The following is a 99,146-nucleotide window of genomic DNA, read 5'->3' as shown; positions in this document are numbered from 1 at the left end:
GCCCGGCGACCCCGGCGACCCCGGCGACCCCAGCGCCGCCGACAAGCGGCACGCCAACGCGATCCGGGTCCAGCCCCGGGGCCACGCCGTCCGCGACCTCGACCCGGGTTCTCGACCTGTCGATCAAGGCTCCACGGACCCTCACCCTGGAAGTGTCCGGGGACGCCTACGCCGGCTGGCTCGACGTCACCATGGGCAACGCCGGCACCCGGGCGTACGACAGTGGCGACCTGATCGTGGTGCTGCCGGTGGAGGCGACGATCAACCTGGACGGCACCGGGATCGGCGGCTGCTTCAACCAGGGGCAGAACGACGACACGAAGACGATGTTCTGCACCGGCGACGCGCGGATCCCGGCGGGGGGCTCCCGGTCGTACCGGATCGGCGTGCGGGTGGACATCGCGCCGGGCGGGCCGGCGCGGACGCTCACCGGCTTCGCGCTCACCGTACGGGCGAACGTGCAGGGCGCCTTCCCCGCCGACACCACCCCGGCCGACAACACCGCCCGGACCGATCTCAAACTGCCGCCCGGGTGAGCCGCCCGCGCGGTCGGATCAGCGGCAGCGCAGGCCGCGACCGGACCGCGCCGGCGGTCAACGGACGCCCTCGAACAGCGAGCGGCGCCGCCTGCCAGCACTCCGGTTCCGGTGATCGTGCGTATTGTCAGCAGGGTGGTCCGGCCGCGGCGAGGGCCGTTCGCGCCGCTGGGAGCAGGGGAAGGCGGTCCACGCATGTTCAACACGGCGCGACTGCAGGTGGTGCTGGAGATCGCCCGGCACGGGACCATCGTCGCCGCGGCCGAACAGCTCCGGCTCAGCCCGTCCGCCGTCTCCCACCAGCTCGCCACGCTGGAGCAGGAGGCCGGAGTCGCGCTGGTGGACCGAGGGCCGCGCAGCCTGCGGCTCACCGTGGCGGGTCAGCGCCTGGCCGACTACGCACAGCAGATCATCGATCTGATGTCGGCCGCCCGCGACGAGCTGTCGGCCCACGGGGAGGGTCGGCGGGGTCTGCTGCGGATCGGTTTCTTCGCCACCGCCGGCACGGAGCTGCTGCCGCGCGCCCTGTCCAGCTTCACCGCCGACCACCCTCAGGTCGAGTTGGCGTTGATTCTGGGGCAGCCGTCCGAGCTGCTCCCCCGCCTCAACCAGGGCGAGCTTGACCTCGTGGTGGTGTTCGACCATCCGCTGAGTCCCGCACCGGAGATTCCTCCCGCGACGGTCTCCCCGCTGATGGTCGATCCGCAACTGGTCGTGCTCCCGGCCTGTCACCCGCTTGCCGGGCGGCGGCTGCGGCTCAGCGACCTGGCCGACGAGCCGTGGATCACCACGCTCGGTGTGCAGGGCGAGGTCTCCGTGCTGGAGTTGGCCGCGCGCGCCGAAGGGTTCCAGCCCCGGATCCGCTGCCGCAGCGACCACTACGAGGTGGTGCTGGGCCTGGTCCGGGCCGGTGTCGGCGTCGCGTTGGTGCCGTCGTTGGGTCTACGCGACCCCGGCGAGGTGGCGGTCCAGCCGCTCGACCACGCCAACCTGCATCGGGAGATCGGGGTGGCGCTGCGCCCCGGCAACCCGAACCCGGTGGTCGGCAGCTTCGTGGAGCGGCTGACCGACGCCGCGTCGGGGCTCAGTCAGGCGCTGTCGGAACGGTGGCCGCGCGTGCCGGCGAGCCGGCCGACGGTCGTGCCCCACCGCCGCAGTTCACCCACCGCGGCCCGCTCCGCGCCGGACGGGAACGCCGCTACCACGGCGTAGACGACGGTTTGCCGGCCGACGACGATGCCGGCGTCAGCGCGTACACCGGTGTCGGTGCCGGTCTTGTTCAGCACCTGGACGCCGCCGGTCGACCACGGGTCGTGCGGGATGGTGTCGGCGACGAGCGTGCGGTCGGTGTTCCGGGCGAGCCAGCCGCGCAGCAACCCGGACGCCCGCTGGCCCTGCCAGGTCCCGTTCGCCACGTCGGCGAGGAAGGCGCAGAGGTCGTGGGCGGTGCCGGTCGCGAACGTCGGGGGTACGTCCGGGCCGCGGGCGGCCCGGATCCGGTCGTGCACGGTGGTGTCCCGAAGGCCGCTGCGGCGAGCCAGCTCCTGGACGGCGTCGAGCGTCACCAACCGCAGCAGGGCGTTGGTGGCCGCGTTGTCGCTCACCGTGGCGACCGCGGTGGTGAGGTCGGTGACGGTCCACCGTCGCGGCGAGAGCAGGCCGAGCAGGCCGGTTCCGCCGAGTGCCCGGTCGTCGTCGAGCAGGTCGACCGGCTGGTCGGGGGCGAGGGTCTCCTCGGCGAGGCGGCGGGCCACCTCGCCGAGGAGCAGCAGCTTGCCGACGCTCGCGAGGGGCAGGACCAGGTCCGGGTCGTGTGTGAGGGTCCGCCCGTCGTTCAGCCGTCGTACCATCGCACCGATCCGCGTGGGGCCGGCCGGGCCGTCGGCGATCACGTGCGAGCCCGGGTGGCGGGTTCACGATCCGGTACGGCCAGCACCCGGCCCGGTCTGGCGTCGGTGACCCGGTCGCCGTCCACGACGACCCGGCCGCCGACCACCACCTGGCGGACACCACGTGGCGGCGCGAGCGGATCGTCGTACGTCGCGCCGTCGGCCATCTCGGCGGGGTCGAGGACCACCAGGTCCGGCGCGTACCCGTCGGCGAGCAGGCCCCGCTCGACAAGGCCGAACCGGCGGGCGGGCATCGCGGTCATCTTGTGCACGGCCTCGGCCAGGCTCAGCAGGCCCACGTCACGGACGTAGTGGCCGAGCACCCGGGCGAAGCTGCCCGCCCAGCGCGGGTGGGGTCGGCCCGGTTTGGGCACGCCGTCGGAGCAGAGCATCGACAGCGGGCTGGTGAGCACCCGGCGTACGTCGTCCTCCCGCATCGAGTGGCTCAGGATGGTCACGTTGCCGCCCTCGGCCGCGAGCAGGTCGCAGACGTAGTCGACGGGGTCGATGTCGCGGGCGGCGGCGAGCTCGGCGATGGTGCGGCCCTCGACGGCCGGGCTGGTCGGGGCGGAGGCAACCCGAATCAGGTCCCAGCCGCCGTTGCCGACGGTGTTCTCCCAGCCGGGCAGTCCGGTGGCCACATCGACGCGGATGCGATCGCGGACCGTCGCCCGTCGGACGGAGGTGAGCATCGCCGGCACGCCGTCGGCGATGACCCAGGGCGGGAGCAGAGCGTGCAGGGCGGTGCTGCCGGCGGTGTACGGGTAGACGTCGCAGAGGACGTCCAGCCCGGCGTCCCGCGCCTGCTCGAGGCGGGCCAGGGTGCGGACCGTAGCGCCCCACGACCGCCGCCCGGCCGTCTTGTGGTGCGAGACCTGCAACGCCGCCCCGGCCGCGGTGGCGATCTCGATCGCCTCCTCCAGCGCCGACTCGACCTGCGACATCTCGTCGCGCAGGTGCGTCACGTACGGCTTGCCGTGCGCGGCGGCCACCCGGGCGAGCGCGATGACCTCGTCGGTGCCGGCGTTGACCCCCGGCGGGTAGATCAGGCCGGTGGAGAGGCCGGCAGCGCCGGCGGTGAGCGCCTCGTCAAGCAGCGCGCACATGCGCCCGAGTTCGTCGGCGGTGGCCTGCCGCTGCGCGAAGCCGACGACCGCGGCACGGAGCGTGCCGTGGCCCACCAGGGCGGCGAGGTGGTTGCGCCGGGCGACGCCCTGCGCGGCGGCGAACTCCGCGAAGGACGCGTACGTCGTCGCCGGCGGGCCGAACGTCGCGGCGACCAGGTCCCGCACCGTCCCCGCGCGCTCCGCTGGCACCGGGAAGGGGCTGATCCCGCAGTTGCCGCAGATCTCGGTGGTGACGCCCTGGAGCAGCGGCGCGAGCCGCAGCGTCTCCCGCTGTTCGTCGTGACCGGCGAGCAGGTCGGAGTGGGTGTGCACGTCGATGAAGCCCGGGGTGACGACGAGCCCGCCGGCGTTGACCACCGTGTCGGCGGCGCTGCGGCTGCTCGGAGGCAGCAGCAGCAACCTGCCCGCCCGCACCCCCACGTCGGCGCTGCGGGCGGGCGAGCCGCTGCCGTCGATGACGTCTCCGCCGGTGACCAGCAGGTCCAGCCGCATCACAGCACCTTGGAGAGGAAGGCGCGGGTCCGTTCGTGCGTCGGCGCGGCCAGAACCTCCCGCGGCGCGCCCTCCTCGATGATGAGGCCGTCGTCCATGAAGACCAGGTGGTCGCCGACCTCGCGGGCGAACCCCATCTCGTGGGTCACCACGATCATCGTCATGCCGCTCGCCGCCAGGTCCTTCATCACCTCGAGCACCTCGCCGACCAGTTCGGGATCGAGCGCCGAGGTCGGCTCGTCGAAGAGCATCAGCTTCGGCGACATCGCCAGGGACCGCGCGATGGCGACTCGCTGCTGCTGCCCGCCGGAGAGCTGCGCCGGGTAGTGGTGCGCCCGATCGGCGAGCCCGACCCGGTCGAGCAGCTCACCGGCACGCTTGCGGGCGTCGGGCACCCGGACGCCCTGCACGGCGACCAGACCCTCCATCACGTTCCCCAGCGCGGTGCGGTGTGGGAAGAGGTGGAACCGCTGGAACACCATGCCGATCGACTCGCGTTGCCGGCGCAGCCGGGCGTCCGGCAGCGGTCGCAGTCGCCCGCCGCGCTCCTCGTACCCGATCAGCTCGCCGTCGACGTAGATCCGGCCCGCCTGCGGCTCCTCGAGGTGGTTGAGGCAGCGCAGCAGGGTGGACTTGCCGGAGCCGGAGGGGCCGACCACGCAGACCACCTGGCCGCGCTCGATGACCAGGTCGATACCGCGCAGCACCTCGAGGCGGCCGAAGCTCTTGCGGACCTGCCGGCACCGCACCATCGGCGCGGTCATCGCGCGCTCCCGGTGAACCGCAGGTTGCGGCCGATGCGTCCGCGCAGCGTGCCGGGAACGGTGGTCCCGAAGCCCCGGCTGAACCGGCGCTCCAGGAAGTACTGGCCGACGCTGGCCACGGTGGTGAGGACCAGGTACCAGATGGACGCGACGATGAGCAGGGCGATCACCTCGAAGTTGGTCAGGTACAGCCGCTGAGCGACGGTGAGCAGGTCGGCACCGGCGATCACCGAGACCAACGAGGTGGTCTTGAGCATCGAGATGAACTGGTTGCCGGTGGGCGGGACGATGATCCGCATCGCCTGCGGCAGCACCACCCGTCTCATGATCTTCGCGCGGGACATGCCGAGGGCCGCGGCGGCCTCCTGCTGACCGGGATCGACGGCGCGGAGCCCGGCCCGGACGATCTCGCTCATGTAGGCGCCTTCGTTGATGCTGAGCCCGAGCAGCGCCGCGACGAAGCCCGTGACGAGGGCGTTCGTCTCCCAGGTCATCAGCTTCGGTCCGCCGAACGGCACGCCGAGACCAATCTCCGGGAAGATCAGCGCGATGTTGAACCAGAAGATCAGCTGCACCAGCAGCGGCGTGCCCCGGAAGAACCAGACGTAGGCCGTGGCTCCGGTGCGCAGGATCCGGCTGGCGGAGGTCTGCATCAGGGCCACCACCACGCCGAGGACCACGCCGATCAGCATCGACGCGACCGTGAGCTGGATGGTGACCCACAGCCCTTCCAGGATGACCCGGTCGAACTGGTAGTCGACGACGATGTCCCAGTGCAGGTTGGGGTTGACGGCGATGGACCATCCCAGCCAGACCAGGACGAGTGCGACCACCCCGGCGGCCAGCCACCGCCCCGGTCGGACGGGGTGGCTGATCCGGTTGGCCTGCGCGGTGTCCAGCTCCGTGGGCGCCGGGTCCGCGGCGCGTACCCGCTCGTCAGCCGTACGGTCCACGGGCGTGCTCACTTCTGGTCGTTGACGGTGGCCGCCTGGATGGCGCTGCCCGTCACGCCCCACTTCTCCAGGATCTTCGTGTAGTCGCCGCTGTCGATCAGCTCCTGGAGCGCCCGCTGCACCGCGTCGCGCAACTGGCTGTCCTTCTTGTCGATCGCGATCCCCCACGGTCCCGCCTCGTACTGGGCCTCCAGCACCTCGTACTTGCCGCTCTCCTGGGCGAGCATCTTGGCGACCGGGTAGTCGACGATGGTGGCGACGGCCCGTCCGGCATCGATCTGGAGCAGGCCGGTGGGCGCATCCTCGCTCTGCGAGATCGTCATCTTCTTGGCGCACGTGGCGTTCTGGCCCTCGCCGATGGCGAGGTTGGAGCTGCCCTTGGCCAGCACGACGGCGCGGCCGCACAGGTCGGCGAGGTCCTTGACCGCGGCGGGGTTGCCCTTGGCCACCATGATCGAGCCGCCGGCCTGGAAGTAGTCGACGAAGTCGACCGCCTTGCGCCGCTCCTCGGTGTCGCTCATCGACGACATCGCCAGGTCCCAGCGGTCGGCCTGTAGGCCGGGGATGAGACCGGGGAAGCTGGCGTTGGTGATTTCCAGCTTGAGGCCGAGCCGCCCGGCGATGGCCGCGGCCAGCTCCGGGTCGACGCCGGTCAGATCCTGGGTGCCCGCCTTGTACATCTCCATCGGTGGGTAGCCCTCGGCGGTGGCGACCCGGAGGGAACCCTTCGCCTTGATGTCGGCGGGCACGAGGTCGGCGGCCTTCGCGTCGGCGGCGACGGAGGCGGCGCCGCCGGACTGTGGCGTCTGTCCGCTCGTCGAGCGGCCACAACCCGTTGCCGCGATCGAGATGGTGACGAGACCGATGACGACGTGGAGCGCACGCTTCCTGAGCACGGCAAACCTCCTGGCTGGGCGACTGGCGGGACCCTATCCGGGATCAGCCAGCATGAACAGCCTGAATGCTCTGCATGGTGTGCATCGAAAAATCCGATGCTGGGTCGGTCGCAGGTGTCGGTCAGAAGGGGAAGCGGCCACGGCGCCACTGCCAGTGGCGGCCGGCCTTCAGGTGGTCGACGATCGCCCGCTGAAGCACCGTGCGGCGCGGCAGCTGGTCCAACGGCGTGGTCAGGGTGCGGAACCCGAACCGCAGCACCTCGACGTCGGCGTCCAGCCCTTCCGGCTCCTCGTAGGGCTCCAGTTCGAACCTCCGCTGGAACCGGACGATGTTGGAGTCCCCGGGCAGGTATTCGAGCAGCTGCGGGTCGAGCAGCCACGAGCCGCAGGAGAACGCCGTGTAGTGCTCGTCGGGAAAGTGGCGCGGAAAGAACGCGCGGGCCTCGTCGAGCGATGCCGCGACCGCCTCCGGGGTCAACGGCCCCGAGTCGGGGATGTGCAGGTCGATGGCGGTGCCGCCGCGCTGGTGCTGCAGCCGGCCCAGCTCGTAGATGCCACCGCGCGCGTGCAGCGTCAGCCAGCTCTGCATGACCGGCCAGCCCTCGCGGCGCATCCGCCGGTCGATCGCGAGGTTGCGGCCCAGGTCCGCGAGGGTCACCCACGACACGTCGTCGGGGACGCCGTGGTCGCGGTGGTACCCCCGGACGGCGTCGACCAGGGCCAGGTACGCGTACACGTACAGATGCCGCCAGGCGGGACCCCGGTCGCGCGGTAGCGCGGGACCGGGCGACAGCCAGCCGTGGCCCCCGAGATCGGCGCGGACCAGGGCGATCGAGCGGTCGAGCAGCCAGCAGAGCTCCGGCGTCCACAGCGCGGAGTCGATGTCGGGCCAGCCGGCCATGATCTCGGCGGCGTCGTCCGGCCGCACCGCGAGCCGGTCGAGGATCGCGGGCGCGTCGGCCCTGGCGGGCAGCGGGGCCGACGGCCGGTCGCCGGCGAGCTGGTGCACGCGCTCGACGTCCTCGACGGGTACCCCGAGCCGGAAGGCGGTGTCGGCCAGATTCGCGCGGACGACCCTACCGGCCGGTGGGGTCGTCCTGCCGGCGGCGAGATCCACCGCCGGCAGGACGGCCCGGCCGCTACCTCGTGCCGTTGAGGCCTGCCGCCAGCGCCTCGGCGAATGACGTGTCCGCGGCGCTCCCGCTCACCCCGAGCCGCCACGTGCCCCCGGGAAGGTCACCCACCGGCAACGACCGTCCGCCGGGCTGCCACAGCGGCTGCCAGGCGATCGATCCGCTGGGCCGGTGGAACCACCGGTTGTCCTCGTTCCAGGCCGAGCCGGCGCGGTAGGCGGCCACCAACGTGGTCGTGTCGTCGGTGGCAAGTGTCCAACTGGTGAAGCCCGCCGCGTCGCCGTCCCGGTCCTGCTGGCCGGGGTCGCCGAGCCGCGGCAGGGCCGAGTCCAGGTTCCAGGCGGCTTCCCAGACCGGCGCGGTGGTCGGGCCGGCCACGTGCCAGACGAGGCTGAGGTCCGTGGTGGTCGTGTCGAACCGGAACCGCCAGTCCGCGGTCACCGGCTCGTTCCCGAGCGGGATGCCGTTGAGGCTCACGTCGGTGCCGTCGGCGGAGACGGTCACGTCCCTGGCCGCGCCCGCCACGTCGGTGGGCCCAAAGGCTCCGACCGCGAGGTAGGGCGCCGTGGATCGGGACGACGAGTCCGTGACGGGCCGGTACTCACCACGTCCGGCGGGATCGGCGTCGTAGGAGACCAGCCGCGCCTGGGGCGCCGTCTGCACGACGGCACGGTAGTAGGGAGTGGTGACGACACGGCCCTTCGTCACCACCGGCGTACGCCAGTTCAGCGGCGCCAGCCAGAGCCCGCCCTGACCCCAGCCGGCGCCGGTGACGTACCAGTCGCCCGTGCCGGAGTCGTCCTTGACCACCTCGGCGGCGTGCGCGTTGATCTGCCCCGCCAACTGGTCGACGGTGAAGTGGAAGGGGTCGGCGCTGCGGTAGACGCGGGTGTCCTGGTATCCGCTCTCACAGCACACGAAGAGGTACCACGATCCGCCGTGACGCACCACGAACGGCGATTCGGTCGGTCCGCCGAAGGTGCCGGTGGCCGGGTGTTCGAAGGCCGTCCGCCGGGCTCCCCAGTGGATCAGGTCCTTGCTGGTGCGGTAGGCGACGATGTGGTGACCACCCGCCGGTGTGCTGTTGGCGGTGTAGTACATCACCCACTGGTTGCCGACGCGGGTGACCATCGGGTCCCGGCCGTCGAAGCCATCGGTGAACAGGGGGTTCGCCGGGTGCCGGGTCCAGGTCTTGAGATCCTTCGACGTGGCCAGCTGCATCCGGTAGGCCGTGTGGTCCGCGGTGCCGCCCGCGTAGTACATGTAGTACGTGCCGCCGTGGAACAGGACGTACGGCGCCCAGATGTGGCTCTCGCCCGCGGCGGGGTCGGCCTCCAGCGCGAACGGCTGCTTCGTCCAGGGTCCGCGCGGCGACGGCGCCGTGGCGTGGCCGAAGAACCGCTCGTCGAGCGGGTTGGCGGGCTCCGCGTGGGTGATCGCGAAGATGTGCCACTCGCCGGTACGGCGGTCGCGCACCATCGTGTGGTCGTTGTAGTACCAGCGCTCGTTCTCGCCGACGCTCGGGTCGTAGACGTGCACGAAGTCGCCGGCGCCGACCACGGTCGACCGGTTCTCGTACGGCTGGTTGTCGATCGCGGGCGGATCGGCCGCCCGAGCCGCGACCGGTGTCGCGATCAGGCTCAGGGCGACCGCGCACAGCGCGGACAGCCGGCCGACGCGGGACGGTAGGCGGGGCATCGCTTTCCTCCAGGGCTCGATGCGGGTTCCGGTGGCGGTTTCCCGGTCGTTCGGCGGTGCGGGCCCGCCAGCGTCCTCGGCGGGCCCGCACCTGAGGAACTGCTACTGCTTGCCGCCGAGCTCGGTGTAGGCCTGAGCGGCGTTGTCCTTGGTGATCTGCATCGTGCCGAGGGTGGTCGACTTCGGCACGTCCTTCGAGCAGTCGACCAGGATCTTCTTGGCCAGGTCGATCGCCTCGCGGCCGCCGGTCGCGTACTGGAACGTCGCCTGCAGGCGACCCTGCTCGACCGCCTTGATGCCGCCGGACGCGACGGGCAGGGCGTCGATCCCGGTGAACTTGATCGCCGTCTCCTTGCCGGCGGCCTTCGCCGCGAGGTAGGCGCCCTCCGCCATCGGGTCGTTGTGCGCGTATACGGCGTCGATGTCGGGCTGGGCCTTGAGCATCGCGTCCATCACGCTCTGCCCCTTCTCCCGCAGCCACTCGGCGGTCTGGGTGGCGACAATCTCGATCTTCGGGTTGCTGGCGATGCCCTCCCGGAAGCCCTGAGCGCGCTCGGCGGCCGGGGTGGAGCCGGGCAGGCCGGAGATCTCGACGACCTTGCCGCCCTGCGGCAGCAGCGTCTTGGCGTAGTACTCGCCCGCCGCCTTGCCGATCGCCACGTTGTCGCCGCCGATGAAGGCGGTGTACGCGTCACCCTCGACCTTGCGGTCGAGCACGATGACCGGGATGCCCTGGTCGTACGCCTTCTTCACCACGGCGGTGAGCGGCTTCGCCTCGTTCGGCGAAATGATCAGCAGGTTGATGCCCTGGGAGAGGAAGTTCTCCACGTCGGCGACCTGCTTGCTGTTGTCCTGGGCCGCGTCCGAGACGACGACCCGGAACCCGGGCACCGCCTTCGCCGCGGTGTTCACGTCGTCGTTCATGACCTGCCGGTACGGCTCGGCGTTGTTGGCCTGCGACATGCCGATCAGGAAGTCCTTGCCGCCGCCGCACTGGGCGGAGGCGTCGGTGCCGTTGTCACCGCCGTCCTTCTCGACGCTGCATCCCGTGGTGAGCGCGAGCGCGGTCAGCGTGAGGATCGTGATGGCTCTTCGGGCGTAGCGCATGTTTCCTCCAAGGTGGTGGTGGGTCAGGCGATGCGGGGGCGGAGCCTCTGCAACGCGGCGGCAGCCACGATGACCAGTCCCTTGACGACCAGCTGCACGTTCGCGTCGATGTTGTTGAGGGCGAGGATGTTGTTCAGGATCCCGAGCAGCAGGGCGCCGGCGATCGTGCCGCCCATGGATCCGCTGCCGCCGGCGAGACTCGTCCCGCCGATGACCACGGCCGCGATCGCGTCCAGTTCGTAGCCGGCACCGTCGTTCGGGCTGCCCTGGTTGAGCTGACCGGCGTGGATGATCCCGGCCAGTGCGGCGAGCAGGCCGGAGATCGCGAAGACGGTGACCCGGACGCGCCGTACGGGCACGCCGGAGAGCCGGGCGGCCTTCTCGTTGCCGCCGATCGCGTAGACGTGCCGCGCGAAGGCGGTGCTGCGCAGCACCAGGAGCGCGCCGACGCCGATGGCGAGGAAGATCAGGGCCGGTACCGGCAGCACTCCGTTGATGGAGCCGCTCAGCAGCGAGAACGCCTCGGGAGCCTCCTGCGGCCCGTCGCCGTAGGCGATCGGAATGCCCAGTCCACCGGACCACATCCGGGCGATGCCCCGAGCCGCCTGCAGGCCGGCCAGGGTGACGATGAAGGACTGGATCCCGATCCGGGCGACGATCGCGCCCTGCGTCGCCCCGAACGCGGTGCCGATGAAGAGCACGATCAGGACCGTGGGCACGATGCCCAGGCCGCTGTCGACCATCAACGTGGCCGACCCGACCGCGGCGAGCCCGAGCACCGCCCCGACGGAGAGGTCGATGCCGCCGATCAGGATCACGAACGTCATCCCGACCGCGATGATGCCGATCTCCGAGACCGCCCGGACGATGTTGGCGAGGTTCCCGGAGCTGAGGAACACGTTCTCGCCGTTGCGGGACGGCGAGACGGCGATCGCGATCAGGAAGACGGCGACGAGCCCGAACAGGCTCTGGAACCGGAAGAAGTTGTCGACGATCGCGTGCCGGTCCTTCGGCAGTCGGATCGCGCGGCGGCTGGGCGGTGTCTCCGGCGGCGATGCGGCGACGGTGGTGGGGTTGGGCGGGTTCATCGAGACTCCTTGACGTCGTCCCCGTTGGCCGCGGCGAGGATGGCTTGTTGGGTGGCGGAGGCGCGGGGCAGCATGGCCACGGTGCGACCACGGTGCAGGACGACCACCCGGTCACAGAGGCTCAGCAGCTCCGGCAGCTCCGACGAGGCGAGCAGGATCGCCATGCCGGAGTCGGCGAGCCGGTGCAGCAGGTGGTAGATCTCGGCTTTCGCGCCGATGTCCACTCCCCGGGTCGGCTCGTCGAGCAGGAGTAGTCGTGGTCGCATCAGCAGTTGCTTGGCGAACACGATCTTCTGCTGGTTGCCACCGGAGAGCGTCGCCACCGGAATCGACGGTGATGCCGCCTTCACCGCCAGGGTGGTGAGCTGTTCGGCCACCGTCCGGCGCAGCAGCGGGCGGCGCACCAGCCCGAGCGTGGTCAGCGACGACAGCGCGGAGAGCACGACGTTGTCCGCCACGGAGTGCTCCAGCATCAGCCCCGCGCCACGCCGGTCCTCGGGGACGAAGGCCACCCCGCGCGCCAGTGCCGCCCGGGGGCCACCGGGGCGGTACGGCCGGTCACCGATGGTCACCTGGCCGACTCGCCGGCCGGAACCGCCCGCGCCGAACAACGTCTCCAGCAGTTCGGTACGCCCGGCGCCCATCAACCCGGCGAGGCCGACGATCTCTCCGGAGCGCACGGTGAGATCCACGCCGGCTGGCTCGGTCCGACCGGGCACCGGCCGGCGGGGCGTCACGGCGAGCCCGCGTACGTCGAGGAGCACGTCACCGGGTTCGTTGCGGCCCTCGCCGAAGAGCGCGTCGACCGACCGGCCGACCATGAGCTGGATGATGTCGTCCCGGGAGGCGAGCCGCGGGTCGACGGTGCCGGCGACAGTGCCGTTGCGCAGCACGGTCACCCGGTCGGCGATGAGCTCGATCTCCGCCATCCGGTGCGAGATGTAGACGATGCCGACTCCGGCCCGGCGCAGCTCGGCGATCGTCGCGAAGAGCCGTTCGACCTCGGCGTCGGCCAGCGCCGCGGTCGGCTCGTCCATGATCAGGACTCGCGCGCGCAGTGACAGGGCTCGACCGATCTCGACCAGTTGCTGCTCGCCGACGCGCAGCGACCCCACGAGCCGGCGCGGGTCCAGGTCCGCGCCGAGCGTCCGCAGGTGCGCCTCGGCCTGCCGGCGCATCCTCCGGATGTCGACGGTGCCGAGGCGGGTACGCGGCTCGCGCCCGAGGAACATGTTCTCCGCGATGGACAGCCCGGCCACCAGGTCCAGCTCCTGGTGGATGGTCGCGATGCCAGCGCGTTGGGCATCGGCCGGGCCGGCGAAACTGACCGGCTCCCCGTCCACCTCGATCGTGCCGTCGTGCTCGGTGATCACACCGGAGAGCACGTTGATCAGCGTGGACTTGCCGGCCCCGTTCTCGCCGAGCAGCGCGTGCACCTCACCGGCGGTCACGGTGAGGTCGATGTCGCGGCAGGCGTGCACGCCGCCGAACCGCTTGCCGATGCCGGTCATCCGGACCAGCGGCCGATCTGTCATACGGCACCTCGTGGCTCGTCTGCGGATCTGGGGGTTGGACGGAGCCGGAGGCCCTGGTGCGGGCCTCCGACTCCGACCGGGTCACGACGTCAGGCGAGCCTCGATGTAGTCGAGGCCGGCCAGGTAGCCGCTCGAAGCGGCGGCCTTGCCGGTCACCGTGAGGGTGAGGGTGTGCCGGCCCGCCGACAGTTCCCGCTGGCCGTAGTCGAGCGGGTCGCTGACGACCACGTCCGGCGAGCGGTACGCGTCGAACGCCTCGCCGATCCGGGCGCCGTCGATGGCGACCGTGTTGGTGCCGTAGTCCCGGGCCAGCGTCTGCACCAGTCTCAGCTGGTAGGTGCCGGTGGTCGGCACCTCGAACGCCACGGTCACGCTCTTGTTCGGCGCGTCCGGCCGGAACCACAACTGCGCGCCGCGGGACCAGCGGATGCCGCAGCAGTCGCCCTGCACGTCCGCCGGAGCGTCGGCGGAGACCGCGGGCAGCAGCGACTCGGCTTCGATCCGCAGGGTGTCGCCGGTGGTGGCCGACGCCGGCGCCGAGTAGGCGCCGAGGTTGCCCGCGGCGTCCACCGCGCGTACCCGGTAGTGCCAGGTTTCACGCAGGCCGAGCCCGCTGTGCTCGAAGCTCGGCCGGGTCGTGACACCCACCCGGTTGTCCGGCCCGGGCGTGAACCCGGCCTGCCGCGAGGCGAACACCTGGTAGCTCGGCGCGTACACGTCGTCGGTGGCCGGCCGCCAGGTCAGTGCCACCGCGTTCGTCGTGCCGCTCGCGGCGGTGAGCCCGGCTACCTGCGTCGGTCTGGTCCCGTCGACGAAGGGAGTGACCTCGCTGAGCACCGCGTACCGGGCCGCGGACCAGGCCGGAGAGCCGGCGGTCGGCGTCAGCGTGACGGTCACCGCCGACCTGCCCCTGGTCAGCGCGGGCGGAAGCCGGAACTCGTCCTCCAGCCAGCGGTGCGAGCCGTTGGCCAGCGGCTGCGACCAGGTGCCGGCGTCGTGGCCGTCCACCTGGACCCGCACCGACTGGTATCCGGCGCTCTGGTCCCCCACCCGGCGCAGCACCGCGCCGGTGTTGCCCGAGGCGACGGCCACCCGGAACCGGACCGGCGTGGTCGAGGCGCGGAGGTCGTCGGTCACGGGTCGGGGCGCGCCGTCGTCGCCCTCGTAGGTCGCGGTGAGCACCTGACGCGCACCGCCCGAGGTGTAGCCGTGCGCCGACTCGCTGGCGGGGTCGCCGACGTCGACGGTGTCGGTCCAGCGCTGCCCGACGGTGTCCTGCCCGTACCAGTAGGCGGTCGAGCCGTACCGGGCCGGGTCCTGGTCACCCGGGCCGTGCTCGATGCCGAACCGCAGGTCGGTGGAGAACGACACGGCCTCGGCGAGCATGAGGCGGAAGGCGCCGGTGCAGTCGTACCGGCAGCCGTAGTCACCGACCTCGTGGGCCGGGTTGCCGTTGGTGGGCGCCGAGAACGTGCCGTGGTTGAAGTACCAGCCGCTCTCGTAGAAGTCCTCGGTTCCGGTGCCGTGGATGCTCAAGCTCTGCGCGCCGTCCACGTAGACCCGTTCGTCGCCCTCGAGGTAGTTGCGCTGGTTGCCCGCGGGGATGTGCCCTTCCATGGTGTGCGTGACCCCGACGAACTTGCCGCGTCCGGCCACGTCGAGGAAGAGGTGGTCGTTGCCGGGGGTGGTGTCGGCGCTCGACGCGGTGGCCCGGAAGTAGCCGGCCGTGCCGGTCGGGCGCAGCGCCGGCGCCCAGCGGGCGGAGCGTGCGGTGGTCACGGAGGCCACCGACGACGTGATCGGCACGGAGGAGCCGTTGCGCAACTCGATGCTGAACCGTGACCGGTAGGGCATCGGCCACCAGGCCGACAGCGTCGCGGTCGCGGGGTCCACGCCGAACATCAACGACTTCACCGGGTGCAGTCCCAGGCCGGTGCCGAAGAACTCGCCGAGTGGCGCGTCCACGGTGGTCTCGCCGTCGAACGTGATGCGCAGCCGGCTGTCCCGCAGCACCGCGTCGGAGGCCGCGACGGCCGCCTTGCGGTCGGCGTCGGCCGGGTAGCTCATGGTGTTGCTGCCCTGCCAGGTCTGCGCGGTGATCCGGTAGCCGTGGGCGGCCTCGGCGTCGGCGTGGGACGGGCCGAGGTCGAGGGTGTCGGTCCGCTTGGCGGTCCCGGCGACCAGGCTGTCGACCCAGTAGGTGAACTCGTTGACGTCCAGGTCCGACGAGACGAACTGGTTCCGCACGGTGATCGTGGACTTGCCGGCCGTGGCGCTCGCCGGCAGCTCGACGGTCTGGTCGAGCCAGGTGCCGAAGGGCACCGGGTCGTTGGCCGGCCACTCGGCGACCGGTACGCCGTCCACCGCGATCCGCGCCCGCTGGTGCCCGATGTGCGGGTCCAGCCGGCGGGTCAGCCGTACGCCGGTGTTGGCCGGGTCGACGGCCACCCGGAACTCGCTGCCGCCGTCGGGCCCGTAGGCGCGCCCGTCGTCGGCGACCGGCGTCGGCGGCCCGACGAGTTGCGGCATCCGCAGTTGGAGCGCGTTGACGGCGCCGGGGCCGACGCCGCTGGCGAGGGTGACCGCGCCCTTGGCGGGGACGCTGAACTCGCGGTCGGTGGTCGTCGCGCCCGCTTCCGGGCGCTTCGGGTCACGGGTGCCGGCGGCCTTGAGCTGGTCGATGACGTCCAACGCGCGGTCCGACGGGTCGAATGTGCGCACCCCGTCGGCGGTGGTGAACTTGCGGTAGGTGACGTGGTAGAAGATCGGATTCTTCTCGGTGGTCACCCGCATCGAGCTGCGGTAGGTCATGGGCGCCTTGATGTAGACGCCGCCGGAGCTCTGCGCCGCGTTGGCGACCACCGGGTAGACGAAGGGCGCGCCGAGCTTGCCGTCGACCACGTCCTGGAGCGGAGCGTCGAGCACGGTCACACCGTCGAGGACCACCTTGATGGTGCCGGTGGCGGAGACGTTGCCCTCGTCGCGGGTGAACCAGATCGAGTCGATCTCACCGGAGCCGGTGGCCTCGGCGAGGACGCAGCCGTCGGCGCCGGTGCGCAGGCACGAGTACTGGCCGGAGAAGCCGTCGTCGTTGCCGCCGCTGCGGTCGAAGCTGGAGAACTGGTAGGCCCGCGGACCGTCGGGGAGCTCGGCGAGCCGGTCGAGCCGGCGGTAGACGTCCCATCCGGTGGGGCCGTTGTCGGCGGAGGTGGGGGCGGCGGAGGCCGGCCCGGCTGGGCCGACCAGGGCGGTTCCGGCCAGCAGCGCCGCGGTGAACGCGGCGCGCAGCAGCCGGCGAGCGGGGGTCCGTGATGCGTGGGTGGTGAGTGTCATGAGCGCCTTCCACGTCGGTGGGTGGGGCGGGTTGCGAGGCGATGTCAAGGAATCGATTTCTCACCGCAACAGCGACAGGGTAGGCACGCCTCCACGCGGCGGTCAATCCTCTGTCGCCGCCGATGGCCGCCGTAGTTGACAGCGACCCGGCCCGCTCTTATGGTCCTCGATCAGAGCCGAGCAAACGATTTCTCCGCTCGCGTGAGCATGCCGCAGCCGTTGCGGCCACTGGGAGGCCCTTCGTGCCCCGACTCGTCGTCCGCACCGGATTTCCTGACAGCGGTACGCCTGGGCAACCGTGCGCCGCCGGTCCGTGACTGCTCGTACGGGAAGGGGCGTATTCTCGTGACATCGAGGGCCGAGGCGGTGGTAGGTCGGGGTGATCCCCCGCAGCCCACCGTCCAAAGATGACCGCGGCAGGCCCGGTGGACGACCACATCAGCGCCGGACACCGGCGCGAAACACCGGTCACGGGTCGGTCACTACCCGGCCGTAGGATGCCGGGTTCCGGCACCGGAGCGTGCTGGGTGGCCGCGCCGGAGCACAACATCAGGAGAGCCGAGCGGATGGAGGCGAATGGCGACGATCTATGACGTGGCGCGGCAGGCTCAGGTCTCGCCCGCCACGGTGTCGCGGGTGCTGAACGGCCGGACCACGGTCGATCCGGTGATGGCCGCCCGGGTGCAGCAGGCGATGCAGGACCTCGACTACCGCCCCAACGCCGTCGCCCGCAACCTGCGCCTGAGTCAGACCAGCCTCTGGGCCGTCATCATCTCCGACATCGGGAACCCCTTCTTCACCTCGATGGTCCGAGGCGTCGAGGACGTCGCCCAGGGCGCCGGCTACTCGGTGGTCCTGTGCAACAGCGACGAGGACCCGGAGAAGGAGTCCCGGTACATCGCCGCGGCCCTGGCCGAGCGGATGGCGGGTGTCATCATCTCCACGTCGGGCCGACCCACCGTCATCAACCGGCTCGTCGAGGCACGCATCCCCGTCGTGGCCATCGACCGCCAACTGCGTGGCGTCAACATCGACACCGTGCTCGTCGACAACGTGCACGGGGCCGAGCTGGCAACCACCCACCTGCTCGACAACGGCTACCAGCGGGTCGCCTGCATCACCGGTCCCCGCCGGATCTCCACGGCCGCCCAGCGGCTCCGCGGCTACCAGCACGCGTTGCGGTCGCACGGCCGGGAGACGACCGACAACCTGGTGCGGTACGCGGACTTCCGCGAAGAGGGTGGCTACCGGGCCATGGCCTCGCTGCTCGACAGCGACAACCCGCCGGACAGTGTCTTCGCCACGAACAACCTGATGACCGTCGGCGCCGTCGAGTGCCTCGTCGACCGCGGGCTCAAGGTGCCGGCCGAGTTCGGAGTGGTCGGGTTCGACGACATACCCTGGGCCCACCTGGTCAGACCATCGCTGAGCACCGTCTCCCAGCCGACGTACGACCTGGGGCGGGCGGCTGCGGTGCTGCTCACCGAACGGATCGCCAACCCGACGCGGCCGCCGTCGACCGTCACCCTCAGCACGGGCCTCCAGGTACGCGAGAGCTCCAGCCGCCCGAGCGGAACCTCGTAACCGGCGAGCCCACCGCCGACGCGGTCCGAGCCGGTGGGCCGGCGGCCCGGGGTGGAGGTCGGGGAGCCTGCACCCGGTACACCGTCAGGCTCCCCGTCCGTGTTCCACCGGCTCCGATCCGCACCGTCGGCGGCCCCGCCGTCGCTCAGAGGTTGACCTCACCGCACAGGTGCACCCGGATCCCGAGTTCGGCGAACATGGCCGCCTTCACCCGCAGCGCCCTGTCGGCGGTCGCGGCGTCCGGCGCGTACGCGACGTTGACGTGGTTGGCCTTGTGCCGCGCCATCAGCTGGTCCCGGTCGACCCCGTGCAGGACGGCGTGCATGATCGGCCACTGCGGGGTGGTGGCGTCCAACCGGCGCTGGGTCTCCTCGGCCGGCAGCTCCACGACGGTGCCGCGACCCAGGTCCACGTGCAGCACACCGTCCATGATGAACACCCGGGACCAGACGATCTCCCCCGGCTTCGACACCCCGCTCAGGGTGCCTCCGCCAAGCGGGAAGAACATCGGCGGCTGGCGCATGCTGTACGACTTGTCGTAGCCACCGTTGTGTGACGCCGGCACCGAGCCGGAGATCTCGAACACCCAGACGAAGTCGTCGCCGTACCACTCGCCCCACCGGATGTCGTGCAGCGTCGTCGCCGGGTCGAGGCCCATCGCCGTCCAGATCCGGTTGGTGACGAGCGAGTCGACCGCCACCCCCTCGTCGACCTCGTTGAAGTGCGGCAACGGCGCCCCCGGGTACAGCTCGCGGCTCCCGTCGCGGCTGAGCACCGGCGGCCGCTGGACGTTGTTCAGCAGACCCTCGGCGAGGTCGCTGGCCGGAACGGTGTCCTTCAGGCCCTGCTGGTACTGGATGCCCACCGCGTCCAGGCCGAAGTCGTCGGAGATGCGCAGGGCCGCGACGTACATCTTGAACTGGCTGAGCAGCTGCGCCTCGGTCAGTTCGCTGGCCTCGTCGGTGCCCACGTGAAAGGTCATCCCGGCGTCGTCCAGCCACCGGCGGACCGCCCGGGCCTCCTCGTCGGAGACGCGCGCCATCTCGGCGACCAGCGCGCTCTGCGACAGCCGCTCCTTGTAGATGCCGAGCGGATTGATCAACTCGTCGTCGAAGATCGCGTTGTACATCCCCATGCAGCCCTCGTCGAAGACGCCGATGATGGCCTTCTCCGTCGCGAGCTGGCCGGCCAGCGACCGGCCCAGCTCGACCTCCGGGTCGTCGGGCAGGGCGGGCAGGTCGCGTACGTGGCTGGTGTCGTGGCGCAGCTCGCCGGTCTCCAGCCAGGTCCGCAGCCCGCCGATCGCCCACTCGTCGGTGAAGTTCCGGCTCCACAGCGCGGAGTGCGGGATGCCGGCCTTGGTGAGGCTCGCCGTGAGGTTGAGCAGGCCGACCAGGCCGGGAAACTCGCCGCTCCAGTTCGCCACGATGAGGATCGGCCCCCGGTGGCTGCGCAGCCCGGCCAGGACGTGGTGGCTGTACTGCCAGACGGCCTCGACCACGATCAGTGGCGCGTCGGCGGGGATCTGCTTGAAGACCTCGATGCCCGCGCGCTGGCTGTCGATGAAGCCGTGCCCCTTGCTCGGATCGACACCGTGCCCGCGCTCGACCTTCCAGCCGAGCGCGTTGACCGCCGCGGTGAGGTCGGCCTCCAGTTGCTGCTGGGTGGGCCAGCAGGTGACGTTCGCGCTGAGCCGGAGATCGCCGCTGGCAACCGTGTAGACGGTGCCGGGTGCCGCCGTCGGCGGTTTGGCGGCCACGGGCAGCGTGTAACTGGTCATGGGGCGACTCCTTCGGTGCGTTGCTCTTTCCCGGCGTCCGTCCGAGCGACGGCCAGGAAACGGACCTGACGTGCGGCGAGCGCGTGCGCGACCCGCCTGGAACTCGTGTACAGCTCGCGATACAGCCCGTACAGCTCGTCGTAGTCGGCGGCGAACTCAGCCCGTGGCTCGCAGACCTCCGTGACGGGGTTCCACGCCTCGATCGAGACGGGCCACCCGGTCTGCGCGGCCAGGAACGCCGCGCCGTAACTGGCGCCGATGGTCTGCGCGGGGATCACCTGGGCGCGTCCGGTGACGTCCGAGACGATCTGCGTCCAGAGCCCGCCCCGGGTGCCGCCGCCGACCGCGACGACACGCCGGATGTCACCGCCGCTCGCCTCGATGGTCTCGATGTTGTGGCGTACACCGAGGCCCGTCGCCTCGAGCGCGGCGCGGTAGAGGTCACCACGGTCGTGCGAGATGGTGAGACCGGCGAGTATGCCGCGGGCCTGCGGATCCAGGATCGGCGTCCGTTCGCCGGCGAAGTACGGCAGCATGAGCAGCCCTCGGGCGCCCGGGCCGGAGGCCTCGGCGAGGCGGAGCAGGTCGGGATAGTCCGGCGAACCGAACAGCTCGCGCAGCCACGCCGTGATCGCCCCGGACGTCGCCAGGCCACCTGCGAGATTGCGGGTCCCCGGCAGGGCGCCGACGGTCCCCCACAGCGACGGGTCGGTGACCCGGGCGGCGACCGTGTGGACCAGGAACATCGTCGTGCCGTACATCAGCATGAGGTCGCCGACGCCCTGCGCGCCGACGCTGATCGCCTCCGACCAGGCGTCGATGGTCCCGGTGATCACGGGGATGCCCGGCGGGAGTCCGGTCGTCGCCGCCGCCTCCGCCGTCACCCGGCCTGCCACGTCGCCGGGCCAGCGCAGCGGCGGCAGGACCAGGCCGGGGGCGATCTCGGCGGCCCACGGTTGGTACCAGTCGTGGCGGTCGGTGTCGTACAGCGGCGTGCACTGGCTCGCCGAGTGGTGGTCCAGCACGTACTCGTCGGTGAGCTTGACGGCGAGCCACGAACTGGGCATGAAGAGCCGGCGGGCACGCCGGTAGAGGTCCGGCTCGTTCTCGGCGACCCAGGCCACCTTCGCGCCCGCCGCCTGACTGGACAGGGCCGAGCCGCACCGCCGCAGGATCTCGTCCGCGCCGAACCGCTCGTTGAGCTGGGCGATCTGCTCGGTCGAACGGGTGTCGACGCCGTACAGGATGGCCGGGCGGAGCGGAACGTTCGCGGCGTCGGTGAGCAGGACGCACGGGCCCATGCCGCTCACCCCCACCGCCACGACCTCGGCGTCGCCGGGCGCCAGCAGGTCGGCGGTGAGCGCGACGAACTCCTGCCACCAGACGTCGGCGTCCATCTCGACCCAGCCGGGCCGTGGCCGACTGACCTCGTGCGTCCGGGTGGACGACCGCAGGACGCGGCCGTCGACGTCGACGAGCACGCCCTTGCTGCTCGATGTGCCGATGTCCACGCCGAGGACCGCCGCGACCTTCATGGCGCCACTGTTCCAGCAATCGATTTCCTAATCAAGGCCGAGCGCACGTTTTCTCGTCCGCCGACCACCCCCGGTCGAACCTTCGTCGGCACAGACCCGAGGCGGGCAGAGGGGTTCGAGCGCAACGGGAAATCGTTACCCAGCAGGCGGCCGGAAGCTGCGCGGGCGACTCGACGGCAACCGGACGGGCCAACCATCGAAGACCGGCGATGCTATGTTTCGAGCGTCATTGATTCCGCTTCGTACGCCGCGCGCCTTCGACGGTCAGCATCGACAACCTACCGACGGGGAGATCATGACGAGCCGTAGCCAGAGAAGCCGTGCGACCTGGTCCCGCATCATTCCCGCCACCATCGCGCTCGGCTCGCTGGTCGCGTCCACGATGATCGGGCCGGCGCCTCGCGCCGCCGCCGCGACCTCCGGCGCCGGCACCACCAATCCGGTGGTCACCTGGGATCTCAATGCCCAGACGGCGATCTGGGACGTCGCGGCTCAACAACCGAACGAGCAGGTGCGCAGCTTCGCGATGGTGAACGGAGCCGTCTACGACGCGCTGAACGCGATCGCGGGCACCCCGTACCAGCCGTACCTTTCCGCACCGCCGTCGAGCGGGACCGAGTCGGCGGATGCTGCCGTCGCCGCCGCCGCGCACGGCGTGCTCGCCGCCCTCTTCCCCGGTCAGCAGGAACGGCTTCGGGCCCAGTACGACGCGGCCCTGGCCGCGATTCCCGACGGGCGCTCGAAGCGGGGCGGCATTGCGATCGGGGCGCGAGCCGCGGCCGCGATGGTCACCGATCGGCAGGACGACGGCGCGTTCGGGGACCAGCAGTGGGCCAGCGGGACAGGACCCGGCCAGTGGAGACCCACGCCGCCGCTGTTCCTGTCGCAGGGCGCCTGGACCGGGCACATGCGACCGTTCCTCCTCCCCCGCGCGTCGACGTTCCGCACACCCGCGCCGCCACGACTGACCAGCAGCGCGTACGCCCGCGACCTCAACGAGGTGAAGGAGGTCGGCTCGGCGACGAGCACGGTGCGCACCCGGGACCAGACGGAGGCCGCGCTCTGGTGGCACGACCGGCGTTCCGCCTCCTGGGAGATCAAGCGCCAGCTCGCCGTCACCCAACAGCTGGACGCGTTGCAGACCGCGCGCTTCTTCGCGATGACCGATCTCATCGTGGCCGACTCAGGAGTGGCGTGCTTCAGCCAGAAGGACTTCTGGAGCTACTGGCGTCCGGTCACGGCGATCCACCTGGCCGACACGGACGGCAACCCGAGGACGACCGCCGACCCGGGCTGGCAGTCGTTGCTCGTCACGCCCCCGTTCCCCGAGTACCCCTCCGGCCACGCCTGCGGCACCGGTGCGCGGATGTCGCTGTACCAACACTTCTTCGGTCGAGACGACATCGCGTTCAGTGGGTCCAGCGTCGACTCCGGCACGACCCGGCAGTTCACCAGCTTCTCGCAGGCGCTCAACGAGCTCATCGGCGCGCGCGTCTGGGGCGGCGTCCACTTCCGCACGGCCGACGTAGAAGGGGCGAAACTCGGCAAGGAGGTCTACCGCTACGCGGTCCGGCACCACTTCCGTCCTTTGAGGTAGTCGCTGGCACTGTGGTCGGACGTGAATCCGGCATTTCCGGGTGAACCGGTTCTTAACGTGCGTAATCTGCCGGACATGGTCTCTCGCATCTGGCGCAAACTGTTGCTCACGGCGATCGGGGTCGGCGTGCTCGCCGGCGCTGGTCAGCTCGGCTTCGCGTTCAGCTTCGGCATCGTCCAGCTCAGCAGCGACTCCACCGGCGCCACCGTCAACCGGTGGCCTGCCCAGCTCGTCTGGGTGGGCTGGTTCGCGGCACACGCCACCGTGGCCGGCACCATCGTCACCGCACGCCTGGCCCGCCGGCACGGGGCGCTGGGGAGCACGGGCCGACTGGTGGCTGTCGCCGCCGCCGCCGCGCTGGGCGCCATCGTCGTGGCGCCGCTCTGCGTCCGGCCGGCCCAGGCCGCCGAGCCCTTCTCTGTGGACCCGATGTGGGCCGTCGGCATCTGCGCGATCCTCGGCGCGCTGGTCGGCGGGGGTGCCGCGATCGCCGCACTGGTGAAGCCGCCGCTGGGCTGGAACATGGCGGCGATGGGCGGCGTGATCTGGCTGCTGGCGCTCGTCTCGATCGTCCCGTCGCTCGCAACCGCCGGGCCGTTGCCCGCCGTACGGCTCGGTGTGCTGGAGCCGACCGCGTTCGACGCCGGCACGGCACCCCGACAGGCGATCCTGATCCTGCCGGCGGTGGCCCTGCTCCTCGGCGCCGTGACCAGTGGGCTGGCCCGCTGGCGCGGGCACCCGCCGCTGGTCAACGGCGCGACCGGCATGGCCGGCGCAGTGCTGGTCGCGTTCGCCTACCTTGCCGCCGGTCCCGGCGACGCCGTCGACCGGTACCAGATCACGCCGTACTACTACGCGCTGCTCGCCGTCGCCGCCGGTGCGCTCGGTTCGGCCGCTGCCGCGTTGTTCCGCTGGCCGCTCCTGTCCCGCGCCGCCGAGGCGCAGGCCGTCGAGCCGACCGACATCCTCCGCCCGCTGTCCGCCGACTCCGCCGTGCCGCAGGCCATGACGGCCGCCGCCGGCGGTGCGGCGGACGAGCCGGTCGCCCTCGCCGCCACGGGGCCGGTCGCCGGCGCGACGGCGGCGACGCTGCCGACCGCAGCCGAACCGCTGGGCATCGGTGCGCCGGCTGACGACCGGGACGCCCGCGCCGTACCGGCCGAGTCCACGACGCGGACCGCCGCACCGGCCGCCACCGTCTCGCCCACCGACCTCGACGAGACCCCGCGGACAGCGGAACCGGCCCCCGCGACGGCGACCCACCTGCACGGGGGATCCGGCGGGGACGGCTCCGCGACGACGGAGGCGGACGGTGCACGCGTCGCCCCGGGGACCAGCCGGATGTACCAGCCGCCGAAGACCGACCGGACGCCGGTTCAGGCGACGTGGCAGGTCGTACCGGCGCGTCGGGTGCCGCCCTCGGCCGAGCCCGCTCCGGGCGCCGGGGCGACCCACTCGGCCGGCACGCAGGAGGGGTCCGAAGCGGCGCTCCCACCTCGGCTCCGGCCGCCCCTGCCCAACCTGATCGACGCCGCGAACTGGGATGCCCTCGCGAACGCCCAGCGCGCCCGGCCCCGGACCACGACCGACGCCACGGCGGCCAGCCCCACCGGGCCCGATCCGGTCGAGGTGGTCCCCGCGTCGGCCGCCCCGGCAACCGTCGTTCAGGCGGGGCGGGACGGCGGTCGGGCCAGCGGCCGGCTGGGCCTGTTCCGGCGCAACAGGTCCCGGGCCGACGCGGGCACCCCGGCGGACGGCGAGCCGCTGCCGAGGCAGGACGCGGAGTTCGTCGACTGGGTGGCCCGGCTTGGCAACCCGGTGGCGGACAGCGCGCCGGATCAGGAGAGCGACCGCCGGTCACTCCACTCCACCGGCCGTCGCCACAGCGACTGACCTCCGCTGTACGGCCCACCGCTGCACCAACGCGACCTGACCGCGCTCGACGTGCCGCGTCATGCTTCGCGGGGGCAGGGCTCGGCCCCTGCCCCGGTCAGCGGTGGGTCAGATAGTGGCGGGCCGTCTCACGCAGCCGGTCGTGCACCCCCTCGTACCCGCCGACACCGCCGAGATAGCGCTTGTCCACCTTCGCCACCATCGTGTAATTCGTGTCGCACACGTTGCCGACCGGGGCCTCACCCGCCTGGCTGACCAGTTGGTACGCGTCGAGCTGATCCAGCCCGACCAGCTCGGCGGTCCAGGTCACCAGGTCGTGCTGGCTGATCCGGTAGGCGTCCTCCAGCGGACGGGCCGAGCCGGTGGACATCAACGCGTCGTCCGACTCCAGCCGCGGCCACGGGGTGCCGACCCCCTTGACCACGTCCACCACGACCGTGGTGTTCATGGCCGCCTCGATGCCGGTGCCGCACACCTCGCCGTGCCCCTGCCGGCAGTGCCCGTCACCGAGGGCGAAGAGCGCTCCCGACACGTTCACGCCGAAGTACGCGGTGACTCCGGCCCGCAGCTCCGGGGTGTCCATGTTGCCGCCGTGCGCGTCCGGGGTGATCGTCATCCGCGCCTCGAAGGCGCCCGGTGCCACCCCCGCCGTGCCGTGCATGGGATCCAGCGGCAGCGCGACGGTGTAGTCGCCCCGGCGTGCCCGGTACGTCGCCGTGCCGGCGGCGACGTCGATGTCGTACCGCCAGACCACCTCGTCGAGCGGAGGTTGCAGGGTCGGCGTGGTGTGGGTGCCGGTGAGCGCGCCGAAGTGCGGGAAGGTGGTGGACACGGCCCAGTCCCGCGCCGGCTCGATGGAGATGAAGTGCACGGCCAGGGTGTCCCCGGGCTCGGCGCCCTCGACGTGGATCGGCCCGGTCACCGGGTTGAGGTACGGGAACTGGCAGACCTGCGACGGCAGGTCGTCGGTGCCGCGGACCCGGCCGCCGAAGCAGTCCTCGGTGTAGAGCTCGAGGATCGTGCCGGGGCGCACCCGGCGCACCGCCTCGCGCCCGCCGAAGGTGTAGGAGAGTTCGTCCGGCTCCGGCCGGTACTTCACCACGTCCGTGTTCACTGCGGCTCCTTCACCGGCTCGTCGGCGCTGTCGTGGGTGACGTCGACGAGCGCGGCGAGTTCGGGACGCCGGCCCGTCAGGTAGAAGGCCAGCAGGACCAGCAGCCCGACGCCCAACCAGACGAAGCCGAGCACCTGGGCGGCGACCTTGGCGTTGATGACGACGTAGAGCAGGATCAGGAACCCGATCACCGGCACCACCAGATGCCGCAGCCAGTCCCGGCTGCCGTTGCGCACCACGTAGTGGGTCACGACGGAGACGTGCAGTGCCAGGAACGCGGTCATGGCGCCGAAGTTGACCAGTGTGGACAGCAGCGAGATGCCGTCGTCCCGGCTGGCCATGTAGAGGCCGAGCGCCAGGGAGATGGCGGCGACCAGCATGGTCGCGTTGGCCGGCACCTTGTGTTTCGGGTTGATTCGGGCGAGGAAGCGCGGCATCTGCCGGTCGCGGGCCATCGCGTACAGCAGGCGGGAGGTCGCGGCCTGCGCGACCAGGGAGTTGGCGAAGCCCCAGGCGATCGCGGTGGCCAGGGCGGTCAGCCCGGCCAGCCAGCCCCCGCCGGCCGCCCGGGCCGCGTCGTAGAACGCCGTTCCCTCGGGGTCGCCGTTGTCGAGCAGGCCGGGCGCGTCCGGCACCAGCAGTGCCGCGACCCACGTCTGCACGACGAACAGGGCGCCGGCCAGCAGCAGCGCCGCGACCATCGCCCGGCCGATCTGCCGGGCCTCCTCGCGGCTCTCCTCGGCCAGCATGGAGATCCCGTCGAAGCCGAGGAAGGAGAGGACGGCGATCGACACCGCGCCGAAGACCAGCGACCAGGAGAAGGTGTCCGCGTCGAACAGCGGCCGGAGCGAGAAGCCCGCACCCTTGCCCTGGGCCAGCGCGACCACGCCGACGACCAGGAAGATCACGAGGATGACCAGCTCGGCGGCGAGCATCACCCGGTTGACCCGGGCGGTCATCCGGATGCCGAAGAAGTTGACGACGGTGTTGAGCACGACGAAGGCCACCAGCCACGCCCACACCGGCACACCGGGCACGAGGGAGTGCATGGCCACGCTGGCCACCAGGTAGAGCAGACCCGGCACGAGGACGTAGTCGAGCAGGATCACCCAGCCGGCGAGGAAGCCGGCGGGCGGTGCGATGCCGCGACCGGCGTAGCTGTAGACGGAGCCGGCCATGGGGAACGCGCGGACCATCTGGGCGTACGACAGGGCGGTGAACATCATCGCCACCATGCCGATGATGTAGGCCAGCGCGACCATTCCGCCGGAGCCGGTGTACACGCTGCCGAAGATGCCGAAGGGTGCGATCGGCACCATGAAGATCAGTCCGTAGATGAGCAGGTCGGTGAAGCTGAGGGTCCGACTCAGCTCCTGCCGGTAGCCGAACTGTTCGACCTTGGTGACTGTCTCGGACGGGTTGGGAGGTTGAGTCATGGCAAGCCTCCTTGATCTGCTCAGGCCGCACGTTAGTCCAGCCATCGACAAACGGCTAGATCTACGTGTCTGGATCGAGAGCATCGCTACCCGAGGCGTTCAGTTACCTCTTCCTGATCACCTCGGCGCTGAGGCGGAACGCCCTGCTCGACGTCGACGTCGACGCCCCACCCCGGCGTCAGCTCGGGTCAACTCGTGGGCGCGCCACCGGCGCCGCCGATGACGGCCATCATGATCAGCGTGCGTTGCCGCCGCCTGCTCATCAGCGCGAAGCAGGCGGTGAGCGCCACCAGCTCCACCTCGGCCCATTCGCCGGTGACGTCGACCCGGATCGCCCCGCCCGGCCGGCCCGGAAGGCGCACCGCGAGCCGGTGCTCGTCGCGGACCAGCTCACCGCCGCGGTGACCGGGGGCCCAGCGCACCATCCCGCCAGGCCCCGGCACGTGCGACCCGCGCGGGTCCAGCCGCACCGCCACGCCGTGCTCGGCCCGGGCGGTGACCGCGATACGCCGGCGGTCGGTCGGCCCGACCGTCCAGAGGCCGGTGCCGGTGCGGATCTCGGCGCACCGCCAGGTCCAGCCGGTACGCAGCCAGGCGCGCGGCCCGGCAGCGGAGTCCAGGACGAAGGCGCCGTCCTGCTTGCGTACGGTCAGGGTCGTCATCGGTTCAGTCCTTCCGGACGCGCCCGGCGCAGACCGAGGATGAGGACGACGCCGACGCTCAGGTGCAGCAGCGCGAGAGTCGCCTTGGCGCCCGCGCCCGCGCCCACGCCGCTCGGCGGTCCGGCCAGCAGCGACAGCAGCAGCACCGCGACGGCGATCGCGGTCCACCAGGTGCCGGCCCGCGCGGTCAGGCGTTCCAGCACCGCGAGCAGCGCCCAGCCGGCCAGTGCCGCGACCACGGCGGCCACCACGACCGCGGCCACGGTGATCTGGCGGGTCGAGTTTCCGGAGCCGGTCGCCAGGTCGACGCCGGCCACCGAGTGCAGGATGTTGAATTCCGCCGCCGCCACCAGGATCGCGCCGGCCACCACCGTGGCTCGGCGCAGGAGAAGGTTGTTCGTCATGCCCCGAGTCTGTGGACCGGCACGGGTCGGGCACGTCGGTCCCGAGGCCGCGCCGGGTACATCCGACGGCAGCGCCGCGTACTACCAAAGGAGGTGGTCCGGCCCTGCGCGAGCCCAGTAACCTGCGCTGGTGGATGCGGCGACGTGCGAAGTCGGCCCGTCGCGGGCGTGGCGTTCCGTCCCGGCGGGAGTGGCGACGGTGGCGATGGCCGTGCTCGTCGCGATCACGCTGTGGTCGGCCACCCGTTCCGGGTCGACCGCCCTGATCCGCGCCGATGTCGCGCTGGCGGTGGCCGCCCTTGCCCTCGTCCCGGTGGTCGTCCGCCGCCCGGAGGTCGTGGGCGTACTGGCGGGCGTGCTGGTGGCGCTGTCGCCGGTGGCCACCCCGGTGGCGAGCTTCGCGGTTCTGTACACCGCCCGTAACCGCCCCTTCCGGCAGGCCGCGACGGTGGCGGTGGTCGGCGTCGTCGGCGAGGCGGCGCAGGCGGTCTGGCGGCCGATGCCCAGCCTGCCGTACGGGTGGCGGCTCGTGTTGATGACGGCCGCGTACGCGGCGCTGCTCGGCTGGGGCACCTGGGCGCAGGCCCGCCACGCTCTGCTGGCGGCGCTGCGCGACCGGGCCCGGCGGGCGGAGCAGGAACAGGAACGCCGGGTCGTCGAGGCCCGGACCGCGGAGCGCACGCGGATCGCGCGGGAGATGCACGACGTGCTGGCCCACCGGCTGTCGCTGCTCGCGGCGGCCGCCGGCGCGATGGAGTACCGGCCGGACGCCCCGCCCGAACGGCTCAGCGCCGCGGCCGGGGTGATCCGCGCCAGCGCGCACCACGCCCTCGACGAGCTGCGCGAGGTCATCACGCTGCTGCGCAACGACGACGCCGAGGCGCCGGCGGACGCGCACCGGGACAGACCCTCGCCGACCTGCCGCGCCTGGTCGAGGAGGCCCGGGCGGCCGGGCAGCACATCGAGGTCGACGACCCGCTCGGACCGCCGGTCGAGGTCCCCACGGCGGTCGGTCGCACCGCGTACCGGATCGCGCAGGAGGCGCTGACCAACGCTCGCAAGCACGCCGCCGGGCAGCCGGTCCGGCTCGCCCTCGGCGGCGCCCCCGGTTCCGGCCTGAGCATCGCGGTGAGCAACCCGACCACAGCTGACAGCGGCGCCACCGGTAGCGCCGGCACCGGCCTGATCGGCCTCGCCGAACGGGCCGCCCTCACCGGCGGTCGCGTCGCCCACCACATCGACGCCTCGGGCCGGTTCCACCTGACCGCGTGGCTGCCGTGGCCGACGTGACGGGTCCGGTCCGGGTCGTCATCGTCGACGACGACCCGCTGGTACGGGGAATGCTGACGATGATGCTCGACGGCGCCGACGGAATCGTGGTGGTGGGCGAGGCGGCCGACGGGGGTGCGGCGATCACGGCGGTGGACCGGCACATGCCCGACGTGGTGCTGATGGACATCCGGATGCCGGGGGTCAACGGCATCATCGCCACCGAACGGCTGCGCCGCCGCCCCCGGCCACCCGAGGTCATCGTGCTCACCACGTTCGACACCGACGAGCACGTGGTGCGGGCCCTGCGGGCCGGCGCCAGCGGCTTCCTGCTCAAGGACACCCCGCCGGAGCGGATCAGTCAGGCCGTCCGTGCCGTCGCCGCCGGCAACCCGATGCTGTCGCCGGAGGTCACGCGCCGTCTCATGCAGCGGGTGGCGTCCGGCGCCGAGTCCTACGAGTACGCGAGCAACCGGCTGGCCCTGCTCACGCCCCGCGAACGCGACGTCGTGCTGGCCATCGCGCAGGGACGCTCGAACGCGGAGATCGCCACCGGGTTGCTGATGAGCGTGACCACCGTGAAGGCCCACGTCTCGCACATCCTGACCAAGCTGGACCTCGACAACCGTACCCAGATCGCCCTGCTCGCCCACGACGGTCGGCTCGTCTGACCGGACGACCGTGCCCCGCGGTCAGCCCCTGCCAAGGACGCGGCCGGTCACGACGGGGAGGACGACCCGCGCGCCGGGGTCGCGCACGGACACGATCGTTCGTGCCCGACCCCGGGAGCGTCAGCTCAGCCCGTGCCCGTGCCTACCGGCGCGGGCGGCCGTCGCCGTCCAGCCACGGGTCCTCCGGCCGCGGCCGGTCGAACGTGGGGCGTGCCTGCTGCCAGTGGCCGCGGGTGAAGTCGGGCACCTTGACCGACTTGAAACCCTTGCCCTTCAGCGACTCGTGGCTGAGCGGGATCACCGAGCACCACGCCGCCGAGTCGTAGACGTCGATGTCCGGGGTCATACCCAGGCGCATCAACTGGACCAGACGGAAGATGGAGATGAAGTCGCCACCGCCGTGCCCACCGTACTGGCTGGCCAGATTCTGCAGGGCCGGCCAGATCCAGTGGTCGTGCTGGTTCATGATCGTGCTGAAGGCGCTGCCGGTCCGCCACGCGTGGTTCGTGTGACCGAGCGACTCCAGGTAGATCCGGGCGTTGTCCAGCTCCAGGGAGCCCCGGGTCCCGGTGAGCGTGGTCTCCCGGCTGTACGGGTGGGGCGAGTTCACGTCGTGCTCGACCCGGATGAACCGGTCGTTGACAGTCTTGATGAAGACCTGCTTGCGGTCCCCGGAAATGTAGGGATCGTCGTCCCAGGACGGGTGGTCCGGGCCGACCCGCGGGTCCTCCTCGCGGAACAGGGCGAGCGCCTTGGGCCGTGAGGCGACCGCGACGAGTTCGTCGAAGCGGTCACCGCGGTTGATGTCCAGGCAGGCCGAGACCGGCCCGAGCCCGTGCATCGGGTAGTGGGCGGCGTTCATCCGGGTCTGCCAGCGCCGCCGCCAGTGCTCGGGGTAGTACGCGCCGCCGAAGGTGTACGGCCAGCGCAGGTCGTGGACGTAGCCACCGGAGGCGTGCTGCAACTCGCCGAAGAGCCCCGCCTTGGCCATGTTGAACATCTGCATCTCGGGGCGGAAGTAGTTCACGTTCTCCAGCAGCATGCAGTGCTTGCCGGTGCGCTCGGAGGTACGGACCAGGTCCCAGATGTCGTCCAGGTGCGGCGCGATCGGCAGCTCGATGGCGACGTGCTTGCCGTGCTCCATGGCCGCCTTGGCCATCGGGTGGTGCCACTCCCACGGCGTGGCGATGTAGATCAGGTCGATGTCGTCCCGGCGGACGAGCCGCTCGTAGTCCTCCTCGCCGTTGGAGTAGCCGACCGGCTCCTTGTCCTGGAAGCCCTGCGCCATGACCCGGCTGATGGTCTCCGCGACGTGGTCGGGCCGGATGTCGCAGACCGCGGTGATGGTGGAGACGGCGGCCCACCGCATGGCCTGGTCTCCACCTCGGTTGCCAAGGCCGATGATGCCGACGCGCACCTCGTCGAAGCCCTCGAAGGGGACGTTGACCATGGACTTCTCTTTGCCCTTGATCCGGGCTGGCTCGGCGGCGGGGGCCGCACCGGCTGCCGTGCCCGGAAGGAGGGCGCCGCCCAGTCCGGCGGCGGCGCCCAGCGCGCCCACGCCCTTCAGGACGTTACGACGCGACGGGTGGGACCCGGCCGCCTCGGTGGACTCGCCCGGGATGGCTTCGTTGGGACTCACGTGGATCAGCTCCTCTGCGGGAATGTGACTTGTCACGCGAAATTTCAAGCAGTATCGATCACTCCACTTGCGAGCGCAATGGCCGGAGGGAGAACTTTTGCTCGAAGGTGATCGGTTGGTGCGGGATCCTGGCACGCTCGCTTAGCCGTGCCGACCGGTGCGCACGGGATCGGTCAGCACGGACCACCCGGGCCCGGGAGGTCGGAGCCCAGCCGGGCCCCGGGTGTCGAGCGGTCAGCCGTCGAGGATGACCGACCGGGACAGGTGGCGCGGCCGGTCCGGGTCGAGCCCTGCGGCGCCGGCTCGCAGCAGGCACAACTGGTGGACGCGGACCAGATCGGCGAGCGGATCAACCTCGGACCACTCGAAATGTGCGCCGGTGGCCCGGACCTGGTCCGCCAGGCCGGCGGGGACCTGCCCGAACGCCCAGACGACCCGGCCGGGCGCGGAGATGCTGAGCGGACCGTGCCGGTACTCCATGGCGGGGTACGACTCGGTCCACAGTTGAGTCGTCTCGCGCAGCTTCAGGGCCGCCTCGTGCGCGAGCCCGACCGTCCAGCCACGTCCGAGGAAGGTGATCTGGTCTGCCGTCGCGGCCGGGCTCGTCACGTCGACACCACGCGCGAGAACCTGCCGCGCCTGTTCGGCGACCGGACGCAGGTCGTGACCGAGGGCCGCCCGCAGCAACGCGAGGGTGGTCGTCGCGAAGCGGGTCTGCACGACCGAACGCTCGTCGACGTCACCGAGCACGACCGGACGGGCCATGCTCACGGCCGGGGACGCCGCGTCGGCGGTGATGACCGTGGTCGGCGTTCCGTCCCGGTGCTGCTTGAGAACGTCGAGCACCTCGGTCGTGGTGCCCGAGCGGGTGATGCAGAGCACCCGGTCATAGCCACGCCCGAGGTGGTGTTCACTGGCCGGCCACGCGTCGGTGCTGCCCTCGCCGGCGCTCTCGCGCAGAGCCGCGTACGCCTGGGCGACGAAGAGCGACGTTCCACATCCGAGCACCGCGACTCGCTCGCCCGGCTGCGGCAGGTCCATCGCCACGGAGGGCAGCACGTCCAGGACGCGGAGCCAGTCATCCGGCTGGGTCGCGATCTCGGCCGCCAGGAAGGTTCCTTCACTCATCGGTGCCTCGTCCTCAGGGTTCATGCGAGCGGGTCTGGAGAGTCTCCAGAATGGAGCGCTCTGATCGAATATGTCAAGAAGGTCGCAGAACCGATCAGGAACATGCATCGAGCCCAGGGCGAGACCATCCACGGGCTGAGCAGCGGTTACCGCGAGAGGCCTTGACGTTGCTCAGTACGGCGACGCAGACTGCCCAAGCAACAGCTTGATCCTGACGGGTTCTGACGAGAACCAGTCACGAACAGTCACGGCTAGCCAGAATTCCGATCACGACTGTGGCGATGTTCCTGCGCCGGTGGAGGCGGATATGAAGAGATTCGTGCGTTCGTGGGCAGCCGTAGCGGTTGCCGGCCTGACGCTGACAGGTTGCGGTTTCGGCGGCGACGGGCAGAGCGAAGACGGCAGCAGCCTGTCGTTCCTGGTGCCCAGCTACAGCGACGGCACCAAGGCGCTCTGGGAGGGCATCATCGCCGACTTCGAGGCGGCCCACCCGGACGTCAACGTGGAGCTGGAGATCCAGTCCTGGGACAACATCAACGATGTCGTCCGTACGAAGATCCAGTCGAACGCGGCGCCGGACATCCTCAACATCGACGCCTTCTCGGGCTTCGCGGCGGACGACCTGTTGTACCCCGCCGGCGACGTGGTCTCGGCGAACACCGTGGCGGACTTCCAGCAGTCCTTCGCGGACAACGCCTCGATCGACGGCACCATGTACGGCCTGCCACTGATCGCCTCGGCCCGCACGATGTTCTACAACACCGAGCTGTTCGAGCGGGCCGGCGTCGCGGCACCGCCGAAGACCTGGGACCAGCTGCACGACGCGGCGAAGAAGGTGGCTGGTCTCGGCGACGGCGTCTACGGCTACGGCATGCCGTTGGGCAGCGAGGAGGCCCAGGCGGAGACCTCGATCTGGACCTTCGGCAACGGCGGATCGTGGACCAACGGGTCGACCATCACGGTCAACACCCCCGCGAACCTCGAAGCCGTCACGTTCATGAAGCGGATGATCGACGACAAGGCCACCCAGCCCGACCCCGGCGCGTCCGACCGGACCCCGATGCTGGACGTGTTCATCCAGGGCAAGATCGGCATGGTGGTGGCGCTCCCGCCCACCGTCGGGCAGATCGCGGAGAAGAACCCAAGCCTCAAGTACGCCAGCGCGCCGATCCCCACGAAGGACGGTCAGCCGATGACCCTCGGGGTCGCCGACCACCTGATGGCGTTCAAGAACGAGGGTGACAAGAAGGAAGCGCTCAAGACCTTCCTGGACTACGTGTTCAGCGCGCCGGTCTACACGAAGTTCGTCGACACCGAGGGGTTCCTGCCCACCACCAGAACCGGTGCGGCGGCGCTGGGGGGCAAGACGGAGATCGCGAGCTTCCTCGAGGTCCTGCCGAACGCCCGGTTCTACCCCAGCACGAACCCGCAGTGGGCGGCGACCCAGGGCGCGATGCAGAGCCTGATGGGACAGATCGGGCAGGGCAAGGCGCCCCGAGCGGTGCTGGATGAGATCCAGGCCAAGGCCAACGGCTAGAGCCCGCGCGGTCAACAGAATGACGACCAACCACCGCATGGAAGTGCCGGCACCCGCGATCTCGGCACGTCGTCAGGCACGTCGGGACCTGGTGGCGGCACTTCCATGGCTGTCGCCGGCGGTGACGCTGATCGTCACCATCGTCCTGTTCCCGGCCGGCTACCTGCTCTGGACCTCGACCCGGGACGTGTCGCCGGTCGGGGTGGACCGCGGCTCGGCCGGGTTCGACAACTACGCGACGTTGTTCGACTCCCCCGCGTTGGGCAGAGTGCTGCTCAACACCGCGATCTGGGTGGTCGGCGTCGTCCTGGTGACACTGCTCGTTTCCATGGCGGTCGCGCAATTCCTGGACAAGGCCTTCCCTGGACGCCGACTCGTTCGACTCGCGGTCATCGTCCCGTGGGCGGCCAGCGTCGTGATGACGGCCACCGTCTTCTACTACGGCCTCGATCCCTATTACGGCGTCATGAACCAGTTCCTGGTCGATGTCGGCATTCTGGATACCGGGTTCGGCTTCACCCGACAGCCGGTGCCGGCATTCCTGGTGGCCATGGCGGTGGCGGTGTTCGTCTCGCTGCCGTTCACCACGTACACGATCCTCGCCGGGCTGCAGATGGTGCCGCGCGAGGTGGTGGAAGCCGCCGCGGTGGACGGCGCCGGATCGGTGCGGACGTACTGGAGCGTCGTCCTCCCGGTCCTGCGACCGGCGATCGCCGTCGCCGTGCTGATCAACATCATCAACGTCTTCAACTCGCTGCCCATCCTCCGCACGCTGACCGGCAGCATTCCCGGGTACGACGCGGACACCACCACCACGTTGATCTTCAAATACATCCAGCAGGACCGCCAGATCGAGACGGCGAGCGCACTGAGTGTCGTGAACTTCGTCATCGTCCTCGCGGTCATCGGTATCTACCTGCGGGTTGTCCGGCCGATGAGGGACGAGTGAACCGTGGCGACGACAACAACGAGATCTGCGGGTCGGGCGCACGCCAACAGGTCGACGCGCGCCGACGGAGGCAACGGTCGCATCCGGGGCCGTGGCGGACGGCGTCACGGTTCCCGCCGGTGGTTGATGGCACTGGCCGGCGCGGTGGTGGCGTTGTTCTTCCTGGCGCCGTACCTGGTGATGCTGATCGGCTCGTTCAAGCGGCACTCGGAGATCCTGCGCATTCCGGCCACCTACCTGCCGACCGAATGGGTGCCGTCGAACTACACGTCGATGTGGTCCACCCCGGAAACGCCACTCGCCTACAACCTGGTCTCCACCATCGTCATTTCGGCCTGCGGGACACTGCTGGTCCTGGTGGTGGCCATGCCGGCCGCCTATTACACGGCGAAGCACCGCTTCCCCGGACGGCTCGCGTTTCTTCTCCTGGTACTGGTGACCCAGATGCTCCAGCCGACCGTCCTCGCGGCGGGACTGTTCCGGCAGTTCCTCGCGATCGGCATCGACGACACCTGGCTCGCTATGATCCTCGTCAACGGCGCGTTCAACCTCAGCTTCGCGGTGTGGATCATGCACAGCTTTTTCGCCGGGGTGCCCAAGGAGATAGACGAGGCGGCAATGATCGACGGTGCCAGCACACTGCAGACGCTGCGGCGGGTAACCCTGCCGGTGGTCTGGCCGGGCATCGTCACCGCGATCATCTTCACGTTCGTCGCGTGTTGGAACGAGTTCGCGGCCAGCCTCGTCATTCTGACCACGGCGGAGAACCAGCCGCTGACCGTCGCCATCACAAAATTCGTCGGCCAGTACGACTCGGCGTGGCAATACGTCTTCGGAGTCTCTATCGTCGGCATCGTGCCCGTGATCATTCTCTTCGCGATGGTGGAAAAGCGCCTGGTGGCAGGTCTCACGGCGGGGGCCGTCAAGTGAGCACGGTCGAAGCCGCCACCGACCGGGGCGACGGCCGTGACCGTCCCCAGCGACTGCAGGCGCTGCTCGACATCCTGGGCGCGCGCGGCCGGCTGTCCGTCACCGAGGCGGCCAGCGCCCTGCAGGTCTCCGAGGCGACGGTCCGTCGGGACTTCACCACCCTGGCGGAGCAACAGTTGGCGGCTCGGACGCACGGCGGCGTCGTGGCCACGTCCGTCTCGTACGATCTGCCGGTCCGCTACCGGGACCGGGGCGACAACGGCGCCAAGGAGCGCATCGCCGCGATCGCCTGCGAGCTCGTCGAACTGGGCGACGTGGTCGCGTTCAACGGTGGCACCACCACGTCCGCGACCGCCCGACGCCTCGCCGCGCGGGTCGACCTGGCCCAGGCCGTTCAGCGGCCGGCCGTGACGGTGGTGACGAACGCGCTCAACATCGCCACGGAGATGGTGCTGCGACGCCACGTCCGTACCGTCATCCTCGGCGGTGTGGCACTGCCCCAGTCGTACGAGCTGACCGGGCCGCTGGCCACGATGGTCCTGAACGAGCTGTGGCTCGACGTGCTGATCCTCGGGGTCGACGCGTTCTCTCCCGACGGCGGCACGTCCTGTCACGACGAGGGCGAGGCCGGCATCGATGCGACGATGGTCCGGCGGTCCCGTCGGGTCGTCGTGGTGGCCGGCTCGGAGAAGCTGGGCCGGCACTCCTTCGCCCGGATCTGCGACGTCAACGCGGTGGACACCCTGGTGACCGACGACGGGGCGGACGCGAAGGTCGTCGCCGACCTGCGCGCCGCCGGGGTCAACGTGCTGCTGGCCTGAGGCCCGCCCGCGCCGTCACGGGGCGAGCAGCGTGACCAGATGGGCGACCTGGCTGGCCACCGCATCCCTGCCCGGACCGAGGTACTTACGCGGGTCGACCAGGTCCTCGTCGGCGGCGAGCGCGCGCCGGACCGCACCCGTGAGGGCCGCGTTGAGATGGGTCGCGATGTTGATCTTCGACATCCCGCTCGCGACTGCCGACCGCAGGCCCGCCTCGGAGACCCCGGACGAGCCGTGCAGGACCAGCGGCACCGGCACCTTCGCCGCGATCGCGGCGATCAGGTCGTCGTCGAGGACCGCGTCACGGGTCAGCATCGCGTGCGAGGAGCCGACCGCGACCGCGAGCGCGTCGACGCCGGTGGCGGCGACGAAGGCGGCCGCGTCGTCCGGATCGGTCCGTACCCCGGGCTTGTGCGCGCCGTCCTTGCCGCCGATCGCACCGAGTTCGGCCTCGACCCAGACCCCGCGCGCATGGCACCAGGCGGTCAGCTCCGCGGTCACGGCGACGTTCTTCTCGTACGGGTGCCCGGACGCGTCGACCATCACCGACGGCACGCCGAGTTCGACCGCCTGCTCGACGAGCTCACGTCGGGTGGCGTGATCCAGGTGTACGCAGACCGGCACGGACGCTTCCGCCGCGATCCGGAGGCAGGCCAGCGCCAGCGGCGCCAGGCTGTCGTGGTAGCGGGCCGTGTTCTCCGACAGCTGCAGCACCACGGGGCGTGCCGCGCGTTCGGCGCCGGCCACGATGCCCTCGGCATGCTCGAGCTGGATGACGTTGAACGCCCCGACGGCCCGGCGGTCCCGCGACGCCGGGAGGACGAGTTCCGCCATCGAAGCCAGAGTCATGCTTCCTCCACTCTCACCTGATCACGCCAGCGCCGGTACGCGCGGACGTCCACCTCACCGGCGACCGGTCGCAGCACGGCCGCCGCCGACAGCGCCACCGCGTCGACGAGCAGGGCGCGCCAGTCGACGGCGTCCAGCGACCCGGCCGCCGCGAGATGCCGGGCGACGGCCGCACAGGCCGCGTCCCCGGCGCCGGTCGCGTTTCCCTGGATCCGCTCCGGCGGCGCGGCCAGCAGGGCACGATCCGGCCGTACGACAGCCATTCCGTCGGTGCCCAGGGTCAGCACGACGGCGGGGACCCGTCCGGCGGGAGGCAGCAGCCGGCGGGCCGCCCGCACCGCCTCGGCCGGCGTCGAGGGCCGGTGACCGATCAGCTCGGCCAGCTCGTCCGCGTTCGGCATCAGCACCGCCCCGCCAGCGTCGGCCGCCGCTCGCAGAGCCGGGCCGCTGACGTCCACGACCGCCGGCACTCCAGCGGCCACCGCGGCGTCGACCAGGCGGGCCGGCAGCCCCGGGTCCACGCCGGGCGGCAGGCTACCGGAGACGACCAGCGTGTCGGCACCGGCCAGGAGTTCGCTCACGTGCCGGGTCAGGGCGTCGGCGGCGGCCGGCGGGTCCACCGGCGCGTAGCCGGGCTCCCACAGCGACGTCGTCATTCCGCTGGTCTCCTGGACGACCAGCGTGCGCCGGACGTCCGGCAGTACGTCGAGCAGGTCGGCCGGCACACCGGCCCGGTCGAGAGCGGCCTGCAGTGCCACGCCCCCGGGACCGCCGCACATGCCGGTGACGAGGACCCGCTCCCCCAGCTCGTGCAGCACCCGGCCGACGTTGACGGCCTTGCCACCGGGGCGTTCGCTGACGGTCCGCACCCGCTGCACGCGGCCCCGGTGCAGCTCCCCCAGCCCGTAGGTCACGTCGAGCGCCGGGTTCGGCGCAACGGCGAGGATCACGGTTGCCGCTCGGTCATCGCGACTCCTCGGGGTACGGCGCCGGCAGTCCAGCGTGGAGTTTCGTGAGCGATATTAACAATAATCTGTCGCTATCGCGCACCCCCCTGTCCCGATCCGCTCGGTTCGACACCCCGACAGCTCTCAGACCGGGTCATCCAGCCGGCTGCCGGCTGCCGGCGCGCGTGGCTGCGCTCACCTGGATCAGGGCAGCTGGCCCGGCCGGTCGACGATCGCGACCCGCAGCAGCGCCGCGGCCGAATACAGCGACTCCTTGCCGTCGCGCACCACAGTGCCGCGGGTGCCGAGGTAGACGTGGGTGTCCCGATCGAAGATGAAGTCCTGGTTGCCACCGATCACGCCGGGCATGCGAATCGCCACCCCATGCCGCCCGGCGGCGTCCACCACGTCGCCCGAGATGACGACCGCTCCGGGTTGCCGCGCCAGCAACTCGTACAGCGCCGCCAGTGCCCGGGGCGGCACGTAGCCGTCGAGCATCGACCGTGCGGTGGTGTACACCATGCTCTCGTCCCCGTACACGGCCTCCTCATCCGCTCCCTCAGGGAGATGCAGGTCGACCGGGTGTTCCCGAAGGTAGCGGAGCAGTTCGTCTGCGTCGGTGGGCAGATCGCCGTGGTACGCGGGCGACGGGAGCTCATCGAGCTCCTTGCGGGGATCTGCGGGATCACCCATGCGGAGCACTCGCAGTTCGCTCCACCCGTTCGGTTCACTCTCCGGCCGGTAACGCCCCTGCGTGTGGGCGATTCCCCCGGCCGACTCCCACCTCTGCCCCCGTACCGTGGTGTAGGGCCCGCCGCCCGGTCTCTCCCGCAGTGTCGCCAGGACTTCCGTGAAGACGTACTGGTCAGGTCGGGCGGTGAGATCGGGTTGCTGCCGGGCGGCTTCGGCCGCCAGCCGGAAGATCTCCGACGCGTTGGCCGTGGGCGGCGGCTGTTCACCTATCCCCATCGTCTGCACCGCGAGGGCACCGACGGTCAGTGCGAGCGCCAGCCCGAATGCTCCGGCGAGGCGCCAGCCGCGCAGGAACCGAATGGGGTGTCCGGCCGGGCGGGCCGCCGAGACCGTCTCGGACCGCCGGACGACGTGCGCCTTCAGATCCGTGAGGAGCTGCTCCTCGAAACCGTGCGGCGCCTGCTCAATCTTGGTCATTGCGGCATCTCCGTTCCATCAGGCGAGGGTGGTGGCCGGGCGGGCGAGGACGGCACGGACGGTGCGACGGGCACGGTGCAGGCGGACCCGCGCAGCGACCGGGGACAGCCCCAACGCGGCCGCCGCCTCGGCGACGGTGAGGCCGTCCACAGCGACGAGTTCGACCAGTGCCTGGGTTCCCTCGGACAGCCCGCCCAGCGCCCGATAGGTGCGGCGAGCCGCCGACTCGGCGTCGATGCGCTCTTCGATGCGGGCGATGTCGTCGGCGTCCAGGTCCCGTCGTCCGGCCATCCGACCGGTCACCCGCAGTCGTAGGGCCGCCCGCCGCCGCTCGTCGGCGATGACGTTGCGGGCCACCCCGAGCAGCCAGCCGATCTGGCTACCGCGGTCAGGCCGGTACCCCGCCGCCGATTCGATCACCGCCAGAAACACGTCGGCGGTCAGGTCGGCGGCGAGGTGGGGATCGTCGACCCGCCGCGCCACGAACCGGCCCACGGCCTCCACGTGCCGGCGGTAGAAGATCTCAAGGGCCACCGGATCGACTGCGATGTCGGAGATGTCGTCCTCCGTTGAGCCAGGGTCATGCACAGGCTCTCCTCCCTGTTTGCCGTTACACCCTCTCTTCGCGCGGCGAAGCGTCGGTGTTACAGAAGCTGCGGGGACGCGTCAGCGTGGCGGCGAGGCCTGCTCAAGTGGGCGCCCGTGGGCGCGGATCGCATCCGAGACGGCGATGCCGAGCAGGACGGCGGCGGCTACTGCGGCGACCGCGAGTGGCGGCAGGCCGACCATCACCGGCGCGATGGCCGCGAGGACGAGAATCCCGATCGGTCGCGGCCGGGACACGCGGGCGAAGGTCACGTACTCGAATACCGAGCGCCCGACGAGGTAGAGCGCGGGCCCGCCGAGGATGGCGGCGACCCAGGCGTGTTTGGCGTGTCCGACCGGATCGATGAGGACGAGTTCGGAACCGGCCGAGGTGACCAGGATGCCGGCCACCATGAGCAGGTGGGAGAACTCGGCCGACCGACCGAGCCGGCCGGGTTTGGCGGATGCCGCGACGGCCTCGCCCAGGATCTGGCCGGCTCGGTAGAAGTAGATCCGCCACAGCAACACCGTGGTGAGGAACGACAGGGTGAGGGCCATGATTCGTTCCGCCACGATCGGACCGCGGAGAAGACTCGAGCCGGAGGTCAGAATCGTCTCACCAAGCGCGACGATGACGAGCTGCCAGTAGCGTTCGGCCAGGTGGTCGCCCGCGACGGCCCACGAGGACACCTGCGAGCGGCCCAGCCGCGGTACCGGCCAGCCGAGGCGACCTCCGACGTAGTCGATCGCCAGGGCCAGCGCCCACAGCGAGTTGCGCGTCAACTCCGGTGCGAAAGCTCCCACGATCCACGGCACAGCCGACACGCTGAACCAGACCAGCGCCAGCATGTTGACGCGGCGCAGATCGTGCCCTGGCAAGGTGAGTACGAAGAACAGGGTGCGGCCCACCTGGATCGCGACGTACGTGCTCGCGAAGAGCAGGCCGGTCTCGGCGAGAGCCCCGGAGATCGCGACCGCCAGGAGCAGACTCCCGAACATCGTCGCGAGGACGACGAACTGGATCGCGGGCTGGAACGGGTCGAATCTGCTGGTCGTCCACGCCGTCTGTGCCCAGATCCACCAGAGGGCCAGGAGCAGCAGCAGAGTCTCGCCGTTTTCCGAGAGGGACGTGGTCAACGTGTCGGCGACGTGACCCCTGGTGTAGTCCAGCACGAGCTCGTGCACGATCCGGGTGAGCGCGAAGACGTACACGAGATCGAAGAACAGTTCGAGGAAGGTCGGCCGCTGCGGACTCTCGCGTCTGCGCAGCAGGTTGGCCACTCTGTTCGTCGTCACCGGCCCGCCCGCTTCGTCGCTTCGTCGCTCAAGCAGTCGTACCACGTCACCGACGTCTGAACCGGCTGATCGCTGCGCGACGCGGACGGCACCGCGATGGACGCTGTCACCACCGTTGCGGCAGGATGCGCGAGATGCTCGCACCGATCCCGCGCCGCGCCGGCGTCGTCGCAACGCTCTCCGTCGTCCTGCTGGCGGGTTGTGGGACCCCGCAGCGGACGACCACCGCCGCACCCACCTCCGGCGTTCCCGTCCCGGGCACGGCGGCGGCGCAGAGCGCCGCACCGACCGTCCCGGCGTCGAGTCCGTCCGCCCGGAGCGGCATCGGCGCCCGCCCGCGCCCGCCCGCCGCGGCGTGCCGCGTGTTCCCCGCCGACAACGTGTGGCACGCCGACGTGTCCCGGCTACCCGTGCACCCCGGCTCCGCGGCCATCATCGGCAGCATCGGATCGGCCGCCGCCGTGCACGCCGACTTCGGCGCCGGCCTGTGGCAGGGCGCTCCTATCGGCATCCCGGTCACCGTCGTCGGCGCCGGGCAGCGACGGGTGCCGGTCACCTTCTCCTACGGGGACGAGAGCGACGCCGGGCCATATCCGATCCCGCCGGACGCAGCGGTCGAGGGCGGGCCGCGCGGCGACGGTGACCGGCACGTCATCGTCTGGGACCGCGACGCCTGCCGCGCGTACGAGCTCTTCGACGCTCACCCGGGCGGCGGAGGCTGGCGAGCGGGATCCGGGGCGATCTTCGACCTGCGTTCCAACCGCATGCGGCCAGCCGGTTGGACCTCCGCCGACGCCGCCGGGCTGTCGATCCTCGCCGGTCTGGTCCGCTACGACGAGGTGGCAGCCGGACGGATCGACCACGCGATCCGGGTCACCGTGCCCCGCACCCGCAGCGGTTGGACCTGGCCGGCGTCGCACTCCGCCTCCGCTGACAAGGACCCCTCGTTGCCTCAGCTGGGTCAGCGACTGCGACTCAAGCGCTCCGTCGACGTCGCCCGGCTGCCCCGGCAGGCCAGGATCGTCGCCGAGGCGATGCAGCGGTACGGCGTCATCGTCGCCGACCACGGCTCGGCGTGGTTCATCTCGGGTGCGCCCGACCGGCGATGGGACAACGACGCGCTGCACAAGCTGGGCGGTCTGCGCGGCGACGACTTCGAGGTTGTCGACGCTGCCGAACTGATGGTGAGCCGCAGCTCCGGCGCGACCCGCTGACGTCGCGGTCCCGAGCGCGGCACAGGCAGGGCAGGAGCGTCGGCCACGGGCGGGCGGGCTGCGTCGCGCGTGGTCAATCTGCGGTTGCCGGTTCGGCGGGCCGCGGCGTGAAGAAGCGAACGATGTCGTCGGCTGCGGTTGGGGACAGCATCATCGCCTGGACTCGCGCGGACATCTCGGCGATCGGGTGGATCCTGGTGAACATCGCCTCCTCGTACGTCCGGATCGCCGAATCGGGGTCCGCGGGATTCGCGGCGAGTTCGGCGGCGAGTTCGGCGGCGTCGAGCATGGCTTGGTTGGCGCCCTCGCCGACCGGTGGCATGAGGTGCGCGGCGTCACCGATCAGGGTGATGCCCGGCTGGTGGGTCCAGCGCGTGCCGGTGGGCATCGCCTCGATCCTGCGTGGGGTCGGCGTGCTGTCTCCGGCTTCGATGAGTGCGGTGAGGCCGGGGTCCCAGCCATCGAACATGTCCAGCAGAGCGCGCTTGCTGCGGTAGCTGTCCAGGTCGCGCTCGTCCGCGGGTAGGGAGATCCCGACTCGGATGCTGCCGTCGCCGAGGCGTTGCGCTGCCAGGATCTGGCTCACGCCGATGCACCAGAGGTTTCCGGGGCCGACCAGCTCGGCGAGACGCGGGTGGCGCCGGTCGACGTCGCTGATGCTCAGCTCCACCAGGGTGGCCACGCAGAACAGTGTCGCGTCGGTCAGCAGGGATCGGACGACCGAGCGTGCGCCGTCCGCGCCGATGAGGACGTCGCAGTCGGCGCTTCGGCCGCCATCGAACGTCAGCCCGAAGCCTCCGTCGGGTCGTGGCGTCGCCGCGACGAGCCGGTGCTGCCAGGCGACCGCGTCGCGAGGGAGTGAATCGAGCAGAAGATCCCGCAGTACGCTCCGATCGATCTCGGGACGTCCGGAGAACGAGCCGGGCTCCGGCTCGTGGTGCACGAGGATGCGTCCGGCCGGGTCGAGGATGCGATGTTCCTCGCCTTCCGGCCGTGCCTCGGACCGGAACCGGCCGGCCAGGCCCGCCTCGGCCAGCGCCTTCTGCCCGGACTCCGGGTGCAGGTCGAGCATTCCGCCCTGTGGTCGCGCGGATCGGCTCGCCTCGCGTTCGTACACCACCGCGTCGATGCCGTGCCGGCGCAGGATCCGAGCCAGGGTCAGGCCGCCGAGGCCGCCGCCGGCGATCGCGATTCGCATCATCATCTCCGTTACCGTACGCTGTATTCTATGGATACGCCGTACGGTAGCGCGCCGTTGCCCGTCTGGGAACGGCCCGAGCCCCAGCCCCGGGCGGCGCCGGTGCCCCTGACCCGCGCGAAGATTGCCGCCACGGCGATCCGGATCGCCGACGCACACGGCCTCGACGGGCTGTCGGTACGCAAGATCGCCAAGGAGCTCGGTGTCGGTCCGATGCGGCTCTACGACTACGTGACCAACAGATCCGAGCTGCTTGATCTGATGGTCGACGCCGTGTATGCCCAGATCGCCGAGGCCGGCGAGCACTCCGAGTGGCGCGCCACGGTGCTGGCCGTCGTTCACCGGACCCGGGATGCCGCTCTGGAGCATGAGTGGTTCGTCGACCTGCTCGGCGGCAGGCCACACCTGGGACCGCACGCGCTCGCCGTGGGCGAATCGACCGCGGCGGCGCTCAGCCAGGCCCCTGGCGTGCGCAGTGTCGACGACCTTCAGCGGGCTGTGGGCGCCCTCAACGCGTTCATCGTCGGGGCGCTCCGCAGGGAGATCACCGAGCGCCGCACCGCCCGTTCAACCGGCACCGACGTGTCCGCCTGGCAGGCCGCTCTCGGGCCCTACCTGACACGCATGCTGGAGACGGGCCGCTACCCCACTGTCGCCCGGCTCGTCATCGACGGCGCCCACCTCGACGCCGAGGAAACCTTCCACCACAACCTGACGACCATCCTGGACGGCATCACCCGCCATCCTCACCCATGACTCTGCGCTCGTCCGGCGGCTGCTCTTTCGTCAAGTGGAGCAGCCAGCCCGCGCCGGTGTTGATGAGCGCGTATCGCCGGTGGCCGGTGCGGCCGTGCAACGTGAACAGCATCCGGCGGTCGGTGCGGTCGTGCTCCTCCCACGTACCGATGTCGGCGATCGACTTGTCGGCGTCCTCGTAGGTGAGGTGTTCGAGGTCGTGGTCGGGCACGGCGATCGCGAGCCGGTTGTCGCTGGGACTGTCCGGGAGGCCGCGAGGCACCGCCCAGGAGCGCAGCACACCGTCCTCCTCGAGCCGCAGGTCAAAGTGCGGTCGCGGTTTGCGGTGATGGTGCAGGACGAAGGCGGGTGCCACCCTTTCCATTGTCGGTGCCCGCCGCTCCTACCGCCTGTCAACGGGGCGCCTGATCGTGTTGGGAGTGCCCCGGCCGTACCGAGGGCGCCGACCGAGCGGGTCGGATCCCTCGACTACGGTGACCATGAAAAGGGGGGTGGGGCATGGCGCCAGAGGTGTCGCCGCGAAGGGCCAGGGCCGTGCTCGTCGCCCTCTCCCTCGCCGCGTTCGCGTTCATCACCACCGAACTGCTGCCCGTCGGCCTGCTGACCCACATCGCACCCGACCTCGACCGGTCCCGCTCACAGGTGGGTCTGCTGGTCAGCGGGTACGCCATCGTGGTCGTGCTGGCGTCCGTGCCGCTGGCCAGGCTGACCCAGCGGATCCCCCGGCGTCACCTGCTCGGCGTCACGATGCTCCTGTTCGCCGCCGGGAACGCCGCCGCCGCCCTCGCGCCGACGTACGCCGTGCTGGCCGGCTCCCGCCTCGTGACCGCCCTCGCCCAGGCGCTGTTCTGGTCCATCGCGACGGCGACCGTGACCGGGCTCTTCCCGGTCGCGGTGCGCGGCCGGGTGGTGGCGCTGTTCGCGACCGGGGCGACGCTCGCGCCCGTGCTCGGCGTACCCATCGGCACCTGGCTCGGGCAGCAGGCCGGTTGGCGCGTGGCGTTCGCGGTGCTGGCCGGGGTCGGCCTGGCGACCGCCGCCGCGGTGCTCGTCCTCCTTCCCTCGTATCCCCCGGCCGCCGGCGGCGCCGCCCGGGGCACCGCACCGGACGGGCGGCGCTTCGCCCTGTTGCTGATCGCCACCGCCCTCGGCATCGGCGGCTTCATGACCCTCCAGACCTACGTCACCCCGTTCCTGCTCGACGTCAGCGGCTTCGCCGACGCGCTGCTGGCACCACTGTTGTTCGTCTCCGGCGCGGCCGGCGTCGTCGGCACCCTGGCCGCGGCCCGGACCCTGGACACCCGGCCGATCGCTTCCCTGCTGACGCCGCTGAGCATCGGCACGGCCTCGCTGTTCGGCCTGTACGCGCTCGGCGCGCTCCGGCCCGGCGCGGTCGTGCTCCTCGCCGGGATCGGCCTCGGTTACGCGGCGTTCGGCTCCGCCGTGCAGAGCCGGATGCTGCAACTGGCTCCGGGCAGCACCGACATGGCGTCGGCCGGCGTCAGCACCGCCTTCAACGCCGGCATCGCCGGCGGATCACTGCTCGGCGGCGCCCTCCTGTCCACCTCGGGAGCGCGCCCGCTGGCACTCGTCGGCGGGTTGCTGACGCTGGTCGCCCTCACGCTGCTGGCCGTGGACGCGCGGCGGGGCCGCGCCGCCGCGCCGGCGTCGACCGCCGCCCGTCCCTCCACCAGCCCTGCGGCTGGGCGGCAGGGCACACCCGCCCGGACGGCGCCGTAGCCGATTCGACCACCCCGATTGAGCCGGTCATCCGCCCGGAGAGGAGGTGCGGGCTCGCACGGGGGTCGCGCTCGCGGACCTGGTGCCGGAGCTGGCCGGTCAGGGCTTCATCGCCCTGCTGGACCAGGTCTACCGCACGGGAGAGCCCTACACCGGCCGCGACGTGCGGGTTGTGCTGGGCACGGGCCCGCACGCCCGGGAGTCGTGGGGCGATGCGGCGTGGGGCTGCCCTGCCCACGTCGAGGAAGCCATCCTCAACGTACGGTCGGTGTTCATCGCCAGCGAAGAACTCGGCGGCCTCGGCCTACCTCAACCGCTGACCACTGCCCCGGTTCTTCCTCAACCCCGGCATCCCGGAAGCCGCTCCCCGAGCAGAGGGAGCGCGATCCCTTCTGCACGGGAGGACGGGCGGTCCGTCGCCACGTCTTATTGATCCATGCCAGTCATTCAGCGTTCCTGGGGCGCGCGGTGGGCGGTTGCCTGCGTCGTCTTCGTCGTCGGTGAGGTGGCTCTACGTCTGTACTGGATCGCCGGTGGCCGGTGGGGGTACACCGCCTGCGACCGGACCGCTCTGGTCGATCCAGCGGGGGGATGCGGCGCGGACCGGGTCGAGGCGCTGCCGTTCTGGGCAGGTTGGGGAGCGCTGGGAGTCGGTGTCGCCCTGGCGGTGCTGGTGGGGTGCTCGGTCCGTTTTCCCGGCCGTTCCACCGCCGCCGGCAGCTGGGTGGCGGCCGCGCTGCTTCTGGTGGTCGCGTTCCCGCTGCATCTGCTCTTCGAGGTCCCGGCGGCGTTGACGGGGCGTCCCTCGGACTGGCGTGACCTCGGCGCCCGGCTCGCGCTGGTGACCGGTGGCGTCCTGTTCGCCGGGCTGGCGAACTCGTCCGGTCCGCCGCGCCGACCGGTGGCTCCCGGCTACCGGCCGGTGCCGCGGTGGACCCGCCGTTGGGCGTACGTGGCGGTTGCGCTGCCGGTGGCCGGTTGGGCGGTGCCGCACGGGCTGTGGGTGCTCGGCGTTCCGTTCGGCATCTCCCAGCGGGAGCTGGATGACATCCACCTGAATCTCTCCATCCCGACGGGCGTGGCGATCACCGTCGCCCCGCCGCTCGCCGGCCTGCTCGTTCTCGGGTTGGTTCAGCGGTGGGGGCAGCAGTTCCCGCGCTGGGTGCCGGGACTGGGCGGTCGGCCGGTCCCCCGGTTGCTGGCGGTGATCCCGGCCGGGGTGGTGGCGCTCGCGCTGATCACCTACGGCGTGTTGAGCGTCGCGGTGTTCGTCGGCCAACTGACCGCGGGTGACCTGCGCTGGTCCGACGTGTGGGAGGGGTGGGCGGTGGCCGCCACGCTGCTGGTGTTCCTCGGCTGGGGAGTGTCGCTGGGCGTCACGACCACCGGCTACGCCCTCGCCACCGGCCGCGTCCGGCCCGCGTCGCGAACACCGGCCTCTCGGCGCGAGCCACCGGTCGGGTCGACCGCAGCCGGGGCCTCAACGACGTCAACCTTCGAAGATCGGAGCGCTCATGAATCCCACTGACCCTGGCCGTACCTGGGCCACCGCCCCATCGCCCTGGGCCGTCTGGGCCGCCTACGCCGTCCCGGTCTGCGTCCTACCGTCTGCCGTCTGGCGGCTGTCCCTCGTGTTCACGGACGACGCCGCCACCACGGGGTACATGATCTTCTTGTCCGTCCTGTCGATGGGGTTGGCCCTGTCGACACTCGGGCTGGTGCACCGCTGGGGACAACAGGTCCCACGCTGGGTGCCGCTGCTCGGGGGTCGTCCCATCCCGGCACGTCCGGTCGTGCTCGTCGCGCTGATCGGCGGCTCGTTGCTCGTCGCCATCTGCGCATATTTCTTCTTGAACAGCAGGTTCCATTTCGTGGAACGCGGCTGGGTGGGGATAGGCCAGGACGGTCCGGCACTTCCGGCTCCGGGCTGGGACGTCTTGCGATACTACGCGCCACTGGTCGCCTGGGGCCCCCTCGTCGTAGCCGTGGCCGCCGACTACCGACGACGCGTCGCCCTGGTGCGGTCACCGGCACCATGACGGCACTGCGACGTTGGGCGGGTGTGCTCACCGACCACGACCGCGCCAGACGAGGGCGGGCCGATGGCATCGCACCCCTCGTGAAGCGCGATCAGAATGTGGCGATCGGGTTGACCGGGCTGCCGGACGTGCCGGCGAAGCGAACCGGCGCGACCGCGAGGTGGAAGTCCCACTGGCCGAGCTCGACAGCCGTTGCCGCGCACGCCTCCAGGTCGCAGTTGTCGAGCAGCCACAGGCCCATCGCGACGAGACTCACGGCATGAACGGGCATCAACACGTCCTCGTACCCCGACGGCTGGACGTCCTGCGGGGTGTCGGCGCCGATCAGCGCGACCTCGCGTTCATGGAGCCACGGCAGGCAGGACGCGTGCCAGCCGGCCTGCGTGAAACCGCTGGCCGCACCGGCCTCGTGCCGGGCGCGGCCATAGCCGGTCCGCAGGAGTACCGCATCGCCGGACCGCACCCGTACACCCTGGCGACGCTCGGCCTCCTCAAGGTCGTCCGGAAACACGCCCTGCCCCGGTTCCAACCACGGCACACCGCGGGCCCTCGCAACGTCCAGCAGGACACCACGCGTGATGATCCCGTTCGCCGCCGCCGTGACGGCCGCCCACGCCGAACCCGTCGTGGCGTCGACCAACGAGTGCGACCGCCCGTTGTACATCGTGCCGTCCCAGAAGATGTGGCACGGCGAGTCGACGTGGGTGAGCGTGTTGCCGTGGAAACTGATGCCGAGCCGCTCGGACGAAAAACCCCAGCGCCGGTCGGCGTGGAAGGCGGGCGGCATGTTCTCGGCACCCGGCATGTCGGCGGCGCACGGGCACGTCGTCGTCGACCGCTCCGCGTCCTCCGGTACGGCAACCTCCCAAGCGCAGGACACGCTCCTGCCGTGGCGCACGGCCCGCGCCGCCGCCAGCCGGACGTCGTCGCTGATGTGGTTCAGAGTGCCGAGCTCGTCCTCGTCGCCCCACCGTCCCCAGTTCGACAGCGTCTCGAAGTACCCGAGCACGTCGTCCTGTGTCGGCATCGGTCGCCCTGCCGTCATCCCAGCATCGACTCCTCCGGTCGGCGGTTCCAGGCAGCGCAGGTAGGGTATCCCGCCCGTCTCATACCGGTCGGACTCGCCGCGCCCCGGTCGGCTTCACGCTCTGATCCGGCGGTGGCTCAGTGGCCACGGAACGCTTCCTCCAGCCACCATGAGCCGCGCGCGGCGCAGACCTTGGCGTCGACCACGAGCGGCCGGGTACGCGGGCCGGCGAGCCACTGGCGTACCGGCCCGAGATCGTCGACGGTCCGGACGGTCAACCCGTCGCAGCCGTAACCACGGGCGATCGCGGCCAGGTCGGTCTCGGGGAAGGTGACCGTCTCCAGCGGGTGTCCGTCCGGGCCGAAGTGGTGCACCTCGGCGCCGTACGCCGCGTCGTCGTAGATCACCACGAGCAGTGGCAGCGCCAGCCGGACCGCAGTGACCAGCTCGGTTGCGGACATGACGAAGCCACCGTCGCCGACCGCGGCGACGGTGAGCCGGTCCGGCCGCGCGACCGCCGCGCCGAGCGCACTGGCCAGCCCGAGCCCGACCGACTGGAACGCCTGGGTGAAACAGAATCCGGCCACGTCCGGCACGTCGAGCCACATCGACGGGTAGCCCATGAAGTTGCCGGAGTCGACCACCACCGTCCGGTCGGACGGCAGCAGGTCGTCCAGGGCGGCCGAGAGCGTCCTCGGGTCGATCGTCGCCGGGGCGCCGGCCCGCGCCGACGTACCCTCGTCCCGGTACGGGACGGTCCGCCACCGGCCGTGGTCGCGAATCCGTTGTGCCAGCTCCGGCGTACGCCAGCCATCGGCCCCGGCGTCCACGGGCGCCGTGGAGCCGGCGCCCAGCCGATCGAGCACCGCCTCGGCGACCGCCGCCACCTCACCGGCCACCGTCAGGTCAACCGGGCGGTTCACCCCGAGAGCGGCCGGGTCCTGGTCCACCTGGACGACGACGGCGGAGGGCGGGATCAGTTCGCCGTGCCGGGTGGTCCACATGTTCAGCGTGCTGCCCCACGCGACGACCAGGTCCGCCGCGCCGATCAGCTCGACGGCGAGCGGGGTGGCGAAGCCGCCGGCCACATCGATGTTCCACGGGTTCCCGGCGAACAGCCCCTTCGCCGCCGCCGAGGCCGCGAGCAGCGCGCCGCACGCGTCGGCGAGCCGGACCAGCGGTTCCCGGGCCGCCCGGGCGCCCCGACCCGCGATGAAGACCGGTCGACGCGCGGCCCGGAGCGCCGCCAGCAACGGCTCGACCTGCGGGGCGGCGGCCGGGGTCGACGCGACCGCGGGGACCGGGCCGGACCACGGTTCGGTCACGGTGCTCTGCACCTCCAACGGGAGGGCCAGCACCACCGTCGCGCCCCGGGCGGCGGCCCGATACGCCGCGCTCGCGTCCTCGGCCGCGTGCGTCGCGCGTACCCGATGGAAGTCGGCCCCGACCGAGGCGGCGAGCGACGGCAGGTCGATGAAGAAGTTCGACCGCGGCGCGGTCGCCTCCGGGGCCAGGACCACCATCGGGGTACGGCTCTTCGCGGCCTCGGTGAGGCCGGTCAGCGCGTTGGTGACGCCCGGACCCTGGTGCACCGAGAGCAGACTGACCGTCCCGGAGGTGCGGGCGTACCCGTCGGCCATGCTCGCCGCGCCGCCCTCGTGGGCCGCCGCGACGAACCGGGCGCCGGCCGCCACCAACGCGTTCGTGACATGGAAGTTGCCGCTGCCGACCACCCCGAAGACGTAGCGTGCGCCGTGTCCGTGCAGAACCCGCCCGACCACCTCCGCTACCCGCATCTGTGACCCGGTCCTACCGTTCGACCAGCGCGAGGACCCGGCACGGGCTGCCGGACCCGGAGACGATCGGCAGTGGCCCGGCGATCACCACCGCGCCGGTCGCCGGCAACTGCGCCAGGTTACGGAGCTGGGTCAGGCCGTACTTCTCCTGGCCGAGCAGGAACGAGTGGCACGGGAACGGCGGGTCGAACGAATGCGCGGCGCCCGCGTCGGTGCCGACCGTCTCCACCCCGACGCCCTGGATCGGCGACTCCTCGGCGAGCCAGCGGGCGCACTCGACGGAGATGCCCGGGGTACGTCCGGCGTTGGCGTACCGCTCCGGGTCGTCGCCGTACGCGTCCCAGCCGGTGCGGTAGAGCAGCCAGCCACCGGTGGGCAGGGCACCGTGTTCCGCCTCCCACGCCTTGATGTGCTCGACCTCGAGCAGAAAGTCAGGGTTGTCGGCGGCGTCGGCGGTGTGGTCGATCACCACCGCCGGGGCGATCAACTGGCTCACCGGGACCTGCGACACATCCGCGCCCTGTTGACCGCTGACCCAGTGCACCGGGGCGTCGAAGTGGGTGCCGGTGTGCTCGCCGGTGGAGAAGTTGTTCCAGTACCAGGCCGGACCGCGGTCGTCGTATCGGCTGATCTCGCTGAGCTGGAACGGCCAGGTCTGGCCGAACTGCTCGGGCAGACCCAGGATCGGGGTCTGGTCCGAGAGCGGAGCGGTGAGGTCGACAACCTGGATCCGGCCGCTGGAAAGAGCGGCGACAAACTCCTGCAGCACCGTCATGCGGCGACGGTACACCGCGTCCGGGCTCCATGATGGACTCTCGAAGGCGGCAATCCGCGGCGGACTTCGTGGGGCAGACCACCGACGATGAGCTGGGCTGGTCTGACGGGCAGCTCGCAGCCCGCGTTGCGGGCCGCGAGCTGCCGGTGAGGCTCGGCGGTCAGGGTCCGGTGGTCACGGTGCTGGCCTTGCCGTTGGTGGGGGTGACACGGACCTCGGTGGCGTTGTGGGGCAGCAGGGCCGCGTCTCGGCCGGCGTCGTGCCACTTCCCGGTGCCGATCCGATAGTTGAGCGCTGCGCCCTCGGCGGCGACCAGAATGCCCTGCTCGTCGGGCAGCCGCAGCCGCACCGGCAACGGCGCATTCCAGTCCACGAACCCGCTGGCCGCCGCCGTGAAGGGACCGTCGCCGCGGGCGAGCAGCACGATCACGCGGGCAGGGTCGTCGTCGTACTGAATGGTTTGGAGCAGCAGCCGCCGGCCGTCCGGGGTGGCACCTTTGATGTACAGGAGGGGGGACCCGTCGTGGGTGTGGGCCCCGCCCGCGTCGTAGTAGGCGTCGAAGGCCGGCTCCGCAGAGACGTCCTTGTCGCCCCACACCTCTTCCGCGCCGGCCAGCGTGTGGCTGAGGGTCGGTTGCGGCGGCAGGTCCTCGTCGTTCGGGAACAGAATGTCCGTGGCGTTGGTGATGTGGACCTGGTTTTCCATGCTGACCGGTGTCCTGGCGAGAGCAACCGTGATCTTCGTGCGCTGCGGCGGCACCTGCAGTACGGCGGCGCCGTCCCGGAACGCGACCGGCTGGAAGGTACGGTCGATCCTGCCGTCTGCCGTGTACCGCAATTCCGGCGAGAACTCGACCGGCGCTCCGGCGTCGAGCACGAGCAGCACGTTTCGATCGGGACCCAGCAGGGCGGCCTGCGAGTTGCCGTGGGTGCCGGTGTCGGTAACCGATTCCGGGTCCATGACACGTGGCCCGTCGGCGGTGGGCTCGACGAACGCCGCGACCGCGGCCATGCGGTCGCCCGGCGGATCACTCACCGCCGGATTGTTGGCGGTGCGTTGGGCGACGTAGGCGGCGGGGCCGGCCGGCGTACGTCCCGCCCAGACCACGTGCGGCTCGCCGCGCAGACCTTCGTCCAGAGCGTTCTCTTCGAAGCGGCGCAGCCACCTCTCGCGGACCTGCCGCAGATAACCCTTGTCGCCAGCCAGGTCTCCACGTGTCGCCTGGCCGAAGATCGGCGAGGCGACCTCGCCCCGGTCCCTGGTGCCCGGGAACTGGAGTGCACCGACCAGCGGGGCTGCCACGACAACTGCGAAAGCCGCGGCCAGGACGGCCCGGCGACGCATGATCCGGCGTCGCCCACCTCGGCGCACCTTGTCGAGAAGGCCCGGAGGGCCGGTCACATGATCCGTCGCGCGCTGCAGGATGGCGCGCACGTCACTGTCATGCATAGTCATCGCGAGCTCCGGGAGATGTTGGTGAAGGACACGACGAGGTCGGATCCGGCGAACGCCTCTCGCAGGTGAGCGAGGCCTCGCGACGCCTGGCTTTTCACCGCGCCTTCGGAACAGGCCAGTGCGGCGGCCACGTCGGCGACGGACAGGTCCTCCAGGTATCGGAGGACGACCGCGGCGCGCTGCCGAGGCGGCAGAGTGAGCAGCGCCGCAATGACCGCCTCGCGGAGCGCCACGTCATCGGCGTGGTCCTGTTCGACGCGGTCCACGTCTCCCAGCGTCTGCTCAGGCCGCCGGGCGCGCCGCCGCCACCGGTTGGCGGCCCGGTTCACAAGTGCCCGCCTGGCGTAGCCCTCCGGTGTGGTTCGCACCTGACGCCAGCGCACGTACACCTGCTCCAGCACCTCCTGAAGCAGGTCTTCCGCCGCGTGTCGATCACCCGTCAGCAGATAAGCAACCCGCAGCAGGGCCACCGATCGCGCACGAACGAAATCGTCGAACTCCGCACCACGCGAATCTCGCATCTGGCCTCCCGGTCCCCGTCGGTTACCAAGACACCGCACCGGGCCCCAGGGTTTACCGATCCGCGACAGAACTTCAGCGTGCTGATGGTGCCGCCATCGAACGCGCGGCTGACGCAGGAGGCCGTCGCCGGGACGCAGCGCGGCGCCGCCTACACCGACAACGATCTCAACCCCGCCCTCCTCACCGGTGAAGCTCAGACGACCGGCATCTTCAACGGCGGCGTGGTCGCAGGAAACGGGTCGGGCCGGCCGACAGCGTGACCGCGGTCGGCCCGGGCTCAGCTCAGCTCGACCGTACCCACGATCCGGGTAGGCGCGGCGGAGCCACCCACGGGCTCATTGGACACCCCGAACGTCCCCGCCTCGGCGATCGGGCCAATGACCGAGGTCGACGCCCGGACCCCCTCGGCGAGTCGTCCCACCTTGCGGGGCTCGCTGCCGCGGATGAGCCAGAGTTCGTAGATCCGCCCCGGGCCGGGCTCGGGCAGGTCGCGCAGCAGCACCACTCCTCGGTCGCGGTCGCGCGAGACCACCACGGTCGCGGCGCCGCCGGGCTGCAGCGACCGTTCGAACACCCGGGCGTCCGGGGCGTCCAGGACGGCGGCGATCTGCCGGGCCTGGTCGCTGCTGGCCTGCTCGTCGCTGATCCGATCGTTGCTCACGGTCCAGGTGACCGCGCTCGCCCCACCGGCCACGAGGACGGCTGCGGCGGCGGCCACGGTGAGCCGTCGCCACCTGCCTGCCTGCCGTTTCGCGCTGTCGTCTGCGGCACCGGAGCGCAGCTGCGGGGTGCGCGCCGCCTGGGTGAGGGTGCGCTCCCGTAACCCCGGGGGTGTGGCCTCGACGACGGTGTCGTCGGCGAGCCGTGCAACCGTCTCGCGCAGCTCGGCCACCTCCCGGCGGCACGGCTCGCAGTCGGTCAGGTGCCGCTCGAACGCAGCCCTCTCGAGGTCGTCGACCGCGTTCAGGGCGTACGCGCCGGCGAGGGTGTGGATGTCGGCGCTCATGCCCGTCCCTCCATCTCGATGCCCAGGCAGTCGCGCATCCGGATCAGCCCGTCGCGCATCCGCGTCTTCACCGTCGGCAGCGGTGTCTTCAGTTTTTCGGCGACCTCACGGTAGGTGTGGCCGCCGTAGTAGGCCAGGGCCACCGCCTCCCGCTGCACCGGCGTCAACCGGCCCAGGCACCGGCGGACCTGTTCCCGCTCCAACCGGGCGGTGACATCCTCGACCACCTCGTCGTAGGGGACGTGCGACTCGGTCGCGGCGACCCGCGAGGCACGGTCGGTGTGCGCCTGCTCGGAGCGCACCCGATCCACCGCCCGGCGGTGTGCCATGGTGAGGATCCACGCCGAGGCCGAGCCACGACCGGCGTCGAAGCGGCCAGCTGTGCGCCACACCTCGACCATCACCTCCTGCGTCACCTCCTCCGCCTGCGCCGGGTCGCGCACCACCCGGCGGGCCAACCCGAGGACCCGGCCCGCCACGGCGTCGTACAGCGCCGCGAACGCGGCCTCGTCACCCCGCGCCACCCGAGACAGCAACTCGTCGGCGTTCGGTGGGTTCGCGGTGTCCGGCGGCACCGATCGCAACCGCCGCGCCTGTTCCGGGTCACCGCTCATTGTCGGCATGTCCTCTCCTGTGCTGGCGGCGGTGCGTTGTGCCGCCGGGTACTCCGGTGCTAGGCGGCATGAGCGTGGGCGAGGCGCGCGTAGACGATGACATTGTCGCGGTAGTGCTGAGTGGTGTCGTCGAACTCGCCGCCGCAGGTGATCAGGCGGAGCGCCGCGTGGTCGGTGGCCCCGTACACCTCATCGGTGGGGAAGTGGTCCTTGGGATACTGCTCGACCTTGCTGACGGTGAACATCGCGGTACTGCCGTCCTGACGGTTGACCGTTATGCCGGCGCCGACGGACAGCTTGCCCAGATCGAAGAATGTCCCGCGACGGCCCTTCCAGTTGACGTGCCCGGCCAGCACGGCCGGACCGAGCGCCCCGGGCGTCGGCGCCTTGGTGAACCAGCCCACGTCGGCGGCGCTGTCCGGCACCTCCATCGCACCGTCCGCCTGTAGGCCGAGGGCGACAATCGCGGCGGTGGCCCGCAACGACGGGATCGACACCCGCACCGGCGGCGAGCTGGCCATCAGTGGTCCCGAGGTCAGTTCGCCCGGCCTGGTCGCCGGAGCAGGCGACGCCTTCGCGGCTGGTGCCGCAGCGGAGGCGTCGGGCCGAGGTGGATCACCACCCCGGTCGGCCACCGCGAGACCGATGGACACGGCCGCCGTCACGGTGAGGACGCCGGCCACCGCCAGGAGGGTGAGGTGCCCCTGGCGGCGGTCGGTCGGCACTGGTGCGTCGCCGTTGTCCATCGGATGATCCGAATCAGCGCTCGGCGGCGAGCCGGCGGCGCGCGACGACCGCACCGGCGGCGCCGAGCAGCGCGATGCCACCCACGGTGTACATCATCATCGGCGACCCACCGGAGGTGCTGCCGTCGCCGGTGGCGACTCCCCCGGCGGGTACGGAGCCGGCGGCCGCACCGCTGACCATGCCGCAGGTCGCGGGGTCGGTGGCCTCGGCGGGGATGCCGTTGACGCCGACGGACTTGGCGAACGTCGACTCCCCGAGCGCCTCCATGTCGTACGTGCCGTTCTTGTTGGCGTCGATGCCGTGCTGCACGAGGTGCAGGTCCTTCAGGTGCTCGACGGTGCCCTTCGGTAGGTCCGCGGCGGGGATGGTGCGCTCGTAGCTGAGGTTGCCCTTGGCGTCGGCCTTCGGCATCCGGTCCACCGCCAGGCCGCTGGCCTTGGTCGTGTCTCCGGTGGTGGTCAGCGAGATGAAGATGTCCCCGTACATCTTGAGGCCCTCTTCGGTGCTGACGTAGCCGTTGCCGTTGGCGTCGGCGGACTTGTCCGGGCAGTGGAAGTCCATGCCGTTCGCGGCGCCGTGCACGTGCTGGGCGTGCGGCGAGTTCGGCGTCATGCCCTTCGACCGGATCATGACCTTCAGGTCACCGCCGCTCGTCGCGGTCAACGTCGCGGTACCGGTGGCACCGGTCTCGTTGAGGTCCTGCAACTGGACCTGCACGCTCTCGTCGGCGTACGCGACTGCCGGGAACGCGAGGATCAGCGCGGCCGCGGGCACGGTGAGCAGGGCTCGGGACAGTCTCACAACAAATCTCCGTCTCCGCCGGATCGGCGTTGGGCGTTCGGGTGCTGTCGGGAGGGATTCGTCGCGGGGCGACCACCGGATGGGTGCTGGACAGAGTTCCTTTCCGGTCCGGGCGGCAAGCCATTCATCTGGTGCGGTCGTGAGCAGCCCGCTGACCGGCATGAGCCGAGGGCGCCGGATCAGGTGATGGTGACGGTGGTGCTGTGCCAGCCGGTCGCGCCGTCAGGAAAGGGTGTGGCCCGTTGCCCGGTCTGGGTGGCGCCGGTGCCGTCGGTTGCCCGGACGCGCAGGGTGTGACTGCCGACAGGCGCGTCCCAACGGTAGGTCCACTGCCGCCACAGGTCCGGTGACGGGCCGTCGGCGAGGCGGGCCTGCCGCCACGGCCCGTCGTCGATCTGCACCTCGACGGCGGTGATCCCGCGACGTTGCGCCCAGGCGACACCGGCGAGCATGACGGGGCCGGCCCGCCGTTGGGCGAAGGGTTTCGGGGTGTCGATGCGGGATGCGGTCTTGACGGGTGCGTCGGCGGCCCACCCTCGCTGTACCCAGTAGGGGTCGAACGCGTCGAACGTGGTCACCTTCATGGAGGTGAGCCATTTGCAGGCGCCGACGTATCCGTAGAGGCCGGGTACGAGCATGCGGACGGGAAAGCCGTGTTCCAGGGGCAGGGGTTCACCGTTCATGGCCACGGCCAGGAGCGCGTCGCGGCCGTCCAGGATCGCCTCGAGTGGCGTGCCGATGGTCATGCCCTCCACTGAGCGACTGACGAGCTGGTTCTGCCCGGGGCGGATACCCGCCTCGCGGAGCAGCGGCGCCAGGGGAACCCCGCTCCAGCGAGCGGTGCCGACGTAGGGGCCGCCGACCTCGTTGGACACGCAATTGAGGGTGATGTCGCGCTCCACGAGACCGCGGGCGAGGAGGTCGTCGAATGTCCAGGTGCGGGGCCGGTCAACCGCCCCGTCCAGGGTCAGCCGCCAGGTCTCCAGGTCGACCTGCGGGACGGTGAGGGCGGTGTCGACACGGTAGAAGTCCCGGTTGGGGGTGCGGAACGCCGAGACCCCGTCCACCCCGGCGGACACACCGGCGGGTAGCGGCGGTGCGGGACGCGCCGGCGGCGGTAGGCGAACGGCTGCGCGGGAACGGGCACCCACCGCGCTGCGGCGACCGACAGCCTGGCCGATGGTTGCCGTGGCGCCGGCGATGAGCGCTGCCCCTGCCGTCGTGGCGAGGAACTGGCGACGGTTGAGCAGCCGCGGCCGGCTCGACGCGCTGGCCGTGACCGTGCGGGCGGCGCTCACCAACACCAGCATCGCGGCCATCCCGATGCCGGCACCCGCCAGTACCGGCAGGAGGTCCACCGGCGTCGTGATCGGGCGGGACAGGACGGCGACAACACCGAGACCGGCGAACGCGGCGAGACCGGCCGCGCCGTAGCGACGCCGCCGCACCGCCCCTGCGCCGAGAAGCACAGCAGCCAGGGTCAGGAGGGTGTAGACGCCGCCAAGAAGGGCGATCTTGTCGTTGGCGCCGAAGGTGCGGATGGCGAACGCCTTGAGCGGTTGCGGTGCCAGGTCGATAGCCACACTGCCGACTGCCAGCACCGGGTCGGCGGCGGGATTGACCAACGCCGCGACGAGATGCGCCACGCCGAGGGCGACCCCGGCGGTCAGCACGCCGACGACCAGGCCACGGGTGGCGGTGATGCTCCGGGACCACCCCGGCCGGCGCGTCGCCGGCCGGGGCTCGATGTCGGTGGACACCATCAGCTCTTGGGCATCAGAACGGTGTCGACGATGTACACGGTGGCGTTGGCGGTCGAGACGTTCCCACAGACCACCATCGAGGTGCCATCGACGGTGAACGACGTGCCGCTGCCGGTCACCGTGACGTCGTCGCCCTGCAGCGTCTTGTGGGTGCCGGCCAGGGTGTCCGGGGACAGCTGGGTCGTCACCACGTGGTAGGTCAGGACCTTCTTCAGCATCGCGTCGTCGGCCAGGACCTTGTCCAGGTCGGCCTTCGGAATCTTGGCGAACGCCTCGTTGGTGGGCGCGAACACCGTCACGCCCTGCGCGCCGTTGAGGGAGTCCACCAGGTTGGCCTTCTTCACGGCCGTCACCAGCGTTGAGAGCAGCGGGTTACCGGACGCGGCGGTGGCCACCGGCACCTTCGCCATCGCCTCGAAACTGCCCGGGTTCGCCGGGTCCGTCGGCACCGACGCACAGCCCGAGCCGAACTGCCCCGCCATCATCGACGGCGACGCCGAGACCATCGGCGCGCTCGCCGACATGCTCGGCGGGGCACTCGCACCGCCGGCCGTGTTCTCGCTGTCGGTGCCCCCGCAGGCGGACAGGGCCAGCACGGTGATTACGCCGACCGTGGCAAACAGGCGCCGCTTCATACGAACTCCTCAGATGTCTGTACTCGAGTGCTGCTGACATGAGGCATTCGAGCCCGACCCGCAGACGGATGGGTACAAGATCGGAAAAACTCAGCGCCCCCGTCGCCGCGTCACCAGATGGGCTGCGGGCCGTCATCGACGTGCCGGGTCGGCGCGTACGCCCGCAGCCTCGACGCTCGGCGGCGTGCAGGCCGGAACTCCGCTGTGACCAGCGGCTCACCGACTTCCACCCGATTGATCTTGCTGTTAGCTTATTGCCAAGCTTTGGCAGAAGCCATATACCGGCAATAGGGAGTACGGCGATGGCCACCAGCCTGTCGCAGGAATCGGAGGGCCTACTCGGCGTCGCGGCGCAACGGCGTCGGACGGCGATCTGGCTGCTCGCGCTGACGGCCGGGCTGATCCTGACCGGCGTGGTCGCGGTCGGGTCCGGTGCGATCGGGATCCCCCCGCTGACCGTGGCCCGGATCATCGGGCACCAACTGCTCGGCGTACCCGGCGACGTGACCTGGACGCCGCCGCAGGAGGCGATCGTCTGGCAGGTCCGGCTGCCACGCGTGCTGCTGGGCATGCTCGTCGGCGCCGGGCTCGCGGTCTGCGGGGTGGCGCTGCAGGCGATGGTACGAAACGTGCTGGCCGACCCGTACCTGCTCGGCATCAACTCCGGCGCCTCCAGCGGCGCCGCAGCGGCCATCCTGTTCGGCGCCGGCGCCGGGTTCGGCCAGTACGCCCTGTCCACCAGCGCCTTCGCCGGCGCGCTCGCGGCGTCACTGCTGGTCTTCCTGATCGCCCGCAGCGGCGGCCGGTTGACCTCGCTGCGGTTGCTGCTGTCCGGGGTCGCGGTCGGATACGCGCTGTACGCCACCACCAGCTTTCTGATCTTCGCGTCCGGATCGGCCGAGGGGGCCCGCTCGGTGATGTTCTGGCTCCTCGGGTCGCTGGGACTGGCCCGATGGAACGCCCTGCTGCTGATAGCCGCGATCGTGCTGGGCGGCACAGTCCTCTACCTGACCATCGTCGGGCGACGGCTCGACGCGCTGGCCATCGGCGACGAGACCGCGCAGACCCTGGGTGTGTCACCCGCCCGATTCCGGATGGGCCTGCTCGTCGTGGTCTCGCTCAGCGTCGGCGTGCTGGTGTCCGCCGCCGGCAGCATCGGCTTCGTCGGGCTTGTCGTCCCGCACCTGGCCCGCCGCCTCGTCGGGGCGCCACACGTACGTGTCGTGCCGGTGGCCGCCATCCTCGGGGCCGTCCTCCTGGTCTGGGCCGACGTGCTCGCTCGGGTCCTGCTGGCCCCCCAGGAGATCCCGATCGGGATCATCACCTCGCTGCTCGGCGCTCCCTTCCTGCTGATCCTGATCCGCCGTCTACACGCCTCCGGCGCCTGAACCCGGCCCGTCTCAAGGAGAAACCGAATGAAGACACGGCGTCTCGCCGTCACCGCCGCCACCGCCGCTCTCGTGCTGCTCGCCGCTGGATGCGGCGGCGCCGGTGACGAGCCCACAACGGCAGGCCAGGGCAGCCCGGTCACCCTCACCAACTGCGGCGCGAAGGTCACCTTCACCAGCGCGCCGAAGCGGGTCGTCCTACTCAAGAGCGCCGCCGTCCCGTACCTGCACTCCCTCGGTGTCATGGACCGGGTCACCGCCCGGGCCGGGCAGTACCCGAAGGAGTACTACGACGCCGCGACCCTGGCCGAACTGGACAAGGTCCCGCTGCTGACCGAGAAGACCGACACCAGCGGACACCTGCAGATCTCCAAAGAGGTGGTGATCAGCCAGCAACCGGACCTGGTCCTCGGCGAGGCCAACAATCTGTCCCGTGACACCCTCTCCGCCGTGGGTATCCCCCTGCTCGAGGAACCCGCGATGTGCCCCGACAGCACCACCGTGCCGACCTTCGACGACATCTACTCCCAGATGCAGACCTACGGCAAGGTGTTCGGCCGCGAGGCCGAGGCGGCGACGGCGGTCACCGCGCTGAAGGAGCGGATGACCAAGGTCAAGGCCGAGGTCGGCTCCGCGTCCGGACGTACCGCGGCGGTGCTCTACCCCACCGTCGGCGGCGGTACCACCTACGCCTACGGCACCACCAGCATGGCCCAGCCGCAGCTGGAGGCGGCCGGTTTCCGCAACGTCTTCGGCGACGTCAAGGAGCGCGTCTTCGAGGTCACCGTCGAAGAACTGCTCGGCCGCAACCCTGACGTGCTGATCCTGCTCTACAACGACGGCGACCCCAAGGCCGTCGAGCAGGCCCTGACCGGTCTCCCCGGCGCCGAGAAGCTCAACGCGGTCCGTACCGGGAACGTCATGACCCAGCTGTTCAACTTCACCGAGCCGCCGACCCCGCTGTCGATCGACGGCCTCGAGCGGATCGTGCAGCGTTTCAAGGCGCCCGCGTGATCGAGGCGACCGGGGTCTCCTGGCGGTACGGCACGAACCCCGTCATCGACGGGGTGAGCGTGACCGCCAGGCCCGGCCGGGTGCTCGGCCTGATCGGCCCGAACGGCAGCGGCAAGACCACCCTGCTGCGGCTTCTCTACGGCGCCCTGCGCAGCGGCGCCGGGCAGGTACTGGTCGACGGCGACAACCTGGGCACCCTTGCCCCACGGGAAACCGCCCGGCGGCTCGCGGTCGTCGTCCAGGAGACCGGCGGTGAGACGGCGCTGACGGTCGCGGAGTTGGTGCTCCTGGGCCGCGGGCCACACCTGTCAACGTTCCAACGCACCGGTAAGGCCGACCACGAGATCGCCGCCCGCTGCCTTACCCGGGTCGGCGCCGCGCACCTCGCGACCCGGGCCTTCGCCCGCCTCTCCGGAGGTGAGCGTCAACGTGTGCTCATCGCCCGTGCCCTTGCCCAGCAGGCCACCCACCTGCTCCTCGACGAGCCCACCAACCACCTCGACATCCGCTATCAGCACGAGATCCTTCAGCTGGTCCGGAACCTGGGCACCTGCTCCATCGTGGTCCTGCACGATCTCAACCTCGCCGCCCGATACTGCGACGACCTGGTGCTGCTGGGGCAAGAGGGGGTTGTCACCGCAGGCACCGTCGACGAGGTGTTGGACCCCGCCGTCCTCGAACCGGTGTACGGCATCAACATTCAGCGCCTGGACCTCGACGGTGCCATCCATCTTCTGTTCCAACCGATCGAGCCAGGTGTCGCATGACGGCGCGGGCTCCCTGAACTCGCACTGAGCATCGCCGGGCTGGGACCAGGCGACGACAACCGGCCACGAGATACCGCCGCGGAACTCGTTGCGGCGCAGCACCGTCGGCGCACCTCCAACTTTTGCAATCTGAGGAAAAAGATCGCGCCCTATTGCAAAAAGCCTCGGCACGGCGAGGATATTCAGATGCGTCATCTCCCTCAGGCTCCTGGCCGGGTGGTTTCGGGCCTGCTCGCGCTCGCCCTCGCCTCGGCGGTCGCACTGCTCGCGTCCGGTCAGCCGGCCGCAGCCCACGGGACTCTCGCCATGTCGACCCCTGCCGCCGCCGCGACGGTGCGCGAGCCGTTGACGTCGGTGCGGCTGTACTTCACCGAGAAGGTCGCCGCCAACGCGTACTTCACGATCACCGCCCCGGGTGGCAGCCGGATCGACAACGGCTGGACGTACGGGGAGCCGAAGCCGCTGGACAAGCCGGTGCGGGAGTATTTCCTGGTCAACGGGCAGTTCGAGCCACGCGAGTACACGACAGGGTTCCCGGCGGTGGTGGCCCTCGCGCATCTGCCCGCGACGGGTCAGTACTCGGTGAGCTACCTGTCGGTCGCCTCGGACGGCGACACGGTCCGAGGCACGATGACCTTCCGCTACAGCGGGCGCACGACTGCTGCGCCGCAGGGGTGGAGCCCGCCGACGAACCAGCCGGACCCGGCGCTGTTGGCCGCCACCGAGCAGCACAAGGCGTCCGGGCAAGCGTCGGCGGTACCGACCACACCGGCCGGGTCGGCGACCGAACCGGCGGCGGCTCCCCCGGTCGAGTCGACTGACGAAGACGGCCCCGGAGCGATCACCTGGGCCGGCTGGGCGGTGGCCGCCGTGGCAGTGGTGGCCGCCTTCGTCGTTTGGCGTCGCCGCCCGGCTTCCAGGGAAAGGCCCACCGGCCGGAGCCGCACATCGCCGGCGACCTCCGGCCGACGCAGTTCCGGTGGCCGTTCCGGAAACAAGACCGTCGGCGGCAGGACCGGTGCGGCCACCGGCGCTGGTGCGCCCGCCGCCGGCAGCAGGCGGCGACCCGGCACCGTGCCGGCGGCGCGCAAGGGCAACACGACTGTCGTGGCCCGGACGGGCGTCGCGGTCGATCTGGTTCCGACCGATCGGGAGGCAAGGGCCCTCGCCAGGACGGACGCCGAGTCGCCGCCTGGGCTCGTCAACCCGGCATCGGCGTCCGACGTGGACGTCGCCGCCATGGCACCGGGATCCCGGCTGAGCAACAGACACCTGGCGCTGCTCGTCGGTGGGCTGGTGCTGGCCCTGCTCGCTGGATTCGGGTTGGGCCGCATCGGCGCCGCCGACCCGAGCCCGGCCGCCAACAACGCGCGGCAGCCAGGTGGCGGTTCGCCGGCCTCAGGGCAGGCGGTGTCCGCGGGCGACGGGCATCAGCATGCGCCGGGCATCGGCCCACACACCCATCCGGGCGACGGCACGACGGGCGAGACGCTGGCGACCGGGACGACGATCGGCGCCGGTGGGTACACCCTGCAACCGCTGGAGCGGTCTCAACCGGCGGGCGTACGCGCCGACTACCGTTTCCGGATCGTCGGCACCGACCGGCAGGCCGCGACACAGTTCGCGGTCGTGCACGACAAGCCGTTGCACATGATCGTGATAGGACGCGACCTGACCGGCTACCAGCATCTGCATCCGACGATGGCACCCGACGGCACCTGGAGCGTCCCGCTGACGCTGGCCCGACCGGGCGGCTACCGCGTCTACGCCGACTTCTCCGTCACCACGACCAACGGTACGCAGACACCCCTCGTGCTGGGCGTCGACCACACCGTGCCCGGCGCGCACACCCCCACCGCCCTCCCGCCGGCGCAGGCACAGGCGACGGCCGGGCCGTACGCGGTGTCGATGAACGGCACCCCGGCCGTGGGAGTGACGGCGCCGATGCGGTTCCAGGTCAAGAGCGCCGACACGACCACGCCCGCCCAGCTCGAGCGGTACCTGGGCACGTACGGGCACCTGGTCGTCGTCCGCGAGGGCGACCTCGGCTACGTGCACGTCCACCCCGAACAGGAACTTGTCGACGGGGCGGTCCAGTTCTGGCTGACGGCACCGAGTTCAGGCCGGTACCGAGCGTTCTTCGACTTCCAGGTGAGCGGAAAGGTGCACACCGCCGAGTACACGATCAATCTGCCCTGAGCGGACGCCGCGAATCTGGCCGTGAAGCGGAACCCACCCGCCTGGTCAGCCACGGCTTCCTGCTCGCCGGTTACCTGATCGTCGTCGCGTTGTCGCAGACGAGGCGGCCCTTGACGGCCCTCCGCCGCAGGACCGGACAGACCGCCCCGCCTGGCGCCTCGCCGCCGGCGACGAGCCGCAGGCCACCCGGCCGAGGCTGCGACTGGCACCACCCCACCCGGGCACGGCACGGGCCCGCGACCGGTCACCAGCCTGACCGCCTGGAAGGCCCCGCTTCTCCGCCAGCTCGTCGTCGCATCGACCCCGAGCGCGCGACGGCAATTACCGACCGCCCCGGAACTTTCGCGCTGCGTCGACCGACCAACGAAGCAGCAGCAACCATCGGAGGAAGAATTCATGCGCACCACCAGTCCCTTCGGATCGCGCCGACGCTCGGCCGTTGTCCTCGCCACCGCCGCTGCGCTCGTCGCGGTCGGCGTCGCCGGGTGCGGCTCGTCCGACTCGTCGTCGGCCGCGCAGCCGAGCCCGTCAGTGTCGGCGAGTACCCCTGCTGGCGTGGTCACGATTCGCGACCCGTGGGTGAAGGCGGCCGACAAGGGGATGACGGCGGCCTTCGGCACCCTGGTCAATGACAGCGACACCGATGTCACGGTGACCAGTGCCACGACCTCCGTGTCGTCGATGGAGCTGCACGAGATGGCCATGAAGGACGGCAAGATGGTCATGCAGCAGAAGCAGGGTGGCATCCTGATCAAGGCCAAGGGCACGCACCCGCTGGAGCCCGGTGGCGACCACCTGATGCTGATGGATGTCAAGCAGCCCGTGCGGGCAGGCGACGAGTTGACCTTTACCCTCACCTTCGCCGACGGCAAGACCCAGCAGTTCACCGCGGTCGCCAAGCCGTTCACCGGTGCCCAGGAGACCTACGCCCCCGGGCACGGCGAGCCCATGCCCAGCATGAGCGCCACGCCGGAGATGAGCATGAGCCCGGCATCGTGACCGACACGCCAACTGCCCGCCCGGTGAGCAGGCGTGGTCTGCTCACCGGCGGGGCACTGGCCGCCGGAGGTGCACTGGCCGGCGCTGCCGCGATCGCCGCGACTCGTACCGGCGGGAGCGGGCAACCGCCGGCCGCCGCCGCCGACACGATGCCGGTGGCGAACGTCGGTGGCCTGGTCGAGCCGTTCCACGGCGCCCGGCAGGCCGGCGTCGTCACCGAACCGCAGGCGCACGCGTCGTTCGTGGCCCTCACCCTGCGGGCCGGCACCGACCGAGCCGCGCTGGGTCGAATGCTGCGGCTGCTCACCGACGACGCGGCCCGTCTCACCCAGGGCCGCCCCGCCCTGGCCGACACCGAGGCCGAACTCGGCCTGCTGCCCGCACGGCTGACCGTGACCTTCGGCTTCGGGCCCGGCCTCTACCGTGCCGCCGGCGTCGACGACCGGCGGCCCGCATCGGTCGCCGACCTGCCCCAGTTCCGCATCGACCGGCTCCAACCGGCCTGGTCCGGCGGCGACCTGCTGCTGCAGATCTGCGCGGACGACGCGATCACCGTGGCACACGCCCAACGAGTCCTGATCAAGGACAGCCGGCCCTTCGCCACCGTCCGGTGGGTCCAGCAAGGCTTCCGCCGCAGTCCCGGCGTCGAGCCGGGCGGCCACACGCAGCGCAACCTCTTCGGTCAGCTCGACGGCACCGCCAATCCCCGGCCGGGGGCGCCGATGGATTCGGCCGTCTTCGTGGCCGACGGCCCGGCATGGCTGCGCGACAGCACCACCCTGGTGCTCCGGCGGCTCAGCATGAACCTGGAGACCTGGGACCTGCTCGGCCGGACCGACCGCGAACTCGCTGTCGGTCGACGCCTCGACAGCGGCGCACCCCTCACCGGCATCGCCGAACATGACGAACCCGACTTCGCCGCCACCGGCCCGGACGGACTTACCGTCATCCCCGACTTCTCTCATATGACCCGCGCACACGTCACCGACGACCGGTTCAAGATCCTGCGCCGGCCCTACAACTACGACGGTGTACCGACCGCGGAGGGTCATGCGGACAGCGGCTTGATCTTCACGTCCTACCAGGCCGACATCGCCCGGCAGTACCTGCCCATCCAGCAACGGCTGGCCGAGCGGGACCTGCTCAACGAGTGGACCACGCCGATCGGGTCCGCCGTATTCGCCATTCCTCCCGGTTGTCAACCAGGAGGATGGGTCGGCGAGCAGGTGCTCGGGTGACCACGCCAACCGGAGTTTCGTCATGACCGTACCGTCGTCCCGTCCCATCGTCGTCCGGCTCGGCGCGGCGGTGCTCGCCGTCGTCGTGGCGCTGCTCGTCACGGCCAGCCCGGCGTGGGCGCACAACACGCTTCGGTCCGCGGCGCCGGTCCAGGAGTCGACCGTGTCCAGCGCGCCGACTGAGATCGTGCTCGAATTCGCTGAGCGGCTCGACCCGACGTTCACCACCATCGTGCTCACCGACGCCGCCAAGCGGAAGGTCCCCACGGGCGACCCGGTGGTCAGCGGGGCGAGGGGTTCGGTCCAGGTGACCGAGGCGCTGCCCAACGGCACCTACACCGTCGCCTACCGTGTCGTCTCCACCGACGGTCACCCGGTCCAGGGGTCGTACCCGTTCACGGTGGCCGACCCCAATTCCAGCGCCGCGCCGATCGTCAGCACGCCGACGGACGCGCCGTCCGCCGTCGCGTCGGTGAAGGACGACCGTGGGCCGAACGAAGGCGTCCTCGTCGCTGGTGCCGCGCTGGTCGTCCTCGTCCTGGTGGGCGCGGGGCTGCTCTGGCGGCGGGCCACCCGTCGCTGACCAGACCGCTCGACCGCGGTCGCGTCACTTCATCACTTCACAGGTCAAGGTCAACACGTGTCCGACACAGATTCCCGGCAGCTCGCCGCCGACGATCCTGGTAACGCCCAGACCAACGTCGCGGCGCCAGCGGAGCCGGCCCCCATGTCCACCGGCCGGTCCCGGTCCTACGCTCAACGCGCAGGATCTGCTGCGTTCGGCTGGTTGACCATCGTCGCCATCTGCGCCTCGGGAGTCGCTCTGCTGCTGCTCGGCCTGCGGGTCGGAGGTGCTCTCACTGCCGCGATTCCGGGCCTGCCCGACGCGGGACCAGCCACGACCTGGGCGCTGCCGGTGGTCCGGCTCATCTCCGACGGCCTCGCCACCGTCACCGTCGGCATGCTGGTGACCGCCGCATTCCTGCTGCCCGGCGACGGACGAACCGTCTCTCCCCACGGCTACCTGCTCCTACGGCGCGCGAGCGCCGCCGCACTCGGCTGGGCGGCGGTGGCGCTGTCGCTGATGGTGCTGACGGTCTCGGACCTCCTCGGCCAACCGCTGGAGACGCTCAAGCCCGCGACGGTCGTCAGCTTCGCCACCACGATCTCGCAGGGGCAGTCGCTCATGCTGCAGGCCGGGCTGGCCCTGACCGTGGCCCTGCTGGCTCGCGCCGGGGTGTCCCGAGGGCTCGCCGCGACGGTCACGATCCTGGCTCTGGTCGCGGTGCTGCCCCCGGCCTTCACCGGCCACTCCGCCGGGGCCGGCAATCACCAGATCGCCGTCACCAGCCTGGCCCTGCACGTCCTCGCCGCCGCGGTGTGGATCGGTGGGCTCGTCGCCCTGCTGATGGTGCGGCGCACCCGCCTGCTGGCCGAGGCCGCCGTCCGGTACAGCCGCCTCGCCCTGGGCTGTTTCGTCGCCGTGACGGTGAGCGGGCTGGCCAATGCGGCCGTCCGTCTCGGTGCGATCGACCAGCTCTGGCTGTCCCGCTACGGCTGGTTGGTCCTCGGCAAGCTCGCCGCACTGCTGGTCCTCGGCGTGCTCGGCGCGGCACACCGCTCCCGTACCCTGCCGGCACTGCGCGCCGGGAAGCCCTGGGCGTTCGGCCGACTGGCCGCCGGGGAGCTGACCGTGTTCGCCGCGACCGTGGGCCTGGCGGTGGCGCTGTCGCGCAGCCCCACGCCCGTCCCGGTCTCCGGCATCGACGCCGACCCGATCACCGAGCTGCTCGGCTTCCCGATGCCCAGCGCGCCAACCGCGGGCAACCTGCTCGGACAACCGCTGCCGGACATGTTCTTCCTGACCCTCTGCGCCGTCGGTATCGGCGGGTACCTGGCCGGTGTGCGACGGATGCACGCCGGTGGGCACGGCTGGCCGATCGCCCGCACGGCGAGCTGGGTGGGTGGGATGCTGCTGCTCGCCGCCAGCACCAACCTCGGCGTCGCGCGCTACGCCTACGTGCTGTTCAGCGCCCACATGGCACAGCACATGGTGCTGTCGATGCTGGTGCCGATCCTGCTGGTCGGCGGCGCGCCGGTCACCCTCGCCCTACGCGCCCTGCGCCGACCGGCCGACCCGCAGGTACGCGGCGCCCGGGAATGGCTGCTGATCGGCGTGCACAGCCCGATCACCAAGCTGCTCACGCACCCGCTCGTCGCGCTCGGCATCTACACCGCCAGCCTGTTCGGCCTGTACTTCAGCGACCTGCTCGGTGTGCTGATGCGTTCCCATCTCGGTCACCTGGCGATGCTCACCCACTTCGTGGTCGCCGGTTATCTGCTGTTCTGGGTCCTCATCGGCGTCGACCCGGGCCGCCGACGCCTTCCCCATCCCCTACTGGTGGTCATTCACCTGGCGTCGATGATGGCGCACGGCTTCTTCGGCCTGGTCCTCATGCAGACCACCACCGTCATCGCCCCCGACTGGTACATCGCCGTCCACCCCGGCTGGGCGTCGTCGCTGCTCACTGACCAGAAGCTCGGCGCCGGCATCGCCTGGGCGTTCGGAGAGCTACCCGCCGTCGTCGTCATGATCGTCCTGATTCGCCAGTGGATCCGCGTCGACCAGCGCGAACAGGCCCGTCTCGACCGGGCCGCCGACCGGGCCGACGCCGCCGGCGAGGTGGACGACCTCGCCCGCTACAACGCGTTCCTCGCCGAGGCGGGGCGGGGCGACAGTGATCCGCGGAGCAAGGCCGGGCCCGACACGCACTGACCCACGGCCCCGATCCTGGTCTGCCAAATTCCTGGGAACCGCCGGGGCTCTTTTCCCGACTACCTCACCAGGGCCGGAGCTGACGCGACGAACCACCGGGCGACCATGCCAACAGGAGGACACCCCCTGGGTGCTTCTCGCCAATTCCGATCGGAAGAATATGTCTTTCACCGAGTTGTCCGGCGCGCCGACGCCGGAATCCTCCACAACCGCCGAAACAACACCGGCCCGACCCACCCGGCGCACGACACCGTTCGGCGCCCTGCTGCTCCGGCTGCACTTCTACGCCGGGATCCTCGTCGCGCCGTTCCTTGTGGTCGCCGCACTGACCGGGCTGGCCTACACCACGACTCCGCAACTGGACAAGATCCTCTACGGCGACCAGCTGACCGTCGCCCAGGCGGGTGAACGTCCTCTGCCGCTGGCCGACCAGATCGGAGCCGCGCGGAACGCGCACCCCGACGGCGGCATCGCCACGGTGCAGCCCGGCGACGGCGACCAGAGCACCCGGGTGACGTTCTCCCTGCCGGAGCTCGGCGAGAAGCAGCACACCGTCTACGTCGACCCGTACACCGCTGAGGTCAAGGGCCAACTGACCACCTGGTTCGGCTCCACACCGGCCACCACCTGGCTGGACGACCTGCACCGCAACCTGCACCTGGGCGTGGTGGGCCGGCACTACTCCGAACTGGCCGCGAGCTGGCTCTGGGTAATCGCGCTCGGTGGAGTCATCCTCTGGTGGCGCCGCCGCAGCGCCTCCCGCGCCACCGCCCGGCACCTGCTCGTGCCGGACCTGTCCGCAGGCAAGGGCGTTCGCCGCACCCGAGGTTGGCACGCCACCACCGGTATCTGGCTCACCGTCGGCCTGCTCTTCCTCTCCGCCACCGGGCTGACCTGGTCCCGCTACGCCGGGGCGAACTTCGGAGCAGGCCTCGACGCGCTACAGGCCCGGGCACCGGAGATCTCCACCACCCTCACCGCCGATCCCGCCGCCCCGACCGAGACCGGCGGCGGCCACGAGCACGGTGCCACCGGAGCGGGCGGGGTGGTCGAGTCGGCAGCCTTCGACCGCGTGTCGACGGCCGCCCGGGCGGCCGGTCTCTCCGGCCCGGTCGAGATCGCCCCGGCGGCGGAGCCGGGCTCCGCCTGGACCGTCACGCAGGTCGACAACACCTGGCCGGTCGCCAAGGACCGCGTCGCCGTCGACCCGGCCGCGGGACAGGTAACCGCCCGCAGCGACTTCGCGGACTGGCCCCTGCTGGCGAAACTCAGCGGCCTCGGCATCCAGGCCCACATGGGTCTGCTCTTCGGCCCGATCAACCAGATCCTGCTCGCCGCGCTGGCCCTCGGCCTGCTCAGCGTCATCGTCTGGGGCTACCGGATGTGGTGGCAGCGCCGGCCGACCCGCGTCGACCGGCGCGCGCTCGCCGGCACCCCGCCAGCCCGCGGCGGCGTGCGTGGCCTGCCGCTCTGGGCGCTGCTGATCGGCGTGCCGGTGATTGCGGCGGTCGGTTGGGCACTGCCGCTGTTCGGCCTCACCCTGCTGGCCTTCCTCGTCATCGACGTCGTGGCGGGCGCGGTGTCGCGACGGCGGCGTCCCGCCGCGATCCCCACCTCCCCGGCTCCGGCCGGCAGCTGACGCGCACCACCGAGATTCGGCCGCCCGTCGCTCGACGGGCGGCCGAATGCGGATCAGGGGCCGCGACGGCGACTCCCTCCCACGAGGGAGTGCATTCCCCTCCGACGGGGACGAGGTGTTGTCCGTCGCCGCAGAGCATTGGTTCATACAGTCGGCGAGCGCGCCGCGCGGTGGATTCGCAGTCCGGTCATCCGCACCCGCCTTCCGACAACGAGACCGGCGCACATCTCCTTGAACATCGGGCTCGCGTGGTGGGCAACACCGCACCGCGTCAGCCCCCCGCGATGACCAACTGGCGAGCGGCTCGCCAGAGCCGGCCCCGTCCTGAGACCGATCGAGCGGAGCAACATGGAGACCCCCGCCGCCGGCACCATCGTGGACACGGCCGCCGTCGGGAAGAGGTGGGTGCCGGCGTTCGCCGGCCGAAAGGTGCCGCGTTGGCTGGTGGCGGGCCCCGGGTTCTTCGTCGGCGCCGGCCTCACCACATACTTCGGCATCGGCGGCATGACCGCCTGGGCCACCGGCAACAACATGGACGGGGCAGCCTGGTTCCTGGTGATCGTGCTACCGGCCTACACCCTGTGGGGTCTGGGCCTGCTGGTCGCCGCCACCTCGTACCTCAGCCGGACCAGACCCGAGTGCGCGCTGCACCGAGCGAGCCATTGATGGCGCCGCCGTCCACATCGGCCCCGGTGGCCCCGTTCCTGCCGTTGCGGCTGGAAACAGGGGGCCAAACACTCTGGGGCGTCGGACTGCCGGAGGCTTCCACGTCGTACGTCAGGCTGGCCAGAGCCCGTGTTCGCGGAGCGCCGTCAGCTGAGGGTCTGGCCGAAACGGTTCAACTTGGCGGGGAGGATCGATGACGAAGCAGGCTGTGCGGGCGGCGCGGATGTTCGACGGCGAGCAGCTGGTGGACGGCGGAGTGCTGGTCCTGCTGGTCGACGGGCGCATCGCCGACGTGCACCGGGGTCGGGCCGAGGTGCCGGAGGGCTGGCCGGTGCGCGAGGAGCCGGACGGCACCGTGTTACCCGGCTTGATCGATGCGCATGTGCACCTGTGCGCCGATGCTGGACCCGACGCTCTCGGCCGGCTCGCCGAGCGTCCCGAGCCGGACCTCGACGCGGTCATCGAGGCGTCACTGCGCTCGCACGTGGCGGCCGGCGTCACGACGGTTCGGGACCTGGGCGACCGGCGCGGCGCCGTGCTCCGGTGGCGGGACCGGGAGGTGCGCGACGATCTGCCGACGGTGGTGGGGTCGGGCGCGCCGGTCACCAGCGTCGGCGGGCACTGCTGGTCGATGGGAGGCGAGGCGAGCGGCGTCGACGGGATCCGCGAGGCCGTGCGGCTGAGAACGGAGACCGGCGCTGACCTCGTGAAAGTCATGGCAAGCGGTGGGGTGTTCACTCCCGGCACCGACACCACCCGGCCTCAGTTCACCGACCAGGAGCTGGCCGCCGCGCTGACCCGGGCGCACGACCTGGGCCTGCCGGTGACCGCACACGCGCACGCGCTCAGCGCGGTCGAGCAGGCGCTGCGCGTCGGTGTCGACGGCATCGAACACTGCACGTGTGTGACCGCGACCGGCGCCCACGTCCCCGACGGGCTCGCGGACCGCCTGGCCACGTCCGGGGTGGCGGTCTGCGCCACGCTCGGCACCGACCCGGCCGTGGTCACGCCACCGGAGGTGGTGGCGATGGCGGCGCGGCTCGGGCTCAGCGAGGCCGCGCTGCGCGACGGCCTCACCACCCTGCACCGGGCTGGGGTCCGCCTGGTGGCCGGCTCGGACGCGGGCCTCGGCCCGGCGAAACCGCACGGGATCCTGCCGGAGACACTCGTCGAGTACGTCGTGTGCGGCATCCCCGCCACCGCCGCCCTCGCCGCGGCCACCTCGGTCGCCGCCGAGGTGTGTGGCCTCGGGCGGAGCAAGGGCCGCGTCCGCCCCGGATTCGACGCCGACCTACTGGTCGTGAACGGCGACCCGACGAGCGACGTCACAGTACTGCGCCGCCCGCTCGCCGTGATCCGCGCCGGTGAGCAGATGATTGATTCCGGGGGATCTGCCAAAAACACCTGACCGGCACAGACTGAGGTCGCAGACGACGCATGTGCCGCCGGCATGAAGGTCCGCGAGAGGGTGGTCGAGTCCGCCCCATCGTCAGATCGACAGCCGGTGCCCCCCGGCTACCTCTGGCCACAGCGATGGTCTCAGCGCATGGCCGTTCACGTCCCACTTCGGTCGACGGCTTCCTCGCCCGCGCCGGGCTGACCCTCGAACCCGACCCAACCTAGGCTTTCCCGCGCAGGTAGTTCTCGGCCAACTGGCGAAGGCGCGTCCTGTCGAAGCTCTGCCCATGGCCGGGATGGACGACGGACACGTCGAGGTCTGCGAGAAACTCCATGCTTCGCCGGTAGGCGGCCACGTCGGAGTTCGGCAGGTTGTCGATCAAGGCACCCTCGTAGATGACGTCACCGGAATATAGGGTCCCGGTGCGCTCCTCCAGCACGGCGACGCTTCCCGGGGTGTGGCCGGGAAGGTGCAGCACAGTCAGTACTCGCCCGCCCAGGTCGATCCGGTCGCCGTCGTCGAGCAAGCGGTTCAGGGTCATCGGTTCGACGCGGTAGGTGGCCGGGTCGTAGCCGGGACCGGGCAGGACGTCGATCAGGAGCTCCGGGACGGGTTCACCCGCCGCGTCGATCCCGAGTTTGTCGTAAAGCTCCGCGCCGTACAGGCTCGACGGTATCCCCGCCGCCAGGAGCCCCGCCTCGGCGCGATGGGCGGCCCGGTCACCGAACTCCGGCGCCCCGCCGACATGATCCAGATGCGCGTGGGTGAGCAGGACCATCGATCCCGCTCGAACAGGCCCGGAATCGCCTCCCGCAACGCGACGACACCGAGCCCGGCGTCGACCACGACGTCACGATCGTCGCCGCGCAACCACCAGAAGTTCGCCGACACCAGCTCGTTGACGTGCGGTTCCGAGATCCGGATGACGTCACCACCCACTTCGATCCGCGCATACCACTCGACCATGTCCACACCGACCTACTCGACGATTCCCACTTACACCGGGCTGTCCCTCCACTCCCATACAACTGGACCGTTGAAGGTCTGCACTCCCCCGTCAGAGGGAGCGCGTCACCCTGTTGCCCACAGCTGTACCGAACGGAAGTCGACGCTGTTGTCGGGCCCGACGCCACAGTGGTCGCCGGTCGCTGCGGCGAGGGTGTCCGGGTTTCGCACGTCAGGCGATCTTGCCGGTTTGGGTCAAGGTGCGGGCGATGTCGGCGAGTCTGCCATTCCGACTGACGTCCGCGGCGGGCGCGCGAGCCGACGGGACCTTGCGGGAGATTCCACCAACGGAACGCCCCTGCGTACGGCCTGGTCGCTGCCGCGGCACTGGAACGGCTGGACCGGGGTTGCTGACCCGGCCCGGCGCACCGGTGTTCAGCGGGCCGGTCGAGTGGGTGCCGGAGCCGGTGGCAGCAGTTGCCCGCGGGCCGCGGCGACAACCGTCCGGACGGCGATGCCGCCGATCAACACGGTGATCGCGGCCAGCACCAGGTACGCGTAGACCCGGTGCCCGGACGGCCGGGTGTCGGCGATCCAGTGCAACGTGGTCGTCGCCACCGCCGCGAAGGGGAACGTGAACGCCCAGAACGTGGGGACGAACGACAAGCTCAGGTACGCGGGGAGGAGCCGGACCTGCGTGAGGACCATCAACAGCCCATAACCGGTAACCAGAGAGACGACAAGGTCGGTCCGCGCACCATTGAGAGCAAACAGCGCCACGGCGGCCAGCGCAGGGGGCGCCACCTCGATAGCCAGCGTCGGAATCAGCGCTGGGGGCAGCGGCGGCCGGAAGAACAGCCGGTGGAGCGTCAGCGAGCCGATGACGAGCCAGCAGACGAGCCCGAGTCCCAGCATGAGCAGCGAGAGCAGGCGCTGCCCGACGGCGGCGGCGCTGGCGGAGGCGACGAGTCCACCGGCCACGGTGGGCAGGAAATAGCCGGGGTGTACGCGGTCGAGGTCGAGCGGGCCGTAGATCCATTGGCCGGTTATCCAAGCACCGAACAGCACGGTGAGGACCAGGAACACGTCGACGACGATTCGGGCGGCACCGAGGTGGTGCGGCGCGAGGCCCTGGGCGGCAAGCGGCATCGGCGTGATCACCGCGAGCGAGGCGAATGGGGCGAGCGCCGGATCGAGCAGGTCGGCAACGAGCGCGCGGCGGACCGACAGGGTGTAGGCCACGTAGCCCGCCGTGGCGGCCAGCCAGACCACCGCCGCGAGCGCGAGCAGGGCGTCGCCGACCCAGGTCGGCGCGTTGCCTTTGCCCGCCGCGACGCCCCAGCTGCCCGCCAGGCCGGCCAGCCCGAACGGGATGCCGAAGACGGTCGGCGGGACACGGACGGAGGCCATCGGCACCTCTCCTGCTCGGGGCTTGGGCCCACACTGCCGACGCTCACCGTCGCCAGCGACGAGCGGTGCCAGGGTGGCCTCTTGCGGGCTGTTTGGGCGGCCGAGTCGCGCCGTGCTCAGCGGCCGTCGACCGCAGAGACGATCTTGGCCGGGGCGTTCAGGGGTGCGAGCTGATCCTCGCCCAGTCCGTACCGCTGAGCGAGGTACGCGGGGTCCTGCCAGGTCACCAGCGAGCCGGGCTGGCCGTCGTCCCGCACCATGAGTCGCATTGGCAGGTCGATGGCGATCTCGGGACGGGCCTGCATGAGCGGAGTGCCCGCCTGCGGGTTCCCGAAGATGATTACCTGTGTGTCGGGCATACTCAGCCCGGCCTTGCGAGCGGCCGCCGCATGGTCGACCACGGCCGCCACCGCAGCGCCCATGCGTTCCGCCTCAGCCCGTAGCGCAGAGATCGTCTCTCCGACATCGTAGGCGCTCCGCCTGGTCACCAATCCGTCGTTCACGGCCGACCCCCGCTCACCGTGTCGCTGGCGAATCCATCTCATCCTGCCCGCAACCGAGGCCGATTCGGAGAGGATTGCCGTAGAACGGCAGCCGTTACGCCCCGGCGGCAAACTGCCGGCCGTGACCACACGTGACGCCGGTTGGGGGGGCGAGGGGGCCTTCAGAAAGAAGACCTGCGCGGCCTCGACAGCAATTCGAGCACCGGATGCCGGTACTCGCCCTTGGGAGAGCGGACCGGGCTACTCCTCCGGGACGCGCGGCCCAACCTCGCCCCGCTTCAAGTGCTCCGCGTTGCGGTCGGCTTCACTGTCGGCGTGCGCCGCCCCGGAGCCCGGGTCGGTCGTTCGGCGTCCCTCGGCGTCCTGATACACCTCGCCGGTCTCGAGGGCTCTCTCCTGCTGACTCTGCTCAGGCGTGGTCATAGACACCCAACTACCCTTCGGCCCGCACCAACAAACGGTCACACCTGCTGGTCGACCGCCGCCTCCGTGAGGAGGACGTCGACCCGAGCTGTCGCCAGACGATGGCTACGGTCCCCGCCTACGCCGCCCAGGAGGCTGGGTATCCGGGGGTGCCCGGGCAATGGACGCGAATCACCCTCGCGTTGCTCCGGACGCGACTACGGTCAGACCAGTGGTCGATGACCTCAGCGCGGTGGAAGCACTCAAGGCGGACCCGACCCTGTCCGGGTTGCGCCGCTCCCTGGAGGCGTACTACGGCGACCCGGCCCGCGAGGCGGCCATGGACGCGTTCTACGCGCCCCTGATCCGCCCAGGAGACCTGGTCTTCGACGTCGGCGCGCACGTGGGCGACCGGCTCGGCAGCTTCCGGCGGCTGGGCGCCCGCGTGGTGGCCGTCGAGCCGCAACCGCTCTGCACCCGGGCCCTGCGCGCCCTCTACGCGGACGACGACCGGGTGACCGTGGTGGAGGCGGCGTGCGGTGCGTGCACCGGGCCGGTGCGGCTGCACGTCAACTCGGCGAACCCGACGATCTCCACGGCGTCGGCGGGTTTCCTGCGGGCTGCCGAGGGGGCCGGCGGCTGGGAGGACGAGATCTGGGACGTCGAGATCGAGGTGGCCGGAACCACACTCGACACCCTGGTCGCGGCGCACGGCGTGCCGGGCTTCGTGAAGATCGACGTGGAGGGATTCGAGGACGCCGTGCTGGCCGGGTTGAGCCGCCCCCTGCCGGCGCTGTCCTTCGAGTTCACCACCATCGAACGGGACCTGGCCGCGCACTGCCTGGACCGGCTCACCCGGCTGGGCTTCACCAGGTTCACCGTGGCGCTCGGCGACGAGATGGCGTTCGCCCTCGACGGCTGGCGGCCGGCGGGCGAGGTGGCGGCGTACCTGCGGGCGCTGCCCCACGAGGCCAACTCGGGCGACGTCTACGCCCGCACCCGGCCCGCCTGAGCCGCCTGGCGGACGTCAGGCAGCGGCGAAGGCGGCGAGCCGGTCCAGGCCGGCCGGTTCGGTCATCGGATCACGGTAGGCGCCGGCACGCCCCGCGGACGACCCGGCTTCCTCGCATCGACGCTGGCCACACCCTGGATCGGCCGCGCTGTCCACGGGCACTTTTTTCAGGTGTCGAACTTAGCCATGTTTCGTTACCCGGCCGTTATTGACGTGACCGCTGCCACTTCGGTTGACTGCGACGGAACCGCTTCCGCAACCGGTTCCGAATCAACGCCCTCACCCCTTCGACCCGGGAGCGTGACGTGCCGATCACCATCGCCGACGTGGCCGCCCGCGCGGGGGTGAGCAAGACGACGGTCTCCCGGGTGCTCAACGGCAAGGGCGAGGTGGGCGTCCGCACCGCCGACCGGGTCCGCGCGGTCATCGACGCCCTCGGGTACGTGCCGAGCGCCCGCGCGGTCGGGCTGGCCCGCGGGAGTACCCGGGTGGTCGGCATGCTGGTGCCCGCCCTGACCTGGCCCTGGATGGGCGAGGTGCTCCAGGGCGCGGCCGACGTGGTCGAGGCGGAGGGGTACGGCATGCTGCTGTTCACCTGCACCCACGGCGACGAGTCGATGCGGCGGTTCGCCTCCCAGGTCTCCGCGAAGTCCTTCGACGGCCTGCTCGTGGTCGAGCCGGAGGGCACCCTCGACTACATCACCGAGCTGCACGAGCGCGGCCTGCCGGTCATCCTCATCGACGACCGCGGCCACCAGCCCGGCTTCCCGTCGGTGCGCACCACCAACGAGTCCGGCGCGCGAGCCGCGGCGGCGCACCTGCTGGCGCACGGGCGGAAGCGGCCGCTGGTCGTCACCGGCCTGAGCCGCTTCGGCTGCACCCGGGAGCGGCTGGCCGGCTTTGCGGACGGCTACGCCGACGCCGGCCTGCCCATCGACCCCGCCCTCGTCGTGGAGGGCGACTTCACCTTCGAGTGCGGGCGGGTCGCGGTGGAACGCCTGCTCGCCGGCGGCGTGCCGTTCGACGCCGTCTTCGCGCACAACGACCTCTCCGCCGCCGGGGCGCTCCAGGCGCTGCGCGACGCCGGCCGGCGGGTCCCGGACGACGTGGCGGTGGTCGGCTTCGACGACCTGCCCCTGGCCGGGCACACCCACCCACCGCTGAGCTCGGTCCGCCAGCCGTTGTGGGAGATGGGGGCGGCCGCCGCCCGCACCCTCATCGCCCACCTCGCCGGCACGCCGCTACCGGACACTCCGACCGTCATTCCCACCACCTTCACCGTCCGTGCCTCGACCGGCGCCACCTGACCTCTCCACCGCTCGTCCACCACCCATACCGGCGGGAGCAACCGCGCCCACCGGTGGCAACACCGCACACCCTCCATCCACCACATCCCGCTCGAGGATTGCGGGAGCACCGAGGGAGACCTCCATGAGAAGAAGGCAGTTCCTCGCCGTCGCGCTGGCCGGCGCGATGGCCACCGGCGTCGCCGCGTGCGGCGACAGCCCGAACGCGAACAAGAAGAACGACCAGGCTGCCACGGTGCTGAACGTCGGCATGCCGAACGGCCCGCAGGCCGAGAACAACAACCCGTTCCTCACCACGTCCGCCGCGGCCTCGCTGGGCTACCGCTGGCAGATCTTCGAGCCGCTGATGATGTGGAACCCGGTGAAGCCGGCCGACCCGTTCAAGCCGTGGCTGGCGACCAAGGCCGAGTGGTCGTCGGACTACACCTCGGTCAAGGTCACGATCCGGGACAACGCCACCTGGTCGGACGGGCAGAAGGTCACCGCCGAGGACGTCGCCTTCACCTACAACCTGGTCAAGAAGTACCCGGCGCTCAACGACCAGGGCGTGCCCTACACGGACGCGACCGCCAGCGGCAACGAGGTCACCATCAAGATGGCCAGCCCGCAGTTCGTGAACCAGCAGAAGGTGCTGTGGCGGGTGCCGATCGTGCCCAAGCACATCTGGGAGAAGATCAGCGACCCGACGACCGACACCGTCAAGCAGCCGGTCGGCAGCGGCCCGTACACCCTGAAGTCGTTCACCCCGGCCAGCATGACCCTGGCGGTGCGCGACAGCGGCTACTGGCAGGACCTGCCGAAGGTCAAGGAGCTGCGCTACACGTCCTACACGGACAACAGCGCGCAGACCACCGCCCTGGCCAACGGCGAGTCGGAGTGGAGCTTCGTCTTCATCCCCAACTACCAGGCCGTCTTCGTGGCCAAGGACCAGGACCACCACAAGGTGTGGGCGCCGGCGATCCTGGGCATCCACGGCCTCTACCTCAACACCACGAAGAAGCCGTTCGACGACCCCACGTTGCGCCGGGCCATGAACATGGTCATCGACCGTGCCGACATCTTCACCACGGCCGAGGCCGGCTACTTCCACCCGCAGGTGAAGAGCGTGACCGGCCTGCCCAGCCCGGCCGGTGACTCGTTCGTCGCACCCGAGTTCAAGGGCCAGGAGCACAAGGTCGACGTCGAGGGCGCCAAGGCGCTGCTGACCGGCGCCGGCTACAAGCTCGAGGGCAACGTCCTCAAGGACAAGACCGGCAAGGCCGTCACGCTGAAGCTGACGGACCCGGCCGGCTGGTCCGACTACCAGACCAGCCTGGAGATCGTGAAGGACAACCTGTCGAAGATCGGCATCGCCGCCACGGTCGACAAGGCCAACCAGGACGCCTGGTTCCGCAACGTCGAGCAGGGCAATTTCGAGGCGACCTTCCGGTGGACCGAGGGCGGCGCCACGCCGTACGACATCTACCGGACCATCATGGACGGACGGCAGCTCAAGCCGATCGGCACCGCCTCCCCCGCCGGCAACTTCGGCCGCTTCAACAACAAGGAGGCGACCGACGCCCTGGTCGCCTACGCGAACGCGACCGACGAAGCCGCGCGCACCACCGCGATGAACACGCTGCAGAAGATCTTCGTCGAGCAGATGCCGATGATCCCGGTCGGCGCGGACAACATCGGCGGCGCGTACAGCACGAAGAACTGGACCGGCTGGCCGGACGACTCGAACCCGTACGGCGCCATGCAGCCCACCCAGCCCAACGCGCTGGACGTGGTGCTGCACCTGAAGCCCGCCAACGGCTGACCTCGCCAACCGCCTCCCCGGCCGGCCGGCTCCCGGCCGGCCGGGGAGGCGCACCCCACGCTCAGACAGGAACTCGGCATGACGTTGAGCGAGAGCGCGGCGGCGCCGGCCGACGAGGTGGTGCTGGAGGCCGTCGGCCTGACCAAGCACTTCCCCGTCCGCAGGCGGCTGCGTAACCTCTTCTCCCGGACGCCGGCAGTCGTGCACGCCGTCGACGACGTATCGTTCGCGCTGCGTCGCGGCCGGGTGACCGCGCTGGTCGGGGAGTCCGGCTCCGGCAAGTCCACGGTGGCCCGGCTGCTGGCCCAGATCTACCCCCGCACCGCCGGCGACCTCCGCCTGCACGGCACGTCGACCCGGGTGCGCGGCGGTCGTCCGTTCCGGGCGTACGTGCGGCGGGTCCAGCTGATCCTGCAGGACCCGTTCGCGTCGTTGAACCCGGTGCACACCGTCCGCTACCACCTCACCCGGTCGCTGCGGATCCACGGCAACGCCGGGCGCGGCGCCGAGGAGCTGGACGCGGCCCTCGGCAAGCTGCTCACCCGGGTCAGCCTCACCCCGCCCGAGCGCTACCTGGACGCCTTCCCGCACGAGCTCTCCGGCGGCCAGCGGCAGCGCGTCGCCATCGCCCGGGCGCTCGGCGCCGACCCGGAGGTGCTCCTCGCCGACGAGCCGGTCTCCATGCTCGACGTCTCGATCCGCCTCGGCGTGCTCAACCTGCTCCAGGACCTCAAGGAGCGGCTCAACATCGCCATCCTCTACATCACGCACGACATCGCCTCGGCCCGCTACTTCGCCGACGAGACGATCGTGATGTACGCGGGCCGGATGGTCGAGGGCGGCGACAGTGAGACCGTCACCCAGAACCCGGCCCACCCGTACACCCGGTTGCTCACCGATTCGGCGCCGGACCCCGACCGCATCACCGGCGCCGGCGTCGACGCGGCCGCCAGGGAGGACCGCGGTCAGGGCGAGCCGCCGAGCCTGATCACCCCGCCCGCCGGCTGCCGGTTCCACCCCCGGTGTCCGCACGCCATGCGGCGCTGCACGGTGGACCTGCCGCCACGGCTGACCATCGGCGACCGGCCCGGTCACTGGGCGGCCTGCTGGCTCTACGACCCGGTCACCGTCGCCGCGGACACTCCCGGCTCCGCCGCGCCCGACGCCGATCCGGCCGTGCCACCGCCCCCGGCGGCGGTCGAGCGGGACGCCGCTACCCAGGGGGAGACACGATGAGATTCCTCCTGCAGCGCACGGCCTTCTACCTGTTCACCGCGTGGGCGGCCATCACGCTCAACTTCTTCATCCCGCGGCTGGTCCCGGGCGACCCGGTGCAGGCCCTCATCTCGCGCAACCAGGGCCGGATCAGCGCCGACGCCATCGAGTCGCTGCGCGTGCTGTTCGGGCTGGACGCGAACGAGAACGTCTGGGAGCAGTACCTGCATTACTGGGGACAGCTCCTCCACGGTGACCTGGGGCTGTCGTTCACCTTCTTCCCGGCGCCGGTGTCGACGGTGATCGGCGACAGCCTGCCGTGGACGGTCGGCCTGGTCGGCATCACCACGATCATCAGCTTCCTCGTCGGCACCGCGCTCGGCGTCGGCGCCGGCTGGCGGCGCGGCTCCTGGGTCGACGGCCTGCTGCCGGCCACCACGTTCCTGTCCTCGATCCCGTACTTCTGGCTGGGCCTCGTCGCCATCGCCGTGTTCGCCGGCCCGGGAAGCTTCTTCCCGTCCTCCGGCGGCTACGAGGCGGGCCTGGTGCCGGCGTTCGACGGGTACTTCATCCCGAGCGCGATCCAGCACAGCATCCTGCCCGCCGCCACCATCCTGGTCTCCTCGATGAGCGGGTGGATCCTCAGCATGCGCAACATGATGGTCACCGTCTCCTCGGAGGACTACATCACGGTCGCCCACGCGAAGGGGTTGTCCGAGCGCCGGGTCGCCCTCAGCTACGCGGCCCGCAACGCGCTGCTGCCCAACGTCTCGGGCTTCGCCCTGTCGCTCGGGTTCATCGTCGGCGGCACGCTGCTGGTGGAGATCGTCTTCTCCTACCCCGGGCTCGGCTACCAGCTCTTCCAGGCCGTTGGCGCCAAGGACTACCCGCTGATGCAGGGCATCTTCCTGATCATCACGATCTCCGTGCTGGTGGCGAACCTGCTCGCCGACGTCGCGTACCTGCTTCTCGACCCGCGGACCCGAAAGAGCTGAGCGATGACAATCTCACCGTCAAGCATCGAGCAGGTCATCCCCGGTCAGGGGGCGATGGCCCAGCCGTCGGCCGCGCCGGGCCGGGCCAAGCGGCGCCGGTTCCGGTTCATCGCCAACGCCAAGGCCGCCACTGGGCTGGTCATCCTCGGCATCTACTGCCTCTTCGCGGTGATCGGGCCGTGGGTGGCGCCGTACGACCCGGACGCGCGCAGCGGCGACGTGCTCCAGGCGCCGTCGCTGCGGCACTGGTTCGGCACCACCCACCTCGGTCAGGACATCTTCAGCCAGATCCTGGTCGGCGCGCGCAGCGTCATGGTGGTGGGACTGGTGGCCGGCGTGCTGGCGACGATCCTGTCCATCCTCATCGGAGTGACCGCCGGCTACATCGGCGGCGCGGCCGACGAGGGCCTGTCGGCCCTGTCCAACGTGTTCCTGGTCATCCCCGCGCTGCCGCTGATCATCATCGTGACGTCGATCGTCGAGCAGGCCAGCGACACGCTGGTCGCGCTCATCATCGGCTGCACCTCGTGGGCGTGGGGCGCCCGGGTGCTGCGCGCCCAGACATTGTCCCTGCGGCGCCGCGACTACGTCGAGGCGGCCCGGGCCACCGGCGAGCGGCCGTGGCGCATCATCCTGTTCGAGATCCTGCCGAACCTCACCGCGATCATCGCGTCCGGCTTCGTCGGCACCGTCATCTTCGCCGTCATGTCGGAGATCACCCTGGCCTTCATCGGCATCTCGTCGATCTCGTCCTGGAACTGGGGCACCATCCTGTTCTGGGCCCAGGGCCAGCAGGCCCTCGCGCAGGGCGCCTGGTGGTGGTTCGTTCCCGCCGGGCTGGCCATCGCGCTGCTCGGCACCGCCCTCGCCCTGATCAACTTCGGCATCGACGAGTTCGTCAGCCCCCGGCTGCGCAGCGCCGGCAGGACCCGGATCCGCACCGCCGACGGCCGCAGCGTGCGGATGCGGGTCGGCTTCACCCCCGTGCTGGCCCCTACCCCGCGTACGGTGCCGGTCCCCCGAGAGGAGGTCGCACCATGACTGATCCGGTCCTGGAGATCCGTGGACTGCGGGTCGACTACGGGCTCGGCGACGCGGCGGTGCACGCCGTCCGCGACGTCGACCTGACCCTGCACCGTGGCGAGGTGCTGGGGCTGGCCGGGGAGAGTGGCAGCGGCAAGTCCACCCTGGCGTACGGGCTGACCCGGCTGCTGCCGCCGCCCGGCGTGGTCAGCGGCGGCCAGGTGATCTACCACCCGGCCGACGGGCCGCCGGTCGACGTGTTGACCCTCAGCCCGGCGCAGCTGCGGAAGTTCCGCTGGGCGGAGACCTCGATCGTGTTCCAGGGTGCGATGAACTCGCTGAACCCGGTGCACAAGGTCTCCACCCAGCTGCTCGACGTGATCAAGGCGCACGACCCGACGAGCACGGCGGCGGGTCGGCTGGCCCGGGCCCGGGACCTGCTCCGCCTGGTCGGCATCGCCGCGGACCGGCTGGACAGCTACCCGCATCAGCTCTCCGGCGGGATGCGGCAGCGGGTCATGATCGCCATGGCGCTGGCGCTGGAGCCGCAGGTGGTCATCATGGACGAGCCGACCACCGCGCTGGACGTGGTGATGCAGCGGCAGATCCTCGGCCAGCTCGCCGAGCTGCGGGAGCGGCTGGACTTCGCGGTGCTGTTCATCACCCACGACCTGTCGCTGCTGGTCGAGTTCTCCGACCGGATCGCCATCATGTACGGCGGCCGGATCGTCGAGGAGGCGCCCGCCGCTCAGCTGTACGGGCGGGCCCTGCACCCGTACACCGAGGGGTTGCTGCACTCCTTCCCGGCGCTGCGCGGTCCGCGCCGCGAGCTGACCGGCATTCCCGGCTCACCGCCGGACCTGCGGGCCATGCCGGAGGGCTGCGCGTTCCACCCGCGCTGTCCGAAAGCGTTCGACCCGTGCGACAAGAAGGTGCCGGCACTGGGTGCCGCCGAACCGGGCCGGGACGTCGCCTGCTGGCTGCACCCGGTCGCCGCCGGGGGCCCCCGCTGACCCCCGCTCCCCGTCCGACCGAACCACCCGCAACCGCGAGGAGAACCATGGACACCGACCTCACCCGCCCGACCACCACCGGGCAGGCCGACCCGATCGACACCCTCCCGCCGACCTTTCGGTGGGGGGTGGCGACCTCGTCGTACCAGATCGAGGGTGCGGTGGCCGAGGACGGCCGGACGCCGTCGATCTGGGACACCTTCTGCCGGGTCCCCGGGGCGGTGGCCAACGGCGACCACGGGGACGTGGCCTGCGACCACTACCACCGGATGCCGCAGGACGTCGCGCTCATCGCCGACCTGGGCCTGGACACCTACCGCTTCTCGGTGGCCTGGCCACGGGTGCAGCCGGGCGGGCGCGGGCCGGCCAACCGGGCCGGCCTGGCCTTCTACGACCGCCTGGTGGACGAGCTGCTGGGCCGCGGGGTCGACCCGTGGGTGACGCTCTACCACTGGGACCTGCCGCAGGAGCTGGAGGACGCGGGCGGCTGGCCGAACCGGGACACCGCCTACCGGTTCGCCGACTACGCGGAGCTGGTCTTCGGCGCCCTCGGCGACCGGGTGAAGACCTGGACCACGCTGAACGAGCCGTGGTGCTCGGCGATGCTCGGGTACGCGTACGGCAACCACGCCCCGGGCCGGCGGAACCTGGGCGACGGGATCGCCGCGGCGCACCACCTGCTGCTCGGGCACGGGCTGGCGGTGCAGCGGCTGCGTGCGGCGGCGGCCACCCCGATCGAGCTCGGCCTGACCGTCAACCTGTCCACCGCCGACCCGGCCACCGACAGCGCGGCCGACCGGGACGCCGCCCGGGCCGCCGACGGGCTGGGCAACCGGCTCTACCTCGATCCGGTGTTCCGTGGCTCCTACCCGCAGGACGTGGTGGCCGACCTGGCCGCCGAGGGTGTCCGCATCCCGGTGCAGGAGGGCGACCTGGAGGTCATCTCCGCCCCGATCGACGTGCTCGGCGTGAACTTCTACTTCGGGCAGGTCCACTCCGGGTTGGACGAGCAGGGCCGGGACCGGGACGAGCACGGCAAGCCGGTGCGCCGGGTGATCCGCCGGGACCTGCCGCGCACCGCGATGGACTGGGAGATCGTGCCGGAGTCCTTCACCGAGCTGCTGGTCCGGCTGCACCGGGACTACCCGGGCGTACCGCTGGTGATCACCGAGAACGGGGCGGCCTTCGACGACAAGCCGGACGCCGACGGGTTCGTGGCCGATGACGACCGGGTGGCGTACCTGACCGAGCACCTGCGGGCGGTGGCCCGGGCCCGGGAGGCCGGCGCGGACGTGCGCGGCTACTTCGCCTGGTCGCTGCTGGACAACTTCGAGTGGGCGTACGGCTACGACAAGCGGTTCGGCATCGTCCGGGTGGACTACGACACCCAGCGGCGTACGCCGAAGCGCAGCGCGCAGTGGTACCGCGACACCGTCCGGCGGGTGCGCGGGGAGCGCTGACCCGGCCGCTCGGGTGACCTTGGCGCCGTCGCGCAGCAGCCGGGCCATGGGCAGGGTGGCCGCGCCCATCGCGACCGCGTCCGGTCCGAGCCGGCACAGCTCGATCGAGGTCTGGGCGTACGGCTGGCGCAGCGCGTGCCGCGCGGTGACCTCGCGAATCTGCGGCAGGTAGCGCTCGCCCAGGGCCAGGCCGGCCCAGCCGCCCAGCACCACCCGCTCGGGGTTGAACAGGTTCACCAGGTTCGCCACCCCGGCGCCGAGGTAGCCGACCGTCTCGTCGAGCACCTTGGCGGCGGTGCGGCTGGTGGCGCGCAGCAGTTCGCCGAAGGCGGTCTCCTCGTCGCCACCGGCCGCCGGGCGACCGCGGTTGGCCTGGCGGAACCGGTCGAGCACCCCTTCCGCCCCGACGTACGCCTCGAGGCAGCCGAGGTTGCCGCAGCGGCAGCGGCGGCCCCCGTACACGATGGTGGTGTGCCCCCACTCGCCGGCGCTGCTGTGCGCGCCGCGGTAGCCCACGCCGTTGGCCATCACGCAGGCCCCGACGCCGGAGCCGACCAGGGCAACGACCGCGTGCCGGACGTCGCGGCCTGCACCGAACCACATCTCGGCCTGGCCGAGGGTCTTCGCGCCGTTGTCGATGTGCACCGGGATGTCGGTGCCGGCGCGCAGCATGGCGCCGAGTGGCACGCCGTCCCAGCCGAGGGTCTGCGCGTGCACCACGGCGTCGGCGGCGCGCTCGACGGTGCCGGAGACGGCGACGCCGAAGCCGAGCACCGCCGCCGGGTCGATGCCGGCCTGCTCGATCACCGCGGTGAGACCGTGCAGCAGGTGGTCGGTGACCTGCCGGGGGTCGGGCTCGGCGGCGGCGATCGGGTACTCCGCCTTGGCGAGGGCCGTCATCGCCAGGTCGAAGAGTTCGACCTGCACCCGCGTCTCGCCGACGTCGGCTCCGACCAGGTAGCCGTAGCCGGGAGCGACCCGCAGCAGCACCCGCGGACGGCCGCCGTCGGACTCGACCAAGCCGGCCTCCTCGACCAGGCCCTCGGCGATCATCTCGCCGACCAGGTTGCTCACGCTGGCCAGGCTCAGCGCGGTGGACTGCCCCAGCTCGTGGCGGCTCAGCGGGCCGTCCAGCCAGATCCGGGTGAGCAGGACCGACCGGTTGGCACGACGCATGTCGCGCACGGTGGTGCGTCTGGCGTCCACGTCCGCCGCCATCCTCTCCCGGCCGCCCCGGCGGCCTGCTTCACGCCGTGAACCAAGTGCTGACACATTACTGCGAATTCACATTTAACAGAGTTAACTGTCACGTCCGGCGCTTTGATCAGGAGGTATGGCATGCGACTTGGACGTGGGTTGCTCGCCGCGCTCGGCGGCGTCGCGCGGCTCGCCGCACCGGCTCGCCGCCCCGCAGACGGCCCCGTTGGCCTGCTCCGCGCCGGCCTAGGGCCAGGTCGCGTTTCAGAAGTCGTCGAGCTCTTGCATCGACCCGCTGTTGTCTAATGTGCCGACCGTGAACTGTTGGGTGTGTGACAACAATGACCGGTTTGACGCGCTGCCGGAGTGGGAGCGGATCGCTGCAGATGAGTACTGGCGGGTGGCGCATGCGATCGACACCGCACTGCCCGGATGGCTGGTCCTCGTCCCACGCAGGCATGTCGCCGGACCAGCGCACTCGCCCCGTCAAGGCTTGCGGGCAGAATAGTTCAGTGTCGCGTTTATTCATCATTGGATGTATCGTTAGGTGGTGAAGACGCTGACGCACGGACAGGTCCTGGCCCGCTTCGGTCATGCGCTGTCCGACCCGGTCCGGGCCAGGCTTCTGCTCGCGCTGCGCGACGGCCCCGGCTATCCGGCCGACCTGGCCGACCTGCTGGGCACGAGTCGGCAGAACCTGTCCAACCACCTGGCGTGCTTGCGTGGCTGCGGCCTGGTCGTCGCCGTGCCGGAGGGCCGCCGCAGCCGCTACGAGCTCGCCGACGCCCGGCTCGCGCACGCCCTCGGGGACCTCCTCGGCCTGGTCCTGGCTGTCGATCCGGCCGCCTGCCCGTCCGCCGAGTCCGAGGAGTGCTGCTGATGAGCGGGGCACTGCCGCTCGTGTCGCTTGGCCCGTCACCGGCCCGACGGTCGATCCTGATTCGGCGGGTGCGCCTGTTCGTCGCCGCGACGATCACCTACAACATCGTCGAGGCAATCGTCGCGATCACCGCCGGGACGATGGCCTCCTCGACCGCGCTGATCGGCTTCGGGCTCGACTCCGTCATCGAGGTGGCCTCCGCCGCCGCGGTCGCCTGGCAGTTCTCCGGCCCCGACCACGAACGGCGGGAACGCACCGCGTTACGCATCATCGCGCTGTCGTTCTTCGCTCTTGCCGCCTACGTGTCCGTCGAATCGGTGCGCGCGCTGGTCGGCGCCGACCGCGCAGAGCACTCCACGATCGGTCTGGTCCTGGCTGCGGTGTCCCTGGCGGTCATGCCGGTGCTGTCGGCTGCGCAGCGCCGCGCGGGACGGGAACTCGGCTCAGCCTCAGCGGTCGCCGATTCCAAACAGACCCTGCTGTGCACCTATCTCTCCGCGGTGCTGCTGGTCGGACTGGCGGTCAATTCGCTCTTCGGCTGGTGGTGGGCCGACCCGGCCGCCGCCCTCATCATCGCCGCAGTCGCAGTCAAGGAGGGTCGCGAAGCCTGGCGCGGCGACACCTGTTGCGCCCCCGGTGCCGCCCTGCGCTCCCCCGCCGCAGACAGCGACGGTAACGCCTGCGCCGACGGGTGCTGCACTACCGACAACGATTGAGCCAATGTTGGGTGGTCGTCGACGCGTTGCAGACTCCGCCCGCGACCGCGTGACGGTGGGACGTCGTACAGGTTCTTGTCGTTGATCCCCGGACCTCCCCGACAGCCGTCGGCACCCCCACCTGTAGGTGCCGACCGGGTTGTTCCTGCTGCCCTCGGCGAGTAGCCGTACCAGCTGGGCCCAACGCTCGATCAGTGGAGCGTCGAGCACCGCCTTCTCCGCCAGCATCCGACTGAATTCCAGCGCTGCGGCTAGATGGGCGTCACACGGGCGCGTCGAGGCCGATGCGTTCGGCCACCATCGCCTGGAAGTGCGGGCACCGGGTGATGTCCTCGTGATCGCACGCGAGTGCGCAGTCGATCAGTTCCAGTGATGCCTGGGCCTGCGCGATCCGCTTGGCCAGCTCGGCTCGGTGCCGCCGCAAGGTTGCTGTGCGCTGCGTCGGGCCCTGCGCGACGAACATCTGCCGGATCTCGTCCAGGGCGAACCCGGCCTCCTTCGCGCGCAGGATGACCGCGATCTGGTAGAGGTGGTCCGGGCCGTAGCGGCGACGGCCGGCCACCGCCCGCGACGGTGACAACAACCCTACGGACTCCCAGTGCCGCAACACGTGCGGGGCGAGACCGAATCGGCGAGCGATCTCGCCGATGCTCATCGAGCCAGGATTGACGGTTGACGTCATGTCGACATTAAGTAGCAGCGTGATGTGCATGTCAACGACCCCTGATCCCACCAGGCGGACCGACAGCGCATCGTTGATCCGGCTACTCGATGTCGCCGACGCGCTGCCTGGCGCCGCCGCGCTGCGTGCACGCACCTTCGACCTGCTCGCACTGCCGGCAGACGCGGCGGTCGTCGATGTCGGCTGCGGTACTGGCCGTGCGGTTGCCGAACTCGGCGAACGAGGCGCGCGACCAATAGGTGTGGACCTCAGCGACGACATGATCGTCTTGGCCCGGCAGCGCTGGCCCGAGGTCGACTTCCGCATCGGCGACGCGTATGCGCTGCCCGTGCCGGACGCCGCTGTGGCCGGATACCGGGCGGACAAGCTCTTCCACAACCTGGCCGACCCGGCCCGGGCGCTCACCGAGGCACGGCGGGTCCTCACGCCAGGCGGCCGCATCGTCCTAGCGGGACAGGACTGGGACACCTTCGTCATTGACGCCGATGACCCAGCGCTGACCCGCACGATCGTCCATGCCCGCGCCGACCTGGTCACGAATCCACGGGCAGCTCGCCGCTACCGCAACCTGCTGCTGGAGGTTGGCTTTGCCGACCCCACGGTTGAGGTGCACACCGGTGTGTTCACCGACGCGATGATGCTGCCGCTGCTCAGCGGGCTTGCCGACGCCGCGCACGCGACCGGAGCGATCACCCGCGAGCAGCACAGGGCATGGACCGCCGATCAGGCCCGACGAGCGCAAGAGGGCAGATTGTTCCTCGCGATCCCGCTGTTCATCGCCTCGGCACGCCGCCGCTGAGGCACTCCGTTTCGTGGATCAGCCAGGACTTCCCGAGCTGGGTGCGGTACGCCTCGTCGACGTCAACAACACGTCCGTGGTACTTCGTCGACAAGGTCCCCCGTCTTCACGGCTGACAGTTCGCGCCTTGAGGCTCGCCTGCCTGCACCTCTGTCCTACAGGACAGATGCCTGATCAGTCGCCGCCCGCCCCTTCCTGCGCAGCCTGCTCGATCTTCGCCCGGTACGCCTCGCGGGCCGCCGTGTCGATCTGCTCCTCGTACTCAGACCTCAACCCGGTGCGGCCATCGAGTTGCTCACGCAGGATGTCCGCGTGTCCGGCATGCCGGGTGGTCTCCTGAAGGACGTGGATCATGATGGCGAACAGCTTGACGTCCGGCCGCGACCACCACGGCACGTGGCCGGGCGCGTCGAGGGGAAGCGCGTGAATCGTCGCGTCCGCATGCGCCCAGGCACGCTGATAGAAGTCGATGATCTGTTCGCGGGTCTCGCCCGGGGTCACCCACAGGTCGCTGCCGTCCGCGTCCTGCCATCGCCCCAGCGCATCCGGGGACGGGCGGCCGAAGACCTCACCGAAATACCAGGCCTCCAACGTCGCCATGTGCTTCACCAGGCCGAGGAGGTTGGTCCCCGTCGCTGTCAGGGGACGCCGGATGTCGTATTCGGACAGGCCGTCGAGCTTCCAGACCAGTGCCTCCCGGATCCCCTTGAGCCGGCCATGCAGGCAGTCCTTCGCGAAATCATCGATCATGGAACACGAGCTTGCCATCCAACAGCGAGCGGAACACTTCAGGGACCTCATGATTGATCTACTGCGCAGCCTGCCGGCGCCGGATTGCAGGGCCAGTACAGCCACGGCGCCGCCTACTACCGCTGCCGTTTCCCGGGGGTACGTCTTCGCCAACGAGGTCGACACCTCCGGCAACGTCTACCTGCGCGAGGACGCCCTCAGCGACCCCCTTGACCAGTAGTTGGCATCCGCGTTCGCCCCGGACCACCTCGAACAAACGATCAGGACCATGACCGATGCCCAACCAGGGGATGAGCTCAGGCCAACCACGGCCGCAGCCCGGGCCACCATCACGGCCTGTGGCACGAAGCTCGCGCAATACAGGGCTGCCCTTGACGCCGGCGCAGATCCCGCCGCCGATGACGCTCAGCGCAATTCTGAAGCTCGCGCAAATCTAGCTGCGCTCGTGAATGGAGCCGGCGAAGGCAGCGAAGTCACTGCCGTTCGTCGGCGTAACGCGGTCCAGCGGTGAACCAACAGAATCCCAACACGTCGTGGTTATCGTCTGGACCTGAATCAGACAGAACATCGTCGATGGACGAGGAACGTCGATGCCCCCTGGCACATCGACCAACATCACGAGGATGGGAACTCAGAATGAGAAGACTCAAACGGCTGGCGACCGGGCTGCTGTCGGCGGCGGCGGTCTTGTCCACGTCGGTTGTGGCGGTTCAACCGGCAGCGGCCGCGGCGGCCGCAACGGTCTCCCGGGTCGAGCAAGTGTCGCTTGACGTCACGCAATGCAATCGGACGAACCACCATATTTACGTAGTTCGGGGCGCCCAAACAGGCGGGTCGATGTGTGGACCCGGATACTTCCTCGTCAACGCCTACTGGTCGGACGGGCACCAGGAGACGTTCATCATCGGTTGGGACCAGGCTGTCTGGCAGACCTACTCCAACCCCGCGCGTACGACATGGATCCCGTGGCGCTCCATGGGCGGAGGGTTCATCGCCGGGCTCGACACGAGGAATCCCCTCAACCCCCTGACAATCCGAGGTTACGGTTTGAACGGCAAGCGCTACTGCAAGACGTACACCGGCGTCAGTCCAGGCTGGCCGACGAACTGGAGCTTGTGCGACCCGCTCAGCTCGTAATAGCTGTGGTCCGCTCGTTCAACCCATCCGGGGTGTCGCGCTCGGCCTGCACGACGACATCGAGCACGGAGTCACCGGCTGCCCCGGACAGGGCAGCCGGTACTACCGGGTTTGGTTGTCGAGCGGCGCCCAGTTGCTGAGCGGCCCGGCGAACGAGGTCTGCCAACGGTGGTACGGCTGGCCACCACGCCACCAGAGCACCCGCGTCGGCAGCTGGCGCGGCTAGATCATGCACCGACGAATGCTCGTACCGCTCGACCGCGACCACGAGAGCAACGTGCCGGCCACCCGGGCTCGTCACCGCCGCACACTCGCGAGAAAGTGTTCAATCAATCGGGCCTGCTGATCGTCAGACACGTTGGAACCTTCTGGGTACGGTCGCCGGTGGCCAGTTCGACGCTGCGCGCCGCCGACCGGGAACGGGACAGCCAAGACGCGATCGTATGAACGACCGCACGCTCGCGATTACGTCGGCCGGTTCATCCCGTCCTGGGCATAGCCCCTTACCGGGCACTGACATCGACAACGCACACCTGCCGAACGGCGCCCAGCTACGCATAGCGATGGCCGCACCGGCCGCTTACGCGTTCGATCAGCGGCAGATCAGTGCGTCTCGCCGGCGCTGTCGAGGTGGATTGGCAGGACTGCGGCGGTCGTCATGGCCAAGCCGCGCGCGATGCTGCAGGGCGACCACCAGGGCCTGTGTCGAAGTCACAGGCGGTCGCGCCGCGGCGTGACGGCAGGCCGGCCGGAGGGGGCGAGGTCGATGCGCCAGTCGTTGCTGCGCATCAGGGAGCCGCTACCCGGCGGGTACTCGAAATCGCAGGGGCCGAGGAGAGTGAAGCCAAGGCGGTGGCAGATCGCGTTGGAGGGGGCGTTTTCGACTGAGGGGAACGCGTGCAGGCTGTGGGGCGCGTCGGAGTGGCAGGCAGTCTCGCGGATGATGGTGATCAGGGCGGTGCCGGCTGCGGAGGCAATGCCTCGGCCCTGGTAGGGCGGTAGGACGTTCCAGCCGGTCTCGTAAATCTGCTCGCCCTGCCAGTCACGCTGGTGGTAGGCGATGCTGCCGACCATCTCGTCGCCAAGCAGCACGGCGAACATGCAACCGCGCCCAGTTGCCGGCATGCCAAGGTATCGGCGGTGCCGGGCAAGCAGTCGTTCCTCCGGCTCGGGACCGCCGACGTATCGACGCATCTGCGGAGTGTTGATCCGGCGCAGGAGGTCGAGCGCGGGTTCCGACCAAGGCTCAAGACGAACGTCCATGCCGCGCAGCCTGGCAGGCGTCAGGATCATCTAGCACCTCATTTCGACCGGGGCGACTTTCGCCCGCCTGCACAACTCGGGTCTATGCCGAACCGGCGGTAGCGGGGACCATGAGATCCCGGCGCGTCGGTGATCGATAAATGGCGAGGTCTCCGGTAGATGGTCCATCGACGAAGAAGACCATCAGCACGGAGACCTCGTGGGCACTGTGGCGGTGACGAGGCGGCACGACCTGACCGACGCGCAGTGGGCGGCCCTGGAGCCGGTGTTGCCCGCGGGACGTAGGCCGGGTCGGCCGTCGAGATGGACGAAGCGGCAGCTCATTGACGGGATCCGGTGGCGGATCAGAGTCGGCGCCCCGTGGCGGGACTTACTTGGCGCAAACCACAGAAACCCGCGACCGGAGATTGCTAGGCGTCGCGGCGCAGCGTGAACCAGAAGGTCGGCACCGAGTTGGTGCCCGGTGTGACGTCGATTAGTTCCCAGCCGGGGAACCTGGCGCGGAGCTCGTCGGCTGTGACGCCGGCCGCCCACGACGTGACCTCGGGGATCGGATTGCCGAGCGGCTCGGGGCCGTACCCGAACATCAGCAGCCGTGCTCCGGGAGCGGCGCGGTGGGTGAGCCCGGCGGCGTAGGCGTCGCGGCGGTGCAGCGGGACCCCGCAGTAGCAGCTCAGGTCGAAGAACAGGTCGAAGGGGCCCGGCACGTCCAGCTTGTCCAGGCGGGTGGCGTCTCCGTGCAGCAGCCGTACCGCCACTCCCGCCGCCGCAGCCTTCTCCCTGGCCTGGTGAACGGCGCGGTCGATCAGGTCGACGGCCGCCACCTCCCAGCCGTGCCGCGCGAGGTAGATGGCGTTGGTCCCCGTGCCGCAGCCGAGTTCGAGGGCGCGGCCGGGTGGCAGCGCCCCGTGCCCCTCTACCAGGTCGACCAGTTCGGGTGGCGTCACGCCGGTGTCCCACGGTGGTTTGCCGGTGCGGTAGTAGCCCTCCAGTGCGCGGTGGACAGACTCCTCCTCCGGGTCTCGCTGCGTCGAGGCCAGATCCGGCTCCGGCTTCTGGGTCGCGTTGGGCTGATCCATCGCCGCCTCCAAGAATATAGAGCTGGGCTCTAGTGATACACTCTAGATATAGACTCGCGATATGGACCAAGTCAAGCGGCCGGACAAGCGAGCCGAGCGCTCCCGCCGCACCCGCGAAAAGGTCGTCGGGGCGGCTCGCGAGCTGTTCGTCGCGCAGGGTTACGGGGCGACGAGCCTGCAAGAAGTCGCGGACCGGGCGGGCGTGGCCGTCCAGACGGTCTACTTCGTCTTCGGCAACAAGCGCACGCTGTTCAAGGACGTCGTCGACACGTCCATCGCCGGGGACACCGAGCCGGTCGCCACCATGGATCGTGAGTGGTTTCGCTCCGCGTGCGCCGAACCCACAGCAGCCGGGCAATTGCGCGCGTACGTCCACGGCACCCGCGAGATCCTGAGCCGGGTCGCCCCGATCATGCCGCTGATCGCGGCTGCCGCAGCCACCGACCCTGAGATCGCCGCACAGTGGCCGGACGGCCCCGACCCGCGTTACACGGTGCATTACGCAGCGGCGGAAGCCCTGGCCGGCAAGCCCGACATCCGTCCCGGACTTTCCGTCGAGATGGCGGCGGACCTGCTGTTCGGCCTGCTCAGCCCGCAGCTTTACCTGATCTTCGTCCGCGACCGGGACTGGTCACCGGACACGTGGGAAGAGTGGGCCCGCAGCGCCTTGACCTCCCAACTCTGCGCCGACCCCGGCTAGAGCGGCGGCATGAGAGTGCGGAAGATTGATATTGAGAACGCGTGCTAGGGGCTGATGGGTGGGGCTACGACCAGTTCGGTGTCCGGGTCGTGGGCCATCCGTGAAGGGCCCGCGACGATCAGGGTGGCTCGGAGCCACGGCTGTTCTCGCAGCATGAAGGGCACTTCCTCCCTCAGCCAGTTCGCCACGTGCTCCTGCTGTTCGGACGAGTTGCCGTCGCGACGAACCAGCAAGCGCTCTTGTTCATCAAGATCGCCCTGCAGGTAGAGCGAGGCGTCCAACCACGGGGCGACTTCTTCCCGGATGATGCCGGTGCCCTCGACCCAAACGACGTCAAGGCCGGCGGGAACGGTGATCGATCCGGACCGATCGTGACTGATCCAGGCGTCGGGACGGAAGTCCACCGATTCCCCGCGATGCAGAGGTTGCAGGATGTTCTCGCTGAGTACGGCGCCCCAGTCGAAATAGGCGTGGTTCCAGGCCACGTCGTCGGTGTGCACGATGGCGGAGTGGGGTTCCACCTTTCGCAGCCTCCCAGCCAGGGTCGTTTTGCCTGCACCCCCGCGGCCATCGATGGCGATCAGCCGCGGACGCCCGGTGACGTCTGGTGATGCATCGCGTAGCTGCCGGACGGCGTCGAACACGGTCACAACCCGCCAACCAACGGCCTCGACCTCACCAGGATGTAAGCGCATCGACGGCATGTACCCCCAACGCCAGTTGGGGATGCGGCACCAAGCGACCCGAAAGCGCGTGGGGAACCACGACAGGCAACCGGGTACTTCATCTACCGCCGACCGCTTGACGGGTCAACGTCTGTCATCCGCGGGCTCTCGGCCCGCGGCTTGAAGGCCATCGCCTACCTCGAACGCACCCGCCTCTGGGACCAGGCCGTGTCTGATGCACTGGGGACCTGGTCATGGCTCGTGCGCCACCCCTGGCGTCGCTTGTGGGACCCGACTGCCGGCTGCGGAGTGACGGAGTGCTGTCCGAACCCGCCCGAGGTGCGCTGGATCCTGGACGTCGCCGTCGCCGTCCTGCCTCCGCAGGACGCCCGAACCCTCCGCAAGCAGATCGCGGCCCTGGATGAGCTGTGGTGACCCGCCGCAACGGCTGGTATACACGACGGGCGAACACGGACGCCGCCCCGCGCAGGATGAGCCGAGCAGAAATCACGACCCTGGTGAACGCGCTCGGCGACATCACCACCGTGCTCCGCGACGCCGATCCCGCCGACGAGGCCGAGGCCTACCAGCAGCTAGGCCTCCGGCTGACCTACCAGACAGAAACGCAAACGGTGCGCGCTGTAGTGGATCTCAGCGCGCACCGCGGGGTTATGGTTTGTGTCCGAGGGGGGACTTGAACCCCCACGCCCTATACGGGCACTAGCACCTCAAGCTAGCGCGTCTGCCATTCCGCCACCCGGACTTGCTCGTTCAGCCTACCTCGCCGACCTGGATGATCTTGACACCCGAGGGTCGGCCCAGCGGGCCGCACGGGGAGTTACTGTACACGCCACTCGTGGATCATGCACATCGCCATCCGGCCCCTCCATCGAGGCGCTCCCACCGCTGCTCAGACCGCCTCGCGAGGGGTCACCGACGAACCGCTGAAGGCGTGTCCGGGTAGCGTCCGGCACCCGTCTGACGGCAGCATTGCCACGTGCCCCATCCCTCTCCTCTGGCTGCCGCCCAGCACCGGGCCCTCGCCCTGCGCGCTGCTGGCGACCTCAGCGCCGCCAAGCAGCTGCTCACGGAGGCCGTCGGATCCGCCCGCCCGTCGTACGGCGAGGACCACCCCGAGGTCCTGCACACGGCGCATCTGCTGGCCCGGCTGCACCGGGAGGCGGACGACCCGCTCGCCGCCCGCCGACTGCTGGAGGAGGCCTTCGCCGCGGGCGAGCGGCGCTGGGAGCACTCCGATCCCGCGATGCTCGCGCTCGCCTTCGAACTCGCGGAGGTCGCCGAGGAGCTGGGCAACCGCCACGAGGCCCGCCGCAACTACGCCCGCGTCGCCACCGCCGGACCCGCCGTGCTCGGGGAGCACCACCCGGCGGTACGCGCCGCACGCCACTACCTCGGCGAAGCCGCTCCCGCGCCGGCCGAGCGGCGCCCGGCGCCGCCGGCACCCCGGCTCGCCCCGGATGACCGCTCTCCCGGTCCCGTTCCGGCGGACGATGCCGGGACACGCTCCGCGCTGTCCGGTCCGACGCTCTCCCTGGCGACTCTGGCCGCGATGCGCCCGTCGGCGGGCAGTCCCTCGGCCGCCGCGTCGCCCTGGGCTCCGCCACCGCCGGCCCCGCCCCGGCCCACCACTCCGGCGGTACGCGCACC

91 protein-coding genes, 1 tRNA gene and 3 pseudogenes are annotated in these 99,146 nt (G+C 70.9%); 48 read left to right on the top strand and 47 right to left on the bottom strand.

Annotated features, from left to right (window positions below):
• A partial coding sequence (locus EAD98_RS24245; protein ID WP_233583954.1) for a hypothetical protein occupies nucleotides 1-536 on the top strand: 536 nt, incomplete at its 5' end.
• A gap of 195 nt (nucleotides 537-731) precedes the next feature.
• Nucleotides 732-1,601: pseudogene (locus EAD98_RS24240) on the top strand (LysR family transcriptional regulator); the annotation flags it as partial.
• A 23-nt stretch (nucleotides 1,602-1,624) separates the two neighbouring features.
• On the opposite strand, the gene EAD98_RS31690 reads toward EAD98_RS24240, so the two are convergent.
• From EAD98_RS31690 to EAD98_RS24185, 11 genes are all read right to left on the bottom strand, one after another.
• On the bottom strand, nucleotides 1,625-2,386 hold the full coding sequence (locus tag EAD98_RS31690) for a serine hydrolase (protein WP_147457480.1): 762 nt from the start codon (nucleotides 2,384-2,386) through the stop codon (nucleotides 1,625-1,627).
• 38 nt (nucleotides 2,387-2,424) lie between these two features.
• Nucleotides 2,425-4,044 carry an amidohydrolase family protein gene (locus tag EAD98_RS24230; RefSeq protein WP_121656291.1) on the bottom strand — a complete coding sequence of 540 codons (1,620 nt, stop codon included), beginning with the start codon at nucleotides 4,042-4,044 and terminating at the stop codon, nucleotides 2,425-2,427.
• Nucleotides 4,044-4,808, bottom strand: coding sequence for an amino acid ABC transporter ATP-binding protein (locus tag EAD98_RS24225; protein ID WP_121656290.1), 765 nt, complete (start codon nucleotides 4,806-4,808; stop codon nucleotides 4,044-4,046). The genes EAD98_RS24230 and EAD98_RS24225 overlap by 1 nt, the downstream gene beginning before the upstream one ends.
• Nucleotides 4,805-5,761: an amino acid ABC transporter permease gene (locus EAD98_RS24220; RefSeq protein WP_233583953.1), complete on the bottom strand. Its 957-nt coding sequence runs from the start codon at nucleotides 5,759-5,761 to the stop codon at nucleotides 4,805-4,807. Before EAD98_RS24220 ends, EAD98_RS24225 begins: the two co-directional genes overlap by 4 nt.
• 8 nt (nucleotides 5,762-5,769) lie before the next feature.
• Nucleotides 5,770-6,657 carry an ABC transporter substrate-binding protein gene (locus tag EAD98_RS24215; RefSeq protein WP_121656289.1) on the bottom strand — a complete coding sequence of 296 codons (888 nt, stop codon included), beginning with the start codon at nucleotides 6,655-6,657 and terminating at the stop codon, nucleotides 5,770-5,772.
• Nucleotides 6,658-6,778: 121 nt separating this feature from the next.
• Nucleotides 6,779-7,774 carry an acyltransferase domain-containing protein gene (locus EAD98_RS24210; RefSeq protein WP_158609840.1) on the bottom strand — a complete coding sequence of 332 codons (996 nt, stop codon included), beginning with the start codon at nucleotides 7,772-7,774 and terminating at the stop codon, nucleotides 6,779-6,781.
• Nucleotides 7,775-7,796: 22 nt separating this feature from the next.
• Complete coding sequence (locus tag EAD98_RS24205; protein ID WP_121656288.1) at nucleotides 7,797-9,488, bottom strand: family 43 glycosylhydrolase; 1,692 nt, start codon at nucleotides 9,486-9,488, stop codon at nucleotides 7,797-7,799.
• 102 nt (nucleotides 9,489-9,590) lie between these two features.
• Nucleotides 9,591-10,595, bottom strand: coding sequence for a substrate-binding domain-containing protein (locus EAD98_RS24200; RefSeq protein ID WP_121656287.1), 1,005 nt, complete (start codon nucleotides 10,593-10,595; stop codon nucleotides 9,591-9,593).
• Nucleotides 10,596-10,618: 23 nt separating this feature from the next.
• A complete protein-coding gene (locus EAD98_RS24195; protein WP_121656286.1) occupies nucleotides 10,619-11,683 on the bottom strand; it encodes an ABC transporter permease in 1,065 nt (354 codons plus the stop codon).
• Nucleotides 11,680-13,218: a sugar ABC transporter ATP-binding protein gene (locus EAD98_RS24190; RefSeq protein ID WP_121656285.1), complete on the bottom strand. Its 1,539-nt coding sequence runs from the start codon at nucleotides 13,216-13,218 to the stop codon at nucleotides 11,680-11,682. The genes EAD98_RS24195 and EAD98_RS24190 overlap by 4 nt, the downstream gene beginning before the upstream one ends.
• Nucleotides 13,219-13,299: 81 nt before the next feature.
• The gene (locus tag EAD98_RS24185; protein WP_121656284.1) at nucleotides 13,300-16,551 is read right to left on the bottom strand and encodes a DUF2961 domain-containing protein; all 3,252 of its coding nucleotides are present in this window, start codon (nucleotides 16,549-16,551) and stop codon (nucleotides 13,300-13,302) included.
• A 576-nt stretch (nucleotides 16,552-17,127) separates the two neighbouring features.
• Here EAD98_RS24185 and EAD98_RS24180 point away from each other — a divergent pair.
• The gene (locus EAD98_RS24180; RefSeq protein ID WP_121656283.1) at nucleotides 17,128-18,135 is read left to right on the top strand and encodes a LacI family DNA-binding transcriptional regulator; all 1,008 of its coding nucleotides are present in this window, start codon (nucleotides 17,128-17,130) and stop codon (nucleotides 18,133-18,135) included.
• Nucleotides 18,136-18,280: 145 nt separating this feature from the next.
• Here the strand turns inward: EAD98_RS24180 and EAD98_RS24175 are convergent, their stop codons facing one another.
• Together EAD98_RS24175 and EAD98_RS24170 are read right to left on the bottom strand one after the other, a co-directional pair.
• Nucleotides 18,281-19,915, bottom strand: coding sequence for a fucose isomerase (locus EAD98_RS24175; protein WP_121656282.1), 1,635 nt, complete (start codon nucleotides 19,913-19,915; stop codon nucleotides 18,281-18,283).
• Complete coding sequence (locus tag EAD98_RS24170) at nucleotides 19,912-21,450, bottom strand: FGGY-family carbohydrate kinase (RefSeq protein ID WP_121656281.1); 1,539 nt, start codon at nucleotides 21,448-21,450, stop codon at nucleotides 19,912-19,914. The genes EAD98_RS24175 and EAD98_RS24170 overlap by 4 nt, the downstream gene beginning before the upstream one ends.
• 295 nt (nucleotides 21,451-21,745) lie before the next feature.
• On the opposite strand from EAD98_RS24170, the gene EAD98_RS24165 reads away from it, so the two are divergent.
• Complete coding sequence (locus EAD98_RS24165) at nucleotides 21,746-23,047, top strand: vanadium-dependent haloperoxidase (RefSeq protein ID WP_199723530.1); 1,302 nt, start codon at nucleotides 21,746-21,748, stop codon at nucleotides 23,045-23,047.
• Between the two features lie 75 nt (nucleotides 23,048-23,122).
• Nucleotides 23,123-24,940: a hypothetical protein gene (locus tag EAD98_RS24160; protein WP_121656280.1), complete on the top strand. Its 1,818-nt coding sequence runs from the start codon at nucleotides 23,123-23,125 to the stop codon at nucleotides 24,938-24,940.
• Between the two features lie 97 nt (nucleotides 24,941-25,037).
• Here the strand turns inward: EAD98_RS24160 and EAD98_RS24155 are convergent, their stop codons facing one another.
• The 4 genes from EAD98_RS24155 to EAD98_RS24140 form a co-directional block, all read right to left on the bottom strand.
• Nucleotides 25,038-26,054, bottom strand: a complete 1,017-nt coding sequence (locus EAD98_RS24155; protein ID WP_199723529.1) for an acetamidase/formamidase family protein — start codon at nucleotides 26,052-26,054, stop codon at nucleotides 25,038-25,040.
• Complete coding sequence (locus EAD98_RS24150; protein WP_121656279.1) at nucleotides 26,051-27,490, bottom strand: APC family permease; 1,440 nt, start codon at nucleotides 27,488-27,490, stop codon at nucleotides 26,051-26,053. Before EAD98_RS24150 ends, EAD98_RS24155 begins: the two co-directional genes overlap by 4 nt.
• A gap of 188 nt (nucleotides 27,491-27,678) precedes the next feature.
• Nucleotides 27,679-28,152 (bottom strand): hypothetical protein, encoded by a 474-nt coding sequence (locus tag EAD98_RS24145; protein ID WP_121656278.1) that lies wholly within the window; start codon nucleotides 28,150-28,152, stop codon nucleotides 27,679-27,681.
• Nucleotides 28,149-28,556 (bottom strand): DUF6069 family protein, encoded by a 408-nt coding sequence (locus EAD98_RS24140; RefSeq protein WP_121656277.1) that lies wholly within the window; start codon nucleotides 28,554-28,556, stop codon nucleotides 28,149-28,151. The genes EAD98_RS24145 and EAD98_RS24140 overlap by 4 nt, the downstream gene beginning before the upstream one ends.
• A 130-nt stretch (nucleotides 28,557-28,686) precedes the next feature.
• Here EAD98_RS24140 and EAD98_RS24135 point away from each other — a divergent pair, with 130 nt between their 5' ends.
• The 3 genes from EAD98_RS24135 (at nucleotide 28,687) to EAD98_RS24130 (ending at nucleotide 30,496) form a co-directional block, all read left to right on the top strand.
• Nucleotides 28,687-29,604, top strand: a complete 918-nt coding sequence (locus EAD98_RS24135) for a histidine kinase (protein ID WP_199723528.1) — start codon at nucleotides 28,687-28,689, stop codon at nucleotides 29,602-29,604.
• An 80-nt stretch (nucleotides 29,605-29,684) separates the two neighbouring features.
• Nucleotides 29,685-29,846: a hypothetical protein gene (locus tag EAD98_RS31330; RefSeq protein ID WP_199723527.1), complete on the top strand. Its 162-nt coding sequence runs from the start codon at nucleotides 29,685-29,687 to the stop codon at nucleotides 29,844-29,846.
• On the top strand, nucleotides 29,834-30,496 hold the full coding sequence (locus EAD98_RS24130; protein ID WP_121656305.1) for a response regulator transcription factor: 663 nt from the start codon (nucleotides 29,834-29,836) through the stop codon (nucleotides 30,494-30,496). The genes EAD98_RS31330 and EAD98_RS24130 overlap by 13 nt, the downstream gene beginning before the upstream one ends.
• Nucleotides 30,497-30,638: 142 nt before the next feature.
• Here EAD98_RS24130 and EAD98_RS24125 read toward each other — a convergent pair whose 3' ends face one another.
• Both EAD98_RS24125 and EAD98_RS24120 read right to left on the bottom strand, forming a co-directional pair.
• On the bottom strand, nucleotides 30,639-32,138 hold the full coding sequence (locus tag EAD98_RS24125; protein ID WP_199723526.1) for a Gfo/Idh/MocA family protein: 1,500 nt from the start codon (nucleotides 32,136-32,138) through the stop codon (nucleotides 30,639-30,641).
• A 234-nt stretch (nucleotides 32,139-32,372) separates the two neighbouring features.
• Entirely contained in the window at nucleotides 32,373-33,266 is an 894-nt protein-coding gene (locus EAD98_RS24120; RefSeq protein ID WP_121656276.1) for an SIS domain-containing protein, read from the bottom strand.
• Nucleotides 33,267-33,573: 307 nt separating this feature from the next.
• On the opposite strand from EAD98_RS24120, the gene EAD98_RS24115 reads away from it, so the two are divergent.
• The 4 genes from EAD98_RS24115 to EAD98_RS24100 all read left to right on the top strand — a co-directional run bounded on the left by EAD98_RS24115 (nucleotide 33,574) and on the right by EAD98_RS24100 (nucleotide 37,503).
• Nucleotides 33,574-34,803 carry an extracellular solute-binding protein gene (locus tag EAD98_RS24115; RefSeq protein ID WP_121656275.1) on the top strand — a complete coding sequence of 410 codons (1,230 nt, stop codon included), beginning with the start codon at nucleotides 33,574-33,576 and terminating at the stop codon, nucleotides 34,801-34,803.
• Between the two features lie 19 nt (nucleotides 34,804-34,822).
• Complete coding sequence (locus EAD98_RS24110) at nucleotides 34,823-35,752, top strand: carbohydrate ABC transporter permease (RefSeq protein ID WP_199723525.1); 930 nt, start codon at nucleotides 34,823-34,825, stop codon at nucleotides 35,750-35,752.
• Nucleotides 35,753-35,878: 126 nt separating this feature from the next.
• Nucleotides 35,879-36,682, top strand: coding sequence for a carbohydrate ABC transporter permease (locus EAD98_RS24105; RefSeq protein ID WP_121656274.1), 804 nt, complete (start codon nucleotides 35,879-35,881; stop codon nucleotides 36,680-36,682).
• A 53-nt stretch (nucleotides 36,683-36,735) separates the two neighbouring features.
• Nucleotides 36,736-37,503: a DeoR/GlpR family DNA-binding transcription regulator gene (locus tag EAD98_RS24100; RefSeq protein WP_199723532.1), complete on the top strand. Its 768-nt coding sequence runs from the start codon at nucleotides 36,736-36,738 to the stop codon at nucleotides 37,501-37,503.
• A gap of 15 nt (nucleotides 37,504-37,518) precedes the next feature.
• Here the strand turns inward: EAD98_RS24100 and EAD98_RS24095 are convergent, their stop codons facing one another.
• The 5 genes from EAD98_RS24095 to EAD98_RS24075 all read right to left on the bottom strand — a co-directional run bounded on the left by EAD98_RS24095 (nucleotide 37,519) and on the right by EAD98_RS24075 (nucleotide 42,524).
• Nucleotides 37,519-38,352 carry a class II fructose-bisphosphate aldolase gene (locus EAD98_RS24095; RefSeq protein WP_121656272.1) on the bottom strand — a complete coding sequence of 278 codons (834 nt, stop codon included), beginning with the start codon at nucleotides 38,350-38,352 and terminating at the stop codon, nucleotides 37,519-37,521.
• Nucleotides 38,349-39,302 carry a 1-phosphofructokinase family hexose kinase gene (locus EAD98_RS24090; protein WP_199723524.1) on the bottom strand — a complete coding sequence of 318 codons (954 nt, stop codon included), beginning with the start codon at nucleotides 39,300-39,302 and terminating at the stop codon, nucleotides 38,349-38,351. The genes EAD98_RS24095 and EAD98_RS24090 overlap by 4 nt, the downstream gene beginning before the upstream one ends.
• 201 nt (nucleotides 39,303-39,503) lie before the next feature.
• Nucleotides 39,504-40,469 (bottom strand): CU044_5270 family protein, encoded by a 966-nt coding sequence (locus EAD98_RS24085; protein ID WP_121656270.1) that lies wholly within the window; start codon nucleotides 40,467-40,469, stop codon nucleotides 39,504-39,506.
• Between the two features lie 18 nt (nucleotides 40,470-40,487).
• Nucleotides 40,488-41,057 (bottom strand): RNA polymerase sigma factor, encoded by a 570-nt coding sequence (locus EAD98_RS24080; protein WP_199723523.1) that lies wholly within the window; start codon nucleotides 41,055-41,057, stop codon nucleotides 40,488-40,490.
• Nucleotides 41,058-41,135: 78 nt separating this feature from the next.
• The gene (locus EAD98_RS24075) at nucleotides 41,136-42,524 is read right to left on the bottom strand and encodes a low temperature requirement protein A (RefSeq protein ID WP_158609839.1); all 1,389 of its coding nucleotides are present in this window, start codon (nucleotides 42,522-42,524) and stop codon (nucleotides 41,136-41,138) included.
• Between EAD98_RS24075 and EAD98_RS24070 the strand changes: the two genes are divergently transcribed.
• Complete coding sequence (locus EAD98_RS24070; RefSeq protein WP_158609838.1) at nucleotides 42,485-43,564, top strand: hypothetical protein; 1,080 nt, start codon at nucleotides 42,485-42,487, stop codon at nucleotides 43,562-43,564. The genes EAD98_RS24075 and EAD98_RS24070 overlap by 40 nt on opposite strands.
• A 73-nt stretch (nucleotides 43,565-43,637) precedes the next feature.
• On the opposite strand, the gene EAD98_RS24065 is transcribed toward EAD98_RS24070, so the two are convergent.
• A complete protein-coding gene (locus EAD98_RS24065; protein WP_121656267.1) occupies nucleotides 43,638-44,762 on the bottom strand; it encodes an NAD(P)/FAD-dependent oxidoreductase in 1,125 nt (374 codons plus the stop codon).
• Between the two features lie 30 nt (nucleotides 44,763-44,792).
• Here EAD98_RS24065 and EAD98_RS24060 point away from each other — a divergent pair, with 30 nt between their 5' ends.
• Nucleotides 44,793-45,518, top strand: a complete 726-nt coding sequence (locus EAD98_RS24060; protein ID WP_233578136.1) for a TetR/AcrR family transcriptional regulator — start codon at nucleotides 44,793-44,795, stop codon at nucleotides 45,516-45,518.
• Here the strand turns inward: EAD98_RS24060 and EAD98_RS24055 are convergent.
• Nucleotides 45,496-45,882, bottom strand: a complete 387-nt coding sequence (locus EAD98_RS24055) for a DNA polymerase ligase N-terminal domain-containing protein (RefSeq protein WP_121656266.1) — start codon at nucleotides 45,880-45,882, stop codon at nucleotides 45,496-45,498. The genes EAD98_RS24060 and EAD98_RS24055 overlap by 23 nt on opposite strands.
• Nucleotides 45,883-46,016: 134 nt before the next feature.
• Here EAD98_RS24055 and EAD98_RS24050 point away from each other — a divergent pair, with 134 nt between their 5' ends.
• From EAD98_RS24050 to EAD98_RS24035, 4 genes are all read left to right on the top strand, one after another.
• Nucleotides 46,017-47,258, top strand: coding sequence for an MFS transporter (locus EAD98_RS24050; RefSeq protein ID WP_233583952.1), 1,242 nt, complete (start codon nucleotides 46,017-46,019; stop codon nucleotides 47,256-47,258).
• Between the two features lie 46 nt (nucleotides 47,259-47,304).
• The gene (locus EAD98_RS31685) at nucleotides 47,305-47,691 is read left to right on the top strand and encodes a hypothetical protein (protein WP_233583951.1); all 387 of its coding nucleotides are present in this window, start codon (nucleotides 47,305-47,307) and stop codon (nucleotides 47,689-47,691) included.
• 3 nt (nucleotides 47,692-47,694) lie between these two features.
• Complete coding sequence (locus EAD98_RS24040; protein WP_121656265.1) at nucleotides 47,695-48,786, top strand: hypothetical protein; 1,092 nt, start codon at nucleotides 47,695-47,697, stop codon at nucleotides 48,784-48,786.
• A gap of 103 nt (nucleotides 48,787-48,889) precedes the next feature.
• Nucleotides 48,890-49,297 carry a hypothetical protein gene (locus tag EAD98_RS24035; RefSeq protein WP_199723522.1) on the top strand — a complete coding sequence of 136 codons (408 nt, stop codon included), beginning with the start codon at nucleotides 48,890-48,892 and terminating at the stop codon, nucleotides 49,295-49,297.
• A gap of 91 nt (nucleotides 49,298-49,388) precedes the next feature.
• Here EAD98_RS24035 and EAD98_RS24030 read toward each other — a convergent pair whose 3' ends face one another.
• The 5 genes from EAD98_RS24030 to EAD98_RS24010 form a co-directional block, all read right to left on the bottom strand.
• A complete protein-coding gene (locus EAD98_RS24030) occupies nucleotides 49,389-50,084 on the bottom strand; it encodes a cyclase family protein (protein WP_233583950.1) in 696 nt (231 codons plus the stop codon).
• A 377-nt stretch (nucleotides 50,085-50,461) separates the two neighbouring features.
• A complete protein-coding gene (locus EAD98_RS24025; protein WP_121656262.1) occupies nucleotides 50,462-52,120 on the bottom strand; it encodes a thiamine pyrophosphate-binding protein in 1,659 nt (552 codons plus the stop codon).
• Between the two features lie 13 nt (nucleotides 52,121-52,133).
• On the bottom strand, nucleotides 52,134-52,895 hold the full coding sequence (locus tag EAD98_RS24020) for a cyclase family protein (protein WP_121656261.1): 762 nt from the start codon (nucleotides 52,893-52,895) through the stop codon (nucleotides 52,134-52,136).
• Between the two features lie 160 nt (nucleotides 52,896-53,055).
• Nucleotides 53,056-54,351 carry a hypothetical protein gene (locus EAD98_RS24015; protein ID WP_147457479.1) on the bottom strand — a complete coding sequence of 432 codons (1,296 nt, stop codon included), beginning with the start codon at nucleotides 54,349-54,351 and terminating at the stop codon, nucleotides 53,056-53,058.
• Nucleotides 54,348-54,872, bottom strand: coding sequence for a SigE family RNA polymerase sigma factor (locus EAD98_RS24010; RefSeq protein WP_121656259.1), 525 nt, complete (start codon nucleotides 54,870-54,872; stop codon nucleotides 54,348-54,350). The genes EAD98_RS24015 and EAD98_RS24010 overlap by 4 nt, the downstream gene beginning before the upstream one ends.
• A 78-nt stretch (nucleotides 54,873-54,950) precedes the next feature.
• Between EAD98_RS24010 and EAD98_RS24005 the strand changes: the two genes are divergently transcribed.
• The gene (locus EAD98_RS24005) at nucleotides 54,951-55,133 is read left to right on the top strand and encodes a hypothetical protein (protein WP_121656258.1); all 183 of its coding nucleotides are present in this window, start codon (nucleotides 54,951-54,953) and stop codon (nucleotides 55,131-55,133) included.
• 17 nt (nucleotides 55,134-55,150) lie between these two features.
• On the opposite strand, the gene EAD98_RS24000 is transcribed toward EAD98_RS24005, so the two are convergent.
• The 6 genes from EAD98_RS24000 to EAD98_RS23975 form a co-directional block, all read right to left on the bottom strand.
• Nucleotides 55,151-55,879: an anti-sigma factor gene (locus tag EAD98_RS24000; protein ID WP_121656300.1), complete on the bottom strand. Its 729-nt coding sequence runs from the start codon at nucleotides 55,877-55,879 to the stop codon at nucleotides 55,151-55,153.
• Nucleotides 55,876-56,502, bottom strand: a complete 627-nt coding sequence (locus tag EAD98_RS23995; RefSeq protein ID WP_233583949.1) for a sigma-70 family RNA polymerase sigma factor — start codon at nucleotides 56,500-56,502, stop codon at nucleotides 55,876-55,878. The genes EAD98_RS24000 and EAD98_RS23995 overlap by 4 nt, the downstream gene beginning before the upstream one ends.
• A gap of 50 nt (nucleotides 56,503-56,552) precedes the next feature.
• Nucleotides 56,553-57,239, bottom strand: coding sequence for a class F sortase (locus tag EAD98_RS23990; RefSeq protein ID WP_147457478.1), 687 nt, complete (start codon nucleotides 57,237-57,239; stop codon nucleotides 56,553-56,555).
• A 13-nt stretch (nucleotides 57,240-57,252) separates the two neighbouring features.
• Nucleotides 57,253-58,041 carry a hypothetical protein gene (locus tag EAD98_RS23985; protein WP_121656255.1) on the bottom strand — a complete coding sequence of 263 codons (789 nt, stop codon included), beginning with the start codon at nucleotides 58,039-58,041 and terminating at the stop codon, nucleotides 57,253-57,255.
• Between the two features lie 179 nt (nucleotides 58,042-58,220).
• Nucleotides 58,221-59,726, bottom strand: coding sequence for a molybdopterin-dependent oxidoreductase (locus EAD98_RS23980; RefSeq protein WP_233583956.1), 1,506 nt, complete (start codon nucleotides 59,724-59,726; stop codon nucleotides 58,221-58,223).
• Between the two features lie 77 nt (nucleotides 59,727-59,803).
• Entirely contained in the window at nucleotides 59,804-60,439 is a 636-nt protein-coding gene (locus tag EAD98_RS23975; RefSeq protein ID WP_121656253.1) for a fasciclin domain-containing protein, read from the bottom strand.
• A 302-nt stretch (nucleotides 60,440-60,741) separates the two neighbouring features.
• On the opposite strand from EAD98_RS23975, the gene EAD98_RS23970 reads away from it, so the two are divergent.
• The 11 genes from EAD98_RS23970 (at nucleotide 60,742) to EAD98_RS23920 (ending at nucleotide 74,533) form a co-directional block, all read left to right on the top strand.
• Nucleotides 60,742-61,827, top strand: coding sequence for an iron ABC transporter permease (locus EAD98_RS23970; protein WP_121656252.1), 1,086 nt, complete (start codon nucleotides 60,742-60,744; stop codon nucleotides 61,825-61,827).
• 27 nt (nucleotides 61,828-61,854) lie between these two features.
• Nucleotides 61,855-62,841, top strand: a complete 987-nt coding sequence (locus EAD98_RS23965; RefSeq protein WP_121656251.1) for an ABC transporter substrate-binding protein — start codon at nucleotides 61,855-61,857, stop codon at nucleotides 62,839-62,841.
• Nucleotides 62,838-63,608: an ABC transporter ATP-binding protein gene (locus tag EAD98_RS23960; protein WP_121656250.1), complete on the top strand. Its 771-nt coding sequence runs from the start codon at nucleotides 62,838-62,840 to the stop codon at nucleotides 63,606-63,608. The genes EAD98_RS23965 and EAD98_RS23960 overlap by 4 nt, the downstream gene beginning before the upstream one ends.
• A gap of 186 nt (nucleotides 63,609-63,794) precedes the next feature.
• Nucleotides 63,795-65,807 (top strand): copper resistance protein CopC, encoded by a 2,013-nt coding sequence (locus tag EAD98_RS23955; RefSeq protein ID WP_121656249.1) that lies wholly within the window; start codon nucleotides 63,795-63,797, stop codon nucleotides 65,805-65,807.
• Nucleotides 65,808-66,203: 396 nt separating this feature from the next.
• Nucleotides 66,204-66,806: a copper chaperone PCu(A)C gene (locus EAD98_RS23950; protein WP_121656248.1), complete on the top strand. Its 603-nt coding sequence runs from the start codon at nucleotides 66,204-66,206 to the stop codon at nucleotides 66,804-66,806.
• Nucleotides 66,803-68,044 (top strand): Dyp-type peroxidase, encoded by a 1,242-nt coding sequence (locus tag EAD98_RS23945; RefSeq protein ID WP_121656247.1) that lies wholly within the window; start codon nucleotides 66,803-66,805, stop codon nucleotides 68,042-68,044. The genes EAD98_RS23950 and EAD98_RS23945 overlap by 4 nt, the downstream gene beginning before the upstream one ends.
• 22 nt (nucleotides 68,045-68,066) lie before the next feature.
• Complete coding sequence (locus tag EAD98_RS23940; protein WP_121656246.1) at nucleotides 68,067-68,627, top strand: copper resistance CopC family protein; 561 nt, start codon at nucleotides 68,067-68,069, stop codon at nucleotides 68,625-68,627.
• Nucleotides 68,628-68,684: 57 nt separating this feature from the next.
• On the top strand, nucleotides 68,685-70,820 hold the full coding sequence (locus EAD98_RS23935) for a cytochrome c oxidase assembly protein (RefSeq protein ID WP_233583948.1): 2,136 nt from the start codon (nucleotides 68,685-68,687) through the stop codon (nucleotides 70,818-70,820).
• Between the two features lie 160 nt (nucleotides 70,821-70,980).
• Entirely contained in the window at nucleotides 70,981-72,459 is a 1,479-nt protein-coding gene (locus EAD98_RS23930; protein WP_121656244.1) for a PepSY domain-containing protein, read from the top strand.
• 348 nt (nucleotides 72,460-72,807) lie between these two features.
• Nucleotides 72,808-73,125, top strand: coding sequence for a hypothetical protein (locus tag EAD98_RS23925; protein ID WP_121656243.1), 318 nt, complete (start codon nucleotides 72,808-72,810; stop codon nucleotides 73,123-73,125).
• Between the two features lie 193 nt (nucleotides 73,126-73,318).
• Nucleotides 73,319-74,533, top strand: a complete 1,215-nt coding sequence (locus tag EAD98_RS23920) for an amidohydrolase family protein (protein WP_121656242.1) — start codon at nucleotides 73,319-73,321, stop codon at nucleotides 74,531-74,533.
• A 211-nt stretch (nucleotides 74,534-74,744) separates the two neighbouring features.
• Here the strand turns inward: EAD98_RS23920 and EAD98_RS23915 are convergent, their stop codons facing one another.
• The 3 genes from EAD98_RS23915 to EAD98_RS23905 all read right to left on the bottom strand — a co-directional run bounded on the left by EAD98_RS23915 (nucleotide 74,745) and on the right by EAD98_RS23905 (nucleotide 77,382).
• Nucleotides 74,745-75,302 (bottom strand): MBL fold metallo-hydrolase, encoded by a 558-nt coding sequence (locus EAD98_RS23915; RefSeq protein ID WP_199723521.1) that lies wholly within the window; start codon nucleotides 75,300-75,302, stop codon nucleotides 74,745-74,747.
• A 602-nt stretch (nucleotides 75,303-75,904) separates the two neighbouring features.
• Entirely contained in the window at nucleotides 75,905-76,879 is a 975-nt protein-coding gene (locus tag EAD98_RS23910) for a TDT family transporter (RefSeq protein ID WP_121656241.1), read from the bottom strand.
• 116 nt (nucleotides 76,880-76,995) lie between these two features.
• On the bottom strand, nucleotides 76,996-77,382 hold the full coding sequence (locus tag EAD98_RS23905; protein ID WP_158609837.1) for a DUF302 domain-containing protein: 387 nt from the start codon (nucleotides 77,380-77,382) through the stop codon (nucleotides 76,996-76,998).
• Nucleotides 77,383-77,965: 583 nt separating this feature from the next.
• Here EAD98_RS23905 and EAD98_RS23895 point away from each other — a divergent pair.
• The 8 genes from EAD98_RS23895 to EAD98_RS23860 all read left to right on the top strand — a co-directional run bounded on the left by EAD98_RS23895 (nucleotide 77,966) and on the right by EAD98_RS23860 (nucleotide 87,610).
• Entirely contained in the window at nucleotides 77,966-78,796 is an 831-nt protein-coding gene (locus EAD98_RS23895) for an FkbM family methyltransferase (RefSeq protein WP_233583947.1), read from the top strand.
• Nucleotides 78,797-79,101: 305 nt separating this feature from the next.
• Nucleotides 79,102-80,103 carry a LacI family DNA-binding transcriptional regulator gene (locus EAD98_RS23890; RefSeq protein WP_121656237.1) on the top strand — a complete coding sequence of 334 codons (1,002 nt, stop codon included), beginning with the start codon at nucleotides 79,102-79,104 and terminating at the stop codon, nucleotides 80,101-80,103.
• A 124-nt stretch (nucleotides 80,104-80,227) separates the two neighbouring features.
• Complete coding sequence (locus EAD98_RS23885) at nucleotides 80,228-81,904, top strand: ABC transporter substrate-binding protein (protein ID WP_121656236.1); 1,677 nt, start codon at nucleotides 80,228-80,230, stop codon at nucleotides 81,902-81,904.
• 78 nt (nucleotides 81,905-81,982) lie between these two features.
• A complete protein-coding gene (locus EAD98_RS31905) occupies nucleotides 81,983-83,140 on the top strand; it encodes an ABC transporter ATP-binding protein (RefSeq protein ID WP_121656235.1) in 1,158 nt (385 codons plus the stop codon).
• Entirely contained in the window at nucleotides 83,137-84,114 is a 978-nt protein-coding gene (locus EAD98_RS23875; protein WP_121656234.1) for an ABC transporter permease, read from the top strand. The genes EAD98_RS31905 and EAD98_RS23875 overlap by 4 nt, the downstream gene beginning before the upstream one ends.
• 3 nt (nucleotides 84,115-84,117) lie before the next feature.
• Complete coding sequence (locus tag EAD98_RS23870; RefSeq protein ID WP_199723520.1) at nucleotides 84,118-85,155, top strand: ABC transporter permease; 1,038 nt, start codon at nucleotides 84,118-84,120, stop codon at nucleotides 85,153-85,155.
• Nucleotides 85,152-86,150 (top strand): ABC transporter ATP-binding protein, encoded by a 999-nt coding sequence (locus EAD98_RS23865; RefSeq protein ID WP_121656232.1) that lies wholly within the window; start codon nucleotides 85,152-85,154, stop codon nucleotides 86,148-86,150. Before EAD98_RS23870 ends, EAD98_RS23865 begins: the two co-directional genes overlap by 4 nt.
• Nucleotides 86,151-86,197: 47 nt before the next feature.
• Complete coding sequence (locus EAD98_RS23860; protein ID WP_121656231.1) at nucleotides 86,198-87,610, top strand: GH1 family beta-glucosidase; 1,413 nt, start codon at nucleotides 86,198-86,200, stop codon at nucleotides 87,608-87,610.
• Nucleotides 87,611-87,721: 111 nt separating this feature from the next.
• Here the strand turns inward: EAD98_RS23860 and EAD98_RS23855 are convergent.
• A pseudogene (locus EAD98_RS23855) lies at nucleotides 87,722-88,510 on the bottom strand (ROK family protein); the annotation flags it as partial.
• Between the two features lie 847 nt (nucleotides 88,511-89,357).
• Here EAD98_RS23855 and EAD98_RS23845 point away from each other — a divergent pair.
• Nucleotides 89,358-89,687 carry a helix-turn-helix transcriptional regulator gene (locus EAD98_RS23845; RefSeq protein WP_121656298.1) on the top strand — a complete coding sequence of 110 codons (330 nt, stop codon included), beginning with the start codon at nucleotides 89,358-89,360 and terminating at the stop codon, nucleotides 89,685-89,687.
• The gene (locus EAD98_RS23840; RefSeq protein WP_121656299.1) at nucleotides 89,687-90,403 is read left to right on the top strand and encodes a cation transporter; all 717 of its coding nucleotides are present in this window, start codon (nucleotides 89,687-89,689) and stop codon (nucleotides 90,401-90,403) included. Before EAD98_RS23845 ends, EAD98_RS23840 begins: the two co-directional genes overlap by 1 nt.
• Nucleotides 90,404-90,665: 262 nt before the next feature.
• On the opposite strand, the gene EAD98_RS23835 is transcribed toward EAD98_RS23840, so the two are convergent.
• Nucleotides 90,666-91,115 (bottom strand): MerR family transcriptional regulator, encoded by a 450-nt coding sequence (locus EAD98_RS23835; protein ID WP_199723519.1) that lies wholly within the window; start codon nucleotides 91,113-91,115, stop codon nucleotides 90,666-90,668.
• On the opposite strand from EAD98_RS23835, the gene EAD98_RS23830 reads away from it, so the two are divergent.
• Nucleotides 91,114-91,884: a methyltransferase domain-containing protein gene (locus EAD98_RS23830; RefSeq protein ID WP_121656230.1), complete on the top strand. Its 771-nt coding sequence runs from the start codon at nucleotides 91,114-91,116 to the stop codon at nucleotides 91,882-91,884. The genes EAD98_RS23835 and EAD98_RS23830 overlap by 2 nt on opposite strands.
• 174 nt (nucleotides 91,885-92,058) lie before the next feature.
• Here EAD98_RS23830 and EAD98_RS23825 read toward each other — a convergent pair whose 3' ends face one another.
• The gene (locus EAD98_RS23825; RefSeq protein ID WP_121656229.1) at nucleotides 92,059-92,634 is read right to left on the bottom strand and encodes a DinB family protein; all 576 of its coding nucleotides are present in this window, start codon (nucleotides 92,632-92,634) and stop codon (nucleotides 92,059-92,061) included.
• Nucleotides 92,635-92,683: 49 nt separating this feature from the next.
• Here EAD98_RS23825 and EAD98_RS31045 point away from each other — a divergent pair, with 49 nt between their 5' ends.
• Both EAD98_RS31045 and EAD98_RS30760 read left to right on the top strand, forming a co-directional pair.
• On the top strand, nucleotides 92,684-92,854 hold the full coding sequence (locus EAD98_RS31045; RefSeq protein ID WP_158609836.1) for a hypothetical protein: 171 nt from the start codon (nucleotides 92,684-92,686) through the stop codon (nucleotides 92,852-92,854).
• A gap of 617 nt (nucleotides 92,855-93,471) precedes the next feature.
• A complete protein-coding gene (locus EAD98_RS30760) occupies nucleotides 93,472-93,771 on the top strand; it encodes a hypothetical protein (protein WP_147457476.1) in 300 nt (99 codons plus the stop codon).
• 711 nt (nucleotides 93,772-94,482) lie between these two features.
• Here EAD98_RS30760 and EAD98_RS23810 read toward each other — a convergent pair.
• On the bottom strand, nucleotides 94,483-95,064 hold the full coding sequence (locus EAD98_RS23810) for a GNAT family N-acetyltransferase (protein WP_233583946.1): 582 nt from the start codon (nucleotides 95,062-95,064) through the stop codon (nucleotides 94,483-94,485).
• A 169-nt stretch (nucleotides 95,065-95,233) separates the two neighbouring features.
• Here EAD98_RS23810 and EAD98_RS23805 point away from each other — a divergent pair.
• Nucleotides 95,234-95,407, top strand: a pseudogene (locus EAD98_RS23805) (transposase); the annotation flags it as partial.
• 37 nt (nucleotides 95,408-95,444) lie between these two features.
• Here EAD98_RS23805 and EAD98_RS23800 read toward each other — a convergent pair.
• Nucleotides 95,445-96,113 carry a class I SAM-dependent methyltransferase gene (locus EAD98_RS23800; protein ID WP_121656226.1) on the bottom strand — a complete coding sequence of 223 codons (669 nt, stop codon included), beginning with the start codon at nucleotides 96,111-96,113 and terminating at the stop codon, nucleotides 95,445-95,447.
• Nucleotides 96,114-96,174: 61 nt separating this feature from the next.
• Here EAD98_RS23800 and EAD98_RS23795 point away from each other — a divergent pair, with 61 nt between their 5' ends.
• Nucleotides 96,175-96,813: a TetR/AcrR family transcriptional regulator gene (locus EAD98_RS23795; protein ID WP_121656225.1), complete on the top strand. Its 639-nt coding sequence runs from the start codon at nucleotides 96,175-96,177 to the stop codon at nucleotides 96,811-96,813.
• A 44-nt stretch (nucleotides 96,814-96,857) separates the two neighbouring features.
• On the opposite strand, the gene EAD98_RS23790 is transcribed toward EAD98_RS23795, so the two are convergent.
• Nucleotides 96,858-97,457 carry a uridine kinase gene (locus EAD98_RS23790; protein ID WP_121656295.1) on the bottom strand — a complete coding sequence of 200 codons (600 nt, stop codon included), beginning with the start codon at nucleotides 97,455-97,457 and terminating at the stop codon, nucleotides 96,858-96,860.
• A 201-nt stretch (nucleotides 97,458-97,658) separates the two neighbouring features.
• Here EAD98_RS23790 and EAD98_RS30755 point away from each other — a divergent pair, with 201 nt between their 5' ends.
• Nucleotides 97,659-97,913, top strand: coding sequence for a hypothetical protein (locus EAD98_RS30755; RefSeq protein ID WP_147457475.1), 255 nt, complete (start codon nucleotides 97,659-97,661; stop codon nucleotides 97,911-97,913).
• Nucleotides 97,910-98,176: a hypothetical protein gene (locus tag EAD98_RS23785; protein ID WP_147457474.1), complete on the top strand. Its 267-nt coding sequence runs from the start codon at nucleotides 97,910-97,912 to the stop codon at nucleotides 98,174-98,176. Before EAD98_RS30755 ends, EAD98_RS23785 begins: the two co-directional genes overlap by 4 nt.
• On the opposite strand, the gene EAD98_RS23780 is transcribed toward EAD98_RS23785, so the two are convergent.
• Nucleotides 98,158-98,241 (bottom strand) — tRNA-Leu (locus tag EAD98_RS23780). The genes EAD98_RS23785 and EAD98_RS23780 overlap by 19 nt on opposite strands.
• 234 nt (nucleotides 98,242-98,475) lie before the next feature.
• Between EAD98_RS23780 and EAD98_RS23775 the strand changes: the two genes are divergently transcribed.
• The coding region (locus EAD98_RS23775) for a tetratricopeptide repeat protein (RefSeq protein WP_147457473.1) at nucleotides 98,476-99,146 on the top strand (671 nt) is incomplete at its 3' end.

Source organism: Micromonospora sp. CV4 (assembly GCF_003667455.1).
Classification (GTDB): domain Bacteria; phylum Actinomycetota; class Actinomycetes; order Mycobacteriales; family Micromonosporaceae; genus Micromonospora.
This window is presented reverse-complemented; position numbering and strand designations above follow the sequence as displayed.

Coding starts and splice junctions, on each gene's coding strand:
- EAD98_RS23915 (WP_199723521.1), bottom strand. CDS start 75,302: ATGGTCCTGCTCACCCACGCGCATCTGGATCATGTCGGCGGGGCGCCG.
- EAD98_RS24180 (WP_121656283.1), top strand. CDS start 17,128: ATGGCGACGATCTATGACGTGGCGCGGCAGGCTCAGGTCTCGCCCGCC.
- EAD98_RS24000 (WP_121656300.1), bottom strand. CDS start 55,879: ATGAGCGCCGACATCCACACCCTCGCCGGCGCGTACGCCCTGAACGCG.
- EAD98_RS24025 (WP_121656262.1), bottom strand. CDS start 52,120: ATGCGGGTAGCGGAGGTGGTCGGGCGGGTTCTGCACGGACACGGCGCA.
- EAD98_RS24230 (WP_121656291.1), bottom strand. CDS start 4,044: ATGCGGCTGGACCTGCTGGTCACCGGCGGAGACGTCATCGACGGCAGC.
- EAD98_RS24205 (WP_121656288.1), bottom strand. CDS start 9,488: ATGCCCCGCCTACCGTCCCGCGTCGGCCGGCTGTCCGCGCTGTGCGCG.
- EAD98_RS23970 (WP_121656252.1), top strand. CDS start 60,742: ATGGCCACCAGCCTGTCGCAGGAATCGGAGGGCCTACTCGGCGTCGCG.
- EAD98_RS23910 (WP_121656241.1), bottom strand. CDS start 76,879: ATGGCCTCCGTCCGTGTCCCGCCGACCGTCTTCGGCATCCCGTTCGGG.
- EAD98_RS24225 (WP_121656290.1), bottom strand. CDS start 4,808: ATGACCGCGCCGATGGTGCGGTGCCGGCAGGTCCGCAAGAGCTTCGGC.
- EAD98_RS23835 (WP_199723519.1), bottom strand. CDS start 91,115: ATGCACATCACGCTGCTACTTAATGTCGACATGACGTCAACCGTCAAT.
- EAD98_RS24175 (WP_121656282.1), bottom strand. CDS start 19,915: ATGACCAGTTACACGCTGCCCGTGGCCGCCAAACCGCCGACGGCGGCA.
- EAD98_RS23895 (WP_233583947.1), top strand. CDS start 77,966: ATGGACGCGAATCACCCTCGCGTTGCTCCGGACGCGACTACGGTCAGA.
- EAD98_RS23800 (WP_121656226.1), bottom strand. CDS start 96,113: ATGGATCAGCCCAACGCGACCCAGAAGCCGGAGCCGGATCTGGCCTCG.
- EAD98_RS23795 (WP_121656225.1), top strand. CDS start 96,175: ATGGACCAAGTCAAGCGGCCGGACAAGCGAGCCGAGCGCTCCCGCCGC.
- EAD98_RS23925 (WP_121656243.1), top strand. CDS start 72,808: ATGGAGACCCCCGCCGCCGGCACCATCGTGGACACGGCCGCCGTCGGG.
- EAD98_RS24070 (WP_158609838.1), top strand. CDS start 42,485: ATGCTCGCACCGATCCCGCGCCGCGCCGGCGTCGTCGCAACGCTCTCC.
- EAD98_RS24040 (WP_121656265.1), top strand. CDS start 47,695: ATGCCAGTCATTCAGCGTTCCTGGGGCGCGCGGTGGGCGGTTGCCTGC.
- EAD98_RS24065 (WP_121656267.1), bottom strand. CDS start 44,762: ATGCGAATCGCGATCGCCGGCGGCGGCCTCGGCGGCCTGACCCTGGCT.
- EAD98_RS24020 (WP_121656261.1), bottom strand. CDS start 52,895: ATGACGGTGCTGCAGGAGTTTGTCGCCGCTCTTTCCAGCGGCCGGATC.
- EAD98_RS24160 (WP_121656280.1), top strand. CDS start 23,123: ATGGTCTCTCGCATCTGGCGCAAACTGTTGCTCACGGCGATCGGGGTC.
- EAD98_RS23810 (WP_233583946.1), bottom strand. CDS start 95,064: ATGATCCTGACGCCTGCCAGGCTGCGCGGCATGGACGTTCGTCTTGAG.
- EAD98_RS24085 (WP_121656270.1), bottom strand. CDS start 40,469: ATGACCAAGATTGAGCAGGCGCCGCACGGTTTCGAGGAGCAGCTCCTC.
- EAD98_RS24010 (WP_121656259.1), bottom strand. CDS start 54,872: ATGCGAGATTCGCGTGGTGCGGAGTTCGACGATTTCGTTCGTGCGCGA.
- EAD98_RS23830 (WP_121656230.1), top strand. CDS start 91,114: ATGTCAACGACCCCTGATCCCACCAGGCGGACCGACAGCGCATCGTTG.
- EAD98_RS24105 (WP_121656274.1), top strand. CDS start 35,879: ATGGCACTGGCCGGCGCGGTGGTGGCGTTGTTCTTCCTGGCGCCGTAC.
- EAD98_RS24115 (WP_121656275.1), top strand. CDS start 33,574: ATGAAGAGATTCGTGCGTTCGTGGGCAGCCGTAGCGGTTGCCGGCCTG.
- EAD98_RS23955 (WP_121656249.1), top strand. CDS start 63,795: ATGCGTCATCTCCCTCAGGCTCCTGGCCGGGTGGTTTCGGGCCTGCTC.
- EAD98_RS23990 (WP_147457478.1), bottom strand. CDS start 57,239: ATGGACAACGGCGACGCACCAGTGCCGACCGACCGCCGCCAGGGGCAC.
- EAD98_RS23840 (WP_121656299.1), top strand. CDS start 89,687: ATGAGCGGGGCACTGCCGCTCGTGTCGCTTGGCCCGTCACCGGCCCGA.
- EAD98_RS24150 (WP_121656279.1), bottom strand. CDS start 27,490: ATGACTCAACCTCCCAACCCGTCCGAGACAGTCACCAAGGTCGAACAG.
- EAD98_RS30760 (WP_147457476.1), top strand. CDS start 93,472: ATGTGTGGACCCGGATACTTCCTCGTCAACGCCTACTGGTCGGACGGG.
- EAD98_RS24120 (WP_121656276.1), bottom strand. CDS start 33,266: ATGAGTGAAGGAACCTTCCTGGCGGCCGAGATCGCGACCCAGCCGGAT.
- EAD98_RS24110 (WP_199723525.1), top strand. CDS start 34,823: ATGACGACCAACCACCGCATGGAAGTGCCGGCACCCGCGATCTCGGCA.
- EAD98_RS24195 (WP_121656286.1), bottom strand. CDS start 11,683: ATGAACCCGCCCAACCCCACCACCGTCGCCGCATCGCCGCCGGAGACA.
- EAD98_RS24055 (WP_121656266.1), bottom strand. CDS start 45,882: ATGGAAAGGGTGGCACCCGCCTTCGTCCTGCACCATCACCGCAAACCG.
- EAD98_RS24050 (WP_233583952.1), top strand. CDS start 46,017: ATGGCGCCAGAGGTGTCGCCGCGAAGGGCCAGGGCCGTGCTCGTCGCC.
- EAD98_RS23860 (WP_121656231.1), top strand. CDS start 86,198: ATGGACACCGACCTCACCCGCCCGACCACCACCGGGCAGGCCGACCCG.
- EAD98_RS23825 (WP_121656229.1), bottom strand. CDS start 92,634: ATGATCGATGATTTCGCGAAGGACTGCCTGCATGGCCGGCTCAAGGGG.
- EAD98_RS31905 (WP_121656235.1), top strand. CDS start 81,983: ATGACGTTGAGCGAGAGCGCGGCGGCGCCGGCCGACGAGGTGGTGCTG.
- EAD98_RS24200 (WP_121656287.1), bottom strand. CDS start 10,595: ATGCGCTACGCCCGAAGAGCCATCACGATCCTCACGCTGACCGCGCTC.
- EAD98_RS24190 (WP_121656285.1), bottom strand. CDS start 13,218: ATGACAGATCGGCCGCTGGTCCGGATGACCGGCATCGGCAAGCGGTTC.
- EAD98_RS24165 (WP_199723530.1), top strand. CDS start 21,746: ATGACGAGCCGTAGCCAGAGAAGCCGTGCGACCTGGTCCCGCATCATT.
- EAD98_RS24170 (WP_121656281.1), bottom strand. CDS start 21,450: ATGAAGGTCGCGGCGGTCCTCGGCGTGGACATCGGCACATCGAGCAGC.
- EAD98_RS31045 (WP_158609836.1), top strand. CDS start 92,684: ATGATTGATCTACTGCGCAGCCTGCCGGCGCCGGATTGCAGGGCCAGT.
- EAD98_RS23865 (WP_121656232.1), top strand. CDS start 85,152: ATGACTGATCCGGTCCTGGAGATCCGTGGACTGCGGGTCGACTACGGG.
- EAD98_RS23975 (WP_121656253.1), bottom strand. CDS start 60,439: ATGAAGCGGCGCCTGTTTGCCACGGTCGGCGTAATCACCGTGCTGGCC.
- EAD98_RS23950 (WP_121656248.1), top strand. CDS start 66,204: ATGCGCACCACCAGTCCCTTCGGATCGCGCCGACGCTCGGCCGTTGTC.
- EAD98_RS23920 (WP_121656242.1), top strand. CDS start 73,319: ATGACGAAGCAGGCTGTGCGGGCGGCGCGGATGTTCGACGGCGAGCAG.
- EAD98_RS23885 (WP_121656236.1), top strand. CDS start 80,228: ATGAGAAGAAGGCAGTTCCTCGCCGTCGCGCTGGCCGGCGCGATGGCC.
- EAD98_RS24060 (WP_233578136.1), top strand. CDS start 44,793: ATGGATACGCCGTACGGTAGCGCGCCGTTGCCCGTCTGGGAACGGCCC.
- EAD98_RS24185 (WP_121656284.1), bottom strand. CDS start 16,551: ATGACACTCACCACCCACGCATCACGGACCCCCGCTCGCCGGCTGCTG.
- EAD98_RS23965 (WP_121656251.1), top strand. CDS start 61,855: ATGAAGACACGGCGTCTCGCCGTCACCGCCGCCACCGCCGCTCTCGTG.
- EAD98_RS24145 (WP_121656278.1), bottom strand. CDS start 28,152: ATGACGACCCTGACCGTACGCAAGCAGGACGGCGCCTTCGTCCTGGAC.
- EAD98_RS24095 (WP_121656272.1), bottom strand. CDS start 38,352: ATGACTCTGGCTTCGATGGCGGAACTCGTCCTCCCGGCGTCGCGGGAC.
- EAD98_RS23930 (WP_121656244.1), top strand. CDS start 70,981: ATGTCTTTCACCGAGTTGTCCGGCGCGCCGACGCCGGAATCCTCCACA.
- EAD98_RS23870 (WP_199723520.1), top strand. CDS start 84,118: ATGACAATCTCACCGTCAAGCATCGAGCAGGTCATCCCCGGTCAGGGG.
- EAD98_RS31690 (WP_147457480.1), bottom strand. CDS start 2,386: ATGGTACGACGGCTGAACGACGGGCGGACCCTCACACACGACCCGGAC.
- EAD98_RS24015 (WP_147457479.1), bottom strand. CDS start 54,351: ATGACTATGCATGACAGTGACGTGCGCGCCATCCTGCAGCGCGCGACG.
- EAD98_RS24030 (WP_233583950.1), bottom strand. CDS start 50,084: ATGCCGCCCGCCTTCCACGCCGACCGGCGCTGGGGTTTTTCGTCCGAG.
- EAD98_RS23995 (WP_233583949.1), bottom strand. CDS start 56,502: ATGCCGACAATGAGCGGTGACCCGGAACAGGCGCGGCGGTTGCGATCG.
- EAD98_RS23875 (WP_121656234.1), top strand. CDS start 83,137: ATGAGATTCCTCCTGCAGCGCACGGCCTTCTACCTGTTCACCGCGTGG.
- EAD98_RS23940 (WP_121656246.1), top strand. CDS start 68,067: ATGACCGTACCGTCGTCCCGTCCCATCGTCGTCCGGCTCGGCGCGGCG.
- EAD98_RS24140 (WP_121656277.1), bottom strand. CDS start 28,556: ATGACGAACAACCTTCTCCTGCGCCGAGCCACGGTGGTGGCCGGCGCG.